Source organism: Gryllotalpicola koreensis, from assembly GCF_039538185.1.
In the GTDB taxonomy this organism is placed as follows: domain Bacteria; phylum Actinomycetota; class Actinomycetes; order Actinomycetales; family Microbacteriaceae; genus Gryllotalpicola; species Gryllotalpicola koreensis.
In genome coordinates this window covers 457,751-566,704 of sequence record NZ_BAABBW010000003.1, presented here as the reverse complement: position 1 = coordinate 566,704, position 108,954 = coordinate 457,751, and the positions used below count along the sequence as shown (strand labels likewise).

Sequence of the window (108,954 nt, the reverse complement as noted above, 5' to 3'; positions counted from 1 at the left end):
GAGGTGCACGTAGCCCACGGGCATCCCCCGCTCGTCCTCGATGACGTACCTGCTGAAGCCGTGCTTGGCGACCGCGTGCTCGACGTCGGCCGGTGTCGCGGACGGCGGCAGCGTCTCGAGCATGCCGAGCGGCACCGCGACCTGGGCAGCGGTCTTGGCGCTGAACTCGAAAGCGTTCGTGAGGGTGCCGGTGGAGTCCTGCAGCAGCCCCTCGCGCGTGGACTGCTGCACGATCGTCTCGACCTCCTCGAGCGTGAAGGTCGACACGGCCTCGTCGCGGGGCGTCACCCCGCACAGCCGCACGATGCCGTTCGCCGCCCAGTTGAGCGCGTGCGTGATCGGCCCGAACGCCCGCCCGACGGCGACCAGCGGCGGCGCGAGCAGCACGACGGCGCGATCGGGGAACGAGAACGACAGGTTCTTCGGCACCATCTCGCCGAGCACGACGTGCAGGAACGACACGACGACGAGGGTGATCACGAACGAGCCGATGTCGATCGCCGTGTCCGAGAGGCCCGTCAGCCCGAGCGGCCCCTGCAGCAGGTGGTGGATCGCCGGCTCCGACACGTTCAGGATCAGCAGCGAGCACACCGTGATGCCGAGCTGCGTGGTGGCGAGCATGAGCGTCGCGTGCTCCATCGCCCACAGGGCGGTCTTCGCGCTGCGCTTCCCGCGCTCCGCGGCGGGCTCGATCTGCGAGCGGCGGGCGCTGATGACGGCGAACTCCGCGCCGACGAAGAAGGCGTTGCCCGCGAGCAGCACGAACAGCCACACGATGCCGGCCCAGTCAGACATCCGTGCTCCCCCTTTCAGCGGATCTGGCCGCCTGCGTTGCGCTTTGGAGATCGACGGATGCCTGTGCGAGGGGCGTGTACGCGATGCGGTCGACGCGGCGGCCGTCGAGCGCGGTCACCCGCAGCGTGCCGCCCTCGACGGGCACGGAGTCGCCGAGCTCGGGCAGCCGGCCGAGCATGGCCAGCACGTAGCCGGCGACGGTCTCGTAGCGCTCGTCCTCCGGCACCCGGACGCCCGCGCGGTCGAGCAGTTCGTCGGGCCGCAGCAGCCCGCTGAACTCGAACTCGCCCTCGGGGCCCGGGGCGACGATGTCGATGGGGCCCGTGTCGTGCTCGTCGGCGACCTCGCCGACGAGCTCTTCGACGAGGTCCTCGAGCGTCGCGACGCCGGCGGTGCCGCCGTATTCGTCCACGACGACCGCCATCTGCAGGCTGCGTGCGCGCAACTCGGCGAGCAGGCTGTCGAGGTGCATCGTCTCGGGCACGCGCAGCGCCTCGGCCTGCAGCGCGCTCACCGGAACACGGTTCCTGCGCTCACGCGGAACCGCGACGGCGTTCTTGAGGTGCACGATGCCGGCGATGTCGTCGATGCCGTCGTCGATGACGGGGAAGCGCGAGAAGCCGGTCTCGCGGGCGAGCGCGATGACGGCGTCGGCGGTCTCGTCGCGCTTGACGGTCTCGAGCTGCGGCCGCGGGGTCATCACGTCGCCCGCGACGCGGTGCGAGAACATCAGGGTGCGGTCGAGCAGGCTCGCGGTGTCCTGCTCGAGCACGCCCTGCTCGGCGGAGCGCCGAACGAGCGAGCTCAGCTCCTCCGCGCTGCGGGCGCCGGAGAGCTCCTCCTTCGCCTCGACGCCGAAGATCGACAGCACCGCGTTGGCGCTGCCGTTGAGCAGGGCGACCGCCGGGCGGAACACCCGCGTGAAGATCGTCTGGAACGGGATGACGATGCGCGCGGTCGCGACGGGGAGGGCGAGCGCGAAGCTCTTCGGCACGAGCTCGCCGAGGATCATCGACGCGAGCGTCGCGATGACGATGGACACGATCGACGCGGTGACGGCGGCTGCGGCATCCGTCATCCTGAACGCGTCGAAGACGGGCTGCAGCAGCGTGCCGATCGAGGGCTCGAGCGTGAAGCCGGTGAGCAGGGTGGTCAGCGTGATGCCGAGCTGCGCGCTCGACAGGTGCGTGGACGTGTGCCGCAGCGCATCGATCGTCATCGTGAGGCGGCTCTCACCGCGCTCGCGGCGCGCCTCGAGGTCGGCGCGGTCGAGGTTCACGAGCGCGAACTCGCTCGCGACGAAGAAGCCCGTGCCGATGATCAGGACGACACCGATGCCGAGCAGAACCCACTCGTTCATGAGGCGCCGACCCGCCGGGTCACGGGCTGGGGACTATGGCTGCTCGCAGACGGGGGCTCCATACACGTGCAGTGTATCGGCGCGCGCCGTGCGTCCGCTGACCCTGCCCACGCCGCGGTCCCGCACCCTGGATTTCCCCGACTCCCGCGACTCCCGCGTCCGCGCTATAGGTACGGATCCGCGCGGCAGTCGCAGCGGGCGCGCGGATCCGTACCTATAGCGCGATCTGACGGTGCCAGACCGCGCATCTTCCCCAGCACAGGAAGTCAAGCTGCACGCCTGTCCACGGATGCCCGACCATGCCGTCTCGTCGACCGTGAGACTGCGTCACAGTTGCGGCATGACACACAGCAGGGCACTCGTCCGGGCCGCCGAGCTCGGGCTCGAGCTCACGACCGATTCACGCGGACGCGCCACCGAGTCAGATGCGATCCGTCGTGACGTAGCCAAAGGGCTCCGGGTCAGGGTCAGTCGCGGCGTATTCGCCGAGACGCAGGCGTGGCAGAGCAAAGGTCCTGACGAACGCTTCCTCGCGTTCGTAGCAGGAATTGCGACAACTCTCGCCTCCGACGTGGTGTTCTCGCACAACTCAGCGGCGGTCCTCCTTGGGCTTCCCCGTCTCGGCTCGTGGCCGGACAAGGTGGAGGTGACGATCCCACCGGCATCCGGGGGCCGGTCGACGGGCAATCTCCGTCGTTACGGAGCCGTGTTGCGCGACGACGAGATCATCGAGGTCGACGGATTCCTCGTGACCTCGGCGCCCCGCACCGTCATGGACGTCGCCCGCACGTCGAGCTTCTCCCAGGGCGTCGCTCTCGCCGACGCGGCGCTACACCGCAAGCGGCGCCCGACGCTGATGACGCTCGACGAGCTCGCCGCCGAACTCGAATATCAGCGTGGCCGCGCGGCGTTCGCAAAGATGCGGCGCGTGGCCGAGTTCGCAACCCCGCTGTCCGACTCGGTCCGCGAATCGCAGAGCAGGGTGCTCATCCACGAACTCGGATTTCCCCCGCCCGTCCTCCAGCAGGAATGGTTCGACTCGGACGGGCACATCGGCGATACGGACTTCTGGTGGCCAGAGCATGGCCTCGTGGGCGAGTTCGACGGTCGCGTCAAGTTCGTCAAACCTGAACTCATGAACGGTCGCACCATCGAGCAGGTCGTCCTCGCCGAAAAGACCCGCGAGGACCGAATCCGCGCCCGCGGGCCGCGCTTCGCTCGTTGGGATACCCCGTATCTGCAACGCCCTCCTCGCCTCGCGCGTCTCCTGGTCGAGGCGGGCCTCCCGCAGCATCTGCGCTCGCGCTACACCCCCGGAACGCCGCGCCCCCGGTGACAGGCGCGCGTATCCGTAGCTGTAGCGCGACCGAAGTCGGGGCCGGGGCCGGGCGAGGCGGCCCGAGCGCGGCGACCCGGGCGCGGCGCGCGGCTCACCACGAGACCGGGAGGGCCTTGCCCTCCTCGTAGCCGGCCGCCGACTGCAGACCGACGAGCGCGCGCTCGTGGAACTCGGGCACGGTCCGCGCCCCGGCGTAGGTGAACGACGAGCGCACGCCCGTCGTGATCATGTCGAGCAGGTCCTCGACAGAGGGGCGCAGCGGGTCGAGGTAGATCTTCGACGACGAGATGCCCTCGGCGAACAGCTCCTTGCGCGCCCGCTCGTACGCGGACAACCGCGCGAACCGCGCCTGCACCGCCTTGTTCGAGGCCATGCCCCAGCTCTCCTTGTAGAGGGCGCCCGAGGCATCCGTGCGCAGCAGGCCCGGCGCCTCGATCGTGCCCGCGAACCACGAGCCGATCATGACGGATGCCGCACCGGCCGCGAGCGCCAGCGCGACGTCCCTCGGGTAGCGCACCCCGCCGTCGGCCCACACGTGCGCTCCCAGCTCGGCGGCAGCCGACGCCGTCTCGAGCACCGCCGAGAACTGCGGGCGCCCGACGGCCGTCATCATGCGGGTCGTGCACATGGCGCCCGGCCCGACGCCGACCTTCAAGATGTTCGCCCCCTCGGCGACCAGGTCCTGCACGGCGGCGGCCGTCACGATGTTGCCCGCGACGAGCGGCAGCCCGAGGTCGAGCCCGGCGACGGCGCCGAGGGCGCGGCGCATGCCGTCCTGATCGCCGTGCGCCGTGTCGAGCACGAGCACGTCCACGCCGGCGTCGCGCAGCGCGCGGGCGCGAGAAGCGACGTCGCCGTTGATGCCGATCGCGGCGGCGATGCGCAGCCGCCCCTGCGCGTCCACCGCGGGCGGATAGATCGTCGAGCGCAGCGCCGAGGTCTTCGACAGCGTGCCGATCACGCGGCCCTGCGAGACGACGGGCGCGAACTCGACGCCGGCGGCGTCGAGCAGGTCGAAGGCGGCGCGCCCGTCGGGCACGTCCTCGGCCTCGAGCGCCGCGAGCTCGCCGTGCACGAGGTCGCCCAGCCGGGCATCCGGCGGCACCACTGCGAGCCGTGAGGCGAGCACCGCGCCGACGTAGTGGTCGTCCGCATCGTGCAGCGCGATGCCGAGCCCATGCGCGGCCGGCACGTGCTCGAGCGCGTCGGCCGCGGTGTCGTCCGGCGACATCACGATGGGCGTGTCGTAGGCGACGGGCTGGGATTTGACGAAACGGATGCCTGCGGCGAGGTCCTGCGGGCTGAGGTCCTGCGGCAGCACTCCGAGCCCGCCGCGCCGGGCGAGCGTCGCCGCGAGGCGCGGCCCGGTGACCGAGTTCATGTTGCTCGCGACGATCGGGATCCGCGCCCCGGTGCCGTCCCCTGGCGACAGGTCGACGTCGAGCCTGCTGGTCACGGCCGAGCGGCTCGGGACCAGGAAGACATCGGAGTAGGTCAGGTCGTGCTGGGGTGCCGCGCCGTAGAACCTCATGGTCCCACGCTATTGCGCACGGGCACGTCGGGCGCGGCCGGTTGTCCACAGGGATTAGGCTTGAGGATCGTTGGGTTGCGCGGCGGCAACACCCGTGCGCCCGGCGGCAGAAGGATCTGACGTCGATGGAGAAGGTGGGCGATCGGCTGTGGCAAGCCAGCTGACTGGCACGGAAGAGGGACAGTTCGGAGCCAACGACTGGCTGGTCGAAGAGCTTTACGAGCAGTACCTCGCCGACAAGAACTCGGTGGACCAGTCGTGGTGGCCGATCCTGGAGCAGAAGCGAGCAGAGTCGAGCGGCTCCGCACCGGCGGCGGCTCCCGCCGCAGCTTCGGCGCCAGCGGCGCCCGCGCCGGCCCAAGCCGCCCCGGCCCCGGCATCCCCCGCTCCCACGCCCCCGGCTCCCGCCGCCACCCAGACGCCCTCGACCTCCACCTCGACCCAGCCGGTCGCGCGCACCACCTCGGTCGCACCGAGGCCGACCCCCGTGCCGGCCGACGCGCCGGCCGCCACCCCCAAGAACGACGGCCCGACCGAGGCCAATGAGGTCACCCCGCTGCGCGGCATGTCGAAGACGCTCGCCGCCAACATGGACGTGAGCCTGACCGTGCCGACCGCGACGAGCGTGCGCACGATCCCGGCGAAGCTGATGATCGACAACCGCATCGTCATCAACAACCACATGGCCCGCACCCGCGGCGGCAAGGTGAGCTTCACCCACCTGATCGGCTGGGCGCTCATCAAGGCTCTGGGGCAGTTCCCGAGCCAGAACGTCTTCTACGACGTGGTCGACGGCAAGCCGTCCATCGTGAAGCCCGCCCACATCGGCCTCGGCATCGCGATCGACCTGCCCAAGCCCGACGGCACCCGCTCGCTGCTCGTACCCGCCATCAAGCGCGCCGAGACGCTGGGCTTCACCGACTACCTCGCCGCCTACGAGGACCTCGTGAAGCGTGCCCGCGGCAACAAGCTGACGGCCGACGACTTCTCCGGGGCATCCGTGAGCCTCACCAACCCGGGCGGCATCGGCACCGTGCACTCGGTGCCGCGCCTGATGAAGGGCCAGGGCTGCATCATCGGCGCCGGCGCCCTCGAGTACCCGGCCGAGTTCCAGGGGGCGAGCCCCGAGACGCTCAATGACCTCGGCATCTCGAAGACGATCACACTGACGAGCACCTACGACCACCGGGTCATCCAGGGCGCGGGCAGCGGTGAGTTCCTCAAGATCGTGCACGAGCTCCTCGCGGGCGGCCAGGACTTCTACCAGGAGATCTTCGCGGCCCTCCGCATCCCGTACGAGCCGATCCTGTGGGCGCAGGACATCAAGGTCGACCTCGCCCACCAGGTCAACAAGACCGCCCGCGTGCACGAGCTGATCAACTCGTACCGCGTGCGCGGCCACCTGATGGCCGACATCGACCCGCTCGAGTACAAGCAGCGCACCCACCCCGATCTCGAGATCGCGAGCCACGGCCTCACCTTCTGGGACCTCGACCGCACCTTCGTCGCGGGCGGCTTCGCCGGCAACTACGGCGAGATGAAGCTGCGCGACATCCTCGGCGTGCTGCGCGACTCGTACTGCCGCACGGTCGGCGTCGAGTACATGCACATCCAGGACCCGGCGCAGCGCCGCTGGTTCCAGAACAAGCTCGAGCGCCCCTATGTCAAGCCGGGCCATGACGAGCAGCTGCACATCCTCACGAAGCTCAACGAGGCAGAGGCCTTCGAGACCTTCCTGCAGACCAAGTACGTCGGCCAGAAGCGCTTCAGCCTCGAGGGCGGCGAGTCCACGATCCCGCTGATCGACGAACTGCTGCAGGGCGCGGCGGATGCCGAGATGGACGGCGTCGCGATCGGAATGGCGCACCGCGGCCGTCTCAACGTGCTCACGAACATCGCGGGGAAGACCTACGGCCAGATCTTCCGCGAGTTCGAGGGCGAGTTCGAGCTCGCCGGCACCGGCGACGTGAAGTACCACCTCGGCACCGAGGGCACCTTCGTGTCGCCCGACGGCAAGGAGGTGCCGATCTACGTGGCGGCGAACCCCTCCCACCTCGAGGTCGTCAACGGCGTGCTCGAGGGCATCGTGCGCGCCAAGCAGGACCGCCGCCCCGCGGGCACCTACTCGACGCTTCCCGTGCTCGTGCACGGCGACGCCGCGCTCGCGGGCCAGGGCATCAACGTCGAGGTGCTGCAGATGTCGCAGCTGCGGGCGTACAAGACCGGCGGCACGATCCACGTCAACATCAACAACCAGGTCGGATTCACCACCTCGCCCGCCGAGGCGCGCAGCTCGGTGTACTCGACCGATGTCGCGAAGACGGTGCAGTGCCCGATCTTCCACGTGAACGGGGACGACCCCGAGGCCGTGGTGCGGGTCGCGCGCCTCGCCTTCGAGTACCGGCAGGAGTTCAAGCGCGACGTCTTCATCGACCTCGTCTGCTATCGCCGGCGTGGCCACAACGAGGGCGACGACCCGTCGATGACGCAGCCGCTGATGTACGGCCTGATCGAGGCGAAGCGCTCGACCCGCAAGCTGTACACCGAGGCGCTCGTCGGCCGCGGCGACATCACGGAAGAGGAGTACGACGAGGCGCACCGCGACTTCCAGGCGCGTCTCGAGCGGGCCTTCGCGGAGACGCACGAGGCGCAGACCTCGCCGATCCCGGTCGTGACGCAGCTGCCGAAGAACGACGAGCCCGCCACGGGCGAGCTCGCGACGACCGGCATCCAGGAATCCGTCGTGCACGCGGTCGGCGACGCGTTCGCGAACGTGCCTGACGGTTTCACGGTCCACAAGAAGCTCACCTCGCTGCTCAAGAAGCGCGTCGACATGAGCCGCGAGGGCGGCATCGACTGGGGCTTCGCCGAACTCATCGCCTTCGGCTCGCTCGTGCTCGAGGGCACCCCGGTGCGCCTTGTCGGCCAGGACTCGCGCCGCGGCACCTTCGCCCAGCGCAACGCGGTCTTCCACGACCAGGTCAACGGCCAGGAATGGGTGCCGCTCGCCAACCTCGGCGAGAATCAGGGCCGCTTCTGGGTCTACGACTCGCTGCTCTCCGAGTACGCGGCGATGGGCTTCGAGTACGGCTACTCGGTCGAGCGCCCCGACGCGCTCGTGCTGTGGGAGGCGCAGTACGGCGACTTCGCCAACGGCGCCCAGACCGTCATCGACGAGTACATCGCGGCCAGCGAGCAGAAGTGGGGGCAACGCTCCTCCGTCGTGCTGCTGCTGCCGCACGGCTACGAGGGCCAGGGGCCCGACCACTCGTCGGCGCGCATCGAGCGCTACCTGCAGCTCGCCGCGCAGAACAACATGACGATCGCGCGCCCCTCGACGCCGGCGTCGTACTTCCACCTCCTGCGCCGTCAGGCGTACGCCCGCCCGCGCAAGCCGCTGATCGTCTTCACCCCGAAGGCGATGCTGCGCCTGCGCGGTGCGACGAGCGACGTCGCCGAGTTCACCTCGGGCCGTTTCGAGCCGGTGATCGACGACCCGGATGTCACGGACAAGTCGGCCGTGCGCCGCGTGCTCGCCTGCGCCGGGAAGATCTACTACGACCTCAAGGCCGAGCTCGCGAAGGCGCCGAACCCGGCGATCGCGGTGGTGCGCCTCGAGCAGTTCTACCCGCTGCCCAAGCCGGAGCTCGAGGGCGTCCTCGACAGCTACCCGAACGCCGAGGTCGCCTGGGTGCAGGACGAGCCCGAGAACCAGGGCGCCGCGCCGTACTTCGTCGACGCGGCCCGCCGCGCGGGCAAGCGCGACGTGAAGGTGGTCTCGCGGCCGGCATCCGCCTCGCCCGCCGTCGGCACGGCCAAGCGCCACGCCGTCGAGCAGGCCAAGCTGATGAGCGACGCACTCACCATCTAGCCCGCGCTACAGCTACGGAACGGCGCCACTCTCGAAAGGGTGGCGCCGTTCCGTACGTGTAGCCCGTTCCGCACGTGTAGCGCAGAGCGCGAAGCCGGGGCGGATGCCGGGCTACGCGTGCGTCTGCAGCTCGCGAATGCGCGCGAGCACCTGCACGCGCAGCTCCTCGGGGGCCGTCTCGCGGCAGGCGCGCTGCACGGCCTCGATCAGCACGACGCCGACCTTCGCCTCGCCGGCGCAGTCGGCGCACGTCTCGAGATGCTCGCGGATATCCGCGGCATCGACGGCCTGCAGCTCGTGGTGCAGGTATTCTTCAAGGTCCTTCTTGGCTTTGTCGCAGCCGCAGTCGGTCATCGTGTACTCCTGGCAGGTGGGGTCTGGGCGGCGCTCCCCCGGTCGCGCGCGTAGTCGGACAGCAGATCGCGAAGCAGTCGCCGGCCACGGTGCAGGCGGCTCATCACGGTCCCGATGGGCGTCTTCATGATGTCGGCGATCTCCTGATAGGAGAAGCCTTCGACATCGGCGAAGTACACGGCCATCCGGAAGTCCTCCGGAATGGCCTGCAGCGCGTTCTTCACGTCGGAGTCCGGCAGGTGGTCGATCGCCTCGGCCTCCGCCGAGCGGGTCGAGCGTGACGTCGTGGACTCCGCGCCGCCGAGCTGCCAGTCCTCGAGGTCCTCGATGGGGGTCTGGTACGGCTCGCGCTGCTTCTTGCGGTAGCTGTTGATGAACGTGTTGGTGAGGATGCGGTACAGCCACGCCTTCAGGTTCGTGCCCTGGTGGAACTGGTTCCAGGCGGCGAAGGCCTTCACGAAGGTCTCCTGCACGAGGTCCTGCGCGTCGGACGGGTTGCGCGTCATGCGCAGCGCCGCGGCATAGAGCTGGTCCATGAAAGGAAGCGCCTGCTCTTCGAAGGAACGCGGAGGCGTGTCGCTCGAGAGCTCGAGGTCGTCTGTCATCGCGGCCCAGTCTACGGCCCGGGCATCCGTCGAATCCGTGCCCTGAACGGGACCGGCGACGGGCCGCTCGATGAGCGCGCTGGCGGGCACGTGGTTCCTTTCGATGGCGTGACGAAATCCTCGATATCCTGCAACCGATGCAGTTCCGCACCTATTCCGCGCCCGAGTTCGATCCCTACGGCGACAGCCGCCAGCCCGAGGTGTCCGAGCTCTGGGCGGCGCCGGTCGCGACCGCCCCGATCGACGCCGATGTGGCCCTGCCCGGCTCGAAGTCGCAGACCAACCGCGAGCTGGTGCTGTCGGCGCTCGCCGACGGTCCGTCGCTGCTCACCGCCCCCCTGCACTCGCAGGACAGCGACCGCATGGTCGAGGCCCTGGCGGCTTTGGGCACGGGAGTAGAACGGATGCCTGAGCAAGCACAGCTTGCTCAGCGCGAATCGCAGCGACGACCCACTGGGTCGTCGCGCCCAGCGATTCCCGCGGGCCCCTTCGGCCCCGATCTGCGCATCGTGCCGGCCTCTGAGCTGACCGGCTCGACCACGATCGACGCCGGCCAGGCGGGCACCGTGATGCGCTTCGTGCCGCCTGTCGCCGCCCTCGCTCTCGGCCCGGTCACCATCGACGCCGACGACTCGGCCCGCGGCCGCCCCATGCACGCCATGGTCGACGCCCTGCGCGCGCTCGGTGTCGACCTCGCCGACGAGGGCCGCGGCGCCCTGCCGTTCACGGTGCACGGCACCGGCCGGGTCTCGGGCGGCGAGATCACCATCGACGCGTCGAGCTCGAGCCAGTTCGTCTCGGGGCTGCTGCTGTCGGCGCCGCGCTTCGAGAACGGCCTCGTGCTGCACCATTCCGGCGAGCGCCTGCCGAGCCTGCCGCACATCGAGATGACCATCGCCGCGCTCGCGGCCCGCGGCGTCACGGTCGAGACGCCCGAGCTCGGAACCTGGGTCGTGCGGCCGCAGCCGATCGGCGCCCGCGACGTGGCGATCGAGCCCGACCTGTCGAACGCCGCGCCGTTCCTCGCCGCCGCGGTCGCGACCGGCGGCCGGGTGACGATCGGGCACTGGCCGGCCGAGACCACGCAGGTCGGTGCCGACCTCGCGACGTACCTGCCGCTGTTCGGAGCCGAGGTCAGCCTCGACGGCGACCGCCTCACGGTGCGCGGCACGGGCACGATCTCGGGCGTCGACCTCGACCTCTCGACCGGCGGCGAACTGGCGCCGGCCCTGGCCGCCCTCGCGGCGCTGGCCGACTCCCCCAGCGAGCTCACCGGCATCGGCCACATCCGCCATCATGAGACCGATCGCCTGGCAGCGCTCGTCGCCGAGATCAACGGCCTGGGCGGCCACGCGACCGAGCTCGAGGACGGCCTACGCATCGAGCCGGCCGAGCTGCACGGCGGCGTCTGGAAGTCCTACAAAGACCACCGCATGTCGACCGCCGGCGCGCTCATCGGCCTGCGCGTGCCCGGCGTCGAGGTGCACGACATCGGCGCGACGGCGAAGACGCTGCCCCAGTTCCCCGAACTGTGGCGCCGCATGGTCTCCGGCCCCGCGCAGGGGGCGCTGCCCGCTTGAGCTGGTGGTCTGACGCCGACGACGAGGACGAGCCGTACGGAGAGTACGACGAGTCCTCCGTGCGGGTCCGGCCCAACCCGAAAGGCAATCGTCCGCGCACGAAGCAGCGGCCGGAGCATGAGGATGCCGTCACCGGCCGCGTGCTCTCCGTCGACCGCGGGCGCTACACGGTGCTGCTCGACGAGGACGAGCCGACCGAGCACCAGCTGACCGCCTCGCGCGCCCGCGAGCTGCGCAAGCAGGCCATCGTCACCGGGGACCGCGTCGACCTGGTCGGCGACACCACCGGCGGCGAGGGGACTCTGGCCCGCATCGTGCGCATCGGCGAGCGCACGACCCTGCTGCGCCGCTCGGCCGACGACACGGATGCCGTCGAGCGCGTCATCGTCGCCAACGCCGACCAGATGCTCATCGTGATCGCGGCCGCGAACCCCGAGCCACGGGTGCGCCTCGTCGACCGCTACCTCGTCGCGGCGTACGACGCCGGCGTTGAACCGCTGCTGTGCATCACGAAGACCGATCTCGCCGACCCTGCGCCGTTCCTCGCGAACTTCGGTGCGCTCGACCACCTCACGGTGTTCACCAGCGCCCGCGGAGCGATGCCGACCGCCGAGCTGGCGGCCGCGCTCGTCAGCCACACGACCGTCGCGGTCGGGCACTCGGGTGTCGGCAAGTCGACGCTCGTCAACGCGCTCGTGCCCGACGCGCACCGCGCGACCGGTCACGTGAACGAGGTGACGGGGCGCGGGCGGCACACCTCCAGCTCGACCGTCTCGCTGCGCGTGCAGACGGATGCCGGCCGCGGCTGGATCATCGACACGCCCGGTGTCCGCAGCTTCGGCCTCGGCCACGTCGACCCGGCCAACATCCTGCGCGGCTTCCCCGACCTCGCCCGCGTAGCCGAGGACTGCCCGCGCGGCTGCACGCACCTGCCCGACGCGCCCGACTGCGCGATCGCCGAGGCGGTCGAGGCCGGGAAGCTCGGCCCGGCCGGCGCCGTGCGCCTGGACTCCCTGCAGCGGCTGCTCACGACCTTGCGCTAATCGCTCACGCCCGTACCTTGGTCGCAAACGGCCCCCTGCATGGTCGCAAACGGCCCCCTTCGCGACGACAAAGGAGCCATATGCGACCAGGTGCAGAGCGCGGACGGCAGGGGTGCGCGGTGCGCGAGCGTTCTGATCGGGCATCCGTCGATATCATCGGCGTCAGACGCAACACACCGCGTCGCGTTCGCGAGGAGGCGCACAGATGGCACGCGTGACCATCGCGCACATCGCCGAGCGGCTCGGCGTCTCGAAGGCATCCGTCTCGTACGCGCTCAACGGCCAGCCCGGCGTGAGCGAGGCCACCCGGCAGAAGGTGGTCGCGATGGCCGCCGAGCTCGGCTGGCACCCCAGTTTCTCGGCCCGCGCGCTCTCGCGCTCCCGCGCCGACGCGATCGGCATGGTGCTGCGCCGCGACCCCACCCTGCTCGGCACCGAGCCGTATTACATGCGCCTGCTCGAGGGCGTCGAGGACGTGCTGTCGGATGCCGGGCAGAGCCTGCTGCTGCGCATGGTCGGCACCACTCCTGGGCGCGACACCGCCGTGTACGAACGCTGGGCGGGCGAAGGGCGGGTCGACGGCGTCATCGTGCTCGACCGCGCCATCGACGACCCGCGCCCCGAGCTGCTCACCCGCCTCGGGCTGCCGTTCGTGCTGCACGGGGTGCTGCCCGGCAACGAGGGGGGCGCGGAGCGCATCGAGGACCAGCACCGCGACGCGCAGCTGCTCGTCACGCACCTCTTCGAGCTCGGCCACCGGCACATCGCACACGTGACGGGGCCGCTCGCTCTCGCGCACGAGGTCGATCGGCGAGACGCCGTCGCGCAGGAGTGCGCCGCCCGCGGCATCGAGGTCGACTTCGCCGAGGCGGACTACACCTTCGACACGGCGCACGCCCGTGTGGCGGAGCTGCTCGGCTCAGGCATCCGTCGCCCCACCGCGCTCGTGTTCTCGAACGACGTGATGGCCGTCGCCGGGCTGCGTGCGCTCGCCGATGCGGACGCCCGCGAGATCTCCCTCGTCAGCTGGGACGACTCGATGCTGTGCCAGTTCTCGTACCCGACCGTCACGGCGCTCGAGCGCTACCCCGACCGGGCGGGGCGGCGCAGCGCGGCGATGCTGCTCGAGCTGCTCGACGGGCGGAAGTGGAGCACCGCGGCGCCGACTCCCAGCACGCTCGTCGTGCGCGAATCGAGCCGGCCCGCGCGGCCGTAAGGTCGAAGGGTGACCGATGTTCTTCCCGGTCGCCTCTCCGCAGGCGACCCCGCTCCCCTGTTCTCGCTGCCCGACGCCGCCGGCGACATCGTCTCGCTCTCGTCGTTCGCGGGCCGGCACGTGATCGTCTACTTCTATCCGGCGGCGCTGACGCCGGCCTGCACGACGCAGGCGTGCGACTTCCGCGACGGGCTGCCGTCGTTGACGGATGCCGGCTACACGGTGCTCGGCATCTCGAAGGACCCCGTGGCGCAGCTCGCGAAGTTCACCGCGCAGGAGCACCTCAACTTCCCCGTGCTCTCCGACGAGTCGCTCGAGGTGCACCGCGCCTACGGCGCCTGGGGTGAGAAGCAGCTCTACGGCAAGACGGTCACGGGAGTGCTGCGCTCGACCTTCGTCGTCGGGCCTGACGGCACCCTCGAGCACGCCCTCTACAACGTGAAGGCGAAGGGTCACCTCGGCATGCTGCGCAAGAAGCTGCACCTGGGCTGAGTCGATTGGCGCGCTACACCTACGGATCTGCGCCACCGCCGCAGCAGGCGCGCGGATCCGGAACTGTAGCGCGCGCTACACGGGGTCGCGGCGCAGTGCGCGCACCACCGGCGGAGTGAAGACCAGCACGAGGCCCGCCAGAGCGAGCACCAGCAGCACGACGCCGATGAGCGGGCCTGCGATGAGGCCCTCGAGCGCGCCGATGCCGGCGACCAGCTGGATCAGCTGCCAGACGATCGTGAGGGGGCGCGCCCAGCGCCGCTCGAGCCACACTCCGACGGCGGCGAGGCCGACCCACAGGAATCCGATCGCCAAACAGGCGATGAATGCGAAACCGTCCGCCTCGACACGCGCGCCGCTCGTCGCGAACTGCACTATCGTGAGTGCGGTTGCAGCGAGCACCAGCACCGCCTCCACGGCGAGGATGATCGCGAGGCTCGCGACGGCACGCCGCATTCCCATAGCAGACCTGGGTTTCAGGCTCGTGTTCACAGGGTTATCCCACTCAAAACTCTTGATCTGGCTCCGTCCCCCATGGGAGGATACATGGGTCCGGTTAATCGCTCACGGGGCTGTGGGCAGGTCAAAAATCCCCACGATCTTCGGCCCTGAATCCGGTCGTCATTTATATGCCGACGAGTCGAACCCGAACCCCCTCGTCTGCTGTCTTGCAACAAGAGGAGCATCCCCATGGACTGGCGCGACAAGGCCGCATGTCTGACCGCTGACCCCGAACTGTTCTTCCCGGTCGGCAACACTGGCCCTGCCGTCGACCAGATCGAGAAGGCCAAGCAGGTCTGCGGCCGCTGCCCCGTCACCGAGGTCTGCCTGCAGTACGCCCTCGAGACCGGCCAGGACTCGGGCGTGTGGGGCGGTCTCTCCGAGGACGAGCGCCGCGCGCTCAAGCGCCGCGCCGCCCGCGCCCGCCGTTCCGCTTAGGCGCCCGCTCGTCGCCGCCCGCGCCTCGAGCGTCATACGAAGCCGCTCCCGCCCGCCTGCTCGCGCGTACGCGCCGCGCGTACGGTCCGGGCCAGCCGCCTCAGGCGCTGGCGCCGGCCCCGCTGGTCAGGTAGCGCAGCGGGATCTCGACCGTCACCTCGGTACCGGCGCCCATCATGGTGTGCCAATCGATCGAGCCGCCCAGCTCGCCCTGGATGAGGGTGCGCACGATCTGCGTGCCGAGCCCCGTGCCGACCTTGCCCTCGGGCAGGCCGGTGCCGTCGTCGAGGATCTTGACGGTGAGCTGCTCCTCATTGCGCTCGGCGATGATCTGCACCTCGCCGGAGCGCTCGGCGAGGCCGTGCTCGACCGCGTTCGTCACGAGCTCGGTGAGCGCGAGCGCAAGCGGAGTCGCGGCCTCGCTCGGCAGCACGCCGAAGCGGCCCTTTTTCACAGGACGGACCGAGGTGTTGTGCCCCGCTGCGACCTCGGCGACGAGCAGCAGCACCCGGTCGAAGACATCGTCGAAGTCGACCGCCTGGGCGAGGCCCTCTGACAGCGTGTCGTGCACGACGGCGATGGCGGCGACGCGGCGCTGCGCCTGGCCGAGCGCGTCCTTCGCCTCGTCGGAATGCGAGCGGCGCGCCTGGATGCGCAGCAGTGACGCCACCGTCTGCAGGTTGTTCTTGACGCGGTGGTGGATCTCGCGGATCGTCGCGTCCTTCGTGATGAGCTCGCGCTCCTGGTGGCGCATCTCGGTGACGTCGCGCACGAGCACGATGGCGCCGACGCGCTCGCCCCGGTTGCGGATCGGGATGGCCCGCAGCGACACCGTCACCCCGCGCACGTCGATGTCGGTGCGCCACGGAGCCCGGCCCGTCACGACCAACGGCAGCGACTCGTCGAAGGCGGCGTGGCCGGTCAGCAGACGCGTCGTCACCTCGGCGAGCGACTCGCCTTCGAGCTCTTCGGTGAAGCCGATGCGGTTGAAGGCCGAGAGCGCGTTCGGGCTCGCGAAGGTCGTGATGCCCTCGACATCGAGGCGGATCAGGCCATCGGATGCCCGGGGAGCGCCGCGCCTCGGCCCGCTCGGCGCGCCGAGGTCGGGGAAGTCGCCGCTCGCGATCATCGCGAACAGGTCGTTGGCGCAGTCGTTGAAGGTGAGCTCCTGGCGGCCGGGCGTGCGCGCCTCGCTCAGGTTGGTGTGCCGGGTGAGCACCGCGATGGGGGCATCCGTCGTCTTCGCGCTGGCCGAGCCGAGGCGGCGCAGCACGGGCACGGCACGGACCCGGGTCGGCGTCTCCTCATACCATTCCGGCGCGCTCGAGTCGACGATCTCGCCGGTCTCGAACGCCTGGCTCACCTGGGTGCGCCACTCCGGGCGGATCTTCTGGCCGACGATGTCTCGGTAGAACAGCGTGGCCGCGCTCGACGGCCGGGAGTGCGCGACGGCGATGAAGCCGTCCTCCGTCGGCACCCACAGCACGATGTCGGCGAAGGCGAGATCGGCGAGCAGCTGGGCGTCGCCGACGAGCATGTGCATCCACTCGATGTCTTCGGGGGTGGAGCGCCCGTGCGCGATGACCAGATCACTGAGGGTCGACACGTTGCAAGTCTAGGGTTCCGGCTCCCACCGGGATCGCGGATGCCGCCTCGGCCCGTGCTCGGCGAAGACGCGCCCCGCGGCGCCTGCCGGACTCGGCCGGCGCAGGCAGACCCGACAGCGTGCCGCGCACGAGCTCGCGGATCGCCTCGCGCGCGGGCGAGCGCGGGGCAGCCGCTGCGAGCGGAGCGGCTGCCAGCATCGCGGCGTCGAAGGCCTGCGGGTCGTCGGGAATGAGCGCATCGGGTACAACGCCGCCGAAGCGCTGCAGTGCCGCCGTGACCTGCGCGCCGGGCCCCGAGCCGAGCACGCCGGCCCGCACCCGGTTCACGACAAGACGGTGCCGGGCGCGAGGTGCCGCCGCCACGGCATCCGTTCGCGCCCGCAGCAGCCGGGAGAGTCCGAGCGGGTCCGCGAGCCCCACCGCGACCAGCTGGGTCGCATGCTCGAGAACGGTCAGAGTGGCCGCGTTGCGACGCGGGGCGAACAGATCGCTCGCGATCTCCTCGTCGGTCTCGAGGTTGAAGCCGACATCGACGACGACGTGGTCGACGAAGCCCGCGACGGTGTCGATGACCCGCGCGACGCGGTCGGCGCCGAGCTCGGGCCACCTGCTCGGGCGCGCGATGCCGGTCAGCACGGCGAGGGCGCCACGCGGCACGGGCACGTACTGGGCGACGCGGTCGAACTCCGCGCGGGTCAGCGCGTCGTTGCCCGCGAGCCGGCAAGCGGCCGCGAAGCCCGGCGTCTCGTCGAGCAGGCCGAGCCAGGGTGCCACGGCTCCGCCATAGCTGTCGGCATCGACAAGGGCCACCGTGCTGCCGAGCGCGGCGAGCTCCGCGGCGACCTGAATGGCGAGCGAGGTGCGGCCCGGTGCACCGGTCGGGCCCCAGACGGCGATGACGGATGCCTCGACCGGTGCGGCCTGCGCGACGCCGGGCATCGGCGCGGCGCGCTCGGTCAGCAGCCGCTCGAGCTCGGCCCAGGTGGCGGGCTCGGGCAGCACTTCGGGAGCGCCTGCTCGCGCGGCGACCTCGCGCTCGTCTGCGGTTCCGGCGAGCACGACGAACCGCGTGCCGGTCGCGGCGGCGGCCGCGCGCAGTTCGGGCGTGAGACGCGAGCGCGCGGCCGAGACCACCGCGAGGTCGATCTCGTGTGCCGCGAGCACCGTCGACAGCTCCCCCGCGGTCTGCACCCGGGCCACGACGGCGTGCCCTGCCTGCAGCGCGCCCGGCAGCAGCGCGTCCTCGGTGCGCCGGTCGAGGCTCAACGCGAGCTGTGCCATCTCAGCCCCTCCCCCGCATCAGGCGCCCGCCGGCAGGACCGTGATGTCGTCGCCGTTGGCGAGCGATTCGAGCAATTCCGCGGTCGAGTCCTTGGGCACCCGCACTTCGACCGCGACGCCGCCGGTGGCGCCGAGCCCTGAGTCGCGCACGACCCGCACCACGGTGCCGCCCGGCACGAGCACGCGCGGGGCCGCGAACTTCGGTGAACCGGCCCCCGCGGACTGCCCCGTCGCCGCCGCCGACCACACGTCGACGGCGCTGCCGACGACGACGGACGCGGGCAGCTCGCCGTCGACGCTGATCACGACGCTCGTCTCGCGCTGCGCGGACGCGGCGCCGAGTGCTCCGACCGGCACGAGCTCACCAGCCGCGATCGTGCGCGTGACCACGGTGTCGGGCTGCGGCGCCGCGCTCAGATACGCGGAGGCCGTCTTCCCGAGGCGCACCCGCACAGCCACGAGATCGCTCGCCGCGACCTCGTCGCCCGCCGCGAGGGCGTGCCGCGCCGCGTACACCTCGATGCTGCGATCGGATGCCGCGACCAGACCCGCGACACCGGCGACCGACGCCGCCACCAGCACCACGCCGAGCAGGAAGCGCGGCTCGCGCCACGCGGGTCGTGGTCGTGGAACAGGGCTCGGGGCGCTCATGCCCCCATGCTCGCGAATCCGCAGAGCTCACGCAGAAAGTTATCCACACCCGGCGCGGCGGCGCACAGGTGTCGACACAATGGATGACATGATCAGCCACTCCGCAGGCGACGCCGCGCGCTTCCTCACGACGGCGGACTGCGCGGAGATCCTCAATGTCGAGATCGCCGATGTGACCTCGCTCGTCGAGACGGGCGAGCTGCCCGCCATCAAGGTCGGGGCACAGTGGCGCATCGAGCGCGAGGTGCTCGAGTCGTACATCGCGAGCCTCTACGAGGAGCAACGGCGGCGCGCCCTGTGGGAGCAGTCCGACTTCGCGAGCCTCGCCGAGCTCTCCGGCGGCACGATCATCCGGCCGGGCGACTGAGCCCGCGGGTCTCGAGCCGCTCGGTCAGAGCCGCAGCTGCGTGACGGCCGCGAGCGAGACGACGCGGTGCTCGAGCACGCTCGATGCGCGCCGCGCGGCGCCGCGCTCGTGCACCGCGAGGTCGAGATGGTCGGCGCCGACGCGATCGATCGTGCCGTGCACGGGCGCGGGCTCTGCCCGGGTCAGCACGTCGAGCGGGACCCGCCGCCGGGCGAGGTCGCGCAGCACGACGCCGATGCCGATCTTGGCGGTGAGCGCGCCCGGGCGACCCGGCTGCGGCTCAGGCATCCGTTCTCGGCTCGCCGCGATCTGCGCCGCGCTCAACGCGAGCGATGCGATCGCGCCGAGCGGCACGACGCACTCGCCGCCGTCCGACAGCTGCGCAGCCAGCCAGTCACGACCGACGGTGGCGACCGTCACCTCGACCGCGGATCCGTCGATGAGGCGCAGACGGATGCCGGGACCCGACTCGCCCGCAAGCGCCGCGAGCCGCTCACGCAATGGCGTGCGCGCCGCGCGCAACCGCTCCTCCTCCGCACGCTGCTGCTCGCCGCCGACGGCCAGCTGGGACTCGAGCTGGCCCTCGAGGTCATCGAACAGCAGGTCGAAGCGCATGCGCCGACGCTAGCCGCCTGATCGGGGCGGCGGAAAAGTTATCAACAGCGGGAAAAACCTCTGGTTTCGCATAGCTGCCCCATGAAAGGGTCACAAGCACTCGACGATCGTCTCGTCGGGTCCGCACAGGATTGAGGGGGAACGATGGCGAGCGCACAACGCCATGACCGGTTCGATGTCGACGACTACTTCGGGGTCCAGCGCACGGCCGACCTGCCCGACCCCGATCCCCTCATCACCAATCTGACCCGCTGCGTCATCGAGATTCTGGCTGGGGCCCGCGAGCTCGAGCAGATCGCGCGCTGGATCAGCGACGACGTATTCGGAGAAACAATCTAGTCATCCCACGACGGGATTGGATCAAGCGTGTGATTCGGTCGCCCACGGAAGTGAATGGGATCGGGAACCACCATCACGCGCCGAACCAACTGGCGAATGAGCGTGTTTAGCTCGAGCGGTGTGGCGTTGTCCCAGACGTCGAGGATTGAGGCCGTCAATTCTCGAACGTTTATTGACGTTCCCGTCACCTCGGCGGCATTTCGATGCCGCTCTGTCAACGAGTCAATCTGGGCTTGAAGCAACTCGCTGGCTGCGGCGTACGCGGAGTCGGTGATCTTCTCCTGGACGAGCCTGACGGTTAGCTTCCCAAGGTCCGATTTCAGCTTTTCAAGTTGCCGATCAATCGCCGCAGCGTCATCAATAACTGCGACCTTCCTCCGTTGCGCGTGCAGCTCCGCTTGCGCCAGGGCGTCGACATCGGAGGCGAGGTCGGATACCCACTCCTTCAAAAGCCGCATCGCCTTGCTGTCAGAGATGGACAGGTTTCGTCGTCCGTCACCGATCTGGGCCGCGGAAACACATCGCCAAGCGCGTTCTCGCGCCTTGTTTGAGTAGCGGATGTACGCCACCATATTGCCCCGGCAATCGCCGCACTTCAGCACACCGGAAAGCGCCGATACGGGCATGACCAATCGTGCGACTTGCGGTGCCGATGCGCGGCGGCTGAGGAACCGCGACCAGGTGTCTTCATCGATCACCGGCGTTTGGCGTCCAGCATTGTAGGTTGGAGTCCTGAACTGGCCACGATTGTTCCGAACGTTCGTAGCTAGCTTTCCGGCGCCAAAGCCCGACTCCAGAACCACTCGTACTTTGGTTCCGTCCCAGGACGTGTCGCGAGGTGTCGGAATTCCAGATCGGTTCAGCCACACTGCGATTCGCCCGAAGCCGTGATTTAGATTGACATAGCGGTGATACATCTCCGCAAGCACCGGGCCGGTCTCGGGGTCAACGACGAACTGACCCGAATCAACGAATCTGCCGTTCGCGTCTCTTTGACGGACGTACTCATAGCCGAAGCGCGGCCGGCCAGTGCCCGGTAGGCCATCGCGCACGCGCCGCTGAAGAGTTTCTTTCCAGGTCTCGCCGATTTGTTCTGCGTAATAGGCATTGATCTCTCCATGCATGCCTCGCATGAGGCGCCCAGACGGGGTGTCCTCGTGCTTTTCATGGGCGGATTCGAGCGAGCCGCCAGCCTTGTCGACGCGATCGTTTGCCATCGCCCATCGCAGGCGGTTGCGGGCAATGCGGGAGAACTGCCATACGACGAGCGAATCAGCCTCGTGTGACTCAATGCGTTCGATCTGCGAATCAAGAATCGCCCACCACTCGGAGTCATCTCGGGACCCTGAGTACTTGTGGTCGTCAGCGCACACAACCCAGTCGATGATGCGGATGCCTTCGTGTTCTGCATGAGATTCGATCGCAGTGCGCTGGATGTCAGGAGAAGTGGTTCCATCCTGTTCCCAGGAGACACGGATGAGTCCGATTCCCTTGCGCAGGGGACTTGGTGCTGCGTGTGACACCAGCACATTCTCTATTGCTGAGAACAGGAATCAAGTGCCTCGAAGGTGTTACACGGATACGGCCAGCAGGATTCCAACCATCCCCGCGCTCAAATCGTTCCACGACGCCGGTTTCCCCAATGCGGGGGTGTACGCGCCGAAAGCTCTTCCGAATGTCGGCGGCGCGGTTTTACCTTGTAGCACCAACCCAAGACCGCACCACAGGGGGAACCGTTTTGACCGCTCCGGAGCCGCAGCAACTAGCCGGGAACATCGCACGCGCGATTGCGCGCTGCCGGGGCCGGCGGACCCCCTTGCGAGACGTGATCGCCATCAGTGAAGAGTGCGGGGCGAGCCTTGCAGAGGTGCTTACTGAATGCTCTGCTCTGCTCTCCGCAGGATCTCGTGCCAGTCGATCCCTAGCAGCGTAGCTATGTCGACGATCTCTCCGAGCTGCATGGCAACTTTCCCGTTCAGCCTCTGAGTGAATGCGGGATACGAGCCGACCCCCAGTCGTTCGGCCACGTCTTTGGCCGTAGTTCCCTTCTCTGCGATCGCGCCCTTGAGGGCAGCAGCGATCGCCTTTTCGAGAGGGCTTACTTCCTTTGCCATGTCTGGCACATTATCGCCAACAATGCGGAATTGCTAGACGGTTTGTGGAAATCCGTCATCAGTTCACGCTAATCACGTTCCATGTTGGCGGAATCGCATGAAGTCTGTCCGCAAAAATGAGGACTTCGCAGCTTTAGGAAGTCAATTCCTGTTCAGGGGTTGACAATTACGCCAAACAGTAATTCACTTACTGCATGGCCCCCGAAACCTACCCCGACCCGAGCAGCATCGCAGCTCGGATCGAGGCCATTCGCAAGGAGCAAGGGCGCTCCGCGACATGGCTGTCTGAAAAGACCGGAATCCCCTATTCCACTCTCCGAGACGTTCTCCGCCACAACCCTCGCCGGCTCCGCGTTCTTCACGTCGAGCTGATCTCAAAGGCTCTTGGCGTGGATGTGTTCTCCGTTCTGAAAGCGGCGTCATGACTCGCGATGAGGCGCTGCGAAACGCCGCCAAAGTTCTGGCGGAGATCGTCATCCGCATCGAGGAAGACCGCCTTCGAGAGCTTGCCAAGCAGCAAGCGGCCTGATCTGGCCTAGCCGGTTCGATTCCGGCATCAGGCACTCACCCCTCCTTCTCAACCTCAACGGTTGTCGGATGCGGGTTCGCAAGTACGACTTCAATTCCACAGTGACTTTAGAGAAGCTATCGGGGTCAGAGCCCGGTGCTGTTCTAGGCAGTTCCCCGTGCATGGTGCTTGGGGCCTTCTCGATTTTGTATTGACGCTCATGCCGAGTCGCCGTCGGCACCAATCATCTAGACCTGGATGCGTCGCTCTTGTGGCACTTGAGCAAATGACTTCAGAGGCGGGCGGTTAGTCGCAGTGATGCGCGGCCCGGACGCGGATGCAGCGGAAATCAGCATCGATTTGAGGCACCCGTAATGACGGATCCGCCGCCTTCTGATGGTGGATTCGCGGGGTGGACGTTGCTCACGGAACAGAGCTTTGAGGCGCACGAGCAGAGCAGTACGTGCGGACGCGGTGACAGCGGAAATCAGTCACTGGCCGGCGCTTCAGGCGTGGGATTCGATTCCGACCGGCCACTTAGCTGACCAATCCACGAAGGAGTAACCAATTGATGGGCAAGCACGAAGCGGTCCTGGAACTGCCGAAGATGCAGTCCGGTGACCTGTGTCGATTCGTCAAAGACGACCGGTTCGCCTATCCCCTAGTCGAGCACTACCGGTGCGACGACTACCGCGATGGATGCGTGACCGACCCGACAAACGGGAAGGTCATCAAGCACAGCGTTGGCGGTCGCCTCGGATTCGATCGAGAGGAAGCCTGATGTTCAACCTGTCCGATCGTGAGGGGAACCTGATTCTCCGCAGGAACGGTACCCCGTTCGAATACTCAACCCGAGAGTTCGCGACCATCGGCGCGCGAGTGCTCGGCAAAGAACTCGACACTCCCTTGCGAGTGGTCGGGAACTGACCGTCACAGGTCAAGCGCGACTGGCAGACATCACGGTTCGAGTCCGTGACGCGCACTGTGGCCGTAGTTCAAAGGTAGAACGGCTGGTTGTGGACCAGCTAATGCGGGTTCGATTCCCGCCAGTCACCTGGGCCCCGAGGGCTGCCAACTTCTCATGCCGCCTGAACGAACAGGCGGAGAAAGCATGGAGAGTCGCGGCGGAAGTCACCCTCGGGGCCTTCTCGTATCCAAGAACCAGGAGGCCGCAATGGCATCTTTCGTCGCGAATTCCAGCGTGAAGTTCTCCACTGTGAGGCGCACGTCTACCGGGAAGTATCAGTTCCCGTCTGATCACTTCGACCTCTTCCTAACCCGCGAGGACCTGACGGGACTCGTCCGTCTCGCGGATGCGCTTGATGCGTCCGAGTTGCAGGAGTCCCCGCAGGACGAAGGCGACATCGCGTACTCCCTCCCGTCGATTGACGAGCAGGCGGAAGCCGAATGGTGACCGCATACAGCAGGGGTTTCGAGGACGGCTATGACGGCCGTCCTCTTTCTTTGGACATCCCCGAAACGGACCGCGACGAGTACCTGCGCGGTTGGCAGTCAGGCAAGTGGCAAGTGCGGAGGGATTCGTGATGCCCGAACAGGAGCAACTTCCCGCTGGTGAGGAAGCGAAAGAGTTCAGCCTCTTCGACCTGGGGTTCCTTGACGGACTTCAGGGTGAGCCGTGCCGGGACACGTACCGCACTGAACGGTCCTACCGGGACGGCTGGGTGAAAGGAATTCAGCAGTCATGAACTACAAGACACCTGTTGACCTCAGGTTCACTCTCATTCCCGAAACCGTGCGGAACTTCGCTGACGAATGCGCCGCCCGGACGGTGATCAACCGCCACTCAACCTCCGACGCGATGCGAGACGAACTTCTTGCAGCTCTCGGGTTGGACCCGGAATGAACCGCCTCACCCCGCACGAACAGAACGAACGTCGGCGTGAGGTGAAGAAGAAGCAGAAACGCGAACGCCGCACCGGAAGACATCAACGGTTGCGGGTTGAGAAGGTGGCCGGCCTGACCCAGTTGGACAAACGCATCCGCCAACTCGACCGCTTTCAGGAGTACAAAGCGGCACGCGACTACGCCACCGTGTTGAAGATCAAACGGAACCTGGCGTGAAGCTCTGCGAAGTCACCGTCTATTGGACGGGGCACTACTCAACGGAGACGATGCGCGCCAAATGGGGACTTTGGGTCGACCGGCCCGACACGAAGGTGTTCACCCGCGACGGGTCCTTGAACACCGTCACCGCCCACAAAGTCAACAACACGTGGTGGGTCGGAGCTGACGCCACGATCCGCTGGAACGTCATTGGGGAGATCAGATGACGATCTACGTCTGCTTCCGTCACCGGCACCTTCAACCGTGCCCCGACTGCCAACCCAAAGCGGAAGTCATCGACTTCCCCACACCCGACTTCATCCCGACCGCACCCGATCGGGAGTACTTCCGCCACAACTTCGCGGAAACCAAACGATGGATCGAGGACGATCATGCTCGATGAGCTGCAGCGCATCGGCGCGAAAGAGTACGCGGCCAGGTGGCAGGACGAGTTCGAAGACTACAAGGCCGACTGGCGGGATGTGGTGGTCCTCAGCGCCGCAACGATCAGCGGCCTCATTCCTCTCTCGCTGATCGCCCTTGCTGTGATCTTGGTGGCCCGGTGAGGAAATTCGAGCTCACCTACTGGTACCGGTCAGGCGATGACATCGAAACTGAGCGTGTTCCTGGCGAGCTGCGCTTCGAGAATGACCGGTTGAAGGTCTTCCGACTTGACCGTTCCGGCGTTGATTGGACCTACACCGTTCACTTCGACGGGGCCAAGTGGCGTTCCGAGAAGGGCGCCGTGGTCACGTTCCGGGAGATGAACGCCGCGTGAGCGTCGGAACGGCGGTACTCGCTGTTTTCGCGTTGCTGTATGGCGTCCTCGCGGGTGTTCTCGCTTACGCGATCGCGACCGCGCAACAATCCGAAGCCCCTCGAGACGTTCAGATTCTCGGCTGGGTGATGTTCTCCATTGCCTCAACCGTGTCCCTCGGGATGCTCACCCTCGGTGTTCTCGCCCTGATTGGAGTGATGCCTTGAAACTCTCAGACCTGCTGTTCATTGCTGCCCTCGTCGTATTCGCGCCGGGGGCAATTTTCTTGGCCTACGGGGTGATCTTCCTCGCGCTGGTGATCATCTGCGGCGGCGCAGCACTGAAGGCGAGCGGTCATTGATAGTGCCGTCCATGTCCGAAGCGGAGTATCACGCTCGCCCTGAACTGTCCTCCACTGAGGCGCGCCGAATCCTTGACTCGCCGGCCAAGTACAGGTGGTTCAAGGATCACCCGCAGAAGCACGAATCGTTCTTCGATGCCGGTTCTTCTGTGCACGCGAAGGTCCTGGGGACGGGGTACGGGGTTGTCGAGTTGGACTATCCCGACTGGCGCACGAAAGCCGCCCAGCAGGAACGGGATGACGTTCGGGCTGAGGGCAAGATCCCCATGTTGAAGAAAGACATGGTTGAGGTGAACCTCATGTCCGAATCGGTGTTGGCTCACCCCATCGCACGAGCATTGTTCGAGCAGCCCGGACAAGCTGAAGCATCCGTGTTCTACACGGACCCTCTGACGGGTGTGGACATGCGGGCAAGATTCGACTATCTCCCCCACCCGACCGACAGGCGACGAGTCGCAACGGACCTGAAAACTACTTCAGGGAAAGCCGACCCTTCAGGGTTCGCGAAATCCGCCGCCAGCTACGGGTACGACGTGCAACGCGGTCACTACTTGGAGACGCTTGAGGACGACTCAGAGCTTGTGTTCGTCGTCGTTGAGAAGGAACCGCCCTACCTCGTTGGGGTTCATCAGCTCGCACCCGAGTTCGCGTCAATGGGGGAAGTGAAAGCGAAACGGGCGCGCGAGCTGTTCGCCGAATGCACCGCCTCAGGTAAGTGGCCCGGGTATCCCGAGCAGGTTCAGCTTGTGACCGCACCCGTATGGAGCGTCTACGAATTCCAGGACAAGTACGAGTCATGATCGGACCCGTTTGGTTCCAGGTCGCCGCTTTCGCGATTCTCGCCCTCATCGTCGGGTCGGCCCTGTTCGACCTACTCATCTACGGACCACGGCACGAAAACGAATCATTCGTGCCCGCGCTTTTCAAGAAAGCAGGAACCTGTGTTTTCAAATACAGGGAGCGTTCGCTCCTCGGTAAGATCCACCAGCGGGAACTTGACGACATCGACTATCTGGCGAGTCGTGAACGCGACAAGCTCGCCGCTCTCCGGGGACATCGGGGAGCCGTTGAAGCACATCGAACTGGAACCTCTGGAGGTTCCGTCAACGGTCCCGGCAACAGTGCCCGCACAGGAACCGGTGCCAGCGTGAACCAGTACAACCCGTTCTCGTACCAGATGTCGTACACGTACGCGAATCCCTACCGCTCTGGCGGTCTCGTTCCGGCATCCTCCACTTCCGGCGAGTTCGCCGGCCTGGACTTGGCACCAGGTGTTGTGCACGGTGCACGGTCGTTCAAAGTCGACCGTCTCGGGCGGCTTACAGGCGTGACCTACCCGGAAACGTGGACTCCCGGGGAAAACCTTGCGAAGTGCATGCGCCAGGAAGACGCCTATTCGACGGGGTTCTACTTCAAGGGCCAACCCGCGACAGTCATCCACTACCGGGCCGGTACGGACGAGTACGAGATTCAGTTGGCGAACGGGTCCGTCGAGTTCATCTCCGCCCGAATCGCATCGCAAATCATGGCGAACCCGCAACTGATGCTTCCGCTAGCCGACCGTGACAAGACGCACAAGATGGACACCTGCGCGCACGGGTTCTACGCCTACTACGAAGGCTCAAACGACTACTACAAAGAAGGATTCGTTTCGGCCGTAATCGAAGGGTACGGGGAGACAGTCGTCGGCACCCGAGGCTTCCGGTGCATGAAGGCGAAGATCCTCGCAATCACCCTGGACAAGAACGTCCCCCTCGGAACCGCCGCGAAGGTTCGCCGCAACTACCCCGACATTCCCGTGTTCACCACGTTCAAAGAAATGCTCTCCGAATACCCCACCGATCTCGGAGATGCGGAGATCACCCCTGAGAACACTGAGGACTTCTGGACAAGGAAAGCATGACCGACATTCAGTTGCCCGTTGAGCGGATTCCCGCTTCACAAGGGACGATGATCGAGCAGACTCGGGCCGTGGCAGAAGTCGCCGCTGCGGTGAAGCTTGCCAAGGAGTTCCCTCGTGACACGACGGAAGTCATCGCCGCGACGAAGGAACTCTGCTCCCGTCTCGCTGTAGCTCAGCGTGCGTTCTACGAAGTTCCCAACAGGGGCGCCGGCCTGTCAGTGCACATCGCCCGCGAACTCGCCCGCATCTGGGGCAACCTTGACTATGGCGTGCGCGAACTGAACCGCGACGATGACAAGGGCGTGTCAGAACTTCAGGCGTTCGCTTGGGACGCTGAACAGAATGTCCGCTCTACCCGTTCGTTCATTCAGCCTCACGAGCGCATGGTGAAGGGGGCCCGCAAGCGCCTCACTGACCTATCGGACATCTATCTTCAGAACCAGAACGTCGCCGCGCGTGCCGTACGTGAGTGCATCTTCTCCGTCATTCCCGGATGGTTGCTCGCTGAAGCGGAAGCCACCCTCAGGGCGACTCTGAAGAACGGTGACGGGAAACCGATCGAGCAACGTCGTCGTGAAGCGATTGCCGCTTTCGCTGACCTGAAGGTGACGCAAGCGCAGCTCGAGAAGCGGTTGAACAAGTCGCAGGCGAAGTGGGACGCCTTGGATGTCTCCGGGCTTGTGAGGGTGTTCACGTCGATCACCCAGGACAGCATCCCCGTCACTGAGTTCTTCCCTGATGAGGTTGTGCAGATTCCAGAGGTTGAGCAGTGAGTGATGAGTTCCTGAAGGGGCCAGTCGAGCGGATTCGCCGGCTGGCCTTTTCTGTTGTCGGGAAACCAATCACCCAGGGCAGCAAGAAGGCGTACAAGGTTGGGAACTTCGTGCGCATCGTTGACGCCAACGAGGAAGCGTTGCAGGACTGGCGGGCGTCCGTTGTCGCTGCCGCGCGAATCGCAATGGATGGGCGTGACGGTTTCGAACGTCAAACCCCTGTTGCGGTGTTGACGACGTTCTACCTGAAGCGTCCGACGACGATAAAGCGACTGTGGCCGACCGTCCCCCCGGATGTCGAGAAGCTCTCCCGGGCGATGCTCGACGCGATGACCATCGCCGGGGTGTACGGCGACGACTCCCAAGTTGTCCGCGCCACATCCGAGAAGAAGTACGCCGACCGGGATCACCCAATCGGCGCGGAAGTGCTGGTGGTTGAACTTGCCTGATGATCCTGAGTCGTGGCGTAAAGAAGCATCCTGCCGCGACATCGACGACCCTGATGTGTTCTTCTCCCCTCACGGTTCGGACCAGGCGCGAGCTGCGGCTTTGTGCGCCGACTGCCCTGTGAGGGCTCAGTGCTTGACGTACGCGCTGGACACGGACACGCAGGACGGTTTCTGGGGCGGCAAAACGGAAGCGCAAAGAGCGCGCATGCCGAGGGTGAGACAAGTCAAGCACTGCAAGTCCCGGCTTCACAGTCTCGAATCCGACGCGGATTACATCTACTTCTCGAACGGCGAACGGAGGTGCAAGGCGTGCCATCTGGCAACACTGGAAAGACTGAAGGCGGCACGCACGGCGTGATCTGCCCGCCCAATCACAAGCATGCGTTGACACTCACCTGCTACCGAATGCACGAATGCCGATGCCCGGAGTGCGTTTCGGGGCATCGCGAACGGCGCCGTCAACGCGCGAAGGCGCAAGCGTACGGGCGGTGGGACAACGGGTTCGTTGACCCCGCCAAGTCGCTGAACCGGATTCGCGAACTGATGGAGTTTGGGATGGGTGTCCACACGATCGAACACCGGTCTGGGGTGTCTAGGGAGACCGTGGAGAAGATACTCGCAGGGCAACCGAAGGTACGGCGCTCAACGGAAGAGCGAATCCTCGCCCTGATCCCTGATCATTCGACCGCAACCCCTGGAGCCCGCATTCCATCGACGGGTGCGAGGCGACGCATTGAGGCTTTGATCGCAGTGGGTTGGAGCCTCGCCGCGCAGGCGGAAGAGATGGGTTTGTACGGGCCACAAATGGTTCGCCTGTTGCGTTCCACCCAGATCACCTCGGACTTGAACCGGCGCATCGGTGAGCACTATTCGCGGTTGTGGAACCAGAATCCTCCGATGACCAACCAATACGAGCGCCGCGCCTACAAGGGGGCTCTGAAGTGGGCGAAAGAGAAGGGGTTCGTTGCGCCTCTCGCTTGGGATGACATCGACAACGACCCCGAACCGCCTCTCAGTGAAGTTGCCCCGATCTGCGACGAAGTGAAGGTCGATCTCGCGATGGAAGGCAAGAGCGTCACGTTGAACCGTCTCGAACGAGAACTCCTTGTGCGGAAAGCGCACGACCTTAGGTGGTCAGACAACCGGACGGCAGACGTGTCAGGCATCGATTCCAGAACAGTTCTGCGCATTCGCCGCGATCTGGGAATCGACGCGTGGCCCCAAGAACTACTCGAGAAGAGGACCGCATGAGCGGATTGATCGTCGCCGGCATCTGGGCTCTCATCATCGGCATAGGCGCCCTCGTCATCTGGGCAGACGGGCGTCAGCCCTGGCAATGACTGCCCTATTCTCAATCGACGCGCAAGTCGATTCGGTCGGTGTCGAGTGGTCTATCGGCACCGACCTTGACGTTAATGCGCTACTGGATGCCGAACACTACCTCGGGCCACTCACATCGGGCGGCTATGAATTGATCATCATCGGATCAGTCGAGGACCATGTTGTCGCCGCTCAGGTGTGGCGCAATCCGACATCACGTCATCTTCCCGCTGATGGTTCATGGCTAGAACTGTCCCGCTGGTGCCTCACGTCCGAAGCTGGCGCCAACGCCGGATCTCGGATGCATCGATACGCCGTCAGGACAATCACCCGGCGACTCCCGAAGGTGACCACCCTCGTCTCTTACTCCGACCCGGGGCACGGTCACACGGGTGCTCTTTATCGCGCGTGCAACTGGGTGTGGCGTCCCACGTGGCAACGACTCAGACCGCCTCCCACCGGAAACGGATCATGGGACGGAGACAGGGCCGAGGCAATCAAGGATCGGTGGATCTTCGGAACACGCCACGACGCTGCGCGTGAGCAAATCGTGCGCATCACGGACATGGCCGCGATTCGGTACTGGCGCGAACACGCCACTGATCACGAGATCCGCTGGGCGCGGAAACATCCTCAGCTCGACATCGAAGGAATCGCATGATCGTCACTCATCCCCGCTGTGGGAAATCGTGGGCACAGCACGGAAACAGGACGGGTCATTGTTCCGCCTGTTGCCACACGTTCGAGGGCACAACGCTTTTCGACGCGCACCAAACCATTCAGGCTGACGGCTCTGTTATATGCCGCGAACCCACCGTTATGAAGTTCTCCGGTTACGGGCTGATCTTCAAGGACGGTTCGTGGCGGAGCGGCAAACCGTTCGATTCGACGGTGTTCGTTGACTGACCTCGCGGCGTACAAGCGGAGTCGCGAGTTCAAGACGTGGGCCAGGGCCAACACCTTCAACGGGTACACCTGGTTTCCCGAACGATCGGAAGCGCAGAAGAACGCGTCCCGTGAAGCAGCCCGCAAATCGAACACGGCTCGTTCCGAGAAAGCTGAACGGCTGTTCGAGAACGTCGACTGGCTCATCCGCATGGGCGAACACCCGTTGTTGATCGCGCAAGAGGTCGGGTTCAAGCCTGTGTCGTTCGCGAAATGGTGCCGCCGAAACGGGCATGAGGACGTGGCCCGGATGTTCGAAGAGAAGAAAGAGGCCATGTGAGCCTGACGATCGGTTCGCTATGCAGCGGCTACGGAGGACTTGACCTTGCGGTTGAGTCCTTTTTTGATGCCGAAACGCGGTGGTTCTGCGAGTTCGAGGAAGCACCGTCGAAGGTGCTTGATGCGCACTGGCCCGGTGTTCCGAACTTCGGTGACCTGACGAAGGTCGACTGGGCGCTTGTGGAACCGGTCGACATCATCGCTGGCGGAACACCCTGCCAAGACCTCAGTGCGGCTGGGCGCCGCAAGGGCATGACCGAGGGCACCCGCTCGAACCTCTGGGTGCAGATGAGAGAAGCCATCGCGGTCATCCGACCGCGCTACGTGATTTGGGAGAACGTTCGTGGAGCCTATTCGGCCTATGCCTCTAGCGATGTGGAACTCGAGGAGGGACTGCTGGGAGAGTACGGGCCCAAGCGACCTGCTCTCCGAGCACTTGGACGTGTTCTCGGGGACCTTTCCGATCTCGGGTATGACGCGTCGTGGGCAGGTGTTCGCGCGTCCGACGTCGGCGCCCCGCACGAGCGGTTCCGGATCTTCGTCGTCGCCTGGGACCGTGCTGCCCACCCCGATGGCTTCCGATGGGGAGAAGACGTCGAGCGTGTACGGGCGGGGGAATCCGACGCTGCGCGGGATCACGCAGTCGTTGCCGACGCCGCGCGCCTCGAGGGGAGCCTCGTCGACGGAGACGGTGCGGCTGTTGCCGACGCCGGACGCGTACGAGGGCGAGCGGGGCGGGTCGCAGCATCCGGAGAAGCGCCGGGCGGGCGGTCACACCCCGTATCTGGCATCGGTGGCGGAATGGGTGCTGTTCCCGACGCCGAGCGCGTCGGTGACGAACGACGGCGAGGACACGGAGACGTGGCTAGCGCGCCGGGAACGGGTGAAGGCGACCGGGGTGAACGGGAACGGCATGGGTATGCCGCTGACGATCACGGTGCAGTTGCTTGGGGAGTTTACGAACCAGCGATTCGACGATGGGAACACGCACTCGGACGAGTAGCGCCCGCACCGACAGAAACAAGCGTCAAAGGTTCGCAACGCCTCGCACCCGTGTTCGTTGAATGGATGATGGGCCTCCTCGACGGCTGGGTCACTGACCCCGCAATCGGCCTCACACGAACCCAGCAGTTGAAGGCACTCGGCAACGGGGTCGTGCCGCAGCAGGCGTACTACGCACTCGATCTGCTCTTGGATGACGAGGAGTTGGCGGCATGAGTAGCACGAAGCTGATCCGTCAGGTGATCAGCAGGGACGTCCCCGAGAAGAGATTTTGGAACAAGGTCGACAAGAGTGGCGACTGCTGGCTGTGGATCGGATCGAAGGACAGCGCAGGATACGGGCAAGTCTCCGTGAAAGGCGCGATGCGGAAGGCTCACCGTGTCTCTTATGAGACTGCTGTCGGGCCGATCCTTCCCGGCATGCAGATCGATCATCTCTGCCGTGTTCGCGCGTGCGTGAATCCGGATCATCTGGAACAGGTAACGCCGGCAGAGAACCGCAAGCGCGCGGGCCGCATCCAGAAGTCGATTATCTGCGGGCGGGGCCACCGAATCGAGGGCGACAACGCCTACGAGTGGCACGGCACGACTATGTGCCGCGAATGCCGCCGCCTGCGTCGGCGAAAAGACCAGGTTCCCGCACTCCGAAAGGAAGTAACTCCCGAGATGTCTCAGCAGATCGCACTTGCAGTACAAGGCGGCATGTCCGTACATCAGGCGGCGGAACAATTCGGGGTGTCGCGCAGAACCATCACCAATCACGTGAGAAAGGTTGCCGCGCGTGAGCAGCATTCCCAAGAAGGTGCGTGACATCGTTCTCGACCGAGCACAGGGCCGCTGTGAGGGCTGCGGCGCATGCGCGGAGCTCGAGCTGCACCACCGCAAGTTCCGGTCACGAGGCGGCGAACACACTGCATCCAACCTCGTCGCGCTGTGCGGCTGGGGAAACCACACCGGATGCCACGGCAACGCTCACGCGAGCACGACCGCCGCTCGCAGAGGATGGGCCGTCAACTCGTGGAACGACCCGACCGTGATCCCCTTCCAGTCTTGGTCGGGCTGGTGGGAACTCCACGACGACGGAAGCCGCAATTTGCTCAACGCCGGGATCGCTCAGGAACGTATTGCGACGTTCGTTGGGCCTGTAAGGACGGGGGTCTGATGCCGTGGTTCAAGATCGATGATGCGTTCTGGTCGCACCCGAAGACGCTGCGGTTGTCTCCCGAGGCGGTGGCTTTGTGGGTTCGAGCTGGGACTTATGCGTCTCAGAACCGCACTGATGGGGTGATCGATGCGCACATCCTGCCCGTGTTCGGTGGTGTCAGTGGTGCGTCTCAAGAGTTGATCGATGCGGGGTTATGGGAGCCGCATGAGCGCGGGTTCGTTTTCCACGATTGGGATGACTACCAGCCCTCCAAGGCTGACATCGATGCGCGCCGCGAAGCCGACCGAGCCCGCAAGGCGGAATGGCGTGAGAAGAAAGCAGCGAAACGTGGGGATAAGTCCGCTTCTACCGATGTGGGGAAATCGGCCTCTACCAAACCGTCGAACGCTCAGGGCACACGTCTTCCCGAAGGTTGGAATCCCCCGACTGAAGAGATCGCATCAGCTCGGCAGTACGCCCCTCACGTGGATCTGAAAGCGGAGCACGAGAGGTTCACGGACTACTGGCTTTCCACCCCCGGAATCAAAGGTCGGAAGACCGATTGGGTTCGGACTTGGCGGAACTGGATGAAGACCGCCGAATCGCGTGCGAAACCGCAAACGGTTCAGGGCAGGAATAGGGCTGCGGAGTGGGGCTCCAAGATGGTTCCCCAGCTGGAGGGCATCGAGCAATGAACCGTGAACACGCGGTGAAGGTGTTGGCGAAGTGTTCAGGGTATGACGCTCGCCGGCCTGACGATTTGGAGATCGCAGCTTTCACGGAGGCTCTCGCGCACGTCGACTACGACAAGGCTCTTGCCGCGGTGGCGGAGCACTACCAGGCGGAGACGCGAAGGATCATGCCCGCTGACATCATCAGACTCGTCTCTGCTCGACCTGCGCGGGTTCACGTCCATAAGTGGCTAAACGACGGCACTTGCTATGGCGGCGATGGTTGCACGGAGCGTGTCGTATGAGCCACAAGTGGACGATTCGACGGCTCGACCCTGACTCAACTCACATCTGGCATTGGTGGGTGTCTCACCCCGCAACGTTCACGTTCGAGGTGTTCCGAACGTGGGACGATGCGATGCATTTCGTGAACGCCCGCATCATGCATTCCGAACCTTCATAACTGAAAACGACTCTTTGGTTGACGCCCTTCGGGGCGTCTTTTTTTGTGGAAGGAGTGACCATTGAAGGTCACCAATCAGACCGAGCTGGACAACGCTCTCGCAGACCCAAAGGTGTCGGTCATCGATATCGTCGGCGGGGATTACTACCGGCTGGGTGACACGGGATCGAAGACGGTCTACGTCTACGACTCGGCCACCATCAAGTACGTCTCCGGCTCGGCCACCATCAAGTACGTCTACGGCTCGGCCACCATCGAGAACGTCTACGACTCGGCCACCATCGAGAACGTCTACGACTCGGCCACCATCAAGTACGTCTACGACTCGGCCACCATCAAGTACGTCTACGACTCGGCCACCATCAAGTACGTCTACGACTCGGCCACCATCAAGTACGTCTACGGCTCGGCCACCATCGAGAACGTCTACGACTCGGCCACCATCAAGTACGTCTACGACTCGGCCACCATCAAGTACGTCTACGACTCGGCCACCATCGAGAACGTCTACGGCTCGGCCACCATCGAGAACGTCTCCGGCTCGGCCACCATCAAGTACGTCTCCGGCTCGGCCACCATCGAGAACGTCTACGACTCGGCCACCATCAAGTACGTCTACGGCTCGGCCACCATCGAGAACGTCTACGGCTCGGCCACCATCGAGAACGTCTACGGCTCGGCCACCATCAAGTACGTCTACGACTCGGCCACCATCAAGTACGTCTACGACTCGGCCACCATCAAGTACGTCTACGACTCGGCCACCATCAAGTACGTCTCCGGCTCGGCCACCATCGAGAACGTCTACGACTCGGCCACCATCAAGTACGTCTACGACTCGGCCACCATCAAGTACGTCTACGGCTCGGCCACCATCGAGAACGTCTACGGCTCGGCCACCATCAAGTACGTCTACGGCTCGGCCACCATCGAGAACGTCTACGGCTCGGCCACCATCAAGTACGTCTCCGGCTCGGCCACCATCGAGAACGTCTACGACTCGGCCACCATCAAGTACGTCTACGACTCGGCCACCATCAAGTACGTCTACGACTCGGCCACCATCGATGCGGTGAGCGGCCTTGTCGTGGTCCAGTTCCTGAAGGGCCGCGCGAAGATCAAGCGCGCTGACGGTCTGGTCATCATCATCAAGTACGACAAGGCCGCGGAAGTGACTGGCGGGAACGTCATCGACCGCACCGCGCTCGACCTTGAGAACCCCGAAGTCTGGGCTGAGGTCAACGGTGTTGAGGTGGTTGACGGGAAGGCGATCCTCTACAAGGCGGTTCGGGATGACCTGAAGTCGTATCACGGCTTCGAGTACCCCATCGGGAAGACCGTCACCGCACCGGATTGGTCGGAGGACAACGATTGCGGCGGCGGTTTGCATGTTTCCCCGCACCCCTACGAAGCGCACACTTACGACAGTTCTGCGACCCGGTTCCTGAAGATCGAAACGAGCCTGAAGAAGTTGCGGCCGATCAACCAGGGCGGCGCACCGAAGGCGAAGTTCCATCGGGGGAAGGTGCTTGCGGAGGTCACGAAGGACGGTGAGTTGGTGTGATGTGGAAGAACGCGCCTGACGCGATTCGCGCGAGCGACTTGGGACCGAACGATGTCTTCGTTTTCGGTTCGAATGCCCAGGGCCTGCATGGGGGCGGTGCGGCATTGTTCGCTTACAACCATTTGGGCGCTGTTTGGGGTGAGGGCGAGGGACTGTTTGGTCAGTCGTACGCCCTGCCAACAATGGGTTCGGATGACGAGTTGGAGGCTGCTGTCGGCAGGTTCCTCGTGTTCGCTTCCGAACACCCCAAGTTGACGTTCCTAGTGACGAAGGTCGGCACGGGTATCGCCGGCCGCTCCGTCAAGGACATTGCACGGCTGTTCAAGTCCGTTCCAAGCAATGTCGTTCTGCCGGTTGAGTTCGAGAAGGAGAACTAGTGGCTGTAGTCCAGTTGAAAGACGTCCGTGTTGAGCGTGTTCATTCACGCGGCAACGGTGTGACTGTTCTAGAGCAGTCGGGAAAGTTCAAGACGTATTGGGCTGTGTTCTTCGAGGAACCGTCCGGGCTTCAGGTTGGCGACACGGTTTCCCTCTCAGGATTCTTGTCCGTGAAGGTGTCGGACAAGACCCGTGAGGACGGCACCCCGTTCCTCGACTACGCGTTGAACAAGCCGCGCATTCAAGGTGCAGAGCCGCGAGCCGTCCCGGTGTCGACCGACTCCTACGACCCCAGCAATCCGAGCCCTTGGGCCGTCGATGATTCGGCACCATTCTGATGAGTGAGCTGATTCGTGTCACTCATGACGAGGACGACAACCTTGACGAGTTCGTTGCCCGGGGTGTGAACGTGCACTTCGAGCGGATGGGCGACGGGCAATGGTGGGCTGGGATCGATTTGGAGAACGGCGACTCGTGGCACCTCAACTTCGGAACCGTGAATCCTCGCGCGAAGGTATACGCGAGAGCGGATTTGAACCCGTGAGCGAGTTCACTGACGCGCAGGTCATCGCAGCGATCGACGCCGCACTCCGCGCACGTGACATGCCAGCAGTCGTATCGCTGCTGCACGTGCTCGCCCTGCAAGCACCCACGCAAGCGCAACTGCTCGCGGACGCGATATCGCTTCTGCCGTCAGGAAGTGACTAACCGCTTACACGTACTCGTATCTGTACACATTCCGGGCCGCCCTTCGGGGTGGCCCTTCGCGTTGGGAGAACCATGCCGAAGATCATCCTCACCCGTGGTTTGCCCGCTTCGGGCAAGACCGAGTGGGCGAAGAGTTGGGTGTCGAAGGACCCCGAGCACCGGGTCAACGTGAACCGCGACGACCTCCGGAAGGCACTCTTCAACGCGGGAAAGGCGCCCTTGTCATACGCGCAGGAGCAGGTCATCACGAAGGCCCAACAGGGCATCGTGAAGGGCGCCCTCGAGAAGGGGCTCGACGTCGTGGTGTCCGACAACAACCTCGCAGCGAAGTACATCAAGCAGTGGTACCAGTTCGGTGAGGTCGAGTTCCAAGACTTCGAAGTTCCCCTCGACGAGTTGATCAAACGGGACTTCGACCGTCACGACCCTGTTGGTGAACAGGTCATCCGAGACAGGTGGCAGAGGTTCACCCGGAACGGGAAGTTGCCCGTGCCGCCGCCGAAGGCCGAGGTCGACGTGGATGGTGACCTTTACTCCCCCGACGTGACGAAACCGAAGGCGTACATCTTCGACATCGACGGAACCCTGGCGATGATCAACCCCGACAACCCGAGGTCACCCTACGACCGGGAAAGGGTCAGTGAGGATCACGTCGTCACCGCCGTACGCAGAGTCCTGTGGCAGTTGGAGAAAACGGCAACCATCCTCATCACCTCAGGCAGGGATGAGATTTGCCGCCCCGCAACTGAGGAATGGTTGGACAACCACCACATCCCCTACACGCAGCTCTTCATGCGCGCCGAAGGCGACACCCGCAAAGACCACGTGGTGAAGCTCGAGCTGTTCAACAAGCACATCCGCCACAACTACAACGTGCAAGGCGTCTTCGATGACCGCCTCCGTGTGGTGCGGATGTGGCACCGCATCGGCGTTCCCCTCTTCCGCGTCGGCGACCCCGATGCCGACTTCTAGGAGACTCGTGCTTCTCTCTGACTTCATCGACATCTCCGACATGGCCCACGAAGCGCACGAGGGTTACGTCAAGGTTCAGGTCCACCCCGAGTTCCCGCACTTGCAGATCGCCGGTTACACGGACAAGTGCCAGTACGACAACCACTGGACTCCCACCACAAAGGCGCTGCGTGGGGTGATCTTCGATGTTCGCACGTTCGAAGTGAAGGCGCGTCCCTTCGGGAAGTTCTTCAACTACGGTCAACAGCCCGAACAATACGACCCTGACGCGGCGATCATCGGCGCCTACAACAAGTGGGACGGTTCGTTGGGAATCGGGTATGTGCAACCAAATGGGAGGCCGGCGATCGCCACCCGAGGTTCGTTCGTCTCGGAGCAAGCAATCCACGCGAACGATCTGCTCGCGAAAGACCCCGATTTGCAGGACGCGATCCGGTCCTGGGTGTCGGATGACATCACACCGCTTTGGGAGATCGTGTATCCCCAGAACCGGATCGTTGTCGACTACGGCGACATGGATGACCTGGTTTTCCTCGGGACGGTAGACAACGCGACAGGCGAGTTTTCACCTTGGGCCGACTCACGATTCCAGGAGCCCGCTCATGGAGGGACGTTGCGGGAAATCCTCGAGATCCCTCCCCGGAAGAACCATGAAGGGTTCGTGATCTGGTTCGACCCCGCCCATGCGGTGAAAGTCAAGCAGGAGGACTACCTCGCCTTGCATCGGATTGTCTCGAGCTTGTCCGTAAAGGAAGTGTGGCGTCAGCTTCGAGCAGGGACATTCAGGAGTTGGGCCGAGGGTTTGCCTGACGAGTTCCACGAGTGGGCGCGGGAAACAGCTCTTCCGATGGCGCTCGATTATGACGACAAGCTCACTGGCATGCGGAAAATCCATGAGGGACTCCTGGCGAAGGGTTTCCCGACACGCAAGGAGCAAGCCCTTTGGGTGCAAGAGTTCATCGCCCCAGAGGACCGAGGTTTGATGTTCGGCCTTCTAGACGGCAGGGACATATCCGATTCGATTTGGCGGCAGTTGGAACCGAAAGGCAACCAGCCAATGAGGAATGTGGAGTCTGAGTGAAGCGTAGACGTGTGAACGCTGACGAGCAGGACGCTTACGGGCCTTGGCGGAAGCTGCTCTGTTACCTGGACCGTCCGGGTGTGGTGAAGAAGATCAAACGCCGCACCCACAAGAGGGAACGGCAGGAAGCGAAACGTGAGATGAGGGAGGCCGAGTGATCGCCTGTGTAACAAATGAGCTTCTGGACATCCGTTCCTGCACGGTCAAAGACCAACATCTTGATTCGTGTGATGGGTTCGAGTACCGGTGGCGGGACGTGTGGAACCCACAGTTGAAGAGGGATGTCCCGGTGAGGTTCTACACCGGGAGGGAGTGCACGGGCTGTTTGCCGCGTGAAGCGTCGAACGGTTTGCTGTGTTGGCATTGCTTTGAGAAGTGGCGTGAAGCGCTTTCGGTTGCGAAGGACATGATCACCCACCTTCGCTCAGTCGAGAGGGCGCAGCAGGTCGACAATCAAGGCATCCGGGCTTCGAGCTCATGGGTCCTCCCGATCCCAACCTCATGGAGAACCGCCGACGAGCTGCTCACTCTTCTATCAGGGGCGCACTTCGCGTCAACGGACTCCATCGACGATGTGGTCTCCATCACGACAGACATTGTGGATTCCATCGACCCTGAGTTGTTCGTCACAGCCGAGCAGGGTGCTGAGAACGCTGTCAGGTTCTACCGCCTCACCCAGAAAGCAATGGCATCCCACCCGATGAAGGAATATGAACATCGGGTGAGGAACGTCAGGTGTTACAAGTGCCGGCAGAGAACCCTGTTGTGGAAGCCCCCACTTCAGTTCATGGACGACATTCACGTTGTATGTCAGAACCCGGACTGCGGGGCTGTGGTGGATCAGACGCTGTTCGAACGATTAGCGGTCCTCGAGGAAGCTAAGCCTTCCGCTTGAGTGCACGGGATACGGCAGTGGGCGAGTTCATCCCCGCCGCGTCCTGCAACTCGTCCCAGGTGGCCCCCTCGCCCTTCGCTCGGCGCATCAGTTCGTCGCGCTCCGACATGAGCGATTCGCGGCGTGAGTCCACCAGGGCAATCTTCTTCGCAAGCGAACGGATCTGCTTGAGGGTCACGACTTTCTCCACCTTCGCGACTATACGGGGTGTAGGGATTAAGCGTGAAAGCAATCTACACTCGGTGTAGTAACTTTCCTACACTAGGTGTAATGTCAATTCCGTGTTCAAGCACATGCACCGCATCATCGGATGGCTTTCCAGCCCTGAGAACCGGAAGGACATGGACCGCATCCGCTGGTGCCTCGTGATCCTCGTCCCCATCCTCGCGATTGCCATCCTCGGGCACGTCATCGAGACGACCCAGATCCAATACATCGTCATCAAGTAAGGACCCCAATGCCTGACCTGACCTACAGCCCCGGTGACACGATCACCCTCGAAAAGGACGGCGACCGCCTAGTGCGGGAAGTGCGGCTCAACGCGGGTTTGCCGGTGGTCGACGGCATGTACGAGCGCATGCACTTCGTTGGGTCTCTGCTCATGGCCGGCTGGACCATCACCTCCGTCACCCCGAAGCCCGCACCTCTGCCGACCGAGCCGGGTGGATACCGGGACGCGCGAGGCGTCGACTGGATTCTCGATGACCACTTCGACTGGTACTGCGTGGACGCCAACTATGAGGATGACGCAACCAAGCGCGCCCCGTTCACTCGCCTCATCCCCGAGTCCGCCGTGGCCGAGGCCAAGCAGGAGGCGCACCAGAGCGCGTATCGGTGGCTGTTCGCGCACCATGAGCCGTCCGTTCCGCCCACTGTGCTTGATGATTTCGCTCACGATTTCGGGGTGAAGGCATGAGCACCCTCACCGAGCGCCTGAACGAGTTCATGAAGGAGTCCTCTGATGCCCGTTGATCTGCCACCCGAAGTCATCGAAGAAGCAGTCGCGGCGATCGGGTTCACCGAGCGAGCTGTGCTAGCCGGTGCGGCCGTAACTGCATCGTTTGAAATTCGCTCTGCTGCCCCGATCATCGCCTCTTACGTCCGTGTTCAGACGCTGAAAGAGGTGCGTGCCGTTGTCGAGCCATTCCAGGTCGGCACTGAGGTGTCCGACGCTATCGACCGTCTTGCGAAGGAGGGGAACGATGGGTGAGCCGTACACGCCGAGCATCGACGAGCGCGAGAAGTTGAAAACGGCGCTCACAGATGGCTACTGGAAGCGCACCGGATATCGCGTGTCATGGGAACATCTCGGGCCGCTCGTGGACGCGATCCTTGAGTCTGACTGGCTCGCCGCCCACGACGCCGACGTGCGCGCCAAGACGCTGCGTGAGATTGCCGATCTGGCCGAGGCGGACACGTTGCCGCCGAAGAGCCGCTTGGACGAGTATCTGTTCGCGGCCACACAGGCGACCCGCGAGCGCGCCGAGAAGGCCGAGGCTGAGCGTGACGCTCTCGCCGCCCAGCTCGCCAAGGCAAAGGACTACATCACCGAGTGCCGCGCGCGGAACATGTTGCCTCGCGCGCTTACATTGCTCGACATCCTCGACGCCGACCCGTTTTCGCTCCTGGCCGAGCGTGACGCGCGCATGCGTGCTGAGGGCGGCAAGCAGGCGCTGCTGAGCGCTGCCTCGCAGGCGGACTCCGCGGGGCACTACTGGTCGGGCGCGCCTGCGAAGTCGTTCTTCGACCTGGCGGACGGCTTCCGTGCCCGCGCCGAGCAGGAGCACCAACCACTCGATTCGGAGGTGACCAATGGCTGACGGGTACGGGTGGCTGCTAGAGAACTGCGGGCAGCCGTCAATGCGGGAGCACGCTGCTCATCTTGACGACGACTACCACGAGCAGGGCTGTAGCCACTGTGAGCAGCACGAGGGATGCGACCACGCCGAGCATCCCGAACCACTCGAACAGGAGTCCGACGATGCCTGAGCTGATCTCCGAGACGCGGCCCGTCGCTCGCGTTGATCATTACTGCCTGGTGTGTGGATGCATCGCAGTGCGCGCCGGAGAGCGATACCTGCGGCGCGTCTACGCCTTCGACGGGAGCGTGTACGCGTGGATCTCGTGCGCTGAGTGCGACTCGATCTACAACCTCGTTGCGTCATGGGCCTATGACGACGGTGAGGGCATCGGTTCCGATGAGTACCACGAGTGGGCGTACGAGTACGCCTGGGACTCCGACCACGGCGAGGCGGCTCGTGCGTTCCTCCGGCGCTCGGATAGCGAGACTCCAGAAGGACCCGAGCACGCCCAACCACATGAACGGGAGTCGGGGCAGAAAGAGGCCGGCGAATGAGCGCACCCGGACCTGTGCAGATAATGCATGAACTGCCCGAAGACCTGTTCTGGATTCGCATGTGGCAGGACGCCTTCCGCGCGCAGTGCGAGGTTTCGCGCCGCTGGATGCGCAAGGCAGATGAAGCACGTGCGGAGGTCGCCCGACTGATCGAACTGCAAGAGGCGTCATGAAGATTGAGCGCGACTATGTCAAGAACCAGGTCCGGGGGCTCTTCAGCCGACGCCTCTGGAAGAACAGGAACATTGCTGGCGTGGTCTACTACGCGAGCGGTGCCGGTGGCGTCTCCGGGGTTGGCAATACCCCGCGTGAGGCTGTGAACTCGGCATGCGAGGCCTACCGCATGTGGCGCCAATCGGGGGCGTCGACCGATGTGTGACCGCACAGCGAACTTCGCCCTAGCGCCGGCCGCCGAGTCCTTCGAAGAAGACCTGAGCATCGCGGACGTTGAGAGCATCCCATGTGCTTCACCCCACGACCGCTACAACCCAGCACACCGAGTCCGCCGCGACGGCATGACGTACCTGTGGCATGGAGGGCGCGACCTGACCGTGACACTCGACCCGCAAGGGGTGATCGGATGACCCTCCCCCAACAACTCAGGCGCCTAGCAACCTACCTCGAAGCTCACAACGGGAAATGCCCCGCAAGTGAGCTTCTACTGTTAGACGGCCCAACCATCACCTCAACCTGCACCCGCAGGAAGGGCCACAAGGGCGAACACAAAGCCCAAGACGGACACCGGTTCGGGTCAACCGAAACACTCCAAGCATGGCTAGACGGAAGGTACTGACGATGAGTGAGCTCACCAACCAACCGGTTGGCCGCAAAACGCGCGCATGAGGGAGTGGCTGACTCTTGTGGATGCGGCTGAGCTTGTGGGTCGGAATAAGCGCACGGTTCAGCGTTGGGCTTCGGCTGGTCTCGTGGACACGTGGCGTCCGTTCCGTTCGGTTCTGTACCGTCGCGTCCAGCTTCTCGCCGTTGAGGCTCGGATGGATGATGCTGCGGCGCATCCGTCGTTCGGCCGCGACTCATAAGTGTTTCGCGTGTGTTTTGCGGAATTCATAACTTTTCGTTTGACATCGTGTGTCGCGCGTGTCACGCTGTAAGAGTCACAACTGGACTTGTGTCCGCGTGACCTTCTGACTGCCTCTTCCGGAATCCGGTGGAGGCTTTTTCGTTGCCCGGTTTCGGCCCGGCGACCTCGCCCATTGAGGCATAGACAAACTGAATAAGAACTCAGCCGAGTGAGTGGATGGACTCGGCACACGGGCCTCGATTTGGTCGAGTGGTGCATTGCACTAAACCGTTGCGACGGAAGTGAAGCGCCTTATGCGGGATCGTCACCCGCGAGGTCCACGATCTCGGGTCTCCAGTTTGCTCGTACCTGCCCCGGGTCTATGTAGGCGAGCTGAGCAGTCTCACACGAGGGCCTGCCTGTGAATCGAGTCAAAGCTCTCGTCCGCCACCCCTTCCGTTGTGCGGTTGGGGGTGTGCCGCTCTCTAGCCCAACAGGTAGAGGCACGCGATTCAAAATCGCGTCAGTGAGTGTTCGAATCACTCGAGGGCGACTCGCACCTCATAACTGAACACAACCGCCCCGAGGGGCTGATGCGTCAGGAGGCGCAAATGGGTCTGGCTGAGGACTTCCAAGAGTTCATCACCCCCAAACCGCAACCGTGCATGTTGGGTCAATGGATGGGTTCGCTGTCGCCGGCCGATTTGGATGCGGCGGAGACTGTTCTGTCGTCCGGTCTGGCGGCACCGAAGGCTGTTCTGCTGTTCCGGAAGTACGGGTTCGCTGGTGAGGCGACCGTCGTTCGGAAGCATCGTCGTGGGGAGTGCAACTGTGTCTCTCGCGGGTGATGTGAAGGCGTTGAAGCTCGACAAGGCTGCGCGGGACGTCAAGGTTCTGACGATCGATGTTGAGCGTTTCCCCGCCAAGACATTGAGCTACGAACTGTGGCAAGTGAACATTCCGAAGGAATGGGTTCTCGAGCCGCCGCGCATTTCCCGGTTCTCTGCGAAGTGGTTGCATGAGAAGAAGCCGTTCGGTGCGGATGAGCGTTCGGGTCATGAGGCCATGGTGCGTCTGATGTGGGATGCGCTCACCGAAGCGGATGTTGTTGTGACGTTCAATGGTGATCGTGCTGACTTCCCGTGGATGAATGAAGAGTTCGAACGTTACGGCTTTGGCCCAGCGGCGCCGTTCAAGAGCGTCGACCTGTACAAGTCAGCGAAGGCGCGGTTCAACCTCATGTCGAGGTCACTGCAATACCTGGGTGAGTTCCTCGAGCGTGGAGGGAAGCTCGACTCGGGCGGTTCGGGGCTTGTGCGCCGGCTTGTCACGGGTCAGGGCACAGAGAAGGACTGGAGACAGTACGAGCTCTACAACGACCGCGATGTGACGTTGACAGAGCGCGCGTATCTCGACCTTCTGCCGTGGCTGAAGAACCAGCCGCACATGGGAATGATGATCGCTGACGGCACCGAGTCTCGTTGCGCGTTCTGCGGTTCCACGAAGCTCAACCTTCATCACAAGAAGGTGCACGCGTTCGTGCGCAGCTACCAGCTGTATCGGTGTGCCGCTTGCGGTGGTTGGAACCGGTCGACTGCTCTGACCGGACATGCGCAGTACACGCGACCCGTGAAGTAGCCGTACGCACTCAATCGCGTTTGTCGCCGTTCGGCACCTCTGAAGTCATTTGCTGCAACTCAATACTGATCAAGTCGGGAGGCCTAATGTCTCTCAAGGGTCAGGTTGGTTTGGTCGCTGACGACAATCCGAGGTTCTGGCCGAACGTTATTCGGCATGTGACTCACAAGGCGGCCGGCGACATTCCGGTTGCTGAGGTTCCGTACCACATTGTGGTCGCGGACTCGGAGACGACGTATATCGGTGCGGAGCCGGGCGGTGTTGTGCGTCGCACGATCGGCGCAGCGGATGACGCATACCCGAACATTGCGTGGTCACGGTTCGAGGACCTTGACCTGCATGCCGGGTTGATGTTCCTCACCGCGCAGCTCGGCAAGCCGTACTCGTACGCCGATGACGCGATCGTTGGCGTCGACGAGCTGCTTCCGTTTGATTTCCCCCGGTTCGTGTACGGGGCGTTGATCAACGGTTCCTCGTGGCAGTGCGCTGCTCTCGGCGACGTGTACCTGCTGTATGCGGGGCAGAACCTTTTCCAGCATCGTCATCCTGGCGATGTGACCCCAGCGCATTACGCACCTTACTGGCGGTCGAAGGGGTGGCTGTGATGGATGAGCTGCCCTTCGACGACGACGGTTTCGACTGCGACTGATGAGTCCTGAGCGTTGGTTCCGCTGGTTCGCGTGGCATCCCGTGGACACGACGGATCGCGGATGGCGTTGGTTGCGTGTGCTCTATCGCCGGAGGGTGTGGGCACCGATTGACGCTCCTGGTGCCCCTGGCCCGTGGTTCGAGCATCGCGTGAAGCTTCGCAACTGATCCTCCGTCCCCAAGGAGTCCCCCGTGATTGCCCTGTCTGTGCTTGTGCCGTCTGTGTCTTCACGGCGGGATGGTTTGGCGGCGAAGGTCGTTGACCAGTTGTTCGCGCAGGTGGAGCAGTTGGAGGACCGCAAACGGGTCGAAGTGATCGTCTTGCAGGACAACTTCACCCGTGTGGTGGGTGACAAGCGCAACATTCTCGTGAATCTCGCGCAAGGCGACTATGTGGCTTTCGTGGATGACGACGACTGGGTGGAACCGGACTACATCACGTCACTGTTGGCGGCGATCGATTCCGGCGACCCGGATGCTGTGACGTTCCAAGCCGCTGTGACGTTGGATGGCGGCCCTGTCACCCCGTGTGACTATTCGATCCGGTTCACGGCCGACAGGAATTTCCCCGACCGGTTCGAGCGGCTCCCGAACCACATCGCCGCAGTGCGCCGTGAACTCGCCCTGAAGACTCCGTTCAAGGAGATCCAGTGGGGTGAGGATGGCGACTACGCCAAACGGTTGAAGCCGCTGCTGAAGTCGGAAGTGCATCTCGAGAAGACGCTGTACCACTACGTGTTCGACTCGACTGTGACGGAGACGCAGAAGGCCGTCATGGATGTTGTGATGATGTCCAACGCTTCCACACCTGACCTTCGCCGGATGACGCAGCATGCGATCGACACGTGCCGTAGGGGCGCGTCAGGCAAGCTGAACATCATCGTTGTTGAGCAGGACCCTTCCGCGTCGTATCGGGGCGCTTCGGTGATTCGCCGGCCTGGCCAGTTCAACTACAACGCGGCCGCGAACGAGGGTGCTCGTTGGGGTCGCGCTGACTGGATCATGTTCGCCAACAACGACCTGGTTTTCGAACCGGGATGGATGGAACCTCTACTCAACGCGGGGCACATGGTCGTGTCGCCGCATAATCCGGGGGATCCGCGACAGCAGGGTTTGCGTGGGAACGAGACGGGTCCGATCACGGGCCGTCACCTTTCGGGGTGGTGTTTCATGATGGCGCGTGAGGTGTGGAACCGTATCGGCGGGTTGAACGAGGACTACGGCTACTGGTGTGCTGATAACGCCACAGTGAAGCAGGTCATGGCTTTGGGGATTGAGCCGATGCTCGTCCCGGACTCACGTGTGAAGCACCTTGTGTCGAAGACCGGTGGCCGTGCCGGGCAGATCGATGACGAGCTGACGTGGGGTGCTGTCGCCAGGTTCAATGCCGAGTTCGGTGAGCATCTGTTCGAAGGCGACCCGAGGTTCGAGGCGTGGAGGTCAGCTCGTGGATGAGGATGCTGAGCTTCAGGCGCGCGCCGTTCTCGACGCGGCGATCAAGGCGTACTGCGAGACGGTCGACTCTGGCGTATACGTGGATGCGTGGGTTCTGCTGACACACAAGCTGTCCGCGGATGGTGAAGCGAACGATTACTCGACGGTTGGCACTGTTGCTGGCGTTGAGCAGACGTTCGTCACAACTCGTGGGCTTCTCGAAGTCGGCTTGGACAGCGTTCGTCACAACTCGTGGGCGGCTGACGAATGATCCGTTATGCGATCGTCGGGCATGTTTCCCGTGCTGTGCAGTGCGCTGCTCTTCAAAGGTCGTTGAATGCGACATTGTTTCTCGATGACGGCACGTTGGGTGAGTGGGCGAATCATGCTCGAGCGCTCACGTGGGGTGCTGAGGCTCACGATGACGCGTTGTGGGCTGACTCGTGGCTTGTCGTGCTGCAGGATGACGCCCAACCTGTTCCTGATTTCAAGAAGCATGTTTCGCGGGCGTTGACGAACGTTCCCCGTGATGCGGCATTGGTGTCGTTCTACACGGGAACGTCGCGTCCATTGAGGTCTGTGAAGCCGTTCGATGAGGCGATCATGGAGGCCGAGCTCACAGGTGCCGGGTTCCTCACCGCTTCCCGGCTGTGTTGGGGTGTCGCGGTCGCTATTCGCAGCTCCCACCTTCGCGCCCTATTGGACTTCGGCGCGAAGCATTCGCAGCCGTACGACGAAAGGCTTTCCGCGTTCATCGAAGGCGACCCATGGTTGGGGTCGATCTACTACACGTGGCCTTCCCTCGTCGACCATGAGGACGGTTCCTCTCTGGTCCGTCACGCGTACGACGACGATTCGAAGCCCCGCAAAGCACGCAAGGTCGGCCTTCCGAGGTCGTGGAATGTGACACAAGTGAACATCTGAGGTCCCCGCTTCAGACACCGATACGCGGGAAGAGCCCGTGAGGTGGAGGACCAATGGCTACCCCTATCACCGATGAGGAACGGGAACGCTTTAGAGAGCTGTTCGATCAGGGGCTAGCACGGAACGACATCGCCCGGATTATGAATCGCTCGGGCTGGACCGTCACACAGATGGCGAAGTCCGCCGGCGTGTCCTTTGATCGATCGATCACTATTGCGGCGACGGCGGCGCGCTCGTCAGACCTTGCCGAGAAGCGTTCTGTTCTAGCCGAAGAGATGGTTGAAGCGGCGTTCCAGGCACTGATCGAAGTGCGGAAGAAGCCGTACCTCGTCGGCGCGTTCGGTGGCCGCGACGGTACCTGGCATGAGCAGTATCTCGAATCCGCACCCGTTGCGGAGATCCGGCAAGCATTGACCTCTGCTGGAATCGCGTTCGACAAGGCTTCGCGAATAGTCGAGAGGGACACCGGCGAACTGCATCAGGCGGTTTCGTTCCTCGGCCGACTGCAAGAGGCGATCTCCGCGGTGTATGAGGAAGAGCATCAGGCGGTTGACGATGTCGTTGAGTGATGCCCTGTCAGCTTCGTTCTCGCGGGCGCAGCGTGAGTCGTTGTTCGAGTGCGAGGGACATGCGATCGCACTGTGGTCGGGGGCTGTTTCGGCGGGGAAGACGTTCACTTCGTTGTGGGCGTTCCTGCAAGCGATCCCCACGGCGCCAACAGGGTTGATCGTGGTCATCGGCCGGTCCCTTCAGACGGTGTATCAGAACCTGTTCACACTGCTGCAGGATCCGCTGATCTTCGGGCCTATCGCCAGTGAGGTGAAGTACACGGCCGGCGCGACGAAGGCTCAGATCCTGGGCCGTGAGGTGATGATCGTCGGTGCGAACAACGCCGCCTCTGTGGGTCGCATTCAGGGTGCGACGGTTGCTCTCGCGTATGTGGATGAAGCGGCGCTGCTGCCTGAAGAGTTCTGGAACATGCTCGTCACGCGCGGTCGTGCGAACGACGCGAGGATCCTCGCGACGATGAACCCCGCATCGATGAACCATTGGATGCGGAAAGAGTGGATTCTCAAAGCCCGCGACAAGGACGTTGTTCACTTCCATCACACGATGGAGGACAACCCCACCCTGAAGGACGAGTACAAGGCCCGCATGAGGGCTTCGTATTCGGGGGTGTTCTACGACCGGATGATCCTCGGGAAGTGGACCAACGCTGAGGGTGCGATCTACCCCATGTGGGACCCCCAGAAGCACCAAGTGAAGTTCGAGGACATGCCGCGTGTGCACCGTGTGATCGGTGTCGGCATCGACTTCGGAACATCGAACGCCACAGCGGGAATCATGCTCGGCGTCACCGATGATCGGCGTCTTGTCGCCATGGATGAGTTCCTGTATCACGCTGACGAATCGTTGGGGAAACCTCGTTTGGCTCCGTCGAAGCAGGCCAAGATGTACGTCTCCTGGCTGAGCGAGAAGCATCACCCGATTCAGCAGACACGCCCTGATCAGTGGGGGCCTGGCGTTCAGACTCTTCCCGAGATCGAATACCACGTCGTCGACCCGGCCGCAGCTCACTTCCGCGAAGAGCTGTTCAACCTGGACATCAACGCGTGGGCGGGCAACAACGACGTCAGCGCCGGCATCGGCACGGTCTCGAGGTTGCTGGATTCGGGGAAGCTGATCGTCTCTGACCGGTGCTCGAACCTCCTGTCGGAGATCACTGAGTACAGGTGGGACGCGAAGGCGACCGAAAAGGGGCAGGACGCCCCCGTGAAAGAGAACGACCACTCATGTGACGCTCTCCGCTATGTCACCCACACTCTCCGTTCCCAGTACAGCTACGAGCTGACCGCATAACTTGCCGCACGTCCCCTGTGGCCCTTTTCCCGAGGGGGACGCATGCCGCTTCCGGCAGATAACGCCGTTTGGCCGCCGCGCGACCTTGAGCGGGTGTTCCGTAAGTATGCGGAGTGGAACGCCTGGTATTCGGGCACTGTGAATGAGCTGCGTGGCGCGTACGGGGTGTACAACTATCTCCGCACGTCGGGCAAGCCGAATCAGATGCCGGAGTTGCGGGCGTGGAACTTCATGGGCAGGTTGGCGAACCTGTTCTGGGGTCGCCCGCTGGAGTACGGGGAGACGCGCACGGTACTGCACGTGCCCGTGGCCGCCGACCTTGCCCAGCTCTCAAGCTCGCTGCTGTTCGCTGAGCCTCCGGAATTCACCGTCGAGGACAAGAACGCTCAGACCCGTCTGGATCTGATGCTGAACTCCCCTGACGTGCACATGCTTCTTCAGGAGCAAGGTGAATCAACCGCTGCGTTCGGTGGAACGTACTGGACTCCCCAATGGGATTTGTCCGGCGACGCTCCGGATCATGTGTGGATGCACGGCCACAACGCGAACACCGCTGTTCCGGAGTTCGCCGGGTCGAGGCTCAAAGCGGTGACGTTCTGGACCCGATACGACGAAGATCGGACTGTTTACCGTCACCTTGAACGGCACGAGCAGGGTGCGATCATCCACGGCCTGTACAAGGGCGACTGGAACAACATCGGCGCCCGAATCTCCTTCGACGCGATCCCCGAGACTGCGCATTTGTCGAACATTCCCGGTGCGGTTTACCCGGGCGACAACACGTGTGTGATCACCGTTCCGTTGAACCGTCTGCATGTTGCTTACCAGCCGAACGTTCGCCCTAATGGGGAGTTCATGGGGTACGGCAACACGAGGTGGTTGGGCCGGTCGGACTACTCCGGCATTGAGCCGACGCTGAACGCGATCGATGAAACATGGTCCAGTTGGATGGCTGACCTGAAGGCGGGCAAGTCTCGCCTGTTCGTGAACTCCGCCCTGATGAAGTCCAACGGCCCTGGTAGGGGTGCACGGTTCAACGCTGAGCAGGACGTGTTCACGATGATCGACGGGATTCCCGACCAGGAGGCTGGGAAGAACATCCAGTCCACACAGTTCGACATTCGCGTGCAAGAGCACGAGCAGACCGTCTACAACCTCGTGAAGGTTGCGCTGCGACACAACGGGTACTCCCTCAGCTCGTACGGTGAGGCCGGCGACATCGCCCAGACCGCAACTGAGGTCATGGACCGCAAGACGGACTCGGAACTCACGAGGGACAAGAAGAAACGGTACGCGTCCGCCGCATTGAACTACATGGGTTCCGTGATGCTCGAGCTCGACTCGATCGTCTACCCCGGTCAGGGTTCGAAGCCGGGTCTTGACGTGGCATCGGAGTTCCCGGAGACATCCCAAGAGGACCCGCTTCGGACGGCGCAGATCATCCAAATGCTGGACGCTGCTTCTTCGATCTCGTTGCAGACCCGTGTTGAGCGGGCGAACCCGGGATGGACGGAAGAGCAGATCCTCGAAGAGGTTGACCGGATCAAGGCTGAGACTCCGAACCCGATGACTCTGGACATCCCCTCGACGGCGGCGTTCCAGTACGCCGAACAGCCTGGGGGTTTGAGTGACGACACCGCAAACGGAGACTTCCAGCAGTAACGTCCCAGCTCTCGCTGCGGCGCTTGCGGGGTTGTATGCGCAGGCTGAGCAGGCGATCCTCAGGGGCGTCGGGGTGATCCTCGGGAAACGGTGGGCTGACCCGACTTCCCGTTATCTGGCGGTCAGGAAACTGGTTCGCGGGGTTGCGGCTGAACTGGGGCAGAAATCGCCGGCTTTGGCGCACGGTTTGGTTGTCGCGGCGGCTCGGAAGGGCGCGTCCCTGCCGTTAGTGCAGGGTTCCGTAACTCATGCCGTTCCGCTGGCAATGGAACAAGGCAACACCCGGAATGTTCTCGAGCCGTACACGCCCGGTCGGATCGACGCGCACGTGTCGCCGGCGCCAACGGTTCCTCAAGGAGGCAACGGTTCGTCTGAGCCGCCGACTCCCCCGGTTTCCCCGCTTGGCGGGAACGGAACCAATGGTGGCGAGTCGCCGTTCGACTTCTCCAAACCGACATCGGAGCGCGCGATCCAGGCCGTCCTGGATGACCTGAATTCCGAGCTCGAGGATGTGCGATTCCGCATCACCCGCCTGGATGACGACATTTACAAGCAGATCGCACCGGGTGGGGCGATTCATCTTCTGACCGACAACACGCAGACGATGGTCGATGCGATGCGCTCGGCGTATCAGGAGTTCCTTGAGAACGGAGTCACCGGGTTCACGGACAAGGGCGGCAGGGATTGGACTCTGACGGCTTACACGGAGATGGCTGTCCGCACGGCGGCGCAGCGGGCATCGAACAACGCACACATGCAGCAGATGCTCGCCGCGGGGGCTGAGTTGTTCACGATCCCCCCGGATCTGCACCCGTGCCCGTTGTGTTTCCCCTGGCAGGGCAAAATCCTGTCGGTCAAACCTGATCATAGGGCTGATGCGACAATCGCGGAAGCGACAGCTCAGGGGCTGTTCCACCCGAACTGTCAGCACAATCTCACGATGTACGTTCCCGGCGTCACCGAGCTTCACAAGCCCGGCATGACGGATGAGGAAGCTGCGGAGAAGTTCAAGAAGTCTCAGCGTCAGCGTGCTCTTGAGCGTGAGATTCGCAAGGCGAAGCAGAAGATCGCCTACTCGGATGATCCGCAGACCGTCAAAGAGGCGAAGGAAGACCTCGCGGCGGCCAGGGCGAAGCTGCGTGATCTCGAAGCTGGAGGCTTCACCAGGGCTCGCAGGCGGGAGCAGATCAACCTCACGGACGACAGACCCGAGCACGGGCCGATGAAGACTCCAGCACCCCCCTTGGCCGACAGCGACCCTGATCTGCCAAGTGCGTTCGCCGAACGCGAGACGAGTTCCTATCCGGGTCGGCTCACTGGACCCGAATATGCGGCATCGGGTCGCGTCGATCGGGGGAACAACTGGGACGAGGCCGCCGAAGTGCCCATTGCCGATTGGCTCGAACAGCACAACCTGCGTGTATGGCATGTGGCTCGCAATACGGAAACGAAGAGCGCAGACGCGATCATCGCTCACACTCTCGTCCCTGTGGAATTCAAGACCGCCACCACGGGCAGCGTGAGCACGCTCATGAAGCAGATCAGCAATGCCCGCAAGCAGGCACCCTTGGTGGTACTTGACCTTCGCTCGGCGTCGCATGTGTGGATGCAGGAAGAAGCACAGCAGATCGTCGATCGAATCGGAGGCCGCAACATCGAGGGCCTGGATGGACTTCTGGTCATTGGCCAGGGGTTCTCGCTACAATGGAGTGCTAATGGCTGACATTGGGATAGTTGCGGTTGACTCGCCGCTGGCACCGGAACAGGTGCTCGCGGAGCTTGGTCGCGCCCTTGGGAAGCCTGTCGTGAACGGTGAAGTCAAGCTGTCGCCTTTCCAGTCCATTGACGCGGACGCCGAGGACCTTGGGGATGGGTTCAACATCACCTTGGGCGTTTGGGATGGCCGTGGTCAGCGTGAAGCCAACGCCGCAGCGGTAGCTATCGCCGCTGACCTGAAGCAGCGCGGCATGCGTGCTGAGTTCCAGCCTCTCTGATTCGAAGAACCACTTTGAAGCCTCGACTCCGGTCGGGGCTTTTTTCATGCCCAAACGGAGGTCAACTCATGGCGTCAGGCAAGATCAAGGCCCTGCTCATCGCTTGCTCGAGCCGTGAGGAAGTGAACCGGTTGAAGGACGAGTACGACTACATCGGCCGGCGAGTGGTTCTGAACCACAAGGAGCTGACCGTGAAGGTTCTAACAAGGTGACCCATGGACCCCAGGCCGCTCACGAAGTTGGACAGGTGTGATGCCTGCTCTGCGCAGGCTCATGTTCGCCTCATAACTGATGACGGCGGCGAGTGGTTGTTCTGCAACCACCACGACAACCAGCACCGTTCAGCGTTGTGGTTGAAATATCCGGGGTTGTTCGTCGATGACCAGTCGGAGGCAAGTGTCTGATCCGTGGCATTGCAGGGTGTGCGGCAAGGGGTTCGTCATCCCGTCTTTGGCGAGAGAGCACGAGGGGGCGGAGCATGCCGATCAATCCGCCGCCTGAGATGGAAGCGGCTATCGCTGCGGCTATCGGTGTTGGCCCGTACGACGCAGGGTCGATGACCATCAACCTTGTGAACCTGTCCGCTGCGGGCGCTGACACAACTGTTCGTTTCACGACGGTGCATCAGATCCCCACCCAGCAGTTGCTCGAGATTTATGAGCAGACCGTTCTGGGTGACGGGTCATGATCATGCTCGACAAGCAGGACGTTCTCGCCTCCCTGGTGTTCATCGGGATCGACACTTCTGATGTGTTCCGGGTGCGTATTGACGCGAAAGACGGCGTTGACGTGTGGCGTCTCCTGCGGGACGACAAAGGGCGCTTGCAGTACCAGTCGGGCCGGCCGCTCATCGATCAGGAACATTACGGGCTCAACTCTGATCACCAGCCGTTCTAGAAGGTCGGCCGAGTCGCAGGTAAGACGGCGCAACACCCGGTTTCACGCCGCGCATTGACGCGCACGGGCGAAGCAGAGAGCGACTGGTCCGCCGCCGCGCCGACCCACAAACTGAAGAGGAGCCGTCATGGCCGACTACACCGATGCCCAGCGCAAGCAGATGGCTGACGCCGGTCAGGCGATGCCGGACGGGTCGTACCCGATCAAGACGACCGAGGACCTGCGAAATGCGATCCGCGCTGTCGGGCGTGGCAACGATGACCACACGGCGATTCGGAAGTTCATCATCCGCCGCGCCAAAGCGTTGAACGCGACAACCCTGCTGCCGAAGTCGTGGAAACCGGACGGCACGATCTGGACGATGGCATCCGATCATGCCTACGACAAGGCACACGGCATCAAAGAAGGCTCCCCCGCCGACATGAAGCTTGACGCTTCGCGCGGGCTATCCAAATAACCAGGTCCCCGCGACCCGAGCCAGGCCAGGAGCCTGTAGGAGTTCAAATTGAATACCGCATTCCCTTTCGCGCGACGTGACGTTGACGGGCTCGCCCGCATCGGTTCCACCCCCTTTGATCTGCGAGGCATCCGTTTCGAGGACACCGACGAGGGCAACACGGGCGAGGAAACCGTTACGGAAACGACGGCCGAAACCGCACCCGTTGACGCATCCCCCGAAGCTCCCGTTTCGGAGGGCGACAAGCCTGAAGTTTTCGACCGCGACTATGTTGAGCAGCTCCGCAAGGAAGCCGCCGACTGGCGCACGAAGCACAAGACGGCAGACAAGGCCGCCAACGATGCGAAGAACGCGTACGACTCTCTCAAGGAGCAGTTCGGCAAGGCATTCGGTTTCATCGAGAAGGACACCCCGGCTGAGGATCTCGTGAAGGCCGCTCAGGACGAGCGCGACCGCACCCAAACCCAGCTCCACTCACTTCTTCGCGAGAACGCCGTCACCAAAGCGGCATCCACGAACGGCGCCAACGTTGGCGCCCTCACCGACTCTGTCACCTTCCAGGCGAAGGTGGCGAACCTCGACCCGACCGCTGACGATTTCGCTTCCCAGGTGGAAGCGCTCGTCAAGCAGACGGTCGAATCCGACCCCAAGTTCAAGGCAGTCCAGGTGGCCGCTTCGACAGGTTCGGCGTCCACAACCCACTCCGGGGAAGGCGAAGCAGCAGCTTCCGTCACCCGGGACGAACTGAAGAAGCTCATGGCGCAGCCCGGAGGCCACGCCAAGATCCTTCAGCTTCAGCGCGAGGGCAAGCTACAGCACCTCGTGTCATAACTCAATAAGGGGGGCTCTCGGTGTCTATCGAGAACTTCATTCCCGAGCTCTGGGCGTCCGCGATCCTGGACCCCTACCTCAAGTCGCTCGTCTTCGGTCAGCCGACCGTCGTCAACACGGACTATGAGGGTCAGATCAGCCAGCAGGGTGACACGGTTCACGTGACCACCATCGGCTACCCGACCATCGGTTCGTACGACAAGACGACCGACATCACCATCGAGGACCTGTCGGACACCGGCCAGGAGCTGGTCATCGACCAGGGCGACTACTTCGGTTTCCGCGTCAACGACGTCGACAAGGTTCAGGCCGCTGGCAACTTCCAGTCGGATGCGATGGGTCTTGCCGCGTATGGTCTGAAGAACACCGTCGACCAGTACATTGCCGGCCTGTTCACCGGCGCTCAGACCGCGAACAAGCTCGGCAACGTGTCCGTGTTCGACGGCGACCCGAAGGACATCTCGGGCACCGACATCTCCGCTTACCAGGTCCTGGTGAAGCTGGACGAGGCGCTCGACAAGGCCAACGTCCCCACTGAGGGTCGTTACGTGGTCGTGTCGCCGGCGTTCCGCGCGGCACTGCAGATGGACCAGCGGTTCACTTCGGCCGCCCACTCGGGCACCACGGAGACCCTCCGCAACGGCAACATCGGCCAGGCGGCGAACTTCGAGGTCCTCGTGTCGAACAACCTCGCGAAGGTTGGCGGCCGTGACCTGATCTCGGCGGGTGTTCCCGGTGCGATTTCGTTCGCTTCGCAGATCAACTCTGTTGAGGCGCTGCGTGAGCAGAAGCGTTTCGCGGACATTGTGCGTGGTCTGAACATCTACGGCGCGAAGCTGTTCCGCCCGGAGGGCATCGCTACCGCTCAGGTTGCGATCCACTCCACCTTCTCGGCTTCCTAAGCCGCAGGGCGGCCCGTCACCTAACCCGTGGCGGGCCGTCCTCCAATAACTTCACACGGGGGTTGTCTTGTCTGTTCCTCTGTACGCAACCCTGACTGATTTCCAGGAGTCCGAGTTCTCCGAAGATGATTCCGGGGAAGACATCACCGATCAGGTGAACCTCAACACTTTGAAACGCGCGTCGAGGGTGATCCACAACCTTGTGAAGACGGCGTATTACACGACCGACCCTGACACGAAGCTTCCCGTTGATGATGACGTGATTGCCACGTTGAGAGATGCGACGTGCGCTCAGGCGGCATGGTTCGTGATCACGGAGAACGCTTCCGGGTGGCTTGTGTCGGGGCCACATGTCCAACTTGGGCCGCTGTCTTTGGGGAACAGTACGCGCAGCTCTACTGAGCCTGGTGACATGGCGGCTGAGGCCAAGTACTCCCGCATATCCCCCGAAGCGGTCCAGATTCTCAAGGATGCCGACTTCCTCAACCAGGCTGTCGGGTACGGGGCGCTGCTGGGGTTCTGGTCGCGATGAGGCAGATCCCGAACGCGGCGCTCCCGCACAAGACCGTCTCGTACAAGCCGTACACGGGTGATTCTGCGAAGGGCCGCACCTTCGGCCCATCCGTCCCAGTGAAACGGGCTCTGGTTGTGCAGAAGGACGTCCTGGTCCGCGGGAAAGACGGCGAGCAGCTCATCTCCGGCACGCAGGTGTACATGGATGCTCTCGCGCCGGTTCCAACGAACTCTCTCGTGACCGTTCATGCGGGAACCGCGTTCGAGCGGGAATCCACGGTCATCACGTCAGAGCATTACGACGCAGGTCCCCTCGTTCAACCGTTATTGGTCTTGTTCCTGAACTGAGGTGACCTGATGGAGTGGGACTTCAGCGGTTTCCATCTTGAAGAGGCCGCGGCGGAGATCCTGGCCCGCATTGATCCGGCGATCATGGCCGGGCTGCAGGTCATCAGAGCGAAAGCCGAACCGACCGTCCCCCTCGGCCCAGACAACGGCGGTCACCTGCGGTCGTCTGCGGAACTCACCGTGACATCCCATGAGGGCCACATCCGCTACCCGGGTCCGTATGCGAGGTATCAGGAGTACGGGGTGTTCTACCGGCACGGCGTGTTCGGTGCACCCCTGAAATACACCACCCCAGGGACGGGACCGTTCTACCTCACAGGGGCAATGATCTCAGGCCGCGAAGCGGCACTAGCGGCAGTCGCGGGGGTGCTCTTTGGCTGACTACCTGGACCTCCTGAAAGGCTTCGCATCCGTCATCGGTTCGGCGGGAATCGGCACGTGGATCGACCCCGACACGAACCCTTCCACGCCGTACCCGAAAGACTCCACCGCTGTCGTCATCGCCTCGCTCATCGAGTCGGTGGACAAGAACATCTCACTGGACTTCACCGTCGCAGACGAGAACCCTGCCCTCCCCATGGGGTCAGGCATCCTCTCCCTCCTTGTCCGGGGTGCACCTGATGACGAGCTCGCACCCTACGCGGCGCTCTCGCAGCTCAAGGACTTGCTGCATTCCAAGAACTTCGACTTCGGCACGATCCGCACCGACCAGGTGCTGCTGCTGAAAACCCTGCAGATCGGTGACGACCAGAACAACCGCCCCCAGATGGGCATGGTGTTCCAGGTCGACTACGAAGAGCAGCCAACTGACGTCCGGTTCTGACCGGAAAACCGCCTAAGGCGGAGGGTCCCCGCCCTTGTAAACCCTCACGGGCTTCGGCCCTGCCTTAGGAGGCATCATCTATGCCTGAAATTCAGGTATCCGCCCTCGCCCGCAAGTTCGCGGTTGAGGTCACAGACGACATCGACGACCTCACCTCGGCCACGTGGACCGCCGTCAACGGTGTCACTGACTTCCAGCCGCAGATCACCGCGAACGTGCAGGACGCATCCGACTACGACACGAACGGGTGGGCTTCCTCAGAAACCACCATGTACTCGTGGACGGCGCAGGTGACGTTCTTCCGCAAGTACGCCACCAGCCCCAGCGTGACGTATGACGCCGGCCAGGAGATGATCCGTGCCCGCGTCGGCAAGTTCGCCCCCGACAACCGCATCGGTTTCCGCTGGTACGACCGCAACGGCGGCCCCGAGGCGAACTCCGGTGTCGCGATCGTCGACTGGAAGCGCTCGAACACTGCCGTGACGAACCTCGAGCAGGCGCAGGTCACCCTCACCGGTACTGACGTGCCGCTGAACATCGACATCGATAACCCTGCCGCAAGCGCGTCGTAAGTAACTCTCGGGGTGGGTGAGTGGGGACCCGCCCACCCCGAGTCATATTCCTTGGTTCCCGAAAGAGGTCCCTGATGAAGTTCGCTTCATGGAAGAAGGTCTACGACCCGATCGTGCTCCCCATTGAGGGTGCCGATGGGGTTGAGAGGGAGTACACCCTCCCGGTGGTGAACGGGGTGGACGGGAACCTGTTGAAGGTTGCCCGCGACCCGGAATCGGGTGTGACGCTCACCAACGATGACGTGTACCGAATCTATCTCGGTGACGCTCACAAGCAGATGGTTGAGGACGGGGTTTCCGCCCGTGCTATCTCCCGTGCGCTGATCACGGCCCAGTTCGACCTTGAGGTGAACCGGGATATGGCGCAGGCGTATTGGGAGTCCGGTGATGTCCCAAAAGCGACGGCGGCTTGGCTGAGCCGCTCGACATCGACACCCTCGGACGACTCTACGGACGCGGACGGTACGACGAAGCCTCCGGCCTCTACGAGTGGTACGAAGCGCCGGAGGAAGTAACTGCCCCCAAGACGTCAGCGACGTGGAGTGCGCTCCTGGATCAGTGGGAGTTGCTTCGGTGGGACTTCGCGCACCTTCTGCACGTCGATCTTGACATCGAACTCATCCGTCATCCGTGGGCGTGGTTCGCGGACCACGTGGCCGTTCTTCTCGGCCACCCGGAATCGATGACGCACCACCACTTCAAGGAGTCCGATGTCTGACACCGAAGCCGGCGGCATTCTCGCCAAGCTCAAGCTTGACTCCACGGAGTTCGAAGAGAAGATCGCCCAGGCCGACGCGAAGGCGCGTGAGCTGGGAAGCAGCTCCCCCAGCATTCGCGTTTCTGCCGAGGTCGCGGAGGCTCAGGCTCAACTCGACCGAGTTCTTGTTGTCGCTGAAGAGGTCGACGCGAAGAGCCCAACGATCACAGTCAAGGCGAACACGTCGGAAGCCGACCTGTGGTTGGAGGCGACGAAACGTCTCGAGGACTCCCTGAATGAGTCCGTTGCGGCCGCGAATGCGCGCATCGATCAGATGGGGCGCTCCTACGGCGACGCTGCGCCTGAGGTGGAACGGTTTGTCTCCTCAGCGACTCGCGCACGCCAGGAGGAAGAAGCTGCGGTTCAGGCTGCGATCGACAACTTCCGGGCGCGCACGCAAGCCACGGCCGCGATGCGGCAGGAAGAGGCTGAGGTTCAGCGTTCGACGCAGGCGCTGAAGGACTGGACCGCCGAAGTCCATCAGTCGGCGTCGTCATCTGATGTTCTGACCACGAGCACGGCCAAGCAGTTGCAGGTCCTACTGAAGCTCTCTGACGCGAACGAAAAAGTCCGCGCTGAACGCGCCAACCTCACCGCCCTGGAGAAGGACGCCAAAGCGACCGAGGAAGACCTAGCAACGGTTTCCCGCAAGCTCGCAGACGCGCAGATCGAACAGGCTGCTGCGGCCGAAGCGGTGAAGATGGCGTCTGCTGGATCTTCCGAAAGCGCCTCGATCGGCGGCGTGAACCCGCTCGTTCTCGTAGGTGTCATCGGTGGCATCATTTCCTTGCTGGGTCCGCTGACTGGAGCGGTCGCCGCCCTGGGTTCCGGTTTCGTCGGACTGGCTGGTGCTGGGGTCGCTGCGTTCGCGGGAATCAAGGAGCAGATTTCCGAGGACACAGACGAGGGACGCGCATTCGAAGCGGGCCTCCGCGACCTCGGCTCCGGGCTGGAGACGCTTGAGCGCACGGCAGCATCCGGAATCCTGAAACCGTTCCAGACCGCCGTCAACACGATCGACGGTGAGCTGCCCGATCTGAACAACGAACTGTCTGTGATGATCGGCTACCTGGGTCGCACGGGTGACAACCTGGTTGACGCACTCATTCACGGTCTTGTGGTTGCGGAGCCTCTTCTAGAGGATGGCGCTGCGCAGATCGAGAAGTGGTCGGAAGGGTTTGATGAGTGGACCCGGAACGGTGGCCTTCAGAAGTTCGTCTCGTACGCTCAAGCGCAACTTCCGGTCGTCCTGCGAACCCTCGGCGACCTAACCGAGGCAGCCGTTTCCGTCTCGAGTGCGATGTCGGATGGCGGCGATGAGATTCTCAACGAGATCGACGACATCGCCAAGGCCATCAACACGCTGTCTGACGGCATTGGCAAGGTGGAGAAGGTTGTCGGAGGGAATTCGTTCCTCAGCGGCCTTGCACAGGACACACTCAAGACATTCAACCCTGTGAGCAGTCTGACTTCGGCTTTCTCGGCGCTCACAGGGCAGACCAACGAGGCGGCAACCTCCTCGAAGAAGTTCAAGGAAGAAGCCGATGCTTCGGCATCGTCGGCCGCAGGCTATGCCGTGTCCGCGGCGGACCTGGCGAACGAGTTCGGTGACCTTTCGACAAAAGAGGGTCTCGCCCATCAGGCGACAGATGAGCTTTCACAAGCTCTTCAGAATCTCGACAACGGAGCGATCTCGGCATCGCAGGCAGAGACGGCGTTCAATCAGGCGATCGCTGACGCGACCACCGGGCTGAAGGAGCACGGCAAGGGCCTGAATGAGAACACCCAAGCCGGTCGGGACAACCAAAACGCCCTGGACCAGATCGCGTCCTCCGCACTGAACCTTCTGGGTGCTGAAGCGCAGGCCGGCGACTCGACGGACGACCTCACCAAGAAAACCCAAACGGCCCGTGACGCGTTCATCAAAGCTGCGGAGGCGGCAGGCGAGACGAAACAGCAGGCATCTGATCTGGCAGACAAGTATGGCCTGATTCCCGGAAAGATCAAGACGACCGTTGAAGCTCAGGGCATCTCGGATGTTCAGATCCAGTTGGACGAGCTGAATGCGGAGATCGCGATCCTCAAGGGTGCGCACACGATCGACCTGTATGTGAACACACATCGGACGGGCACGCAGGATCTTGTCGCCAAGGCTCACGGCGGCCCGGTTTATGCGGCGAATGGTTTGGTAAGCATTTCAGGTCCCGGTTCGGCGTGGTCGGATCTGATTCCGGCGATGCTGTCGAACGGTGAGTCGGTTGTTCAGGCTCGTTCTGCTCAGGCTTATCCGGGGTTCTTGAACGCGTACAACCAGGACCCGACTGCGGCGTTGAAGCAGGTCATGCAGGCGGGTGCGCAGTCCGGTAAGGCGCCGGTTGTGAATGTCACCTTGTCGGCGGATTCGCAATGGTTGGGGGCGTTCGTTCGCACCGAGATCAGCACGAACGCGCAGGCGCAGAAGCAGTTCGATGACATGGGCGTCCAGCCGGATTGGGTGTGAGTCATGGCCTATGCGCCGACCCTGACGGCCGATTTGGATGCGAATCCGGCGCCCCGGGTTGAGGTTCAATTCCCCACCCTGGACCCCTCATGTCAGACGATCAACATTGAGCGCACCCAAGAAGGTCGCACGTATCAGGTGCGTGGGGGGATTTCGAAGTTCGCTGTCGGCGGGGCTGCGGTCCTTGACGCCGAAGCGGGCTTCGGGCTTCCCCTCACCTACCGTGCGGAGATGTTCGACTCGTCCGGTGTTTCGCTCGGGTACACGGATTCGGCGACAGTCACCCTGGCAGTCACAGATACCTGGATTCATCAGCCTTTGAGCCCCGCACTCGCAGTAAAGGCTCGAGTGTTCGTCGCGACTTCGAACTCGGTTCAGCGGGTTACGCCGGGACAGTTCGTTATCCCCGAGGGCGCGTCTGTGGGCATGTGGATCGGCGGTCAGCGGCAGGGCATTCAGGGATTGCAGTTCCAATTCCGGGTTGACCCGTCAGATGCTGACACGTTCCAGAACATGTTCGGGTCGTACAGCTCCGACTATCCGGGGGTCGTCTGCGTGCGTACACCTCCACCGGTCAGGTTGCCGCGAACACTATTTCTCTCCCCCTCGCAGAGCGGCCCTGTTGAGACGGCGCAGGCGAACTTCCAGTACATCACCTATGTGATGGGCGGCAATGAGAGCCGTCCCCCGTCCAACGCGATCATCATTCCTCTGCTTCGGCGAGAGGACCTGGATGCCGCATATGCGACTAGGGGCGCGAAGAACGCGGTCTATCCGTCGCGTCTCGCACAAGACACGGATTACTCGAAGGCGGGACTCGCCGGCTGACTTCAGCGGATTGGAGCGTCATGCGTTCTGGTTCCGCTGAACTTCGCGATGTCCTGAAGGGGTCGTTCGACTGTTGGTGGCAGGCCGATGTGTTTCTTGATGGGGAGCGCGTCTATCAGAACCTTCCTGTTCTCAGTGTGTCCACTAACGAGAATGCGACGTCTGGGATTCAGTACACGGGGTCTTTGACGGTCGCCTATCAGGCGGATGATGGTCGGTCGATCTCCCCCGTTCAGATGCAGGACGCGCTGTCGCCATTCGGTTCCCAGATTGCCTTGTATCTGTGTGTCAGTTCTGGTCCGTTCCTTGAGCGGGTTCTGCTCGGCAATTATCTGATCTCATCGCTTCCGCAGGCGAATACGACCTGGGGGATTGTCAACGGTGTTCAGTACGCCAAGGGCGACTTGCTTCAGGTGCAGTTCTCCGACCTCTTCTGGCGGACACAGAAGAATCAGTTTGATCAGCCATCAGCTCCCGCCTCTCTGGCGTCGGTCTGGGGCGAAATCCAACGTCTGACACTCCTTCCCGTCACCAAGAACATCGCAGACAGTGCTATCCCGTCTTCGGTTGCATACCAAACAAACCGGTTGGACGCTGTCTACTCTCTAGCGACAGTTCTGGACGCGACGGCGTACATCACGCCGGATGGGACGGTATCCATGCGCCCGAACCTATGGCCAGTCGCCGCGGATGACATCACCGGCGGCGACCTCGGAACTCTGATCTCGGCACCCAGGAGCATGGACCCGTCGATCGTGTACAACGCAATTGTCGTCCGAGATGTTGCAGGAAATGTGTTGGCATCGCAATCGGTAACCGATGGGCCTCTTCGGGCGGCTAATAGCGACGGCTCGCTGTCCCCATACGGACGCGTCCCGTACTACTATTCGTCGCCATTCGTGACGACGACAGCGCAGGCATCGGCTTATATCGCCAAGAACCTGCCGCGAGTCTCCACATTGCGTGGGCAGCAGCGAACCATCACAGAATCGATCAACCCTCTACGGGACCTGGGCGATGTCGTCAACGTGACCCGTATTGCATCCGGAGTCTCCGTTGAGGCCTTTCAGGGCCGCGTGCAGTCGATCCAGCGCAGCGGGAAGACGCAGACGTTGACAGTGCAGGTGAGTCAGTGAGTCTTGTTGACAACAGGCGCAACGCTAAAGTCTCGCGCGCGCAAAACGCGCAGCAGATTACCGGCATAGTTCAGGCTGTCACGTCGACCGGTTACATGGTGATCGTCGGGGGCTCGAACATTCCCGTGTTCGGCATGGGGTACATCGCGACGCCAGGCGAGCAAGTTCGGCTGCTGTTCATCAATCAGGCCACGTACCTGGTCGGCCCGGCGAGCATCTATCCGACGTCCGGGGTTGTCGCGTCGGTGCAGACGAACACCGTCACGTTGTCGGTGACTGGAGCGCCGGTCCCGTGGGCGGATCCTTCAGGGACGTTGACGTGCGCGTTTGTTTCCGCGACAACGCCGTCCGTTGGTCAGACGATGCTGATTCTGTGGTCTGGTGGGCCGACCGCGTTTGGCTACTCGGGCACGGCGCCCTCGGCGCCGTCCGGGCCGTCTGCGCCGCCCGCACCAGCCCCGTCGACCCATGTGGACACATTCACCGCAGTGAGCGCTGGGTCGTATTCGCAAACTTACGGGGACTGGTTCAACAGCGAGGTGTGGGCGTCTTCGACGTGTCTGGGTTGCTGGTTCTACGGTACGAAGATCGCCGACACGATTCCGTCGAGTGCCGCCAATGGTTCGTCCAAGGTCGAGCTGTACCTGTCGGTGAAGCAGAAGCAGGGCTCGAACCCGAACCTCGCGATTCACAACTACACCTCTCGCCCCGGAGGCGCCCCGTCGCTTACGACGGTGGAGACGTTCGGGATAACTTCGGGCTGGTTCACGGTTGAGACGGGCAACTCTCACGGCATCTTCTCTAGCTTGAAAGCCGGCGGGAATCAGCGCGGCCTTGGTATGCAGCACGGCGGTTACAACATTTTCAACTCGCCCACCGTGGATGGCCTATCTGGGGCTATTCGAATCACGTCTACGTATTGACAACTGAATAAGGGGGCCTCGTGGCTGCTGATTCCTACGGTTCACATAATGAACCCCAGTTCTCCGCCACCGGCGCACCGGATGATGCTAATGATCTGACGACTCTGGGGGCGTACGCCGCGAAGGTCGGCAACCGGAAAGTGGGCACTAATGCTCAACGTTCGGCGCTCTCAGGGTCGGACATCTGGGCCGGGCTGGAATTCTACGAAACTGACACGAAAAGTACGTACGTTACACCAGATGGCACGTCATGGGTGAAGGAATCCATGTTCGCGGTCGGTTCGGTCGCATCGGGAACGCTGTCGGGTGCGGTTAGTTTCCTCCAGCAGGCGGGGTCGGCGATCGTGTCCCTAAGTTCGACCGGTGCGGCGAATTTCACATTCCCTACCGCTTTCCCAAACGGGGTTCTCACGGTCATCGCGCTCAATGGTGACGACTCTGCGCGTCCTCAGCAGTTCGTGTCGGTTCGCAACGTGTCGGTGACGGGCTTTGATGTCCGGTTCACGTCCGGGACATCAGCGGCTGGGTCGGGTTCGGCGCGCGTCAACTGGTTCGCGATCGGGTGGTGACCATGCAGGACACGGTTGATGTTTCTTGGCCGCAGGGCGACTACTCGGGCGGCTCCGTCCTCATCGGGATCGGCGCGTGGTCGCTGGACGGCGGCAAGCCGTTCGTGCAATCGACCTACCACCGGCAGGTCGACAACGCGCGCAGGAACGGCCTGCGGGTCATCCATTACGCCTTCAACGGGCGCACGGACGCGATGAGCCCTGCCGCATTCGCCGACTACTGCTACGCGAACCTCTACGACTGGCGCGCGGGTGACGGCATCGCCCTCGATGTCGAATCGTCAGAACGCGGCAAGTACCCATCCTGGTCCATCGCGCAAGCCGACCAGTTCCGTGCGCAGCTCTCGAAGCGGATGCTCGAGTGCGACGTCAATCTCCGTCTCGGCATCTACGGCTCCCGATCCGACATGGGCCGTGCCGGATGGGGTGCGCAGGAGAAGCTCGGCTGCTGGCTGTGGATCGCATGGCCGGGATGGACCTCCGGGGCAGCCTACGGCGAGTGGTCGAAATGGTACATGCTCCAATACTCAACCGCCGGCGGCATCGATCACGATCACGTCGATCCTGAACTACTGACGATTCTCGACTCCCAGGAGGATGACATGCCCCTCACCCAAGCCGACGCGAACCTCGTCGCTAGCGCCCTCGCTGCGAACACCGGCTTCCTCAACGCCGTTGCAGTCACTACACTCACCCACCCGCTGAACAGTCACGGCGGTCTCAATGCCCAGGTCGCGGCCATCTATAACACTGTCACGAACCCGGCAACTCTCGCCTCAGCGATCGCCGCGAAGCTTCCCGCCGGCAGCGGGAACCTCACCGAGGCGCAGATCGAAGCTGCCGTAAAATCCGTCTTCGCGGACGCTGCGGCCTGAACGGAGGTAAGCGATGTCCAGCATCTTCTCGAGAGCGTTCCTCGACTACGCCGCCGAGCGGGCGATCAAGACCGCCGCGCAGACCGCCGTCGCGTCCCTCGCAGTCGGGTTCACCGGCATCCTCGACGTCGACTGGGTCGGCCTCGGCTCGGTCGTCGGCCTCGCGACGCTGACCAGCGTGCTCACCTCGGTGAACTCCTGGACGGCGCCCGCCGCCGCGATCGTCACGGATGCTCCGTCTGCGACGGTTGAATCCGCAACGGACGTTAGTGCCTCATGAACGAGGAAGTGCCGTCCGGTGTTCTGATTGACCTGATCAAGGATGTCAAGGCGGAGATCACAGGTTTGAGGGCGGACTTCAAGAACTACGTGACGCAGGAAGTCTTCGACTTGAAGACGAAGCAGCTTGAGAACCTCATCGACTTGGAGACGAAGGCTCGTGAGGCTGCGGTTCTTGCTGAGGCGAACGCCCGTAAGGACGCGATCAAGGCTGAAACAAGCGAGCGTGAGCAGCTCGAGGATCAGATTGTTCAGGAGAAGGCCGAACGTAAGACGTCCCGGAATCAGATGTTCGGGGCTCTTATCGGCGCAGTTTCTGTGATCATCGCCGCCGCGACTCTCTATGAGACGTGGCTTGCACATTGAGGGGTGAAGTGAACCCGGATAACGAAACTGTAGGCGGGTATCAGGTGCCCGTCGACCCGATGGATTTGCTGAACTGCGAATCCTGCCAATGATTCTGTAACACCATCCTTCACTGCCGTCTTCGGGCGGCTTTTTTCATGCCCGGGAGGCATTCATGGCTACCGTCAACCCTTCTGTCGCCCTGGCTACCGCTGAGGCGTCTGCTGTTGCATCGTTCATTTCGACATCTGCGACGATGCAGATCCTTTCAGGCACAATCCCGGCAACGCCGGAGACTGCGGCCACTGGCACGCTTCTCGTGACAATTCCGCTCGCGTCATTCAGCGCGTCGGGCGCTGTGGTCACGTCTTCCGACCCGTCCGCCGTCTCGCCTGCCGCGTCGGGAACGGCTTCGTGGGCGCGCATCCTCAAATCGGACGGCACTACCGTTGTCGCCGACCTCGATGTGACCGCTACCGGAGGCGGCGGGTCGGTGCAGCTCGGAACGACGACAATCACCACGGGAACCACTGTCGACCTTTCCGCGGTCACGATCACGATTCCGTCTGTCTGATGGCTTCGGCGCCGCTCGCCGATGGCCGCACAATCGTCGGCCTCGTGGCGAATCAGGTGGACTCGCCGCTCGTCGCGGTCGAGCTCATCGCGCAGCTCGACGACGGCAGCGAACTTTTCGTGGCGTCCGTGTACCGGTCCGAGGTGCTCGCGGACTTCAGTGTGACGGTCGGCGGGCAGACGTTCACCCTGACCCCGCAGTAGAGGAGCCGCCATGTCGTCGTGGGTGAACCGCACAGTCGTTCAGGCGCCCCGCAACGGCACGACATCGCACACGGTGAGCTTCGCCGCGGCGACGGCGGGGAACCTGCTCGTCGCAGTCGCCTACGGCGCGGCGACGTCGTCGACACCGACCGGATGGACGCTGCCCGCCAACGGCTCAGCGGTCAACGCGGGCGGCCTGTACCTCTGGTACAAGACGGCCGCAGCCGACGAGTCATCGTTCACGACGACGCACAACGCGGCGGACTACCCCATCGCGTTCGCCGTCTACGAGTTCCCCTCCGGTTCCGCTTTCGTCAAGGCTGCCGCCGCGACTGCGCAGACGTCCGGGACGGCGAACCCGTCGCTGACCTCGATGACGGGCACCTACACCGCCTTCGCGATGTCCGGCGAGGGTCTTGGCGGCGCCGGCGCGACATACACCTCGACGGCATGGAGCGGGGGCACCGAAGACGTCGATGCGACGACGCCGTTCTCCTCCCCGGTCGGCGGCTACGGCTTCAGCCTCGCCTACCAGGACGGCGTCACCGCGTCATCCTGGACCGACACGCCGACCCTCACGCACTCCGGTTTCAACAGCCAAGAGCGCATCACCTTCGCGCTGACGATCGCGGCAGGGGGTTCGAGCACAACCGGTTCCGCGTCGATTGGCTTGGCAAAACCGGCCGCTTCGGCAACCGGGTCGATCACGATCACGGGAACATCGGCCGTCGCTTTTGCGAAGCCTTCCGTTTCCGCGAATGGTTCACTGAAGGATGCCGGGTCAGCATCGATAGCGCTTGGCGTTCCGAATGCGTCAGCTTCCGGTCAGGTTGTCATCACAGGAACAGCCGAGATCACGTTCTCATCTGCATCTGTTTCGGCTACTGCCGTCTTGGAGAACGTCGGCTCAAGCGCAGCGACTCTTGGCGGCCTCACCGCTTCGGCTTCGGCTGTACAGACTCAGACCGGTTCTGCTGCCGTCATACTTCCCAACCCCCATGTGTCGGCCGAGAACACTGCAACCGTTTCGGGGACTGTGAACCTGGAACTCCCTGAACCGTCAGCAAGCACGGCAGGCGTTCAAACTGTTGCGGGGTCAGTCACCATCCACCCCACAAGCGCGGTCGTTTCCGCGAACGGTTCGGTGAAGATAACAGGCACAGCCTCAGTGACGCTTCCCCGGATGGCGGTCACGGGTTCGCAATCGCTGCCCACGACAGGAACAGTGCAGGTTGCTCTTCCTCGCGCAATCGCATCCGCAGTCGGTGTGGAATCTATTCAAGGTTCCGTTTCGGTGAGCCTCGCAGGCGCGACAGTAGTCGCATTCGACCACGACCTCCCTCTCTGGCCCGCGAAACCCGGACTCACGGCTGTCCCCCCCACACCGGGGCTTGGAACGGTCACCCTCTCCGTTGGCGTTCAGGCGTCAACTCATTCCCCGACTTTGGAGGCTCTGTGAGCAAGCTGTCCTGGATTCAAGGGGACACCACCCCCATCCGGTTGGAAGTCGGAGCAGACCTAACCGGCGCAACCGTTGTTGTGCATGTTCACCCGTGGCAGGACGTCACAGTCCTCGTCGAACAAGTCACCGCGACAATCATCGACGCAACCTCGGGGACGATCTCATTCATCCCTCCAGCGCTTGAACCGGACGGGTACACCATCGACGCGCAAATCACCGGCACACAGGGAACTGTCATCACCGACCGCATCCCAGCAACCGTTAACGCGCACGGGGTTTCGGACCAGCCAGAAGACGTCTTCTTTGGGGGCAACGCGTGACCACCTTCGTCGGCACCATTCAGTACCGTCAGGACACCGCCGCTCATTTCGCTGCGAAGAACGCCGTGTACGCGGTTGGTGAGCCAACCTATGAGACGGACACGAAGAAAACAAAGATCGGTGACGGCGTAACGCCGTACAACGATCTGCCGTACTCGGTTCCGGATAGCGCCGCGTTCGCTACCGCAGCCCAGGGTGCGAAAGCAGATGATGCTCTTCCTGCGGCCTCTCTGGACTCGGCAACGAGCGCGATCCTGTCGGACCCGGAGTCAGAGTCCGCAGCGTCACTAAACGCGACGATTGTTGCGGTCGGCAGTGAGAACTTCGTCGTGCGCGGCCGACCCGTGAAGGCGAAGCGGTTCCGTACGACGGTCGATGGCGTGAACCATATGGCGCAGACCGAGGTGACCTTCGGTGACGTGGCGCAGGTCGCGAGCCCGGTCGTCGTGTCGCCTGCTGAGCGGTATCAGGAGTTCCTGGGCTTCGGTGCGGCGCTCACGGATAGCTCTGCGTATCTGCTGAACCAGATGACGGAGAGCGACCGGACGGCGCTGCTGACCGAGTTGTTCTCGCCGCAGCAGCGGAACTGGTCGGCGGTGCGCATCAGCTTCGGGTCGTGTGACTTCCGCGCCGCGGACCTGTACACGTATGCGGACAACGGCGGCACGGCGGACCCGACCCTGGCGTCGTTCTCGATAGCGCGGGATATGGACTACATCATCCCGGTGCTGAAGCAGATCCTCGCGATCAACCCGAACGTGAAGGTGTTCGCGTCGATCTGGAACTGGCCGGCGTGGATGCAGTACGCGACCGCCGCCCCGTCCGGCCTGACGGCCACGGGTGCCACCACGGGCGGCACGCTTCCCGCGGGCTCGTACAGCTATAAGGTCGCGGCGATCTACGAGTCGGAGAACGTGACCAAGGCGAGCACCGCGGCCACCGGCCTGCAAGCAGCCCACACCAGCGCCAGCCCGCACCCCCTGGGAGCCAAGCCAGCATTCGGCGCAACGATCCCCGCCCTCGGGCTCGGACTCGTCTAACCCCAACTATCCGCCTGAGATCGTCGCATTGCGGCCAACGGTCCTGTGCTCCCAGGACCCTAATCATGAAGAGCATGAAAGCCCCCTCGAGGGTCAGCTGCGGCTGACTCCCGAGGGGGCTTCTCGTCATTCCTGGATTCAGGCGGGTGGGACGCGGGTGTCGGGCGGGGTCGAGCCCCACCCCCGACGCTTGCGCTCGCGCACAAACTCGTCCTTCCACCAAATCCGGTACTCGGCAGCATCCCCCTCGTTCGGCCACGTGCTCTGTGCCGCAACGACGAGACTCTCAACAGCGCTTCGACGCTCGCCGGCGTTCCTCGCAGTCTCGATCTGCCGTATGCCCCACTCAACGGTTCTCGGTACTGCGTCCCGGGGAACGGGCCATACCTCGCCCTCTTCGAGTGGCTCCTGTAGAGGCACATCGATCGGCGCCCCGTACATCTGCACGCCTAGCGCCTCAGTCAGTTCACCGAGCCTGGCAAGCTCCTCGGAGCTCAGCTCGTCCCGTGTGCGCAGATTCAGCAGAACGATGATCTGCTTGCCAATCTCGACGATGCGGTCCGTCCTGTCGGTCATGCGGGCTTCCCTGCCACGTGAACGGGTTCGAGGCTGGTCATGCCACCAGTGTGCCCTGCCCCTGCGACGTTTGTCTTCCCGGGCTAGGCTCGCCGGCATGTGCGGCAGGTTCGCGATGAACGATGAGGTCAACTCTGCGATCACCAAGTGGGTCGCGGCCGGGAATTCGTTCCGGGACTGGACGGTGGAGAAGTGGCTGGAGTGGAACCCGTCGTGGAACATCAAGCCGACGCAGGACATCCCCGTGCTGGCGGAGACGAAGCACGGCGACGACGATCCCGAGCTGCGGCTTGAGCGCGCCTATTGGTCGCTCGTGCCGAGCTGGAGCAAGACGCTCAAACTCAAGTATCCCACCTTCAACGCGCGCGCGGAGGGCATCACGGAGAAGCCGACGTGGAAGGGGCCGCTGAAGTCGCACCGGGCGATCATCCTCGCCAACGGCTACTACGAGTGGCAGGCGATCGGGAAGACGAAGACGCCGTACTTCATCCACCACCCCGAGGCATCCGTTATCGGATTCGCCGGCCTCTACTCGTGGTGGCCGGACCCCGCCAAGGACGCCGACGACGACTCAAGATGGACGCTGACCGCGACGATCCTGACCTCGGATGCGGTGCAGACCCTCGCAGACATCCACGACCGGAATCCGGTGATCCTCCCGCAGGAGATGTGGCAGCAGTGGATCGACCCGACCGTCGTCGGCGATCAGCGGCTTGTAGACGAGGCGGTGCGCGCCGGTGTGGCGCAGGCCGGGCAGCTGGTATTCGATCAGGTGGCGCCGCTCAAAGGTGACGGGCCGCAGCTCATCGAACCGGTCACGGAGACCGAGTGACGGCGTTCGCCCACACGTGCGCGGTGAACGGCAGCCCCTTGATGTTCCCGCTGATGCGGCACACCTTCGAGTTGTAGGCGGTCACCCGGCACTGGACCCGCGCGGCCCGCAGGCCGTCCCTCGTTGCGAAGTGGACCCATGCTCTGGCGGCGATACCGTCCGTGGTCGGGGCGGGCTTCAATTGACCGCCGCTCTGTACCTCTGCCGACGACAAGGACACGGGTTCGGGGCGCAGTGCAACCCAGAGTGCGTTCTCGGGGTCTCGGGCATCCTTGTCGACCTGGAGCTCTTCGGTCATGCGTACGTGACGGAGTCGATCAGCCAACCTCCGGCGCTCATGTCCTTCGTCAGCTCGAATCGGGCGGTGTCACTGCCGTCCTCGGTCTGCGCGGCCACCCGCCACCCGACGACACGCACATCATTGCCGAGATACTCGAACCCATCGGGCGTCGCGGTCGTCACGGTCCAGCGCTCTCCCCACCAGAATCGGGCCGGCCATCCATCCTCGAGCAGCAGGTTGATCGGCTCAGCTACATGAGCTGTCATCGACATGAGACGCCTCCGAAGGTAGATACGAATCTTGGATTCGTTAACCGTAGGAGACGTGTTCGATTAAGTCGAGCCCGCGACGCTGGACGCCGGCAGCTTGGAGGACATCACCCGGTGCGACTAGATACCGAAGTCGCTCTCATCCAGCCACAGAGGTGCCGGCATGTTCTTCTTGTAGGACGGGTGGATCAAGTCGATCTTCGCCTTGAAGTCAGTCCAATTGGTGCTGAGCTTCATGAGGGTGACGACCGAGCCGAGGTGCTCGCGAAGCTTGGGGTATCCGATGTCGCTCGCCACCCTTTCGCACGCAAATTGCGTGCACAGATGACAGTATGCACTCATTTTTCAGACTATGCGTGCATTTATGCGAATTGCATTGCCGTGCCGCTCGCCGTGGTCACGACTACTCTCCAGTAGGAGCTGACCATGCACGGATTCCTCATCGAGTACCACCGCCCGACGGGAGACTGGCGTCTCACCGACTACCCGGGTGCGGACGGTCCTCGCGCCGCACTCGAACGCCGACTCGAGCTTGATGCCGACCGCACGGATACCGATTGGGAGTACGTCACCTTGAACGCGGCATCGCTCGCAACGGTCAAGCGCACGCACTCCCGCTACTTCATGGGTAGGGAACTTGACAGTAACTGTCCGCAAAACGTCACGGTGTGACTCCGCGCGGATTCCATGCGGAGTCACATGGGACACTTTTGGGACACCCTCGAAATTCAGTAACCATTGAGGTTGCATACAGCGGGCTTTGTTTTTCTCCCAGCGAAGTTTTCGAGCCGTTGGCGGCGGCGCTGAAACATAAACCCCTGGTCACGGCGATATCCCAAACGTGTCACGCTGTGACTCCTTTGTGACTCCGCGCGGACGGACGCTGTGACTCCGGCCGGAATCCGCGCGGAGTCCGCTCTCCCCGACCCGACCCTATTAACAGCTACTTGCGTAGCTGTAGAAAAGAAAGAAACACCTAACGGTGTTTCCAAAGAAAAGCCATCAGAACATCGGATCCGGCCGCTTTGCAGGCATCATCGCCTCACGGCGATCGATCGCCGTCCGCAACCGAGCAATCCGCTTCTCCGCGTCCTCAAGACAATCCGGAAGAGGAATTCCCGGAGCATGCATCCACTTGTCCATCTGCTCGAGCGCCAGCTCGTAGCGGCCTGTTTTCATGCAGATGATCGCGATGTGCTTTGGCCAGCCATACCGGGTGCGGTAGTTGTCCGACCACCGAGGCTCGTATTCCGCGACCGCCTGGCACTCGATTGCGAGATTCAACGCTTCGTCGTATTCGCCGTCACGCTTGAGAATGTGCATGTAGTGCCACCAGTAGTCGAGAGTGTGGCCTCGGACAAGCGGCCGGGCTAGAGCCCTCATTCGACCTTGAACGTCCATGTCATTGGCGATATGAGCGTCATGCTGACGATCCGCCTCGACCATCCACCACTCGTAACTGCCGACCTTCAGCCCGTCGTCCATGACCGGATGTTAACCAAACAACAGCCCCGCCTCCACATGTTGGGGGCGGGGCTGTTTCGCGTCTCGGGCTACAGGGGTTGAGGGGTTCGGGCGTAGGCGAGTTCGTTGATCAACGAGGCGGCTTCGTTGAGCTTCAACATCATCGATCGGTTGGCGGAGCCGGGGATGAATCGGATGTCCGTCCCGGGTCCGGTGATGTGGAGGACAACCTGCTGGTTGCCGGACTGGACAGGTGCGGCGAGCGCGAGCAAACCGCCAGCGACGAGTCCCATGGCGGAGGCGCGCTGCTGAAGTTGACCCTGCGTGACGACCTCGGCGTGCAAGCCGGCGAGGTATGCACCCTTGGGTTCAGGTGTGTTCTTCAACCCGGGGTAGGGGACGACCCAAACCTGGTCGTCATAGACCCGGAGGATGCTGGGGCTCGTCGCGATCTCGAACTTCAATTCCATGGCGGAAGTCAACAACTGTTTTCCGTAATCCGATAACCCCCTTTGGGGGGCGAAGCTCAGATCGCTTTTCTCCGAATATCACGGACGAGGTGTACACGAAGCTGGCGCGCCGGGTGAGCTTCGCTGCGCGCTCCCGCTCGCTGAAGCGCACGCCGGCCCAGCGGCCGCGCATGACGATCCTCTCCGTGCGCACCTTCGAGCCGGGTCCCGGCATCGTCGAGGCCACCGTCGTCGTGCAGATGCCTCAGCGTGTGCGCGCGGTCGCCCTGCGCCTCGAGGGCCTCGACTCGCGCTGGCGCGCGACGTCGATCAGCGTGCTTTAGCGCGCTCTCTCTGCGCCGCTGTGCCCGTCCCGCGCGCTCATGTACCCGAATGGCACACGCGCGCCCGTTGCGGCGGGAACGGTTGCGCCGTTCGGGCGCAGCACCGAAGAGCTGCGCCCTCGCGAGCACAGCTCGCGCGCCGGGCGCCGCCTAGCGCTTGCGGCTCTGGGCGCGGCGCTGGGCGCGGTTCTGCGGCTCGGGCTCGTCGGCGGCCTCGGTGCGCTGACCGAAGGCTCCGCGCGCCCCGCCCTGCTGGGCGGCCGGCTGCTGGGGTTCGGCCTGCTGCAGCTCGCGGCGACGCGCGGCACGCTCCGCCCGCTCCGAGGCCGCGCGGTCGACCTGGCCGCCCTGACCCCGCACCTCGACACCGCCCGAGTCGCTCGGCGCCGAGTAGGACAGCCCCTGCTGGGCGGACTGGTCGAGCCCCTTCGCGGCGACGCCTGAGACCTCGCCTGCGGCCTGCGTCACCTCGACTTCGAGGTTGAACAGGAATCCGATCGTCTCCTCGCGGATGGCGCCCATCATCTGCTGGTACATCGAGAAGCCCTCGCGCTGGTACTCGACCAGCGGGTCGCGCTGCGCCATGGCGCGCAGGCCGATGCCGTCCTTGAGATAGTCCATCTCGTAGAGGTGATCGCGCCAGCGGCGGTCGATCACGGACAGCACGACGCGGCGCTCGAGCTCGCGCATGGCGGGCGCCCCGAGCTGCTCCTCACGGCGCTGGTACGCGACATGCGCGTCCGAGATGATCTCGCGGCGCATGAAGTCTCGGTTGATGCGGCCCTTCGAACCGGCCTCGGCGACGACCTCGTCGATCGAGATGCCGACGGGGTAGAGCGTCTTGAGCTCGCTCCACAGCGCGTCGAAGTCCCAATCGTCGCCGTTGCCCTCGCCGGTGTGCGCGTCGAGCACCTCGTCGATGACGTCGTCGAGGAACTTCTGCACGCGCTCGTGCAGGTCGTCGCCCTCGAGGATGTGGCGGCGGTCAGCGTAGATCGCCTCGCGCTGGCGGTTCAGCACGTCGTCGTACTTGAGGACGTTCTTGCGGATCTCGGCGTTGCGCGCCTCGACCTGCGACTGCGCGCTGCGGATCGCCCGCGAGACGAGCTTCGACTCGATCGCGAGGTCGTCGGGCGTGGAGGCCCGGCCGAGCAGCGACTCGGCGGCGCCCGCGTTGAACAGGCGCATCAGGTCGTCGGTGAGCGACAGGTAGAAGCGACTTTCGCCCGGGTCGCCCTGTCGGCCGGAACGCCCGCGCAGCTGGTTGTCGATGCGGCGCGACTCGTGGCGCTCGGTGCCGAGCACGTAGAGGCCGCCGGCCTCGCGCACCTTGTCGGCCTCCTCGGCAGCGGTCGCCTTGAGCTTCTCGAGGGTCTCGTCCCAGGCGGCCTGGTACTCCTCCGGAGTCTCCTCAGGGGAGAGCCCGCGCGAGTTGAGCTCGGCCACGGTGAGGAACTCGACGTTGCCGCCGAGCATGATGTCGGTTCCGCGGCCGGCCATGTTGGTGGCCACGGTGACGGCGCCGAGGCGCCCCGCCTGTGCGACGATCGCGGCCTCTCGAGCGTGGTTCTTCGCGTTCAGCACCTCGTGGCGCACGCCGCGCTTGGCGAGCAGGCGCGAGAGGTACTCGCTCTTCTCGACGGAGGTCGTGCCGACGAGCACCGGCTGGCCCTTCTCGTGCCGGCCGACGATGTCCTCGACGACCTGCGCGAACTTGACCTCTTCGTTCTTGTAGACGAGGTCGGGCTGATCCTTGCGGATCATGGGCTTGTTGGTCGGGATGACCACGACGCCGAGCTTGTAGGTCGACATGAACTCGGCCGCCTCGGTCTCGGCGGTACCGGTCATGCCCGAGAGCTTCTTGTACAGGCGGAAGTAGTTCTGCAGTGTGACGGTCGCGAGGGTCTGGTTCTCGGCCTTGACCGGCACGCCCTCCTTCGCCTCGATGGCCTGGTGGATGCCCTCGTTGTAGCGGCGGCCCATCAGGATGCGGCCCGTGTGCTCGTCGACGATGAGCACCTCGTCGTTCATGACGACGTAGTCCTTGTCGCGCTTGAACAGCGCGTTCGCCTTGATGGCGTTGTTGAGGAAGGAGATCAGCGGGGTGTTCGCCGACTCGTAGAGGTTGTCGATGCCGAGGTAGTCCTCCACCTTCGCGATGCCGGGCTCGAGCACGCCGACGGTGCGCTTCTTCTCGTCGACCTCGTAGTCCTCGCCCGGGGTGAGGCGGGTGGCGAGCCTGGCGAACTCCGTGAACCAGCGGTTCGCCTCGCCCGAGGACGGCCCCGAGATGATGAGCGGGGTGCGCGCCTCGTCGATGAGGATCGAGTCGACCTCGTCGACGATCGCGAAGTTGTGGCCGCGCTGCACCATGTCGGAGGCCTGCCACGCCATGTTGTCGCGCAGGTAGTCGAAGCCGAACTCGTTGTTCGTGCCGTAGGTGATGTCGGCGGCGTACTGCTCGCGGCGCTCCTCGGGCGTCTGGCCGGCGAGGATCACGCCGGTCGACATGCCGAGCGCGCGGAAGACGCGGCCCATCAGCTCGCTCTGGTAGCTCGCGAGGAAGTCGTTGGTGGTGACGACGTGCACGCCCCTGCTCGGGATCGCGTTGAGGTACGCAGCCGTGGTGGCGACGAGGGTCTTGCCCTCACCGGTCTTCATCTCGGCGATGTTCCCGAGGTGCAGCGCCGCGCCGCCCATGATCTGCACGTCGAAGTGGCGCATGCCGAGCACGCGGCGCGCCGCCTCGCGCACGGCCGCGAAGGCCTCTGGCAGCAGGTCGTCGAGGGTCTCGCCCTCCGCGTAGCGCTCGCGCAGTTCGACGGTCTCGTTGCGCAGCTCGTCGTCGGTGAGCTCTTTGAAGTCGTCCTCGAGTGCGTTGACCGCCTTCGCGTATCCCTCGAGCTTGCGCAGCAGACGGCCCTCGCCGACGCGCAGGACCTTTTCCAGGACTGAGGCCACGGATGAACTCCAGATTTATTGAGCGCCGCCGCTTCGGCGGTGCAGGCTGTGCAGCCCGGCGGGCCGCTAGTTCGGGACGGAATCTCGGCAAGTCTAGACCGCGGGCATGTCGAAGCCCTGAACACGGCAGGGATACAGAAGGGGCGGCGGATGCCTGAAGCATCCGCCGCCCCATTACTGAACTGCTACCTCACAGACTCGAGCTTGCGGGCGGCCGTCGCGGCCTCCTGCAGCTCCTCGGCATTGTCGTCGAGCTGGATCACGCCGTAGTCCCAGCCCTTGCGGCGGTACACGACGCTCGGCCGATCGGTCTCCGCGTCGATGAACAGGTAGAAGTCGTGCCCGACGAGCTCCATGTAATAGAGCGCGTCGTCGACCGTCATCGGAACGGACGCGAAGGTCTTCGTGCGGATGACGACGGGGCAGTACTCGTCCTTGTCGTCCTGCGCGGCTTCCGCCTCGGCCTGCACCGGGATCGCTCCCGTCGCGAGCTGCGTCAGCGTGTTGCCCGAGACCGGCGTCACGTCGGTCTGCGAGAACGCCTCGCTCGCGGCGTCGTGCAGCGACGTCGGCCGGTGCGCACCACCGCGGTGCACCTTGCGGCGGTCCTTCGCGCGCCGGACGCGCTCGAGCAGCCGGCCGATGGCGATGTCGAATGCCGCGTACTTGTCCGCGGCCGACGCCTCCGCGCGGACCACGGGCCCGCGCCCGACGAGCGTCAGCTCGACCTTGTCGTCGCCCGGCGTTCCGTTGCGCGCGGCGAGATGCGAGAGCTTGATCTCGAAGACAAGAGCTCGCTCGGCCAGGTGAGACACCTTCTCGGCCTTCTCGGTCACGTATTCGCGAAAACGGTCCGTGATCTGGGCGCCGCGTCCGACGATGTCGATTTCCATCGCAACCTCCTGTTCGCGGTGCGTTACCCCCGCGGTTGCCGGTGGGTAGTGCCGCACCTGCTATGTGCCCACCAAACTAGTTCGGCGGCCTGGCCATGTCACGAGCCTTTTCTCTGGATTTCGGGCGTGCTACTCAGCTTCGGAAGGCGCCGTTCGGTGCGCGCCAGCGCGACCGCGCCGAGCACGAGCTGACCGGCCTCGCGAAATGCCCGGTCAGCCTCCAATACCGTTGCGCCGGTCGTCACGATGTCGTCGACGAGCAGCACGGCGAGGTGCTTCGGACCCCGTGCGACTGTCAGCGATTCCGCACGATTGGCGAGGCGTTGTGTGGTATCTAAGTTGGATTGATCTTGAGTCTGTCGGGTAAGGCGCAGCAGTCCTGAGTCGCGCAGGCCCGCGCGGCGCAGCAGCAACGGGACGTGCCGGTAGCCGCGGCGGCGGAAGGCCGCGCGGGAGCTCGGGATCGCCGCCAGCACGACGCGGCCGCGCAGCTCGGGCGGCGCCTCGGCGAGCGCGGTGCGCACGAGGCGGCGCAGCACGCCGGCGAGAGCGGGTGCGGCATCCGTTCGCCCGCCGTCCTTGAAGGCGAGCAGGATGCCGCGCGCCGCTCCCCCATAGTCGAGAGCGCGCCACACCGGCAGCTCGCTGCCGTCGGCGCGCGGCAGGGCCTCGCGCACGACGGGTGCCGCGTCGAGCTCGGCCCGGCAGGCCGCACACAGGGCGCGGTCGGGCGCGCCGCACCCTGGGCACTCCGTCGGCGCGAGCACGGCCCAGGCATCCAGCACGGCCTCGCGCACGCGTTCCCACATGACTCGCGATCCTGCCCCATCGCCGCCGCCCATGCGCCGCCGACGACCGAGGCTGTGGAGAACTTACTCGCCGCGGCCCTGCTGCGTCGCGAGCAGCTCGACGCCGGTCGTGGCGGTCTGCCAGCCGTTGCCTGCCGGGGTCTCGAGGTCCCCGCCCGAGCCGAGCACCCAGACGTCGGTCGACGGGTTGCCCGCCGCGATCGCCACGCCGTCGGCGGGCCCGGCCGTCGGGTCGCTGAGCGGGCCGCCGACCTGCTGCGTCACGATCGCCGTGCCGCCCTGGGGGCTCACACCGAGCACGGCGACCGACAGCTCGTCCGTCCAGGCGAGGCCGAGACCTGACGAGAGGCCGAGGCCGCCGAGATCGACGGGCTCGCCGATGCGGGTCGGGTGGCCCGTCGCGTCGCGCACGATGCCGGCGACCATGAGGTGCGACTGGCCGTCGGTGGTGCCGATCAGCGCGGCGAGCCGGGTGCCGTCGCGCGAGACGGCGAAGGCGATCAGCTGCCGCGCGTCGGGCCAGCTCGCCTTGAGTGCGGCGGTCGCGCCGTCGCCCGCCGAGACCGCGAACGCCGCGTTCGCGTCGGAGACCCCCGACCATACGATGCCGCGGCTGTCGATCGACGGGGCGACGAGGCCGGCCCGGTCATCGATGCGCACGGGGGCGGCCAGCCCGTCGGAGACCGCGTAGACGTCGCCGTGCGCGAGCGCCGCCGCGGCCGAGCCGTCGCCGAGGACCGTCGCGGCGGTCGGGCGCAGGGCCGCGAGCTGGTCGCCGATGCCGCTGAGCGGCACGATGCTCTTGCTCGACAGGAACCCGAACTTCCCACCCTTCAGCAGGAGCGGCGTCGATGAGATGGCGGGGTCGCGTAAGGCATCCGTCGCCCCGCTCACGTTCTGCGTCACCCCGCCGATCGTGAGCTCGACCGATGACGCGGTCGCGCCGAGACTCTCGGTGAGCTGCTCGGCCATGCGGTTCACCGTGGCCGTGTCGGCACCCGCCGCGACCGCGTTCAGTGCCACCTGCGCGACGCCGCCGCCCACCACGACCGAGCCGCTCGCGAGCTGGGTGCCCTTCGGGAAGGCGGTGACGACCGCGTCCTGCAGCCACGGCGACGGGCCGGCGAGCAGCGCCTTGCCGATGCGCGTCGCGATCGTCGAGCGGGAGGAGGGGAACCAGCGCAGGTCGGGCACGAGGTTGTGGAAGTCGGGGCTGTAGAAGTACAGCGGGTGCGGGCTGAACACGTTCTGGAACTGGTCGCTGTCGATCACGATGCCGTTCGGCGCCTGCGAGATGCGCCACTGCCCGTGCTGCTTCACGAAGCTGTAGTTCAGCGTCACAGGCGCCTGCGAGCCCGCCGCCCGGTAGTCGCCGATCTGGTCGATGAACGCCGACGGCGTGATGGCGACCTTGAGCTGGGTCGAGTTGACGCGCGCCGGGTCCGAGCGCAGCGCGGCACGGTCGACGGTCACCGAGGCGTCGGGGTTCCACTGGCTGCGGAAGGAGTCGGAGAGGAACTCGCGCGCGATCTGATAGCTCGTCTCCGGGCTCACCGCCGCCTGGATGAATCCGTTCAGGATCTGCTCCTGCGTCTCGCCTGCGTCCGGGCCGAGGGGGTGGTAGTCGATGGGGCCGAAGGGGTCGTCGTGCGACGACACCGAGCCGCCCTTGGTGACGGGGCCGCTGCGCGGGATCGTGGCGCAGGCGGCGAGAACGGATGCCGCGAGCACGGCGACCAGCGCCAGCAGGCCCACTCGTCGCAGTCTCATGATGCGGTCCCCTCTGCGTCGGCGGGCGGCAGCGGGATGGGCGACTCGCCGATCACGGCGCCGCGCTTGCGGGGCAGGGTGAGCCGGAAACACGACCCCTCGCCCTGCCGCGACCAGACGTCGATCATGCCGCCGTGCACGAGCGCGTCCTCTTGCGAGATCGCGAGGCCGAGGCCCGTGCCGCCGATGGTGCGGCGCCGAGACGGGTCTGCGCGCCAGAAGCGGTCGAAGACGTGGCCCACCTCGCTCTCGCTCATCCCCATGCCGTGGTCGCGCACGGCCAGGGCGACCGCCGTCGAGTTGCTGTCGACGATGACGTCGATCGGCCGGCCCTCGCCGTGCTCGATCGCGTTGCCGATGAGGTTGCGGATGACGCGGCGCACGCGGCGGGCATCCATCGGCACCTCGGAGTAGCCGCCGGGAGCCGAGAGCCGCAGCTCGGTGCCGTTGGCGTGCGCGAGCGGCTCGAATTCCTCGATGGCGTCCTCGGCGAGCCGCACGAGGCTGGTCGACTCGATCTCGAGCGACACGGAGCCCGCGTCGTAGCGGCTGATCTCGAGCAGGTCGGAGAGCAGCACGTCGAAGCGCTCGACCTGCGCGTGCAGCAGCTCGGCGGTGCGCGAGGTCGAGTCGTCGAAGGCGTCCTTGCGGTCGTACAGGTGCTCGGATGCCAGGCGGATGGTGGTCAGCGGCGTGCGCAGCTCGTGCGAGACGTCCGACACGAAGCGCTGCTGCAGCTGCGACAGGGTCGCGAGCTGGGTGATCTGCCGCTGCAGGCTGTCGGCCATCGCGTTGAACGAGCGGGCGAGCGTCGTGAAGACGTCCTCGCCGTCCTCGGGGATGCGCACCTCGAGGTCGCCCGCGGCGAGGCGCCGGCTGGTGGCCGCCGCGAGCTGGATCGGCGCGACGACGAAGCGCACCACCACGAAGGTGACGGCGCCGATGAGCGCGATCAGGGCGATGCCGGCGAGCACCAGGGTGCGCTGCACGAAGTTCAGGGTCTGCTCCGCGTCGCTCAGGTCGTAGCCGAGGAACAGCTGGTAGGTGCCCGCCGTCGGCAGGTGGATCTGGGTGCCGACGATCACGCCGGGGTGCGTCGCGTTCGACGTGCCGTCGACGGGCAGCGCGACCGACTGGGAGTAGAGCGTGTCCGACGACTTCGCGACGGCGCTCGCCAGCTGCGTCGAGATCATGCTCTGGCTCATGCCGCCCGCCGTGTAGTCGGTGGGCGCCTGCGGGTCGGCCGGCTGGCCCGGCTTCCGGATGAAGGCGAGCATGCGGCTCGACGAGGCCCCCTGCACGACCGACTTCACCGCCTGCCCCAGCCCGAGCACGGTGGCCGGGTCGCTGGCATCCGTCGCGTCCAGGCTCGACTGCACCTGCTGCTGCGCGCGCCCGGCGTCGCGCAGCGCCTGGTCGAGGCGCGAGCTGTAGAGGTCATTGCCGACGGAGTAGGAGATGACGAGGCCCGTGACGAGGATCGCGATGCCCGAGAGGCAGACCGTGATGAGCACGGTGCGGAACTGCAGCGAGCGCGACCACGCCCGGGCGATGCCGGCGGGCCACTCGGCCGGGCGGCGCCACCACCCCGCCGACACCCGCAGAGCCGCCGTCGTCATGGGGCGAGTTTAAGTGCCCGCGCGGTAGCCGACGCCGCGCACGGTCTGCACGATGCGCGGGTTGTCGGGGTCGTGCTCGACCTTGGCCCGCAGGCGCTGCACGTGCACGTTCACGAGGCGCGTGTCGGCCTTGTAGTGGTAGCCCCAGACCTGCTCGAGGAGCATCTCGCGGGTGAACACCTGCTGCGGCTTGTTCGCGAGGGCGAGCAGCAGGTCGAACTCGAGCGGGGTGAGGTTGATGCGGCTGTCGCCGCGGCGCACCTCGTGCGCGGGGACGTCGATCGTGAGGTCGCCGACCTGCACGGACTGTGTTGCCGCCGCCGAGCTCGAGGGGCGCAGCCGAGCGCGCACCCGCGCGACGAGCTCCTTCGGGTTGAAGGGCTTCACCATGTAGTCGTCGGCGCCGGTCTCGAGGCCGCGCACGACGTCTGCCGTGTCGGACTTCGCCGTCAGCATGATGATCGGCACGCCCGAGAACGCGCGGATGCGCTCGGCGACCTCGATGCCGTCGAGGCCCGGCAGCATGAGGTCGAGCAGCACCAGGTCGGGCGACGCCTGCCGGAACGCGTCGAGTGCCTCGGCGCCGTCGGCGCAGAACACCGGGTCGAAGCCCTCGCTGCGCAGGACGATTCCGATCATCTCCGCAAGCGCCGTGTCGTCGTCGACAACGAGGATTCGGGTGGTCACTGTCTCTCCGTCAGTCACATTCTCCCCAGATGGAGGCTCAAAACCGTGAGCCCGGGGCAGTGCTGTCTAGGTTAGTGGTTATGAGTGATCAGGCCGCCTGGCAGCCACCCCAGTACGGGGCAGCCCCCGGGTGGACCCCTCCACCCAAGCCCGGCCTCATCCCGCTGCGCCCCCTCACCTTCGGCCAGCTGCTCGGCACGCCCTTCCAGGTGCTGCGCCGCAACACGGGCGCCCTGTTCGGCTCGGCCGTGCTCATCCAGGTGATCGTCGTGCTGGGCACGCTGCTCCTCGTCGGCGGCGCGACGGGCCTGTTCCTCTACCGGCTTTCGCGGGCGACGGATGCCGATCGCGGTGCCGTCACAGCCGGCGGCGTCGCCACGGTGATCCTCGCGGCGCTCGTCACGATCGCGCTCAGCGTCATCGCGAGCGGCATCCTTCAGGGCATCGTGGTCATCGACGTCGCGAACGGCGTTCTCGGGCACAAGCCGAAGGCGGGTCAGCTCTGGCATGCCACCCGCGGCAGGCGCTGGGCGCTCGTCGGCTTCGTCTTCCTGCTCGGCGCGGGCTTCCTCGTCGGCCTCGCTGTGCTCGGCGGCATCGTGGCCTCCCTCGTGGTCCCGGGCGCCGTGAACGGCGGCGGCGGGGGCGCCGCGCTCATCGCCGTCGGCGTGATCGTCGGCATCCTGGCGTTCCTCGGGTTCCTCGTGCTGTGGGCCTGGCTGTGGACGAAGACCTCGCTCGCGGCATCCGCCATCATGCTCGAGCGCCTCGGCATCCGGGCGGCGATCGCGCGCTCATGGCGGCTCAGCCGCGGCGGGTTCTGGCGCGTGTTCGGGTCGCAGATCCTCGTGATCATCATCTGCTACGTCGCCACCCAGCTCGTCAGCACACCGCTCTCGCTCGTGCTCCAGTTCGCCGTCAGCGCCGCGTTCCCGACCGGCACCCCCACCTCGTTCACGGGCGTCGACGCGACCTCGCTCACGATCGCCGCGGTCTCGTACGGTGCGCTGCTGCTGTTCACGCTCGTGATCGGCGCCGTGACGAGCGTCATCCAGTCCGCGACGGGCGCCGTCGTGTACGTCGACCAGCGGATGCGCCGCGAGGGCCTCGACCTGGTGCTCACCCGCTTCGTGGAGGACCGCCAGGCGGGCCGCCCGCTCGGCGACCCGTTCGCGACGCCGCAGTTCGGCGCCCAGCCGGCGGCTGGGGCCTGGTGAGCCTCATCGCAGCGGCCGGCGGACCGCCGCTCACCCCCGACGACGACACCGCCCGGCGGTGGATCGCCCAGGAGCTCAGCAAGCCGGAGTACGCCGCGGCGCGCCCGAACTGGCTCGACCTGCTCAGCCAGCGCATCGCCGACTGGTTCGGCTCGCTGCACCTCGGCGGCGGGGGCGGCTCGGGCGGCTGGCTCGCGATCGCCGGGGCCGTGATCGTCGTCGCGATCGTCGTGTTCGCCGTGCTGCGCTTCGGCCTGCCGCGGCTGAACCGCCGCTCGCGTGCGGCGCGTCTCGGCGGCGAGGTCGCCGACACGCGCACGGCCGAGCAGCTGCGCGCCGCGGCCGACCGCGCGGCCGCCGAGGGCGACTGGTCGCTCGCGGTGCTCGAGCGCTTCCGGGCGGTCGCCGCCTCGCTCGCCGAGCGCACCGTCGTCGCGGTGCGGCCGGGCACGACCGCGCACGAGGTCGCGCTGCAGGCGGCCGCCGTCTTCCCGGCGGAGTCCGGCGCGCTGCGCGCCGCCGCCGACGCCTTCGACGGCGCCCGCTATCTCGGTCGCGCGCAGGACCGCGCGGCGCATGAGCGCCTGCGCGAGCTCGACGAGCGGCTGCGGCGCGCGGCCCCGGTGTTCGAGGCGGTCGGGGCATGACGATGACGACGGATGCCGGCCGCGGCGGCGCCTCGGAGCAGGAATCCGCCCCCGTCCTCTCGCCCACGCCGGGGCAGCGCCTGCGCGCGTGGCGCGGGCGGCTCGTGATCGGCGCGATCATCGTGCTCGTCGCCGTCGCCGGGGTGCTCATCGCCGGCCAGTCGGCGCAGCAGAGGCCGCCCCTCGACCCCGGAAGCGCGACGCCGACGGGCGCGAAGGCGCTCGTCGAGGTGCTGCGCGAGCAGGGCGTCGAGGTGCGCACCGCGACGACGCTCGCGCAGGCCGACAGGGCCGTCGCCGAAGTGGCGCCCGATGACCTGACCGTCGCGATCTACGACCCGAACCGGTTCCTGCCGGTCTCGAAGCTTGCGGGCGACGACCGGCTCGACGGGCGCACGGTGCTCATCGCGCCGCCGAAGGGGGCCGCGGATCAGCTGCGCGAGACGGGGCGCGAGGTCGCCGTGATCTCCACCGGCAGCGTGCTCGAGAACCAGCACATCGCCGAGGGGCGCAACGCGGGCGAGGCGATCCGGCTGCTCGGGGGCACGCGGGTGCTGCTCTGGTACACGCCGAGCCTCGCCGATCTCGGCACGGCCGCCCCGAAGACGATCGCCGACCTCACCCCGCCGTGGGTGACGCCGCTCATCGTGCTTGCGGCGCTCATCGTCGCGGCGGCGGCGATCTGGCGCGGCCGGCGCTTCGGGCCGCTCGTCGTCGAGGATCTGCCAGTGGTCGTGCGCGCGAGCGAGTCCCTCGAGGGGCGCGCGCGGCTGTACCAGCGCTCCGACGCGCGGCTCGCCGCACTCGACGCGCTGCGCATGGGCGCCGTGGGGCGCCTCGCGACGGCGCTGGGGCTCGGCCCTGCGGCGCCGGTGGCCGACGTCTGCGCGGCCGTCGCGGCGCGAACCCGGCTCGACCCCGCCGAGGTGCGGCGCGTGCTGCTCGACGCCGAGCCCCGCGGGGACGCCGAGCTCATGGAGCTCGCCCGGCGGGTGGCCGCGCTCGAGGAATCCGTATCCCAGCTCGTGAAACCAGGCACTGGAGAATGGCAGCGATGACAGACGATCAGCTCAGGCAGCAGTTCGCGCGCGTGCGCGACGAGGTCGGGAAGGCGGTGGTCGGCCAGGGCGGCGCGGTGAGCGGCCTCATCATCGCCCTGCTCGCGAACGGGCACGTGCTGCTCGAGGGCGTGCCCGGCGTCGCGAAGACGCTGCTCGTGCGCGCGCTGTCGACGGCGCTGTCGCTCGACACGAAGCGCGTGCAGTTCACCCCAGACCTGATGCCCGGCGATGTCACAGGCTCGGTGGTGTTCGACCCGGCGAACGCGCAGTTCGAGTTCCGCGAGGGGCCGGTGTTCACGAACATCCTGCTGGCGGACGAGATCAACCGCACCCCGCCGAAGACGCAGTCCGCGCTGCTCGAGGCGATGGAGGAGCGCCAGGTCTCTGTCGACGGCGTCTCGCACCCGCTGCCCGCGCCGTTCATCGTCGCCGCGACGCAGAACCCGATCGAGTACGAGGGCACCTACCCGCTGCCCGAGGCGCAGCTGGACCGCTTCCTGCTCAAGGTCACCCTGCCGCTGCCCGAGCGCGACGTCGAGCTCGAGGTGCTGCGGCGGCACTCCGCGGGATTCGACCCGCGGGCTCTCGGCGCCGCCGGCGTCACGGCGGTCGTCGGCGCGGCCGAGATCGCGGAGGCGCGGGCCGCGGTCACCCGGGTGGGCGCGCGCGACGACGTGCTCGCGTACGTCGTCGACCTCGCCCGCGCGACCCGGCTCTCGCCCTCGGTGCGGCTCGGCGTCAGCCCGCGCGGCGCCACCGCGCTGCTCGCTGCGGCGAAGGCGTGGGCGTGGCTGTCGGGCTACGACGCGATCACTCCGGATCACGTCAAGGCGATGGCCGTCTCGGTGTGGCGGCACCGCATCCAGCTGCGGCCAGAGGCCGAGCTCGAGCAGGTCACCGCCGACGCGATCCTGCAGTCGATCCTGCAGCAGGTGCAGGTGCCGATCTAGTGGCGGGCGCCGTCACCGAGACGCGCGAAAACGGGGTTTCGCCGCGGCAATTCCACCGTTTTCGCGCGCTTCGGCGCACGCACCGCGGGCGAGAGCGGGCAGCATGGCGCTGACGGGGCGGTTCGCGATCGTGGTGGCGGTGGGCGCGGTGCCGCTCGTGCTGCTCGGCGACACGGCGGGCGCCGCCTGGGGCGTGCTCGCGGGCTGGGTCGTGCTGTGCGCGCTGCTCGCCGCGGTCGACGCGCGGTTGGCGGCATCCCCGCGCTCACTCACGCTCGCGCGCGAGCTGCCGGCGCGCGTGCGGCTGGGCGAGTCCGTCGCCTCGACCGTGCTGATCGGCAATCGGGGACGACGGATGCTTCGCGCGGTCGTCCGCGACGCCTGGCAGCCCTCCGCCGGCGCCTCGACCGCGCGCCAGCGGGTCCGCGTTCCGGCCGGCGAGCGGCGCGCCCTCACGCTGACACTCACCCCGACCCGCCGCGGCGAGCGCCGCGTCGAGCAGGTGACGGTGCGCTCGCTCGGACCGTTGGGGCTCGCCGCCCGCCAGGCGGTGCTCGCCGCCCCCGGCGGCGTGCGCGTGCTGCCGCCGTTCCTGTCGCGCAAGCATGTGCCGTCGCGACTCGCCCGGCTGCGGGAGCTCGACGGGCGCACCGCCGTCATGATCCGCGGGCAGGGCACCGAGTTCGACTCGCTGCGGGAATACGTCAGGGGCGACGATGTGCGCTCCATCGACTGGCGGGCGAGCGCCCGGACGACGACCCTGCCGCCGAAGCTCGTCGTGCGCACCTGGCGCCCCGAGCGCGACCGCCGCATCGTGATCGTGGTCGACTCGAGCCGCACCTCGGCCGCGCGCATCGGCGACGAGCCGCGCCTCGACACGGCGATCGAGGCGAGCCTGCTGCTCTCGGTGATCGCCGATCGCGCCGGCGACCGCGTCGACCTGCTGGCGTTCGACCGCCGCGTGCGGGCGCGGGTCCACGGGGCCTCCGGTGCGGAGATGCTGGGGCGCGAGGTCGACGCGCTGGCATCCGTTCACCCCGAGCTGATCGAGATGGACTGGCGTGCCGTGCCCGGCCAGGTGCGCGCCCTGACCGCGCAGCGGGCGCTCGTCGTGCTGCTCACCTCGCTCGACTCGATCGGCGCGGCCCAGGGGCTGCTGGCGGTGCTCGGGCAGCTCACGGCGAAGCACACGGTGCTCGTGGCATCCGTCACCGATCCGCTCGTCGCGGAGGCCGCGCGGCACCTCGACGACCGCGCCGCCGTCTATCGCGCCGCGGCCGCCGAGCGCGCCCTGCTCGACACCGCACGGCTCGCCGAGGCGGTGCGCGGGCTCGGCGCGCATGTCGTGACGGGGGCTCCGGAAGGGCTGCCGCCCGCGGTCACGGATGCGTACCTCGAGCTCAAGGCGGCGGGGCGGCTGTAGCCCCGACTCCGCGTGCGCCAGGCTGCCTCAGCAGCGGTGGTCGTCGGAGACGTCGCCGCTGAGCGCGGCCGCACCGCCCATGAGCGTCAGGGACGACACCTTCAGGCGGGCGAGCTGCGCCATCACGCTCGCCGAGATGCAGCCGGTCTCCGCGAGGAAGAGCGGCTGGGTGCGCGCGCCGGCGAGGACGGCGCCGACCAGCGCGTCGGGGAAGTTCATGCCGCTCGCGAGGAGCGCGCCGGTGCTCGTGCCCGGGAAGAACTTGGCGCCGACCGCCGCCGAGGTCGCGAAGCGATCCGCGCCGGAGAGCCGGGAGACAGTGCGTCCCTTGGCGAGCGCGCTGTAGATCTTCGAGGAGATCGCCGAGGTGCCCCCGACGACGTAGACCGAGGCCGGCTTCAGTCGCGAGAGCTGAGCAGACACGGCAGTCGTCGGACCGCCCAGCGTGGGGTTGACCAACAGCACCGGGCCGCCGGTGACGGCTCCCGCCGCCGACGCCGACAGGGCGTCGGGGAAGGCTGCGCCTGTCGCGATGAACGCGTTCGAGACCGTCCCCGTGAAGAACTTCTGTGCGATGGCGGCGCTCGTCGCGTAGCGATCCGCACCCGACACGCGCACCGGCGTGACGCGCGTCGCGGCGGCGATCGCCGAGTACACCCGTGAGCCGATGGCACTGGTGCCGCCGATCACGTAGACGGTCTTCGGCTTGAGCCGCTTCAGCTCGGCGCTGACGACGGACGGCAGCGACGTGGATGCCGTGAGCAGCAGCGCGCCCTTCTTCGCCGCCGCGGCAGGGGCTGCGGACAGCGCGTCCGGGAAGTCCACTCCGCTCGCGACGAACACCGTCGACGTGCCGCTCGGGAACTGCGTCTTCGACGTCTGCACCGCGGTGGTCCACCGGTCAGCGCCCGCAACGCGGGCCGACGGCCGGGTGAAGCGCAGCGGCGTCGCGGACGATCCGCTGGCGGTGACCTCGTTCACGGGCGAACGGCCCGTGACGCGAATCGTGTAGTCGCCGATCGGTGCCGCCGAGGAGGCGACCGAGAGCGAGTTCTCGCCGGACGTCTCGGTGACGCTCGCGAGCTGGTGCACGCTGCCGTCGAGCCGCGACACCGCCTCGACGACCGCCGTGGTGCCGCTCACCCAGCCCGGGTCGTGCCAGGTGACCTTGTACGCGGCGCTCGACGTCGTCTCGCATTCGCGGCCGAGCGTCACCTTCGACAGTGTCCAGGTGCGGCTGCCCCGGTCCTCGTTGGGGTCCCAGCGCAGCTGGTTGATCGTGCCGCTGTAGCCGTAATGCACCGGCGCCTCGGGCTCGGTGAGCGTGCCGGCCGGCGTGCCGAGATCGACGTTGAGGTTCGGGCGGTCCTGATAGGTGAGGATGTCCTGGCTCTCGCTGAGCGGACTGCCCGGGTTCGACCAGAACACGCGCGCCATGGTGCCACCGCCCGCCTGATCGAGCAGGTTGAACGAGCCGTTGTAGGTCTCGGTGACCGAGAGGTAGCGCCAGACCGACGCATCGATGCCGTTGCCCACGCTGAAGTACACCTGCGGGTCGTTGCTCGTGTTGGTCGCGGTGAGCTTCCCGCCCGAGAGCGACACATTCTTCGCGTTGCGGACGGAGAAGGTGTTCGAGCTGGCCAGCCACTGATGCCCGAAGGCGCTGGTCGCGTAATCGCCGCAGCCGCTCGCGGCCGGCGTGTCGACCGTGGGCTGCGGGCGGGGCTGGACCAGCACGGAGCTGCCGGCGACGGCCGTCGCCCCGCCCGCTGAGGCGAGGAACAGCGTCGTGCCGGCGGGGTAGGCGGAGGCGTCCACCGACACGGCGCCCGTGGCCGCCGGGATCGGGTTGCCCGAGGCATCCTGCACCGGTCCGCAGGTCTGCGAAGGGGTCGCGCACGTCGTCGCGCCGTTCGAGGACCAGAAGGGGGCGACGGGGTCGCCCGTCACCGTCCAGGATGCCTTCGCCGCGGCATCCGCCCCGGCCTTGTACAGCCGCATGAAGTCGAGCTTGATCGTCGTGTTCGCCGACGGGCTCGTCGCGAAGCGGATGCCTTCGATCGTGCCGGCCCAGTTGACCTTGAGCCCCGGGAAGACGTTCGCGCCGAGCGGGATCTCGTACTCGTGCCAGCCCGGTTCCAGGCCGAAGGGCTGGCCGCCCTCCGTCGAGCTGTTCAGGGCAGGCGAGTTGAACCACTGGATGGCCGCGGAGACATCGGCCGAGGCATACGCGTGGATGCTGATGCGGTTGTAGCTCGCCGCCGGGATGTGGTTCGCGGCGAGGCCGCCGTCACGGTTCTGATACAGCGAGCCCGGGTAGCCGCCCCAGACGGGCGAGACGTACGAGCCGGGCTCTGCGGTGTAGCTGAGCAGGCCGCCTGACCAGCTCGCCCCGGTGATGTTCATGGACGGCCCGGAGTCGTCGAGCAGCAGGTCATCGCTGTTCGAGTAGTCCCACTCGTCGTGGAAGGTCGTCGTCGCGTAGGACGCGGCGGCGAGCACCTGCGCGCTCGCGGGCACCGCCGCCGAGGCGGCCCACGCGGGCGCCGAGACGAGCCCGATGGTAGAGATCGCGACAGCTGCGGCCACGACGGCGGCGGCAGTGGCGCGCACGCCGGAGAAAGCCATGCTTCCTTGATAACCCGGATTCCGGAATCGCCGCGTCCCCCACGCGGGGTGGTGTATTCCCTTGTCCCGGGCGTGTCGCTAATCTCACGCATAGGGGGCGTGGGTGCCCCGCAGCCTGCGCCGCCGCAGCGGCGGCGCTCGAGAGCAAGGAGCGCATCGTGACTACCGAGCCCGCCATCCCCGCTGAACCGTCCATCCCCGAGCCGAATCCGTCGTCGAGCTTCTTCAACCGGCTCGTCGCCGAGGCGCTCGGCACCCTGCTGCTCGTCGCCGGCGGCGTCGGCACCGCCGTGTTCGCAGCGAACTTCCCCTCTGCCGACAAGAACTCGCTCGGCGTCGGCTTCCTCGGCGTCGCGCTCGCCTTCGGCCTCACGGTCGTCGTCGGCGCCTACGCCTTCGGACCGATCTCGGGCGGCCACTTCAACCCGGCGATCACCCTCGGCGTCGCGGCGGCCGGCCGCTTCCCCTGGAACGAGGTCATCGGCTACATCGTCGCGCAGCTGGTCGGCGGCGTCATCGGCTCGTCGATCATCGCCCTGATCGCCTCGACCGGCGACGGGTTCTTCGCGGCGGCGCACAAGTCGGGCTTCGCGTCGAACGGCTTCGGCGAGCACTCCCCCGGCGGCTTCGGCATCGGAGGCGCGATCGTGGTCGAAATCGTCTTCACCGCGCTCTTCGTGTTCGTCGTGCTCGGCACGACCGCGAAGATCGGCGCCGTCGGCTTCGCACCGCTGGCCATCGGCCTCTCGCTGACGCTGATCCACCTGATCACGATCCCGATCGACAACACCTCGGTGAACCCGGCCCGCTCGATCGCGGCCGCGGTCTACGGCGGCGGCTGGGCGTGGGGGCAGATCTGGGTGTTCATCGTCTTCCCGATCATCGGCGGCCTGCTCGCGGGCTTCACCTATCGCCCCCTGTTCGGCAAGACCTTCACCGAGGTCGCGTAGGCGCAGGCATCCGTCTCTCCCGCGCCCCGCGCCCCGCGGACCCGCGGCAACCTGTTCCCGTTTCGGACAGATGCGCCAGCAGCCGCGGGCGCGGACGTCCGGAACGGGAACTAGTTCGTGTCGGCCGACTCGAGCGAGCTCGGCAGCTTGCGCATCGACCTGAGCGGCGAGAACAGCAGCACCGCCATCGTCGCGGCTGCCGAGAGCGCGACCCCGAGCCACATCGTCGGCACGACGCCGAACCAGCCGCCGAGCCAGCCCGCCGCCGCAGCCGACACGGGCATCACGCCCCACACCACGAAGCGGATCGACGCGTTCATACGCCCGAGCAGCCGCGGCGGGCACAGCCGCTGCCGGAACGACACTTGCGCGATGTTGTAGTTCAGCACGGTGAAGCTGAACACGAACATGCCGGCGATGAGGAAGGGGATCGCGGCGGCCGGGAACACGGCGGCGAGCATGAACACGGCGCTGCCGAGCGCCGTGCCGAGGGCGCTCCACACGATGAGCGAGCCCTCGCCGACGCGCCGCATCAGCCACGGGGTGGCGAGCGCCCCGAGGATGCCGCCCGCCGCCCCGATGCCCTCGACCACGCCGTAGACCGTCGGGGTGAAGTGCAGCTGCCGCAGCACGAAGAGCGGCACGAGCGTCGTCATGAGCCCGTCGAACAGGTTCATCGCACCCGTGTTGATCGTGATGCGCGTGAGCAGGCTGTGCGTGAAAACGAAGCGCAGCCCCTCGCCGATCTCGGCGACGAGCGAGGAGTGATCGGATGCCGGCCGCTTCGGCTCCTCGTCCCTGATCGTCGCCACGGCGATCATCGAGGCGAGGTAGCCGAGCGCCGTCGCGAACAGCAGCAGTGGCGCCTTCACGACGGCGAGCAGCGCGCCCGACAGCGCCGGGCCTCCGACACGCGCCACCTGGGCGCTGGTCTCGAGCCCCGAGTTCGCCGGGGCGACGTGCTCTGAGCTCACGAGCCGCGGCACGATGCTCTGGTAGGTCACGTCGAAGAACACGGTCGCGCCGCCCACCACCGCGGCCACGGCGTACAGCTGCCAGATGTGCAGCGCTCCGAGCAGCCACGCCGCCGGGATGGTCAGCAGGGCCGCCGCGCGCACGGCATCCGCCGTGATCATCACCCGCCGCTTGCGCATGCGGTCGACCCACGCGCCGACCGGCAGCCCGATCACGAGGAAGGCGAGCTGCTGCGCCGCCGTGAGATAGCCGACCTCCTGCGCGGTCGCGTGTAGCATGACGACGGCGATCACCGGGATCGCGAGCGTGCCGAGGTTCTCGCCCAGCTGGCTGAGGCTCTCGCCGATCCAGAGCCTCTGGAAGTTGCGATTGCGCCAGACGGATGTTTCCCTCATCGGGCTGCGCCCTCGCGAGCACAGCTCGCTCGGCGGCTGACGCGCGTCATGCCACTGGCATGACGCTGCTGTGCGTCACCCGCCGTCATCTCATCGCTCACCCCGCGACCAGCTGCGTCGCGCCGCGATCGGCCTCGTCGAGGTCGCCGGTCTCTCCCGCCCGCACGGCGCGCCCGCCCACCACGAGCATGTAGGCGAGGAACGCGAGCAGCGCGGCCGCCCCGATCAGCAGCTTGGCCCACACGGGCAGGTGCGACGGGGTGACGAAGCCCTCGATGATGCCCGAGACGAACAGCGAGATGGTGAGCCCGATCGCGACGATGAACAGGGCGCGGCCCTCTTCGGCGAGCGCGCGGCTTCGTGTGCGGGCGCCGGGGGCGATCCACGCCCAGAAGATGCGGAAGCCGGCCGCGGCCGCCGCGAAGACCGAGGTGAGCTCGAGCATGCCGTGCGGCAGCACGAACGAGAAGAACACGCCGCCCTTGCCGTAGGCGAACATCGCCGCCGCGTCGATGCCCACGTTGACCGCGTTCTGGATGATCACGACCGCCGGGTAGATGCCCGTGATGCCGAACGCGATGGCCTGCGCGGCGACCCAGGCGTTGTTGGTCCACACCTGGCCCGTGAAGCTCGCCGCGGGGTTCTCGCGGTAGTAGTCGACGAAGTCGCTGTCGACGAGCTTCTTGAGATCGGCCTGGTTCGCGAGCGCCGCGAGCACGGAGTGGTCGCCGTTAATCCAGGTGGCGAGCAGCACCGCGATGCCGATGGTCGCGACGCCGATCGCGAGGGTGAGCCAGCGCAGGCGGTAGAGCGCGGCGGGCAGCTGCAGCACGAAGAAGCGCGGCACAGCGCGCAGGGGGTTGTCGGATGCCCCCGTGAAGCGCAGCCGCGCGCGCGACAGCGCGACGGACAGCCGCTCGCCTGCCACGCTCTCGCCCGCGGTCGACGCGATGGTGGACAGCTGCGCCGAGCCGGTCTGGAAGAGCTCGATCAGCTCGTCGGCCTCGTGCCCGGTGAGCCGGCGCTTCGCCGCCAGCCGCTCGAGCCGCTCCCATTCGCCGCGGTGGGCGGAGGTATAGGCGTCGAGGTCCATCGTGCTTTGATGATAGCCATGGCCGCCGCCTCGCCCATCGTCCCCGTCGAGGTGGGCGCGCGCGCCGATGCGGCGGACGAGATCGTCACGGGCGAGGCCGTCGCCCTCGCGGTGCGGCCGGCCGGATTCCTGTGGCGCGCACTCTCCGGAGCGATCGACCTCGCCTGCTCGGTCGCCGTGCTGATCGCGCTGCTCGTCGTCGTCGACGCCGTCGACGACCGCCTCGACACGGCGGTGCAGAACGCCATCGCCGTCGTGGCGGTCGTTCTCGCCTTCCTCGCGTACCCGATCGTGTGGGAGGTCGCCTCGCACGGCCGCTCGGTCGGGCGCTTCGCCGCCGGCACCCGGATCGTGCGCGACGACGGCGGCGCCGCAGGCATCCGTCACGCCTTCATCCGCGCGCTTGCCGGCGTCGTCGAGATCTACGCGACCCTCGGCGGGCTCGCGGTGATCGTGGCGCTGCTCAACGGGCGCTCGAAGCGCGTCGGCGATCTGCTCGCCGGCACCTACGCGCAGCACGAGCGGGTGGCCGCCCTGGCGCCGGGCCTGCTCGCCATGCCGCCGCAACTCGCCGGCTGGGCGCAGCTCGCCGACGTCGCCGCCCTGCCCGACCCGCTCGCGCGGCGGGTGAGCGCGTTCCTTGCGCAGCAGCAGCGGCTGTCGCCGCAGGCGCGCGCCGGGCTGTCGGCCGAGCTCGCGCGCGAGGTGGCGCCGTTCGTGCACCCGGTGCCCGCTGTCGATGCGGTCACGTTCCTGTGGGCCGTCTCGGCCGCGCGGCGCACGCGCGAGCTGCGTGCCCTCGAGGGCGAAGGCCGGCGGCTCGCGGCGCTCACGCCGACGCTCGCGCGCCGTCCGAACGCGTTCCCCGACCGCTGAGCGGCGCGCCCCTTCGCCCGGGGCTCGTGTGCCCGTTCGGCGCAACGGTGCCCGGTGCAGCGGCGACACGCGCGCCATTCGGGCGCAGCGGCCGGCGCAACGGGCACCGTCAGCGCCCGCAGCGCCCTCAGCCGGCGTTGCCGAGGGTCTGGTGCCGCACGACCTGCCAGCCCAACGGTGCCGACAGCCGGTCGGCGTGGTCGGCGCACAGGTCGAAGCCGTGCGGCGACTTGACCGGGGCGAGGGGCCCGACGACCGCCATCGAATCGGCGTAGACGTAGGTCAGAGTGGCGACCGCCTCGCGCTGACAGGACGACTTCGAGCACTGACGGTCGAGCATGCCCCTGAGACTACGCCAGGGCGCCGACACGCGACGGCGCCCACTCCGATGAGGAGCGATGCCGCGGTGCGCACCCGGGACATAGGATGCCTGCATGCCCCGACCCCGGCGCGCGCAGCCGCCCACCCCCGCGAAGCGCCTCAACCGGCATGGCCGGCGCGGCGTGCGCGGACCGGTGACGGGTCCGCACCTGCCGCTGCTGCAGGGCCGCATCGACTTCTTCGAGATGACGGTCGCGTCATGCGCCGACTATCTGAAGGGCCTGTGGCCGGATGCCTTGAGCGAGGTGCGCTTCGAGATCGCCTCCGCGCCCGCCGGCGCGCTCGGGCCTGAGGAGGTCGAGCGCTGGTCCGTCGACGCGCCCCGCGGGCGCATCACGCTCTTCCGCGTGCCCATCGAGCGGCTCGCGAAGCTGCACCGCAACGACGAGCTGCATCGCCGCATGCTCATCGAGAGCTGCGTCTTCCGCGCCGTCGCCGAGTACCTCGGCAAGGACCCGTGGGACCTCGCGCCTGACCGGTTCCGGCACTTTTAGGCGGCTAGCGCTTGTAGACGGTGAGGGCGGAGGCGCTCGTGCTCGTCGGGTAGACCACGTAGGCGGCCAGCTGCCCCTTCGTCTTGTAGCTGATCGACGCGTACAGGCCCTGCGCGTCGCTTGTCGTCAGCACGCCTGACGACTTCAGCCCACGCGAGATCGATGCGCCGGCCGGCACCGCGATGCTGCCGCCGCCCGGCCCGGCCAGCTTGACCGTGACGGCCGCCCCCGAGGTGTTGGCGAGATGCAGGGTCGCCGCCGGCCCCGGCGCCACAGGAAGCGCGACGGCGCCGCTCAGTGCGGGCGCAGCCGCGTACCAGGCGAAGTCGCTGCCGGTCTTCGCATCGACGGTTCCGGTGTGCACCGCGGCGACGACCGGCTCCGTGCTCTCGACGGTGACCGTGTAGGTGCCGTTGCCGAGGTGCTCGAGCGGGATCTCCGACACGACGCCATGGCTGACCGTCGAGGTCGTGGCGGTGCCGCCGCTGCCGCCCTTGTCCGCCTTGACCCCGATCGTCAGCTTCGCGTCCTTCGTGCCCGCAGGCAGCACGCGCAGCACCGGCACGCCTCCGTCGCCGTCGTCCGTCGCCGTTGCGCCCTTGATACCGGTGGTGTCGACGACCGCGCCGGGGATCACGAGCTTCTTGGCGGGCGAGGCGCCCGGGCCGATCCATTCCGCCCCCTGCGGCGTCACCCCGGAGATCTCCGACTCCTGCAGCTGTGCGCTCACGGTGCCGCCCGTGCTGGTCACGCGAACGACCGTCGCGGTCGCGTTCGGCACGAGGCCCGACAGCGGTACGACCTGCTGCGTGTGCGGCTGCACGAGGATGCCCTTGCCGCCCGCCGCCTCGGCGAGCCCCTGCTCCGAGTAGGCGTCGATCTCGACCGTCGCCGCCACATCGCCCGGGTTGCCGAGCACGACGAGCGTCGTGGCGCCGAGCGAGGTGGCCCCGCCGACGAGCCACTGCTCGAAGTCGGGCTGCGCGCAGTTCGCCGCCGCGAGCCCGCGCACCTCCTCGGTGCGGACACTGGTCGACTCGGCCGCCGCGAGCAGCGGCTCCGCGCCGGCGCCCTTCGCCGGCAGCTCGAACGCCTGCGGAGAGCTGCCGCTCGCATCGACCGCCTTGAGCGCAACGGCGCTCGGCGTGCCGCTGCCCCCGCCCGAGACGACGGTCGATTCGCCGAGCAGCGTGAGCGCCGCCGTGGAGCCGGCAGAGCCCCCCGCGCCGAGTGAGAGCAGTCCCCCCGGGCAGGCGACCGAGGCACTCGCCGGCACCGGGGTGACGGTGCGCGAGGCCGGCTGGGCGTGGGCGCTCGGCAGCGGCAGCGTGAACGCGGCCAGCGCCACCACCGCGCTCGCGGCGAGGCCGGCTGCGCCGGCGAGCACGCGCACCCCGGCGCGGGTCAGTACGGTCCTGCGATCGGTCGCCACGGCTCAGTCCTCCTCGTCGCGGCCGCCGACGGCGGCATAGGCGGGTTCGAGCTCCGCATCGTCCCCGATCTCGGGCTCGGCGTCGGCCGGTGGGAGATCGGATGCCTCGGCCGACGCCTCCTCTGCAGCAGGCGTCGCCCCGGCCGGGCCGCCGGTGCCGCCCTTCGGCCGACGGGCGCGCCTGCGCGGCGCCGCCGTGTTGCCGATCGGGATCGCGAGCAGGGCGAACACGCCGAACACGACGACGAGCATCAGCACGATGAGCGGCTGCTGCCAGCCGCCGGGGTTCTTCGGCACCGCCACGGGCGCGATGTCCTTGGTGGTGCTCCACAGGGTGCCCGTCGCCGTCGTGCCGACCCGCGCGAGCAGGGCGTTCCCGTCGAGCGCGGTCGAGGCGCGGTCGGCGAAGGAGCGCTCGTCGAGGTCGGGCGAGGTGCCCGTGTGCAGGAAGACGAAGCCGACGCCGAAGCGCTCGAGGTCGGACGACGCGTCATAGCCGCTGCGCGAGACGAGGTTCACCGCGAGCCGCGCGAGCACGTCGTCGCTCGCCGAGAGCGCCGCGTCGGTCGACGCGATCGTGCTCTGCTGATCGAGGGTGTCGCCCGTGCCGTGCACGATGCCGGCCGTGACGGTGCTGCGCGAGACCGGCGTGACGACGAGGGTGGCCGTGCGCGGCTGCGATGCCGCCTCGGCCATGACGTAGGCGGGCAGCTGACTCGCGGGGTTCGCCGTCACCGCGGCGCTGCCGAGCAGCCCGGCGAGCGCGAGCGGGACGATCGCGAGCAGCGCGCCGATGGACGCTGCCCACGAGGGGACGGCCGAGAACCGGCCGAGGCCCGCGAGGGTGAACAGGGCCGCGCCGGTGAGTCCGAGCCAGTACAGGCTGAGCCCGGAGCCGGCCCACAGTCCCACGGGGTCGGAGCCGGTGATCTGCAGGGCCGACTGCGAGCAGACGACGGCGGTGGCGAGCCCGAGGAAGGCGCCGACGAGGGCACCGGCCGCACGCACGCTGGGGCGCAGGAACAGCGCGACGAGCGCGAGCAGCAGGAAGGGCGCGACGAAGATCACGAGCAGGATCGTGACGACGCCCGCAGGCCAGCCGAGCGCGCCCGCGAAGCCCTGCCAGCCGTCGGTCGCACCGCCGGGGAAGCCCAGCAGAAGCTGCCAGGTCGGGGCGGCGCCGCTCGGCACGGGGACGCCCGGGTCCGCGAAGATGCGGACCGGGTGGCCCGCCGCCAGCTGGTAGAGCGCGAGCGGCAGGAACAGGGCGATCGCCGGCAGCGGCACGAACAGCGCACGGAAGACGCTGCGGCCGCTCGTCGCGGTCCAGAGGATCCAGGCGATCGCGAGCGCGGGCAGCAGCGAGGGCGCGCAGGCCGCAACGCCGGCGCCGAGCAGCGCGGTGGCGCCGGCAGCCGACCACGAGCGCCGTGCCGTCACCGCGGCGAAGATCAGCCACGGCAGCAGCACGTGTGCGAGCACGGCGGCCGGGCGGCCTGCTGCGAGGGCGGCGAGGAGCGGCGGCGCGAAGGCCCAGGCCAGGCCGAAGACCGCACGGATGCCGGCACGGCGGGTGAACCGTGCGGCGAGCAGCCACGCCCCGATGCCCGCGATCGGCATCGCGGCGAACCACAGCAGCACGAGCGAGAGCGACGGCTGCCAGAAAGTCAGCGAGCCGAGCAGGGCGAGCACCGCCTGGAACGGATCGCTCGGCCCGGTGAATCCGATGCCCACGTCGCGCCAGCCCCAGCCGACGCTGCTCCACAGGTGCCCGACGGACGCGTTCAGCGGCAGCAGCCCGCCGCCGCCAAGGGCGCTCGCGCCCAGCAGCCGCCCGTTGATCGCGACCGAGGCGGCGAGGGCGCCGAGCAGCACCCAGCCGCCGCCCGAGCCGAAGAAGTCGAGCTCGCGCCATTCGCCGTGCGCCGCCGTGAGGGCCGCCTCGCGCGACAGCATCCGCCTGCGCCGCAGCTCGGAAGGCGGCAGTCGCAGCGGCGCGATCACCGCCCACCCCGCGCGTTTCGCGTGCGCGACCTTACGCCGCGCCGCCGCGAGGTGGCTGTCGGCGAAGGCGATCTGGAACGCGGCGGCGAGCTCGCCGCCGACGGCGCCCGGCCGCTTTCCGATCAGCCGGCCGATGGCCCGCGCGACGCCGAGCGGAACGAGGGTGAGCCAATGCAGCACGAGGGCGGCGCCCGGCGCATAGGCGAGGCGGCGGTGCAGCTGTGCGAGTCGGCGCTGGCGGTTGCTGACCCGCTCGGCGCCGGTGCGCTGCGAGAGCCGCGGGCCGACGACGCCGTCACCGCCGACCGCCACGCGCGCGCCCGGCGCGACCACGACACGATGCCCGGCGAGCCGGACGCGCACGCAGAAGTCCAGCCCGCCGTCGACGATTGGGAGGGCTGGATCGAGACCGCCGACCTCCGTAAAGACCTCGTGGCGCACGAGCATGCCCGCCTCGTTCACGCCGAGCACGTCGGAGGTGCCGTCGTGCTGGCCTTGGTCGAGCTCGTCGTCGACCAGCGGCACCGTCGCTCCGTAGCGGGTCATGGTCACGCCAAAGCTGCGCAGACGGTTCCGGTCGTCCCACTCGACGATCTTCGGGCCCGTGACGGCGACCGATGGCGAGACCTCGCCGACGGCGAGCAGGTTCTCGAGCGCCTCCGGTTCCGGCGCGGTGTCCTGGGCGAGCAGCCACACCCACTGCTCGGAGTGCACGGGCGCGTCCAGAGCGCGCACAGCCGCCGCAACGGCAGTCGGAAAGGTCAGCTTCTCTTTCGTGGCGAGGTGCTGGGTGGGGGCGAAGGCGGCCACCGCGGGGGTGACGTCGCCGTCGGAGCCGGTCTCGATCACAACGACGGAATCGGGGCGGCGGGTCTGGGCACGGAGCGACTCCAGTGTGCGCTGCACACGCGTCGACCCGCTGCGGACGACGATGATGGCGGTGACTGTCTGAAGCATCGCGGACAGCCTAGGTAGCCGTTACCCGCAGGTTGAGGAGCGCCGTAGGCGCGTCTCGAAACCCGGACGGCGCCTGGAAGCCCGTTTCGAGACGCCGCTTCGCGGCTCCTCAACGAACGTGATGCTCAACCGGCTCTGCGGCGGAGCTTGCGGCGCTCGCGCTCGGAGAGGCCGCCCCAGATGCCGAAGCGCTCGTCGTTCTGCAGCGCGTACTCGAGGCACTGGGCGCGCACCTCGCACGAGGTGCAGATCTTCTTGGCATCCCGCGTCGATCCGCCCTTCTCAGGGAAGAACGCCTCGGGGTCGGTCTGCGCACACAGGGCGTCCGACTGCCACGCGAGCGCATTCTCGTCTTCGTCGACGTCCGCCCGGCGGACGCCGGGCACCCCCAGACGAACCGGATCGACGAACCAGTCGTCCGGAACTGCGGAGCGATAGGCATCAGTCATATCGGACTCCCTTCCCCACCAACGCTTGACCAATTACACCCGTGTAATTCGCTCCGCGTCAAGTCGCGAATCGTAAGGGCAGACAGATCACTCGTGGGTCCCGGGCGTGTCGCGTGTCGCGAGATTAATCGGATCGGCATGAAATCACGTCTACCCCCCAATGGGGGTCACACCCGAATCGGTCGCACCCGGGCAGGGCTAGACGAGCGCGTCTACGAACGCCGTCCCCGTCGTCGCGAGGAACAGCTCCCCCGCGCCGCGCACGGCGAGCTCGCGCTCGTCGGGTGTGATGTAGGCCGCCTGGCCGCGGGCGAGGGCGATGCCGCCCGTCTCGCCCGAGAGTTCCAGCGTACCTTCCGTGGCGAGAGCGATCGCCGGGGCGGAGAGACGGATGCCCGAGGCATCCGCCCCCTCGCTGACGCTCGCATGCACCAGCGCGAAATCGGGCACATCAGGCCGGAAGACCTCGACACCCGGGGCGAGCTGGGCCGGCTCGAGCAGCGGCGCGGGCAGCGGGGTGAAGTCGAGCACGCCGAGCAGCTCGTCGACGTCGATGTGCTTCGGGGTGAGGCCGCCGCGCAGCACGTTGTCGCTCGAGGCCATCAGCTCGACGCCGAGCCCCCCGAGGTAGGCGTGGATGTTGCCGGCCGGCATGTAGAGCGCCTGGCCGCGCACGAGTCGCACCCGGTTGAGCAGGAGGGAGATCACGACACCCGCGTCGCCCGGGTAGCCGTCGTGGAGCGACACCACGGTTTCGAACGGCAGCAGGGCGGGGTCGAGCGCGTCGACGCTCTCGAAGTCGTCTGCGCCGCTCTCGGCGAGCACGAGCCGGGCGGCGCGGACGGTCTCGGCGACCAGCTCGTCGACGGCCGCTCCCCACCCCTCATCATCGGCGCTGAGCAGCCACGTGACCGCGTCGCGCAGCGCGGTGCCGTCGTCGGGTGCGGCGGCGAGCCGTTCCTCGAATTCCGCGAGACGCGCGGCAGGGGCATCGGCGCCGCGCGCCGCGCCGATCAGCCGGGTGAGGTCGCTCGCGACGGCCGCTCTGCTGCGGAATCCGCACAGGGCGTGGAAGGTGTCGGAGAGCGCGAACAGCATCTCGGGCTTGTGGAAGGGGTCCTTGTAATTGCGGTGCGCCGCGTCGAGCGGCACGCCGGCGGCGTTCTCGCGCGCGAAGCCGGCCGCGGCCTGCTCGGGCGACGGGTGGGCCTGCAGAGAGAGCGGGCCGCCTGCCGCGAGCACCTTGAGCAGATAGGGCAGGTGCGGCGCGGGCTCGGCCGCGAGCTCGGCGCCGAGCGCCGACTGCGGATCGGCGGCGATCCACGCTGCGAGGTCGGGGGCTGGCGAGCCGCCCTCGATGCGCGAGGGCGAGGCGGGGTGCGCGCCGAGCCAGAGCTCGGCCTCCGGAGCGCCGGACGGAGCGCGGCCCAGCAGGCGCGCGATCGCCGTGGTCGAGCCCCAGGCATAGTCACGGGGGGTGTTGTCGATCCGCACAAACATCCGGGGCGCTCCTCGCGTCGTCACGTCAGCAAAACCACACCAGGCTATCGAGGGCCGCACGGCCGACCGTAGCCTGACGGCGACCAGTCAGCAGCAACGGAAGCACTCGGAATGACCATCGACACCGCCCCCTCCGCCGTCTTCGAGCCGCTCGCCGCGGACTTCTACGGATTCGCCGCAGAGCTGACCGACGTCGAGAAGGACGCCATCGCGAAGCTGCGTGCGCACCTCGAGGCCGAGGTGAAGCCGCTCGTGACCGAGCACTGGGAGAAGGCGACCTTCCCGCACGAGATCATCCCCGGGCTGCACGAGCAGGGCGTCGCGGCATTCGCCTGGGACGAGACGAAGCCCTTCGAGAACTCGGCCGTCTTCCGCGGCTTCGCGGCGCTCGAGCTCGCCCGCGTCGACGCCTCGGTCGCCACCTACGTCGGCGTGCAGAACGGCCTCGTCGCCGGCAGCGTGTCACTGTGCGGCAGCGCGGAGCAGCGCGCCCTGTGGCTGCCGAAGCTCGCCTCGGGCGAGGTGATCGGCTCGTTCGGGCTGACCGAGCCGCTCTCCGGCTCGGACTCCGCGCAGGGTCTGCGCACGACCGCCCGCCACGAGGGCGACCACTGGGTGCTCAACGGCTCGAAGCGCTGGATCGGCAATGCGACCTTCGGCGACGTGACGGTGATCTGGGCGAAGGACGAGGCCGACGGCCAGGTCAAGGGATTCCTCGTGCCCAACGACTCCCCCGGCTTCGTCGCCACCAAGATCGAGAACAAGGTCTCCCTGCGCATCGTGCAGAACGCCGACATCACCCTCACCGACGTCGTCGTGCCAGACGCGAACAAGCTCGCGAACGCGAACTCGTTCCGCGACACGGCGCGCGTGCTGCGGCACACCCGCGCCGAGGTCGCGTGGGAGGCGGTCGGCATCGCGATCGGCGCCTACGAAGCCGCGCTGGACTACGCGAAGACCCGCGTGCAGTTCGGCAAGCCGCTCGCCGCCCACCAGCTGATCCAGGACCTGCTGGTGAAGTCGCTCGGCAACATCACCGCCTCGCTGGCGCTCGTCGTGCAGGCATCCCGGATGCTGGAGAACGGCACCCAGCGCGACGAGCACTCCGCCCTCGCGAAGGCCTTCGCGACCTCGAAGATGCGCGAGACGGTCGCCTGGTGCCGCGAGGTGCTCGGCGGCAACGGCATCGTGCTCGACCACGACGCGGCGCGCTTCTTCGCAGACGCCGAGGCGATCTACTCCTACGAGGGCACGCGCGAGATGAACACCCTCATCGTCGGCCGCGCGATCACGGGCGAGGCCGCGTTCGTATAGGAACATTTCGTTCGATTCGTCACACCGAATCCGCGATCGCGAGTGACGAATCGTCCGAATTGTGCCGAATCGTTCGCCGCGCGCCCGCGTTCGCATGGGGCGTTCCTGAGGGCTCGCGCCGATAACCTTTCAGACATGAGGAGCCCGGTCGCGACGCTGCACCCCGCCGCGGGCATCCTCGCGACCCTGTCGTTCTTCACCCTGTTCGCCGGGGACGCGTGGCGGAACCTGATCGGCTGGCCGGCCTACCTCGCCCTCGCGGGTGTGCTCGCGCTCGCCAACGTGGTCTGGGTCTTCATCGCCCGCCCCGAGCTGCCGCTGCGCAAGTGGCCGAAGATGCTGCTGCTCTTCGTCGCGCTCGCGATCGCCTCGATCGCCTGGGCGCGCTACCAGGGCACGACCGGCCCGGGCGGCCACCTCGACGTGACGCTCGGCGCCCTCGCGCTGCTCGCCGCGGGTGTCGCCGGGCTCGCGCCCGCCCTGATCCTGACGCAGCGCCAGCTGGCCTCCGTCATCGGGGGCGCGCTGCGCTGGGTGCTCGGGCTCTCGCTGCTCTTCGAGCTGGTCGTGGCGCTGTTCATCCGGCATCCGATCCTCCCCCTCGTGCGCGTGGCGGGCGTCGACTACACCGGCAAGCTGCCCGCCGCCTTCTACTGGAGCCGCAACGAGCTGCTGCACGGCGGCCCGATCCAGGGCATCGTCGGCAATGCCGACCTGCTCGCGATGTGCGCTCTGATCGGGTTGATCGTCTTCGGGCTGCAGCGCGCCGAGGGCGCATCGCGGCCGTTCTGGGGCTGGTTCTGGATCGTGCTCGCCGCCGTCGAGCTCGCGCTCACCCGCTCGGCGACCGTGCTCGTCGCGGCCGCAGCCACCGCCGTCGTGCTCGGCTTCGCCGTGTGGGCGCGGGTGCGCGGGCAGCGGGGCCGCGGCCCGCTCTACCTCAGCGCGTTCTTGCTGCTCGTCGTGGTCGTCGGCGGGGCGATCACCGCGTGGGAGGCGTTCACGGGCCTGCTCGGGAAATCGACGACGCTGACGGGCCGCACGGACATCTGGAACGCGGTGATCCCCCTCGCGCAGCAGCACACCGTCTTCGGCTGGGGCTGGCTCGGCTACTGGGTGCCGTGGGCGAAGCCCTTCGACGGCCTCGCGGTGCGCGGCGGCGTCGAGTACCTGCAGGCGCACAACGCGTGGCTCGACGTCTGGCTGCAGCTCGGCATCGTCGGCGTCGTGGTCTTCGCGTGCCTCGCGATCACGACGCTGGGGCGCGCCTGGTTCATGGCGGTCGACAGGCCGATGACGGATGCCTCGAGCAGGCATCCGTTCACGGCCCTCACCCTGCTGCCCCTGCTCGTCTTCTCGGCCCAGCTGGTGCAGTCGCTGGCAGAGAGCCGCTTGCTCATCGAGAGCGGGTGGGCGCTGCTCGTGGTGTGGTCCGTGACGACCAAGGCGAGTCGCCCGTGAGCGCAGGCGGCGGCTGGCGTGCCTTCGAGGAGCCGCTGCGGAACTTCTTCAGCTCCGGGCGGTTCGCGAACGCGCTGTCGCTCGTGATCGTGGGCGCGGCGTTCACGACGTTCGCGACCGTGCGGGTCATGGGCTGGCCGGGACTCGTCGGCGCGCTCGCGGCGCTCGTCGTGCTCGCGACGATCTCGTTCATCGCGCGCCGCGGGCGGCACGAGCCGCACGGCCTGCTGCCCATCTCGCTGCTCGTGTTCGTGGCCTGGTGCACCATCAGTGTGTTCTGGAGCGAGAACCCCGGCACGACGATCGCCTCGTCGCTGTATCAGCTGGCCTGGGCGTACCTCGCGATCTACCTGGCGATGGTGCGCGACACGATCCAGGTGGTGCGGGTCGTGGGCGACGTGCTGCGCTTCCTGCTCGCCGGGTCGCTGGCACTCGAGGTGTTCAGCGGCCTGGTCGCGTCGGAGCCCGTGCACTATCTCGGGGTGAGCGGCACGATCGCACACTTCGGGCCGATCCAGGGCATCTTCGGCAGCCGCAACGCCCTCGCGCTGATCTCGGTGATCGCGCTCGTGACCTTCTTCGTCGAATGGCGCACTCGCTCGGTGACACGGGGCCGGGCGGCCCTGTCCATTCCCCTCGCGGCGATCAGCCTCGCGCTGTCGCGATCGCCGGTGGCCGTCGCCGTCATCGCCATCGTCGGCATCGCCGCGCTGTTCCTCGTGCTGCTGCGCAGCATCAGGGACGAGCGGCGGCGGTTCACGGTGCAGGTGACGCTGGCCGTGGCATCCGTCATCGCCGCTGCTGCCGCCTGGGTGCTGCGCGACCCGATCATCGCGCTGCTCGACGCGCGCAGCATGCTGAACGTGCGGCACGCGCTCTGGATCCAGATCTGGGACTTCAGCAAGGCGAACCCGCTGGTCGGCTGGGGCTGGACCGGTATCTGGCGCGGCGACGAGTACCCCTTCAACCTCATCACAGCGTTCGCGGGCACCCCGGCGTCGAACGGGTTGAACGCCTATCTGGATGTCCTGCTGCAGCTCGGCTGGGCGGGCGTTCTGGTGTTCGGGGTGCTCGTGGTGCTCGCGCTGGGCCGGTCGTGGCTGGTGGCATCGAACAAGCGGTCCGTCATCCACACCTGGACGCCGCTGGTGCTGCTCGCGCTGCTGGCGACCTCGGCCACGGAATCCGTCGCCCTCGTCGACTACGGGTGGGTGCTGCTCGTGATCTGCACCGTCAACGCATCGCAGAACATGAGCTGGCGGAATGCGGTGCCGGGCCCGGCGGCGCCGCACCCGAGGCGCTGATGGTGGGGTCCCCGTTCCGCCCCGCGGCGACGGTCTAAAGTGTGCGGATGGAGTCGCGAGCAATGCCCAGAGAAGACGACACCCGGATCCGCGCGGCGAGCGTCATCCCTGGCCACGAACAGTGGCTCTCGAGCGCGTCGTTCTGGCTGCCGACTCGGTTCGTGCCCGCCTCCGCATGGAATGAGCACGGGCCCTTCGCCATGTGGGCCGTGACGGCGTTCGGCCCGCGGACCCTGGTCGAGCTCGGCACGCACTACGGGTTCTCCTATTTCACGATGTGCGATGCGATTCGGCGAATGGGTCTGCCCACAAAAGCCTGGGCCATCGACTCATGGGAGGGCGACGAGCACGCCGGGTTCTATGACCACAGGGTGTACGACGCGGTCCGCGAGATCAACGCGGACTACGAGGACTTCTCGAACCTGCTGCGCGGGTACTTCGACAGTCAGGTCGACAATTTCGAGGACGGGTCGATCGACTTGCTGCACATCGACGGGCGGCATCGGTACGAAGATGTCAAGGAGGACTTCGAGACGTATCTGCCCAAGATGTCGTCTCATGGAGTGGTAATGTTCCATGACATCGCCGAACGGCACGATGACTTCGGAGTCTGGAAGTTCTGGGAAGAGCTCGCCGGAGAACACCCGTCGTTTGCCTTCCGGCACGGGCACGGGCTCGGCGTGCTCGGAGTGGGCTCGGAGCTCCCCGACGCTGCAGAGCGCTTCTTCGCCGCGGCAGAGAATCACGCCGACGAGATCCGAGCGACCTACGAGCACCTCGGCGGTCGGCTGAACCAACTCGCGGACCACGATCTGTCGTTCGACGGCCTCCACGCCGGGATCCACGAGAGGGAGGTCGCGCTCCAGGATCTGACCAGCCAGCGCGATCAGCTTGCGGCGCAGGTGGCCGCGCTCACGACGCGCTCCGACGAACTCGAAGAAGCACGTGCTGCGGCAGAGACGACCGTCAAGCAGCTGAGCGACGAGCTCCTCCGCACACGTGCCACTCTCAGCTGGCGGATCACGAGGCCTCTGCGCGCCATGCGTCGCCGTCGCCTTTGATCACTGTTCCGCGAGCATCGCTGAGCCCTCAACGCGCGCCCCTGCATCATTGCCCGCACGCCGCGCCTCGAACGTTGCCTGTCGAACAAGCGGTCTGTCATCCACACCTGGACGCCGCTGGCGCTGCTGGCGACCTCGGCCACGGAATCCGTCGCCCTCGTCGACTACGGGTGGGTGCTGCTCGTGATCTGCACCGTCAACGCGTCGCAAAACATGAGCTGGCGGAGTGCGGTGCCTCGTTGAGCGGCCCTCGCCTGACCGTCACGCCCGCTGCACGAGGTCGCGCACGACGTCGAGCCAGCCTTGGCTCGCGAAGCGCGGGTAGAGACGGCGAGTGGCCAGCGCGAGCACATGAGGCATGCGGGCAAGCCGGATGCTGGGAAACGCGGCCCTGGCCGCCTCGA

The 108,954-nt window shown here is 66.0% G+C and carries 137 protein-coding genes, 2 tRNA genes and 1 pseudogene (2 of these 140 only partly in view); 104 read left to right on the top strand and 36 right to left on the bottom strand.

Annotated features, from left to right (window positions below; genetic code table 11):
• Positions 1–795: the 5' portion of a hemolysin family protein gene (locus ABD708_RS11330; protein ID WP_344754410.1), read on the bottom strand. 243 nt of this gene lie to the left of the window's left edge; 795 of the gene's 1,038 nt are visible here — the first part of the coding sequence; it begins with the start codon at positions 793–795; the stop codon falls past the left edge of the window.
• Positions 788–2,155: a hemolysin family protein gene (locus tag ABD708_RS11325; protein ID WP_344754408.1), complete on the bottom strand. Its 1,368-nt coding sequence runs from the start codon at positions 2,153–2,155 to the stop codon at positions 788–790. The genes ABD708_RS11330 and ABD708_RS11325 overlap by 8 nt, the downstream gene beginning before the upstream one ends.
• Positions 2,156–2,495: 340 nt before the next feature.
• On the opposite strand from ABD708_RS11325, the gene ABD708_RS11320 reads away from it, so the two are divergent.
• The gene (locus tag ABD708_RS11320; RefSeq protein ID WP_344754406.1) at positions 2,496–3,491 is read left to right on the top strand and encodes a type IV toxin-antitoxin system AbiEi family antitoxin domain-containing protein; all 996 of its coding nucleotides are present in this window, start codon (positions 2,496–2,498) and stop codon (positions 3,489–3,491) included.
• A 94-nt stretch (positions 3,492–3,585) separates the two neighbouring features.
• On the opposite strand, the gene guaB1 is transcribed toward ABD708_RS11320, so the two are convergent.
• On the bottom strand, positions 3,586–5,025 hold the full coding sequence (gene guaB1 / locus ABD708_RS11315) for a GMP reductase (RefSeq protein WP_344754404.1): 1,440 nt from the start codon (positions 5,023–5,025) through the stop codon (positions 3,586–3,588).
• Between the two features lie 148 nt (positions 5,026–5,173).
• Between guaB1 and ABD708_RS11310 the strand changes: the two genes are divergently transcribed.
• A complete protein-coding gene (locus ABD708_RS11310; RefSeq protein ID WP_344754402.1) occupies positions 5,174–8,896 on the top strand; it encodes a multifunctional oxoglutarate decarboxylase/oxoglutarate dehydrogenase thiamine pyrophosphate-binding subunit/dihydrolipoyllysine-residue succinyltransferase subunit in 3,723 nt (1,240 codons plus the stop codon).
• A 111-nt stretch (positions 8,897–9,007) separates the two neighbouring features.
• Here the strand turns inward: ABD708_RS11310 and ABD708_RS11305 are convergent, their stop codons facing one another.
• On the bottom strand, positions 9,008–9,250 hold the full coding sequence (locus ABD708_RS11305) for a zf-HC2 domain-containing protein (RefSeq protein ID WP_344754400.1): 243 nt from the start codon (positions 9,248–9,250) through the stop codon (positions 9,008–9,010).
• Positions 9,247–9,855: a sigma-70 family RNA polymerase sigma factor gene (locus tag ABD708_RS11300; protein WP_344754536.1), complete on the bottom strand. Its 609-nt coding sequence runs from the start codon at positions 9,853–9,855 to the stop codon at positions 9,247–9,249. The genes ABD708_RS11305 and ABD708_RS11300 overlap by 4 nt, the downstream gene beginning before the upstream one ends.
• A gap of 137 nt (positions 9,856–9,992) precedes the next feature.
• Here ABD708_RS11300 and aroA point away from each other — a divergent pair, with 137 nt between their 5' ends.
• The 4 genes from aroA to bcp all read left to right on the top strand — a co-directional run bounded on the left by aroA (position 9,993) and on the right by bcp (position 14,186).
• Positions 9,993–11,435, top strand: a complete 1,443-nt coding sequence (aroA, locus tag ABD708_RS11295) for a 3-phosphoshikimate 1-carboxyvinyltransferase (RefSeq protein WP_344754398.1) — start codon at positions 9,993–9,995, stop codon at positions 11,433–11,435.
• A complete protein-coding gene (gene rsgA, locus ABD708_RS11290; protein WP_344754396.1) occupies positions 11,432–12,478 on the top strand; it encodes a ribosome small subunit-dependent GTPase A in 1,047 nt (348 codons plus the stop codon). The genes aroA and rsgA overlap by 4 nt, the downstream gene beginning before the upstream one ends.
• 205 nt (positions 12,479–12,683) lie before the next feature.
• Positions 12,684–13,694 carry a LacI family DNA-binding transcriptional regulator gene (locus tag ABD708_RS11285; protein ID WP_344754394.1) on the top strand — a complete coding sequence of 337 codons (1,011 nt, stop codon included), beginning with the start codon at positions 12,684–12,686 and terminating at the stop codon, positions 13,692–13,694.
• Between the two features lie 9 nt (positions 13,695–13,703).
• On the top strand, positions 13,704–14,186 hold the full coding sequence (bcp, locus tag ABD708_RS11280) for a thioredoxin-dependent thiol peroxidase (RefSeq protein WP_344754392.1): 483 nt from the start codon (positions 13,704–13,706) through the stop codon (positions 14,184–14,186).
• A 75-nt stretch (positions 14,187–14,261) separates the two neighbouring features.
• Here the strand turns inward: bcp and ABD708_RS11275 are convergent, their stop codons facing one another.
• The gene (locus tag ABD708_RS11275) at positions 14,262–14,642 is read right to left on the bottom strand and encodes a hypothetical protein (RefSeq protein ID WP_344754390.1); all 381 of its coding nucleotides are present in this window, start codon (positions 14,640–14,642) and stop codon (positions 14,262–14,264) included.
• Positions 14,643–14,876: 234 nt separating this feature from the next.
• Between ABD708_RS11275 and ABD708_RS11270 the strand changes: the two genes are divergently transcribed.
• Positions 14,877–15,125, top strand: coding sequence for a WhiB family transcriptional regulator (locus ABD708_RS11270; RefSeq protein ID WP_120789842.1), 249 nt, complete (start codon positions 14,877–14,879; stop codon positions 15,123–15,125).
• Positions 15,126–15,225: 100 nt separating this feature from the next.
• Here ABD708_RS11270 and ABD708_RS11265 read toward each other — a convergent pair whose 3' ends face one another.
• The 3 genes from ABD708_RS11265 to ABD708_RS11255 are packed head-to-tail and all read right to left on the bottom strand — an operon-like array spanning position 15,226 to position 18,664.
• Entirely contained in the window at positions 15,226–16,731 is a 1,506-nt protein-coding gene (locus ABD708_RS11265) for a sensor histidine kinase (protein ID WP_344754388.1), read from the bottom strand.
• Positions 16,715–18,013 (bottom strand): CpaE/TadZ family protein, encoded by a 1,299-nt coding sequence (locus ABD708_RS11260; protein ID WP_344754386.1) that lies wholly within the window; start codon positions 18,011–18,013, stop codon positions 16,715–16,717. Before ABD708_RS11260 ends, ABD708_RS11265 begins: the two co-directional genes overlap by 17 nt.
• A gap of 18 nt (positions 18,014–18,031) precedes the next feature.
• Positions 18,032–18,664, bottom strand: a complete 633-nt coding sequence (locus ABD708_RS11255) for an SAF domain-containing protein (protein WP_344754384.1) — start codon at positions 18,662–18,664, stop codon at positions 18,032–18,034.
• Between the two features lie 88 nt (positions 18,665–18,752).
• On the opposite strand from ABD708_RS11255, the gene ABD708_RS11250 reads away from it, so the two are divergent.
• Positions 18,753–19,031 (top strand): helix-turn-helix domain-containing protein, encoded by a 279-nt coding sequence (locus ABD708_RS11250; RefSeq protein ID WP_344754382.1) that lies wholly within the window; start codon positions 18,753–18,755, stop codon positions 19,029–19,031.
• A gap of 24 nt (positions 19,032–19,055) precedes the next feature.
• On the opposite strand, the gene ABD708_RS11245 is transcribed toward ABD708_RS11250, so the two are convergent.
• Positions 19,056–19,646, bottom strand: coding sequence for a hypothetical protein (locus ABD708_RS11245; RefSeq protein WP_344754381.1), 591 nt, complete (start codon positions 19,644–19,646; stop codon positions 19,056–19,058).
• Between the two features lie 144 nt (positions 19,647–19,790).
• Here ABD708_RS11245 and ABD708_RS11240 point away from each other — a divergent pair, with 144 nt between their 5' ends.
• Positions 19,791–19,985: an Rv3235 family protein gene (locus ABD708_RS11240; RefSeq protein ID WP_344754380.1), complete on the top strand. Its 195-nt coding sequence runs from the start codon at positions 19,791–19,793 to the stop codon at positions 19,983–19,985.
• Here the strand turns inward: ABD708_RS11240 and ABD708_RS11235 are convergent.
• Both ABD708_RS11235 and ABD708_RS11230 read right to left on the bottom strand, forming a co-directional pair.
• Positions 19,982–21,508, bottom strand: coding sequence for a recombinase family protein (locus tag ABD708_RS11235; protein WP_344754379.1), 1,527 nt, complete (start codon positions 21,506–21,508; stop codon positions 19,982–19,984). The genes ABD708_RS11240 and ABD708_RS11235 overlap by 4 nt on opposite strands.
• 348 nt (positions 21,509–21,856) lie before the next feature.
• A complete protein-coding gene (locus tag ABD708_RS11230; protein WP_344754378.1) occupies positions 21,857–22,099 on the bottom strand; it encodes a helix-turn-helix domain-containing protein in 243 nt (80 codons plus the stop codon).
• 194 nt (positions 22,100–22,293) lie between these two features.
• On the opposite strand from ABD708_RS11230, the gene ABD708_RS19485 reads away from it, so the two are divergent.
• The 35 genes and pseudogenes from ABD708_RS19485 to ABD708_RS11075 all read left to right on the top strand — a co-directional run bounded on the left by ABD708_RS19485 (position 22,294) and on the right by ABD708_RS11075 (position 40,334).
• Positions 22,294–22,524, top strand: coding sequence for a helix-turn-helix domain-containing protein (locus ABD708_RS19485; RefSeq protein ID WP_425553281.1), 231 nt, complete (start codon positions 22,294–22,296; stop codon positions 22,522–22,524).
• A gap of 654 nt (positions 22,525–23,178) precedes the next feature.
• Positions 23,179–23,388 carry a hypothetical protein gene (locus ABD708_RS11225; protein WP_344754377.1) on the top strand — a complete coding sequence of 70 codons (210 nt, stop codon included), beginning with the start codon at positions 23,179–23,181 and terminating at the stop codon, positions 23,386–23,388.
• A 203-nt stretch (positions 23,389–23,591) separates the two neighbouring features.
• A tRNA-His gene (locus ABD708_RS11220) sits at positions 23,592–23,662 on the top strand.
• A gap of 119 nt (positions 23,663–23,781) precedes the next feature.
• The gene (locus ABD708_RS11215) at positions 23,782–24,021 is read left to right on the top strand and encodes a hypothetical protein (RefSeq protein WP_344754376.1); all 240 of its coding nucleotides are present in this window, start codon (positions 23,782–23,784) and stop codon (positions 24,019–24,021) included.
• A gap of 288 nt (positions 24,022–24,309) precedes the next feature.
• Positions 24,310–24,471: a hypothetical protein gene (locus tag ABD708_RS11210; protein ID WP_344754375.1), complete on the top strand. Its 162-nt coding sequence runs from the start codon at positions 24,310–24,312 to the stop codon at positions 24,469–24,471.
• Positions 24,468–24,689: a hypothetical protein gene (locus ABD708_RS11205; RefSeq protein WP_344754373.1), complete on the top strand. Its 222-nt coding sequence runs from the start codon at positions 24,468–24,470 to the stop codon at positions 24,687–24,689. The genes ABD708_RS11210 and ABD708_RS11205 overlap by 4 nt, the downstream gene beginning before the upstream one ends.
• Positions 24,686–24,898, top strand: a complete 213-nt coding sequence (locus tag ABD708_RS11200; protein ID WP_344754371.1) for a hypothetical protein — start codon at positions 24,686–24,688, stop codon at positions 24,896–24,898. Before ABD708_RS11205 ends, ABD708_RS11200 begins: the two co-directional genes overlap by 4 nt.
• The gene (locus ABD708_RS11195) at positions 24,895–25,074 is read left to right on the top strand and encodes a hypothetical protein (RefSeq protein ID WP_344754369.1); all 180 of its coding nucleotides are present in this window, start codon (positions 24,895–24,897) and stop codon (positions 25,072–25,074) included. Before ABD708_RS11200 ends, ABD708_RS11195 begins: the two co-directional genes overlap by 4 nt.
• A complete protein-coding gene (locus ABD708_RS11190; protein ID WP_344754367.1) occupies positions 25,064–25,237 on the top strand; it encodes a hypothetical protein in 174 nt (57 codons plus the stop codon). The genes ABD708_RS11195 and ABD708_RS11190 overlap by 11 nt, the downstream gene beginning before the upstream one ends.
• Positions 25,234–25,449, top strand: a complete 216-nt coding sequence (locus ABD708_RS11185) for a hypothetical protein (protein WP_344754365.1) — start codon at positions 25,234–25,236, stop codon at positions 25,447–25,449. Before ABD708_RS11190 ends, ABD708_RS11185 begins: the two co-directional genes overlap by 4 nt.
• Positions 25,446–25,655 carry a hypothetical protein gene (locus ABD708_RS11180; RefSeq protein ID WP_344754363.1) on the top strand — a complete coding sequence of 70 codons (210 nt, stop codon included), beginning with the start codon at positions 25,446–25,448 and terminating at the stop codon, positions 25,653–25,655. The genes ABD708_RS11185 and ABD708_RS11180 overlap by 4 nt, the downstream gene beginning before the upstream one ends.
• A complete protein-coding gene (locus tag ABD708_RS11175) occupies positions 25,652–25,789 on the top strand; it encodes a hypothetical protein (protein WP_344754361.1) in 138 nt (45 codons plus the stop codon). Before ABD708_RS11180 ends, ABD708_RS11175 begins: the two co-directional genes overlap by 4 nt.
• A gap of 11 nt (positions 25,790–25,800) precedes the next feature.
• Positions 25,801–26,589, top strand: a complete 789-nt coding sequence (locus ABD708_RS11170; protein ID WP_344754359.1) for a PD-(D/E)XK nuclease-like domain-containing protein — start codon at positions 25,801–25,803, stop codon at positions 26,587–26,589.
• Positions 26,586–27,692 carry a hypothetical protein gene (locus ABD708_RS11165; protein WP_344754357.1) on the top strand — a complete coding sequence of 369 codons (1,107 nt, stop codon included), beginning with the start codon at positions 26,586–26,588 and terminating at the stop codon, positions 27,690–27,692. The genes ABD708_RS11170 and ABD708_RS11165 overlap by 4 nt, the downstream gene beginning before the upstream one ends.
• A complete protein-coding gene (locus ABD708_RS11160; protein ID WP_344754355.1) occupies positions 27,689–28,465 on the top strand; it encodes a hypothetical protein in 777 nt (258 codons plus the stop codon). The genes ABD708_RS11165 and ABD708_RS11160 overlap by 4 nt, the downstream gene beginning before the upstream one ends.
• Positions 28,462–28,914, top strand: coding sequence for a RusA family crossover junction endodeoxyribonuclease (locus tag ABD708_RS11155; RefSeq protein ID WP_344754353.1), 453 nt, complete (start codon positions 28,462–28,464; stop codon positions 28,912–28,914). Before ABD708_RS11160 ends, ABD708_RS11155 begins: the two co-directional genes overlap by 4 nt.
• Entirely contained in the window at positions 28,832–29,272 is a 441-nt protein-coding gene (locus tag ABD708_RS19480) for a WhiB family transcriptional regulator (RefSeq protein ID WP_425553280.1), read from the top strand. The genes ABD708_RS11155 and ABD708_RS19480 overlap by 83 nt, the downstream gene beginning before the upstream one ends.
• Complete coding sequence (locus ABD708_RS11150; protein WP_344754351.1) at positions 29,224–30,165, top strand: hypothetical protein; 942 nt, start codon at positions 29,224–29,226, stop codon at positions 30,163–30,165. Before ABD708_RS19480 ends, ABD708_RS11150 begins: the two co-directional genes overlap by 49 nt.
• A gap of 85 nt (positions 30,166–30,250) precedes the next feature.
• Positions 30,251–30,895 (top strand): Mom family adenine methylcarbamoylation protein, encoded by a 645-nt coding sequence (locus ABD708_RS11145; RefSeq protein WP_344754349.1) that lies wholly within the window; start codon positions 30,251–30,253, stop codon positions 30,893–30,895.
• Positions 30,892–31,140, top strand: coding sequence for an FDXHR family putative zinc-binding protein (locus ABD708_RS19475; protein WP_425553279.1), 249 nt, complete (start codon positions 30,892–30,894; stop codon positions 31,138–31,140). Before ABD708_RS11145 ends, ABD708_RS19475 begins: the two co-directional genes overlap by 4 nt.
• A complete protein-coding gene (locus tag ABD708_RS11140) occupies positions 31,133–31,459 on the top strand; it encodes a hypothetical protein (protein ID WP_344754347.1) in 327 nt (108 codons plus the stop codon). Before ABD708_RS19475 ends, ABD708_RS11140 begins: the two co-directional genes overlap by 8 nt.
• Positions 31,456–31,959, top strand: a pseudogene (locus ABD708_RS19470) (DNA cytosine methyltransferase); the annotation flags it as partial. The gene ABD708_RS11140 and the pseudogene ABD708_RS19470, both read left to right, overlap by 4 nt.
• 55 nt (positions 31,960–32,014) lie before the next feature.
• Positions 32,015–32,461: a hypothetical protein gene (locus tag ABD708_RS11135; protein WP_344754345.1), complete on the top strand. Its 447-nt coding sequence runs from the start codon at positions 32,015–32,017 to the stop codon at positions 32,459–32,461.
• 50 nt (positions 32,462–32,511) lie between these two features.
• Positions 32,512–32,676 (top strand): hypothetical protein, encoded by a 165-nt coding sequence (locus ABD708_RS11130; RefSeq protein WP_344754343.1) that lies wholly within the window; start codon positions 32,512–32,514, stop codon positions 32,674–32,676.
• On the top strand, positions 32,673–33,269 hold the full coding sequence (locus ABD708_RS11125) for an HNH endonuclease (RefSeq protein WP_344754340.1): 597 nt from the start codon (positions 32,673–32,675) through the stop codon (positions 33,267–33,269). The genes ABD708_RS11130 and ABD708_RS11125 overlap by 4 nt, the downstream gene beginning before the upstream one ends.
• Positions 33,241–33,621 carry an HNH endonuclease gene (locus ABD708_RS11120; RefSeq protein ID WP_344754338.1) on the top strand — a complete coding sequence of 127 codons (381 nt, stop codon included), beginning with the start codon at positions 33,241–33,243 and terminating at the stop codon, positions 33,619–33,621. The genes ABD708_RS11125 and ABD708_RS11120 overlap by 29 nt, the downstream gene beginning before the upstream one ends.
• The gene (locus ABD708_RS11115; protein WP_344754336.1) at positions 33,621–34,298 is read left to right on the top strand and encodes a hypothetical protein; all 678 of its coding nucleotides are present in this window, start codon (positions 33,621–33,623) and stop codon (positions 34,296–34,298) included. Before ABD708_RS11120 ends, ABD708_RS11115 begins: the two co-directional genes overlap by 1 nt.
• A gap of 500 nt (positions 34,299–34,798) precedes the next feature.
• Entirely contained in the window at positions 34,799–36,301 is a 1,503-nt protein-coding gene (locus ABD708_RS11110) for a DUF7666 domain-containing protein (RefSeq protein WP_344754335.1), read from the top strand.
• Positions 36,301–36,678, top strand: coding sequence for an A1S_2505 family phage non-structural protein (locus ABD708_RS11105; protein WP_344754534.1), 378 nt, complete (start codon positions 36,301–36,303; stop codon positions 36,676–36,678). The genes ABD708_RS11110 and ABD708_RS11105 overlap by 1 nt, the downstream gene beginning before the upstream one ends.
• Positions 36,678–37,016: a hypothetical protein gene (locus ABD708_RS11100; RefSeq protein ID WP_344754333.1), complete on the top strand. Its 339-nt coding sequence runs from the start codon at positions 36,678–36,680 to the stop codon at positions 37,014–37,016. Before ABD708_RS11105 ends, ABD708_RS11100 begins: the two co-directional genes overlap by 1 nt.
• A complete protein-coding gene (locus ABD708_RS11095; RefSeq protein ID WP_344754332.1) occupies positions 37,016–37,222 on the top strand; it encodes a hypothetical protein in 207 nt (68 codons plus the stop codon). The genes ABD708_RS11100 and ABD708_RS11095 overlap by 1 nt, the downstream gene beginning before the upstream one ends.
• The gene (locus ABD708_RS11090; RefSeq protein ID WP_344754331.1) at positions 37,219–37,386 is read left to right on the top strand and encodes a hypothetical protein; all 168 of its coding nucleotides are present in this window, start codon (positions 37,219–37,221) and stop codon (positions 37,384–37,386) included. The genes ABD708_RS11095 and ABD708_RS11090 overlap by 4 nt, the downstream gene beginning before the upstream one ends.
• Before the next feature lie 72 nt (positions 37,387–37,458).
• On the top strand, positions 37,459–38,358 hold the full coding sequence (locus ABD708_RS11085) for a phosphatase domain-containing protein (protein ID WP_344754330.1): 900 nt from the start codon (positions 37,459–37,461) through the stop codon (positions 38,356–38,358).
• 7 nt (positions 38,359–38,365) lie between these two features.
• On the top strand, positions 38,366–39,439 hold the full coding sequence (locus ABD708_RS11080) for an RNA ligase (RefSeq protein ID WP_344754329.1): 1,074 nt from the start codon (positions 38,366–38,368) through the stop codon (positions 39,437–39,439).
• 289 nt (positions 39,440–39,728) lie between these two features.
• Positions 39,729–40,334, top strand: coding sequence for a hypothetical protein (locus tag ABD708_RS11075; RefSeq protein WP_344754328.1), 606 nt, complete (start codon positions 39,729–39,731; stop codon positions 40,332–40,334).
• On the opposite strand, the gene ABD708_RS11070 is transcribed toward ABD708_RS11075, so the two are convergent.
• On the bottom strand, positions 40,318–40,524 hold the full coding sequence (locus ABD708_RS11070; RefSeq protein ID WP_344754327.1) for a hypothetical protein: 207 nt from the start codon (positions 40,522–40,524) through the stop codon (positions 40,318–40,320). The two genes, ABD708_RS11075 and ABD708_RS11070, sit on opposite strands and share 17 nt — an antisense overlap.
• A gap of 91 nt (positions 40,525–40,615) precedes the next feature.
• Here ABD708_RS11070 and ABD708_RS11065 point away from each other — a divergent pair, with 91 nt between their 5' ends.
• The 19 genes from ABD708_RS11065 (at position 40,616) to ABD708_RS10980 (ending at position 53,600) form a co-directional block, all read left to right on the top strand.
• Positions 40,616–40,783 carry a hypothetical protein gene (locus tag ABD708_RS11065; protein WP_344754326.1) on the top strand — a complete coding sequence of 56 codons (168 nt, stop codon included), beginning with the start codon at positions 40,616–40,618 and terminating at the stop codon, positions 40,781–40,783.
• 8 nt (positions 40,784–40,791) lie between these two features.
• The gene (locus tag ABD708_RS11060) at positions 40,792–41,250 is read left to right on the top strand and encodes a hypothetical protein (RefSeq protein ID WP_344754325.1); all 459 of its coding nucleotides are present in this window, start codon (positions 40,792–40,794) and stop codon (positions 41,248–41,250) included.
• Positions 41,251–41,295: 45 nt separating this feature from the next.
• Positions 41,296–41,544: a hypothetical protein gene (locus tag ABD708_RS11055; protein WP_344754324.1), complete on the top strand. Its 249-nt coding sequence runs from the start codon at positions 41,296–41,298 to the stop codon at positions 41,542–41,544.
• The gene (locus ABD708_RS11050) at positions 41,537–42,154 is read left to right on the top strand and encodes a hypothetical protein (protein ID WP_344754323.1); all 618 of its coding nucleotides are present in this window, start codon (positions 41,537–41,539) and stop codon (positions 42,152–42,154) included. Before ABD708_RS11055 ends, ABD708_RS11050 begins: the two co-directional genes overlap by 8 nt.
• Positions 42,155–42,390: 236 nt before the next feature.
• Positions 42,391–42,690: a hypothetical protein gene (locus ABD708_RS11045; protein WP_344754322.1), complete on the top strand. Its 300-nt coding sequence runs from the start codon at positions 42,391–42,393 to the stop codon at positions 42,688–42,690.
• Entirely contained in the window at positions 42,687–42,863 is a 177-nt protein-coding gene (locus ABD708_RS11040) for a hypothetical protein (RefSeq protein WP_344754321.1), read from the top strand. The genes ABD708_RS11045 and ABD708_RS11040 overlap by 4 nt, the downstream gene beginning before the upstream one ends.
• Positions 42,860–43,069, top strand: a complete 210-nt coding sequence (locus ABD708_RS11035) for a hypothetical protein (protein ID WP_344754319.1) — start codon at positions 42,860–42,862, stop codon at positions 43,067–43,069. Before ABD708_RS11040 ends, ABD708_RS11035 begins: the two co-directional genes overlap by 4 nt.
• A gap of 460 nt (positions 43,070–43,529) precedes the next feature.
• Positions 43,530–43,730 carry a helix-turn-helix domain-containing protein gene (locus tag ABD708_RS19520; RefSeq protein ID WP_486326947.1) on the top strand — a complete coding sequence of 67 codons (201 nt, stop codon included), beginning with the start codon at positions 43,530–43,532 and terminating at the stop codon, positions 43,728–43,730.
• Positions 43,731–44,190: 460 nt separating this feature from the next.
• A tRNA-Leu gene (locus ABD708_RS11030) sits at positions 44,191–44,264 on the top strand.
• Entirely contained in the window at positions 44,242–44,559 is a 318-nt protein-coding gene (locus ABD708_RS11025; RefSeq protein ID WP_344754317.1) for a hypothetical protein, read from the top strand. The genes ABD708_RS11030 and ABD708_RS11025 overlap by 23 nt, the downstream gene beginning before the upstream one ends.
• Positions 44,543–45,349, top strand: a complete 807-nt coding sequence (locus ABD708_RS11020) for a ribonuclease H-like domain-containing protein (RefSeq protein ID WP_344754315.1) — start codon at positions 44,543–44,545, stop codon at positions 45,347–45,349. The genes ABD708_RS11025 and ABD708_RS11020 overlap by 17 nt, the downstream gene beginning before the upstream one ends.
• 86 nt (positions 45,350–45,435) lie before the next feature.
• The gene (locus tag ABD708_RS11015) at positions 45,436–45,954 is read left to right on the top strand and encodes a hypothetical protein (protein ID WP_344754313.1); all 519 of its coding nucleotides are present in this window, start codon (positions 45,436–45,438) and stop codon (positions 45,952–45,954) included.
• Between the two features lie 235 nt (positions 45,955–46,189).
• A complete protein-coding gene (locus tag ABD708_RS11010; protein WP_344754311.1) occupies positions 46,190–47,452 on the top strand; it encodes a glycosyltransferase in 1,263 nt (420 codons plus the stop codon).
• On the top strand, positions 47,445–47,702 hold the full coding sequence (locus tag ABD708_RS11005; protein WP_344754309.1) for a hypothetical protein: 258 nt from the start codon (positions 47,445–47,447) through the stop codon (positions 47,700–47,702). The genes ABD708_RS11010 and ABD708_RS11005 overlap by 8 nt, the downstream gene beginning before the upstream one ends.
• Positions 47,699–48,355: a hypothetical protein gene (locus tag ABD708_RS11000; RefSeq protein ID WP_344754307.1), complete on the top strand. Its 657-nt coding sequence runs from the start codon at positions 47,699–47,701 to the stop codon at positions 48,353–48,355. The genes ABD708_RS11005 and ABD708_RS11000 overlap by 4 nt, the downstream gene beginning before the upstream one ends.
• Positions 48,356–48,408: 53 nt before the next feature.
• Complete coding sequence (locus tag ABD708_RS10995; RefSeq protein WP_344754305.1) at positions 48,409–48,924, top strand: hypothetical protein; 516 nt, start codon at positions 48,409–48,411, stop codon at positions 48,922–48,924.
• The gene (locus tag ABD708_RS10990) at positions 48,911–50,215 is read left to right on the top strand and encodes a PBSX family phage terminase large subunit (RefSeq protein WP_344754303.1); all 1,305 of its coding nucleotides are present in this window, start codon (positions 48,911–48,913) and stop codon (positions 50,213–50,215) included. Before ABD708_RS10995 ends, ABD708_RS10990 begins: the two co-directional genes overlap by 14 nt.
• 42 nt (positions 50,216–50,257) lie before the next feature.
• Positions 50,258–51,877: a phage portal protein gene (locus ABD708_RS10985; protein ID WP_344754301.1), complete on the top strand. Its 1,620-nt coding sequence runs from the start codon at positions 50,258–50,260 to the stop codon at positions 51,875–51,877.
• Complete coding sequence (locus ABD708_RS10980) at positions 51,843–53,600, top strand: phage minor capsid protein (RefSeq protein WP_344754300.1); 1,758 nt, start codon at positions 51,843–51,845, stop codon at positions 53,598–53,600. Before ABD708_RS10985 ends, ABD708_RS10980 begins: the two co-directional genes overlap by 35 nt.
• On the opposite strand, the gene ABD708_RS10975 is transcribed toward ABD708_RS10980, so the two are convergent.
• On the bottom strand, positions 53,590–53,919 hold the full coding sequence (locus ABD708_RS10975) for a hypothetical protein (RefSeq protein WP_344754298.1): 330 nt from the start codon (positions 53,917–53,919) through the stop codon (positions 53,590–53,592). The genes ABD708_RS10980 and ABD708_RS10975 overlap by 11 nt on opposite strands.
• Positions 53,920–53,939: 20 nt before the next feature.
• Between ABD708_RS10975 and ABD708_RS10970 the strand changes: the two genes are divergently transcribed.
• From ABD708_RS10970 to ABD708_RS10915, 13 genes are all read left to right on the top strand, one after another.
• A complete protein-coding gene (locus tag ABD708_RS10970) occupies positions 53,940–54,083 on the top strand; it encodes a hypothetical protein (RefSeq protein ID WP_344754296.1) in 144 nt (47 codons plus the stop codon).
• 3 nt (positions 54,084–54,086) lie between these two features.
• Positions 54,087–54,275: a DUF7455 domain-containing protein gene (locus tag ABD708_RS19465; RefSeq protein WP_425553278.1), complete on the top strand. Its 189-nt coding sequence runs from the start codon at positions 54,087–54,089 to the stop codon at positions 54,273–54,275.
• Between the two features lie 74 nt (positions 54,276–54,349).
• Complete coding sequence (locus ABD708_RS10965; RefSeq protein ID WP_344754295.1) at positions 54,350–54,559, top strand: hypothetical protein; 210 nt, start codon at positions 54,350–54,352, stop codon at positions 54,557–54,559.
• A complete protein-coding gene (locus ABD708_RS10960) occupies positions 54,556–54,768 on the top strand; it encodes a hypothetical protein (protein ID WP_344754293.1) in 213 nt (70 codons plus the stop codon). Before ABD708_RS10965 ends, ABD708_RS10960 begins: the two co-directional genes overlap by 4 nt.
• A gap of 127 nt (positions 54,769–54,895) precedes the next feature.
• On the top strand, positions 54,896–55,225 hold the full coding sequence (locus ABD708_RS10955; protein WP_344754291.1) for a hypothetical protein: 330 nt from the start codon (positions 54,896–54,898) through the stop codon (positions 55,223–55,225).
• 48 nt (positions 55,226–55,273) lie between these two features.
• Positions 55,274–56,056, top strand: a complete 783-nt coding sequence (locus ABD708_RS10950; RefSeq protein WP_344754290.1) for a hypothetical protein — start codon at positions 55,274–55,276, stop codon at positions 56,054–56,056.
• Positions 56,057–56,076: 20 nt separating this feature from the next.
• Entirely contained in the window at positions 56,077–56,958 is an 882-nt protein-coding gene (locus ABD708_RS10945) for a major capsid protein (protein WP_344754288.1), read from the top strand.
• Positions 56,959–57,025: 67 nt separating this feature from the next.
• Positions 57,026–57,490, top strand: a complete 465-nt coding sequence (locus tag ABD708_RS10940; RefSeq protein WP_344754286.1) for a hypothetical protein — start codon at positions 57,026–57,028, stop codon at positions 57,488–57,490.
• Positions 57,487–57,819, top strand: coding sequence for a hypothetical protein (locus ABD708_RS10935; RefSeq protein ID WP_344754284.1), 333 nt, complete (start codon positions 57,487–57,489; stop codon positions 57,817–57,819). The genes ABD708_RS10940 and ABD708_RS10935 overlap by 4 nt, the downstream gene beginning before the upstream one ends.
• A gap of 9 nt (positions 57,820–57,828) precedes the next feature.
• The gene (locus ABD708_RS10930; protein WP_344754282.1) at positions 57,829–58,200 is read left to right on the top strand and encodes an HK97 gp10 family phage protein; all 372 of its coding nucleotides are present in this window, start codon (positions 57,829–57,831) and stop codon (positions 58,198–58,200) included.
• Complete coding sequence (locus ABD708_RS10925; RefSeq protein ID WP_344754280.1) at positions 58,193–58,642, top strand: hypothetical protein; 450 nt, start codon at positions 58,193–58,195, stop codon at positions 58,640–58,642. Before ABD708_RS10930 ends, ABD708_RS10925 begins: the two co-directional genes overlap by 8 nt.
• A gap of 80 nt (positions 58,643–58,722) precedes the next feature.
• Entirely contained in the window at positions 58,723–59,214 is a 492-nt protein-coding gene (locus ABD708_RS10920; RefSeq protein WP_344754278.1) for a phage tail tube protein, read from the top strand.
• Between the two features lie 74 nt (positions 59,215–59,288).
• Positions 59,289–59,729 (top strand): DUF7426 family protein, encoded by a 441-nt coding sequence (locus ABD708_RS10915; protein WP_344754276.1) that lies wholly within the window; start codon positions 59,289–59,291, stop codon positions 59,727–59,729.
• A gap of 14 nt (positions 59,730–59,743) precedes the next feature.
• Here the strand turns inward: ABD708_RS10915 and ABD708_RS10910 are convergent, their stop codons facing one another.
• On the bottom strand, positions 59,744–59,935 hold the full coding sequence (locus ABD708_RS10910; protein ID WP_344754274.1) for a hypothetical protein: 192 nt from the start codon (positions 59,933–59,935) through the stop codon (positions 59,744–59,746).
• Between ABD708_RS10910 and ABD708_RS10905 the strand changes: the two genes are divergently transcribed.
• From ABD708_RS10905 to ABD708_RS10845, 13 genes are all read left to right on the top strand, one after another.
• Positions 59,925–62,471: a hypothetical protein gene (locus tag ABD708_RS10905; RefSeq protein WP_344754272.1), complete on the top strand. Its 2,547-nt coding sequence runs from the start codon at positions 59,925–59,927 to the stop codon at positions 62,469–62,471. The two genes, ABD708_RS10910 and ABD708_RS10905, sit on opposite strands and share 11 nt — an antisense overlap.
• 3 nt (positions 62,472–62,474) lie before the next feature.
• Positions 62,475–63,299: a hypothetical protein gene (locus ABD708_RS10900; RefSeq protein WP_344754270.1), complete on the top strand. Its 825-nt coding sequence runs from the start codon at positions 62,475–62,477 to the stop codon at positions 63,297–63,299.
• A gap of 20 nt (positions 63,300–63,319) precedes the next feature.
• A complete protein-coding gene (locus ABD708_RS10895; protein WP_344754268.1) occupies positions 63,320–64,435 on the top strand; it encodes a hypothetical protein in 1,116 nt (371 codons plus the stop codon).
• Positions 64,432–65,358, top strand: coding sequence for a hypothetical protein (locus ABD708_RS10890; RefSeq protein WP_344754266.1), 927 nt, complete (start codon positions 64,432–64,434; stop codon positions 65,356–65,358). The genes ABD708_RS10895 and ABD708_RS10890 overlap by 4 nt, the downstream gene beginning before the upstream one ends.
• Positions 65,359–65,378: 20 nt before the next feature.
• A complete protein-coding gene (locus tag ABD708_RS10885; RefSeq protein ID WP_344754264.1) occupies positions 65,379–65,927 on the top strand; it encodes a gp53-like domain-containing protein in 549 nt (182 codons plus the stop codon).
• Between the two features lie 2 nt (positions 65,928–65,929).
• Positions 65,930–66,802: a GH25 family lysozyme gene (locus tag ABD708_RS10880; protein WP_344754532.1), complete on the top strand. Its 873-nt coding sequence runs from the start codon at positions 65,930–65,932 to the stop codon at positions 66,800–66,802.
• Positions 66,803–66,815: 13 nt separating this feature from the next.
• Positions 66,816–67,082, top strand: a complete 267-nt coding sequence (locus ABD708_RS10875; protein ID WP_344754262.1) for a holin — start codon at positions 66,816–66,818, stop codon at positions 67,080–67,082.
• Positions 67,079–67,447, top strand: coding sequence for a hypothetical protein (locus ABD708_RS10870; RefSeq protein ID WP_344754260.1), 369 nt, complete (start codon positions 67,079–67,081; stop codon positions 67,445–67,447). The genes ABD708_RS10875 and ABD708_RS10870 overlap by 4 nt, the downstream gene beginning before the upstream one ends.
• Positions 67,448–67,601: 154 nt before the next feature.
• Positions 67,602–68,000 carry a hypothetical protein gene (locus ABD708_RS10865; protein ID WP_344754258.1) on the top strand — a complete coding sequence of 133 codons (399 nt, stop codon included), beginning with the start codon at positions 67,602–67,604 and terminating at the stop codon, positions 67,998–68,000.
• Entirely contained in the window at positions 68,000–68,203 is a 204-nt protein-coding gene (locus ABD708_RS10860) for a hypothetical protein (RefSeq protein ID WP_344754256.1), read from the top strand. Before ABD708_RS10865 ends, ABD708_RS10860 begins: the two co-directional genes overlap by 1 nt.
• Before the next feature lie 10 nt (positions 68,204–68,213).
• Positions 68,214–69,662 (top strand): hypothetical protein, encoded by a 1,449-nt coding sequence (locus tag ABD708_RS10855; protein WP_344754254.1) that lies wholly within the window; start codon positions 68,214–68,216, stop codon positions 69,660–69,662.
• Positions 69,659–69,985: a hypothetical protein gene (locus ABD708_RS10850; protein WP_344754252.1), complete on the top strand. Its 327-nt coding sequence runs from the start codon at positions 69,659–69,661 to the stop codon at positions 69,983–69,985. Before ABD708_RS10855 ends, ABD708_RS10850 begins: the two co-directional genes overlap by 4 nt.
• Entirely contained in the window at positions 69,982–71,025 is a 1,044-nt protein-coding gene (locus ABD708_RS10845; RefSeq protein ID WP_344754250.1) for a hyaluronate lyase N-terminal domain-containing protein, read from the top strand. Before ABD708_RS10850 ends, ABD708_RS10845 begins: the two co-directional genes overlap by 4 nt.
• A gap of 138 nt (positions 71,026–71,163) precedes the next feature.
• On the opposite strand, the gene ABD708_RS10840 is transcribed toward ABD708_RS10845, so the two are convergent.
• The gene (locus ABD708_RS10840) at positions 71,164–71,601 is read right to left on the bottom strand and encodes a hypothetical protein (RefSeq protein ID WP_344754248.1); all 438 of its coding nucleotides are present in this window, start codon (positions 71,599–71,601) and stop codon (positions 71,164–71,166) included.
• Between the two features lie 97 nt (positions 71,602–71,698).
• Here ABD708_RS10840 and ABD708_RS10835 point away from each other — a divergent pair, with 97 nt between their 5' ends.
• Positions 71,699–72,433, top strand: coding sequence for an SOS response-associated peptidase (locus tag ABD708_RS10835; RefSeq protein WP_344754246.1), 735 nt, complete (start codon positions 71,699–71,701; stop codon positions 72,431–72,433).
• Here ABD708_RS10835 and ABD708_RS10830 read toward each other — a convergent pair.
• The 3 genes from ABD708_RS10830 to ABD708_RS10820 all read right to left on the bottom strand — a co-directional run bounded on the left by ABD708_RS10830 (position 72,417) and on the right by ABD708_RS10820 (position 73,279).
• On the bottom strand, positions 72,417–72,731 hold the full coding sequence (locus ABD708_RS10830) for a hypothetical protein (RefSeq protein ID WP_344754244.1): 315 nt from the start codon (positions 72,729–72,731) through the stop codon (positions 72,417–72,419). The two genes, ABD708_RS10835 and ABD708_RS10830, sit on opposite strands and share 17 nt — an antisense overlap.
• Complete coding sequence (locus ABD708_RS10825; protein ID WP_344754242.1) at positions 72,728–72,985, bottom strand: hypothetical protein; 258 nt, start codon at positions 72,983–72,985, stop codon at positions 72,728–72,730. Before ABD708_RS10825 ends, ABD708_RS10830 begins: the two co-directional genes overlap by 4 nt.
• A 117-nt stretch (positions 72,986–73,102) precedes the next feature.
• Entirely contained in the window at positions 73,103–73,279 is a 177-nt protein-coding gene (locus ABD708_RS10820; RefSeq protein WP_344754240.1) for a hypothetical protein, read from the bottom strand.
• Between the two features lie 129 nt (positions 73,280–73,408).
• Here ABD708_RS10820 and ABD708_RS10815 point away from each other — a divergent pair, with 129 nt between their 5' ends.
• A complete protein-coding gene (locus ABD708_RS10815) occupies positions 73,409–73,654 on the top strand; it encodes a hypothetical protein (RefSeq protein WP_344754238.1) in 246 nt (81 codons plus the stop codon).
• 330 nt (positions 73,655–73,984) lie between these two features.
• Here the strand turns inward: ABD708_RS10815 and ABD708_RS10810 are convergent, their stop codons facing one another.
• Positions 73,985–74,467: a hypothetical protein gene (locus ABD708_RS10810; protein WP_344754236.1), complete on the bottom strand. Its 483-nt coding sequence runs from the start codon at positions 74,465–74,467 to the stop codon at positions 73,985–73,987.
• A 68-nt stretch (positions 74,468–74,535) separates the two neighbouring features.
• Positions 74,536–74,916, bottom strand: coding sequence for a hypothetical protein (locus ABD708_RS10805; RefSeq protein WP_344754542.1), 381 nt, complete (start codon positions 74,914–74,916; stop codon positions 74,536–74,538).
• Between ABD708_RS10805 and ABD708_RS10800 the strand changes: the two genes are divergently transcribed.
• The gene (locus tag ABD708_RS10800; RefSeq protein ID WP_344754234.1) at positions 74,802–75,239 is read left to right on the top strand and encodes an Rv3235 family protein; all 438 of its coding nucleotides are present in this window, start codon (positions 74,802–74,804) and stop codon (positions 75,237–75,239) included. The genes ABD708_RS10805 and ABD708_RS10800 overlap by 115 nt on opposite strands.
• Positions 75,240–75,389: 150 nt before the next feature.
• On the opposite strand, the gene secA is transcribed toward ABD708_RS10800, so the two are convergent.
• The 6 genes from secA to mtrA form a co-directional block, all read right to left on the bottom strand.
• Complete coding sequence (gene secA / locus ABD708_RS10795) at positions 75,390–78,200, bottom strand: preprotein translocase subunit SecA (protein WP_344754232.1); 2,811 nt, start codon at positions 78,198–78,200, stop codon at positions 75,390–75,392.
• Positions 78,201–78,385: 185 nt separating this feature from the next.
• Entirely contained in the window at positions 78,386–79,093 is a 708-nt protein-coding gene (gene hpf / locus ABD708_RS10790) for a ribosome hibernation-promoting factor, HPF/YfiA family (RefSeq protein WP_344754230.1), read from the bottom strand.
• Between the two features lie 98 nt (positions 79,094–79,191).
• Positions 79,192–79,902 carry a ComF family protein gene (locus ABD708_RS10785; RefSeq protein WP_344754228.1) on the bottom strand — a complete coding sequence of 237 codons (711 nt, stop codon included), beginning with the start codon at positions 79,900–79,902 and terminating at the stop codon, positions 79,192–79,194.
• A 63-nt stretch (positions 79,903–79,965) separates the two neighbouring features.
• Entirely contained in the window at positions 79,966–81,672 is a 1,707-nt protein-coding gene (locus ABD708_RS10780; RefSeq protein WP_344754226.1) for an LpqB family beta-propeller domain-containing protein, read from the bottom strand.
• A complete protein-coding gene (mtrB, locus tag ABD708_RS10775; RefSeq protein WP_344754224.1) occupies positions 81,669–83,291 on the bottom strand; it encodes an MtrAB system histidine kinase MtrB in 1,623 nt (540 codons plus the stop codon). Before mtrB ends, ABD708_RS10780 begins: the two co-directional genes overlap by 4 nt.
• Before the next feature lie 9 nt (positions 83,292–83,300).
• Positions 83,301–83,978 carry an MtrAB system response regulator MtrA gene (mtrA, locus tag ABD708_RS10770; RefSeq protein WP_344754222.1) on the bottom strand — a complete coding sequence of 226 codons (678 nt, stop codon included), beginning with the start codon at positions 83,976–83,978 and terminating at the stop codon, positions 83,301–83,303.
• Between the two features lie 80 nt (positions 83,979–84,058).
• On the opposite strand from mtrA, the gene ABD708_RS10765 reads away from it, so the two are divergent.
• The 5 genes from ABD708_RS10765 (at position 84,059) to ABD708_RS10745 (ending at position 89,276) form a co-directional block, all read left to right on the top strand.
• Entirely contained in the window at positions 84,059–85,195 is a 1,137-nt protein-coding gene (locus tag ABD708_RS10765; protein ID WP_344754220.1) for a hypothetical protein, read from the top strand.
• On the top strand, positions 85,192–85,842 hold the full coding sequence (locus tag ABD708_RS10760) for a DUF4129 domain-containing protein (protein WP_344754218.1): 651 nt from the start codon (positions 85,192–85,194) through the stop codon (positions 85,840–85,842). The genes ABD708_RS10765 and ABD708_RS10760 overlap by 4 nt, the downstream gene beginning before the upstream one ends.
• Positions 85,839–86,900: a DUF4350 domain-containing protein gene (locus tag ABD708_RS10755; RefSeq protein ID WP_344754216.1), complete on the top strand. Its 1,062-nt coding sequence runs from the start codon at positions 85,839–85,841 to the stop codon at positions 86,898–86,900. The genes ABD708_RS10760 and ABD708_RS10755 overlap by 4 nt, the downstream gene beginning before the upstream one ends.
• Complete coding sequence (locus tag ABD708_RS10750) at positions 86,897–87,853, top strand: AAA family ATPase (protein ID WP_344754214.1); 957 nt, start codon at positions 86,897–86,899, stop codon at positions 87,851–87,853. The genes ABD708_RS10755 and ABD708_RS10750 overlap by 4 nt, the downstream gene beginning before the upstream one ends.
• A gap of 103 nt (positions 87,854–87,956) precedes the next feature.
• Positions 87,957–89,276 carry a DUF58 domain-containing protein gene (locus ABD708_RS10745; RefSeq protein WP_344754213.1) on the top strand — a complete coding sequence of 440 codons (1,320 nt, stop codon included), beginning with the start codon at positions 87,957–87,959 and terminating at the stop codon, positions 89,274–89,276.
• Between the two features lie 27 nt (positions 89,277–89,303).
• Here the strand turns inward: ABD708_RS10745 and ABD708_RS10740 are convergent, their stop codons facing one another.
• The gene (locus ABD708_RS10740; RefSeq protein ID WP_344754211.1) at positions 89,304–91,904 is read right to left on the bottom strand and encodes a cell wall-binding repeat-containing protein; all 2,601 of its coding nucleotides are present in this window, start codon (positions 91,902–91,904) and stop codon (positions 89,304–89,306) included.
• Between the two features lie 194 nt (positions 91,905–92,098).
• Between ABD708_RS10740 and aqpZ the strand changes: the two genes are divergently transcribed.
• On the top strand, positions 92,099–92,854 hold the full coding sequence (aqpZ, locus tag ABD708_RS10735; protein WP_344754530.1) for an aquaporin Z: 756 nt from the start codon (positions 92,099–92,101) through the stop codon (positions 92,852–92,854).
• A gap of 110 nt (positions 92,855–92,964) precedes the next feature.
• Here the strand turns inward: aqpZ and ABD708_RS10730 are convergent, their stop codons facing one another.
• Positions 92,965–94,224, bottom strand: coding sequence for an MFS transporter (locus ABD708_RS10730; RefSeq protein WP_344754210.1), 1,260 nt, complete (start codon positions 94,222–94,224; stop codon positions 92,965–92,967).
• Between the two features lie 97 nt (positions 94,225–94,321).
• Entirely contained in the window at positions 94,322–95,317 is a 996-nt protein-coding gene (locus ABD708_RS10725) for a stage II sporulation protein M (RefSeq protein ID WP_344754208.1), read from the bottom strand.
• Between the two features lie 18 nt (positions 95,318–95,335).
• Between ABD708_RS10725 and ABD708_RS10720 the strand changes: the two genes are divergently transcribed.
• Positions 95,336–96,193 carry an RDD family protein gene (locus tag ABD708_RS10720; protein WP_344754206.1) on the top strand — a complete coding sequence of 286 codons (858 nt, stop codon included), beginning with the start codon at positions 95,336–95,338 and terminating at the stop codon, positions 96,191–96,193.
• A 127-nt stretch (positions 96,194–96,320) separates the two neighbouring features.
• Here the strand turns inward: ABD708_RS10720 and ABD708_RS10715 are convergent, their stop codons facing one another.
• Complete coding sequence (locus tag ABD708_RS10715; RefSeq protein ID WP_344754205.1) at positions 96,321–96,533, bottom strand: DUF3499 family protein; 213 nt, start codon at positions 96,531–96,533, stop codon at positions 96,321–96,323.
• 94 nt (positions 96,534–96,627) lie between these two features.
• Here ABD708_RS10715 and ABD708_RS10710 point away from each other — a divergent pair, with 94 nt between their 5' ends.
• Positions 96,628–97,068, top strand: coding sequence for a metallopeptidase family protein (locus tag ABD708_RS10710; RefSeq protein WP_344754203.1), 441 nt, complete (start codon positions 96,628–96,630; stop codon positions 97,066–97,068).
• Between the two features lie 4 nt (positions 97,069–97,072).
• Here ABD708_RS10710 and ABD708_RS10705 read toward each other — a convergent pair whose 3' ends face one another.
• The 4 genes from ABD708_RS10705 to manA all read right to left on the bottom strand — a co-directional run bounded on the left by ABD708_RS10705 (position 97,073) and on the right by manA (position 103,410).
• Positions 97,073–98,500 carry a DUF5719 family protein gene (locus ABD708_RS10705; RefSeq protein ID WP_344754201.1) on the bottom strand — a complete coding sequence of 476 codons (1,428 nt, stop codon included), beginning with the start codon at positions 98,498–98,500 and terminating at the stop codon, positions 97,073–97,075.
• Positions 98,501–98,503: 3 nt separating this feature from the next.
• Complete coding sequence (locus ABD708_RS10700; RefSeq protein WP_344754199.1) at positions 98,504–101,461, bottom strand: glycosyltransferase; 2,958 nt, start codon at positions 101,459–101,461, stop codon at positions 98,504–98,506.
• A gap of 125 nt (positions 101,462–101,586) precedes the next feature.
• Positions 101,587–101,910 (bottom strand): WhiB family transcriptional regulator, encoded by a 324-nt coding sequence (locus ABD708_RS10695; protein ID WP_120789821.1) that lies wholly within the window; start codon positions 101,908–101,910, stop codon positions 101,587–101,589.
• A gap of 198 nt (positions 101,911–102,108) precedes the next feature.
• The gene (gene manA, locus ABD708_RS10690; RefSeq protein ID WP_344754191.1) at positions 102,109–103,410 is read right to left on the bottom strand and encodes a mannose-6-phosphate isomerase, class I; all 1,302 of its coding nucleotides are present in this window, start codon (positions 103,408–103,410) and stop codon (positions 102,109–102,111) included.
• Between the two features lie 111 nt (positions 103,411–103,521).
• Between manA and ABD708_RS10685 the strand changes: the two genes are divergently transcribed.
• From ABD708_RS10685 to ABD708_RS10670, 4 genes are all read left to right on the top strand, one after another.
• Positions 103,522–104,724: an acyl-CoA dehydrogenase family protein gene (locus tag ABD708_RS10685; protein WP_344754189.1), complete on the top strand. Its 1,203-nt coding sequence runs from the start codon at positions 103,522–103,524 to the stop codon at positions 104,722–104,724.
• A 135-nt stretch (positions 104,725–104,859) separates the two neighbouring features.
• Entirely contained in the window at positions 104,860–106,185 is a 1,326-nt protein-coding gene (locus ABD708_RS10680) for an O-antigen ligase family protein (RefSeq protein ID WP_344754187.1), read from the top strand.
• Entirely contained in the window at positions 106,182–107,489 is a 1,308-nt protein-coding gene (locus ABD708_RS10675) for an O-antigen ligase family protein (protein WP_344754185.1), read from the top strand. The genes ABD708_RS10680 and ABD708_RS10675 overlap by 4 nt, the downstream gene beginning before the upstream one ends.
• Before the next feature lie 62 nt (positions 107,490–107,551).
• Positions 107,552–108,550 (top strand): class I SAM-dependent methyltransferase, encoded by a 999-nt coding sequence (locus ABD708_RS10670; RefSeq protein ID WP_344754183.1) that lies wholly within the window; start codon positions 107,552–107,554, stop codon positions 108,548–108,550.
• A 261-nt stretch (positions 108,551–108,811) separates the two neighbouring features.
• Here ABD708_RS10670 and ABD708_RS10665 read toward each other — a convergent pair whose 3' ends face one another.
• Positions 108,812–108,954 carry the end of a glycosyltransferase gene (locus tag ABD708_RS10665; RefSeq protein WP_344754181.1) on the bottom strand. It continues 841 nt past the right edge of the window, so only the last 143 of its 984 coding nucleotides appear in the window; its start codon lies off the right edge, out of view — the gene reads right to left on this strand; it ends in the stop codon at positions 108,812–108,814.

Coding starts and splice junctions, on each gene's coding strand:
- ABD708_RS11325 (WP_344754408.1), bottom strand. CDS start 2,155: ATGAACGAGTGGGTTCTGCTCGGCATCGGTGTCGTCCTGATCATCGGC.
- ABD708_RS11320 (WP_344754406.1), top strand. CDS start 2,496: ATGACACACAGCAGGGCACTCGTCCGGGCCGCCGAGCTCGGGCTCGAG.
- guaB1 (WP_344754404.1), bottom strand. CDS start 5,025: ATGAGGTTCTACGGCGCGGCACCCCAGCACGACCTGACCTACTCCGAT.
- ABD708_RS11305 (WP_344754400.1), bottom strand. CDS start 9,250: ATGACCGACTGCGGCTGCGACAAAGCCAAGAAGGACCTTGAAGAATAC.
- ABD708_RS11300 (WP_344754536.1), bottom strand. CDS start 9,855: ATGACAGACGACCTCGAGCTCTCGAGCGACACGCCTCCGCGTTCCTTC.
- aroA (WP_344754398.1), top strand. CDS start 9,993: ATGCAGTTCCGCACCTATTCCGCGCCCGAGTTCGATCCCTACGGCGAC.
- ABD708_RS11285 (WP_344754394.1), top strand. CDS start 12,684: ATGGCACGCGTGACCATCGCGCACATCGCCGAGCGGCTCGGCGTCTCG.
- ABD708_RS11275 (WP_344754390.1), bottom strand. CDS start 14,642: ATGCGGCGTGCCGTCGCGAGCCTCGCGATCATCCTCGCCGTGGAGGCG.
- ABD708_RS11270 (WP_120789842.1), top strand. CDS start 14,877: ATGGACTGGCGCGACAAGGCCGCATGTCTGACCGCTGACCCCGAACTG.
- ABD708_RS11260 (WP_344754386.1), bottom strand. CDS start 18,013: ATGGCACAGCTCGCGTTGAGCCTCGACCGGCGCACCGAGGACGCGCTG.
- ABD708_RS11255 (WP_344754384.1), bottom strand. CDS start 18,664: ATGAGCGCCCCGAGCCCTGTTCCACGACCACGACCCGCGTGGCGCGAG.
- ABD708_RS11250 (WP_344754382.1), top strand. CDS start 18,753: ATGATCAGCCACTCCGCAGGCGACGCCGCGCGCTTCCTCACGACGGCG.
- ABD708_RS11245 (WP_344754381.1), bottom strand. CDS start 19,646: ATGCGCTTCGACCTGCTGTTCGATGACCTCGAGGGCCAGCTCGAGTCC.
- ABD708_RS11240 (WP_344754380.1), top strand. CDS start 19,791: ATGGCGAGCGCACAACGCCATGACCGGTTCGATGTCGACGACTACTTC.
- ABD708_RS11230 (WP_344754378.1), bottom strand. CDS start 22,099: ATGGCAAAGGAAGTAAGCCCTCTCGAAAAGGCGATCGCTGCTGCCCTC.
- ABD708_RS19485 (WP_425553281.1), top strand. CDS start 22,294: ATGGCCCCCGAAACCTACCCCGACCCGAGCAGCATCGCAGCTCGGATC.
- ABD708_RS11225 (WP_344754377.1), top strand. CDS start 23,179: ATGGGCAAGCACGAAGCGGTCCTGGAACTGCCGAAGATGCAGTCCGGT.
- ABD708_RS11215 (WP_344754376.1), top strand. CDS start 23,782: ATGGCATCTTTCGTCGCGAATTCCAGCGTGAAGTTCTCCACTGTGAGG.
- ABD708_RS11210 (WP_344754375.1), top strand. CDS start 24,310: ATGAACTACAAGACACCTGTTGACCTCAGGTTCACTCTCATTCCCGAA.
- ABD708_RS11205 (WP_344754373.1), top strand. CDS start 24,468: ATGAACCGCCTCACCCCGCACGAACAGAACGAACGTCGGCGTGAGGTG.
- ABD708_RS11195 (WP_344754369.1), top strand. CDS start 24,895: ATGACGATCTACGTCTGCTTCCGTCACCGGCACCTTCAACCGTGCCCC.
- ABD708_RS11190 (WP_344754367.1), top strand. CDS start 25,064: ATGCTCGATGAGCTGCAGCGCATCGGCGCGAAAGAGTACGCGGCCAGG.
- ABD708_RS11170 (WP_344754359.1), top strand. CDS start 25,801: ATGTCCGAAGCGGAGTATCACGCTCGCCCTGAACTGTCCTCCACTGAG.
- ABD708_RS11165 (WP_344754357.1), top strand. CDS start 26,586: ATGATCGGACCCGTTTGGTTCCAGGTCGCCGCTTTCGCGATTCTCGCC.
- ABD708_RS11160 (WP_344754355.1), top strand. CDS start 27,689: ATGACCGACATTCAGTTGCCCGTTGAGCGGATTCCCGCTTCACAAGGG.
- ABD708_RS11145 (WP_344754349.1), top strand. CDS start 30,251: ATGACTGCCCTATTCTCAATCGACGCGCAAGTCGATTCGGTCGGTGTC.
- ABD708_RS19475 (WP_425553279.1), top strand. CDS start 30,892: ATGATCGTCACTCATCCCCGCTGTGGGAAATCGTGGGCACAGCACGGA.
- ABD708_RS11125 (WP_344754340.1), top strand. CDS start 32,673: ATGAGTAGCACGAAGCTGATCCGTCAGGTGATCAGCAGGGACGTCCCC.
- ABD708_RS11115 (WP_344754336.1), top strand. CDS start 33,621: ATGCCGTGGTTCAAGATCGATGATGCGTTCTGGTCGCACCCGAAGACG.
- ABD708_RS11105 (WP_344754534.1), top strand. CDS start 36,301: ATGTGGAAGAACGCGCCTGACGCGATTCGCGCGAGCGACTTGGGACCG.
- ABD708_RS11095 (WP_344754332.1), top strand. CDS start 37,016: ATGAGTGAGCTGATTCGTGTCACTCATGACGAGGACGACAACCTTGAC.
- ABD708_RS11085 (WP_344754330.1), top strand. CDS start 37,459: ATGCCGAAGATCATCCTCACCCGTGGTTTGCCCGCTTCGGGCAAGACC.
- ABD708_RS11060 (WP_344754325.1), top strand. CDS start 40,792: ATGCCTGACCTGACCTACAGCCCCGGTGACACGATCACCCTCGAAAAG.
- ABD708_RS11055 (WP_344754324.1), top strand. CDS start 41,296: ATGCCCGTTGATCTGCCACCCGAAGTCATCGAAGAAGCAGTCGCGGCG.
- ABD708_RS11050 (WP_344754323.1), top strand. CDS start 41,537: ATGGGTGAGCCGTACACGCCGAGCATCGACGAGCGCGAGAAGTTGAAA.
- ABD708_RS11040 (WP_344754321.1), top strand. CDS start 42,687: ATGAGCGCACCCGGACCTGTGCAGATAATGCATGAACTGCCCGAAGAC.
- ABD708_RS11035 (WP_344754319.1), top strand. CDS start 42,860: ATGAAGATTGAGCGCGACTATGTCAAGAACCAGGTCCGGGGGCTCTTC.
- ABD708_RS19520 (WP_486326947.1), top strand. CDS start 43,530: ATGAGGGAGTGGCTGACTCTTGTGGATGCGGCTGAGCTTGTGGGTCGG.
- ABD708_RS11015 (WP_344754313.1), top strand. CDS start 45,436: ATGTCTCTCAAGGGTCAGGTTGGTTTGGTCGCTGACGACAATCCGAGG.
- ABD708_RS11000 (WP_344754307.1), top strand. CDS start 47,699: ATGATCCGTTATGCGATCGTCGGGCATGTTTCCCGTGCTGTGCAGTGC.
- ABD708_RS10995 (WP_344754305.1), top strand. CDS start 48,409: ATGGCTACCCCTATCACCGATGAGGAACGGGAACGCTTTAGAGAGCTG.
- ABD708_RS10990 (WP_344754303.1), top strand. CDS start 48,911: ATGTCGTTGAGTGATGCCCTGTCAGCTTCGTTCTCGCGGGCGCAGCGT.
- ABD708_RS10985 (WP_344754301.1), top strand. CDS start 50,258: ATGCCGCTTCCGGCAGATAACGCCGTTTGGCCGCCGCGCGACCTTGAG.
- ABD708_RS10975 (WP_344754298.1), bottom strand. CDS start 53,919: ATGAAAAAAGCCCCGACCGGAGTCGAGGCTTCAAAGTGGTTCTTCGAA.
- ABD708_RS10970 (WP_344754296.1), top strand. CDS start 53,940: ATGGCGTCAGGCAAGATCAAGGCCCTGCTCATCGCTTGCTCGAGCCGT.
- ABD708_RS19465 (WP_425553278.1), top strand. CDS start 54,087: ATGGACCCCAGGCCGCTCACGAAGTTGGACAGGTGTGATGCCTGCTCT.
- ABD708_RS10965 (WP_344754295.1), top strand. CDS start 54,350: ATGCCGATCAATCCGCCGCCTGAGATGGAAGCGGCTATCGCTGCGGCT.
- ABD708_RS10960 (WP_344754293.1), top strand. CDS start 54,556: ATGATCATGCTCGACAAGCAGGACGTTCTCGCCTCCCTGGTGTTCATC.
- ABD708_RS10955 (WP_344754291.1), top strand. CDS start 54,896: ATGGCCGACTACACCGATGCCCAGCGCAAGCAGATGGCTGACGCCGGT.
- ABD708_RS10935 (WP_344754284.1), top strand. CDS start 57,487: ATGAGGCAGATCCCGAACGCGGCGCTCCCGCACAAGACCGTCTCGTAC.
- ABD708_RS10930 (WP_344754282.1), top strand. CDS start 57,829: ATGGAGTGGGACTTCAGCGGTTTCCATCTTGAAGAGGCCGCGGCGGAG.
- ABD708_RS10920 (WP_344754278.1), top strand. CDS start 58,723: ATGCCTGAAATTCAGGTATCCGCCCTCGCCCGCAAGTTCGCGGTTGAG.
- ABD708_RS10915 (WP_344754276.1), top strand. CDS start 59,289: ATGAAGTTCGCTTCATGGAAGAAGGTCTACGACCCGATCGTGCTCCCC.
- ABD708_RS10905 (WP_344754272.1), top strand. CDS start 59,925: ATGTCTGACACCGAAGCCGGCGGCATTCTCGCCAAGCTCAAGCTTGAC.
- ABD708_RS10900 (WP_344754270.1), top strand. CDS start 62,475: ATGGCCTATGCGCCGACCCTGACGGCCGATTTGGATGCGAATCCGGCG.
- ABD708_RS10895 (WP_344754268.1), top strand. CDS start 63,320: ATGCGTTCTGGTTCCGCTGAACTTCGCGATGTCCTGAAGGGGTCGTTC.
- ABD708_RS10880 (WP_344754532.1), top strand. CDS start 65,930: ATGCAGGACACGGTTGATGTTTCTTGGCCGCAGGGCGACTACTCGGGC.
- ABD708_RS10875 (WP_344754262.1), top strand. CDS start 66,816: ATGTCCAGCATCTTCTCGAGAGCGTTCCTCGACTACGCCGCCGAGCGG.
- ABD708_RS10870 (WP_344754260.1), top strand. CDS start 67,079: ATGAACGAGGAAGTGCCGTCCGGTGTTCTGATTGACCTGATCAAGGAT.
- ABD708_RS10865 (WP_344754258.1), top strand. CDS start 67,602: ATGGCTACCGTCAACCCTTCTGTCGCCCTGGCTACCGCTGAGGCGTCT.
- ABD708_RS10860 (WP_344754256.1), top strand. CDS start 68,000: ATGGCTTCGGCGCCGCTCGCCGATGGCCGCACAATCGTCGGCCTCGTG.
- ABD708_RS10855 (WP_344754254.1), top strand. CDS start 68,214: ATGTCGTCGTGGGTGAACCGCACAGTCGTTCAGGCGCCCCGCAACGGC.
- ABD708_RS10840 (WP_344754248.1), bottom strand. CDS start 71,601: ATGACCGACAGGACGGACCGCATCGTCGAGATTGGCAAGCAGATCATC.
- ABD708_RS10835 (WP_344754246.1), top strand. CDS start 71,699: ATGTGCGGCAGGTTCGCGATGAACGATGAGGTCAACTCTGCGATCACC.
- ABD708_RS10830 (WP_344754244.1), bottom strand. CDS start 72,731: ATGACCGAAGAGCTCCAGGTCGACAAGGATGCCCGAGACCCCGAGAAC.
- ABD708_RS10825 (WP_344754242.1), bottom strand. CDS start 72,985: ATGTCGATGACAGCTCATGTAGCTGAGCCGATCAACCTGCTGCTCGAG.
- ABD708_RS10815 (WP_344754238.1), top strand. CDS start 73,409: ATGCACGGATTCCTCATCGAGTACCACCGCCCGACGGGAGACTGGCGT.
- ABD708_RS10810 (WP_344754236.1), bottom strand. CDS start 74,467: ATGGACGACGGGCTGAAGGTCGGCAGTTACGAGTGGTGGATGGTCGAG.
- ABD708_RS10800 (WP_344754234.1), top strand. CDS start 74,802: ATGCACCCTTGGGTTCAGGTGTGTTCTTCAACCCGGGGTAGGGGACGA.
- ABD708_RS10805 (WP_344754542.1), bottom strand. CDS start 74,916: ATGGAATTGAAGTTCGAGATCGCGACGAGCCCCAGCATCCTCCGGGTC.
- hpf (WP_344754230.1), bottom strand. CDS start 79,093: ATGGAAATCGACATCGTCGGACGCGGCGCCCAGATCACGGACCGTTTT.
- ABD708_RS10785 (WP_344754228.1), bottom strand. CDS start 79,902: ATGTGGGAACGCGTGCGCGAGGCCGTGCTGGATGCCTGGGCCGTGCTC.
- ABD708_RS10780 (WP_344754226.1), bottom strand. CDS start 81,672: ATGAGACTGCGACGAGTGGGCCTGCTGGCGCTGGTCGCCGTGCTCGCG.
- mtrB (WP_344754224.1), bottom strand. CDS start 83,291: ATGACGACGGCGGCTCTGCGGGTGTCGGCGGGGTGGTGGCGCCGCCCG.
- ABD708_RS10765 (WP_344754220.1), top strand. CDS start 84,059: ATGAGTGATCAGGCCGCCTGGCAGCCACCCCAGTACGGGGCAGCCCCC.
- ABD708_RS10755 (WP_344754216.1), top strand. CDS start 85,839: ATGACGATGACGACGGATGCCGGCCGCGGCGGCGCCTCGGAGCAGGAA.
- ABD708_RS10750 (WP_344754214.1), top strand. CDS start 86,897: ATGACAGACGATCAGCTCAGGCAGCAGTTCGCGCGCGTGCGCGACGAG.
- ABD708_RS10745 (WP_344754213.1), top strand. CDS start 87,957: ATGGCGCTGACGGGGCGGTTCGCGATCGTGGTGGCGGTGGGCGCGGTG.
- ABD708_RS10740 (WP_344754211.1), bottom strand. CDS start 91,904: ATGGCTTTCTCCGGCGTGCGCGCCACTGCCGCCGCCGTCGTGGCCGCA.
- ABD708_RS10730 (WP_344754210.1), bottom strand. CDS start 94,224: ATGAGGGAAACATCCGTCTGGCGCAATCGCAACTTCCAGAGGCTCTGG.
- ABD708_RS10725 (WP_344754208.1), bottom strand. CDS start 95,317: ATGGACCTCGACGCCTATACCTCCGCCCACCGCGGCGAATGGGAGCGG.
- ABD708_RS10720 (WP_344754206.1), top strand. CDS start 95,336: ATGGCCGCCGCCTCGCCCATCGTCCCCGTCGAGGTGGGCGCGCGCGCC.
- ABD708_RS10715 (WP_344754205.1), bottom strand. CDS start 96,533: ATGCTCGACCGTCAGTGCTCGAAGTCGTCCTGTCAGCGCGAGGCGGTC.
- ABD708_RS10710 (WP_344754203.1), top strand. CDS start 96,628: ATGCCCCGACCCCGGCGCGCGCAGCCGCCCACCCCCGCGAAGCGCCTC.
- ABD708_RS10700 (WP_344754199.1), bottom strand. CDS start 101,461: ATGCTTCAGACAGTCACCGCCATCATCGTCGTCCGCAGCGGGTCGACG.
- ABD708_RS10695 (WP_120789821.1), bottom strand. CDS start 101,910: ATGACTGATGCCTATCGCTCCGCAGTTCCGGACGACTGGTTCGTCGAT.
- manA (WP_344754191.1), bottom strand. CDS start 103,410: ATGTTTGTGCGGATCGACAACACCCCCCGTGACTATGCCTGGGGCTCG.
- ABD708_RS10685 (WP_344754189.1), top strand. CDS start 103,522: ATGACCATCGACACCGCCCCCTCCGCCGTCTTCGAGCCGCTCGCCGCG.
- ABD708_RS10680 (WP_344754187.1), top strand. CDS start 104,860: ATGAGGAGCCCGGTCGCGACGCTGCACCCCGCCGCGGGCATCCTCGCG.
- ABD708_RS10670 (WP_344754183.1), top strand. CDS start 107,552: ATGCCCAGAGAAGACGACACCCGGATCCGCGCGGCGAGCGTCATCCCT.